Annotated in this window: 103 protein-coding genes (2 of these 103 cut by a window edge); 88 read left to right on the plus strand and 15 right to left on the minus strand. The window is 54.6% G+C overall.

What is annotated here, in order from left to right; genetic code table 11:
* From ACWGXE_RS06680 to ACWGXE_RS06770, 19 genes are all read left to right on the plus strand, one after another.
* Positions 1-577, plus strand: the 3' portion of a protein-coding gene (locus ACWGXE_RS06680) for a class I SAM-dependent methyltransferase (RefSeq protein WP_447602349.1). It extends 206 nt beyond the left edge of the window; only the last 577 of its 783 coding nucleotides appear in the window; its start codon lies off the left edge, out of view; the stop codon is at positions 575-577.
* An 8-nt stretch (positions 578-585) separates the two neighbouring features.
* Complete coding sequence (locus ACWGXE_RS06685) at positions 586-1,710, plus strand: sulfotransferase family protein (RefSeq protein WP_447602350.1); 1,125 nt, start codon at positions 586-588, stop codon at positions 1,708-1,710.
* 155 nt (positions 1,711-1,865) lie between these two features.
* Entirely contained in the window at positions 1,866-2,561 is a 696-nt protein-coding gene (locus ACWGXE_RS06690; RefSeq protein ID WP_447602352.1) for an acylneuraminate cytidylyltransferase family protein, read from the plus strand.
* The gene (locus tag ACWGXE_RS06695) at positions 2,554-3,600 is read left to right on the plus strand and encodes an N-acetylneuraminate synthase family protein (RefSeq protein ID WP_447602354.1); all 1,047 of its coding nucleotides are present in this window, start codon (positions 2,554-2,556) and stop codon (positions 3,598-3,600) included. Before ACWGXE_RS06690 ends, ACWGXE_RS06695 begins: the two co-directional genes overlap by 8 nt.
* Positions 3,597-4,748 (plus strand): UDP-N-acetylglucosamine 2-epimerase, encoded by a 1,152-nt coding sequence (gene neuC / locus ACWGXE_RS06700; RefSeq protein ID WP_447602355.1) that lies wholly within the window; start codon positions 3,597-3,599, stop codon positions 4,746-4,748. The genes ACWGXE_RS06695 and neuC overlap by 4 nt, the downstream gene beginning before the upstream one ends.
* 10 nt (positions 4,749-4,758) lie before the next feature.
* Positions 4,759-5,757 carry an NAD-dependent epimerase/dehydratase family protein gene (locus tag ACWGXE_RS06705; RefSeq protein WP_447602357.1) on the plus strand — a complete coding sequence of 333 codons (999 nt, stop codon included), beginning with the start codon at positions 4,759-4,761 and terminating at the stop codon, positions 5,755-5,757.
* On the plus strand, positions 5,754-7,475 hold the full coding sequence (locus ACWGXE_RS06710) for a capsular polysaccharide export protein, LipB/KpsS family (RefSeq protein ID WP_447602358.1): 1,722 nt from the start codon (positions 5,754-5,756) through the stop codon (positions 7,473-7,475). Before ACWGXE_RS06705 ends, ACWGXE_RS06710 begins: the two co-directional genes overlap by 4 nt.
* Positions 7,476-7,518: 43 nt before the next feature.
* Entirely contained in the window at positions 7,519-9,483 is a 1,965-nt protein-coding gene (gene asnB / locus ACWGXE_RS06715) for an asparagine synthase (glutamine-hydrolyzing) (protein ID WP_447602360.1), read from the plus strand.
* A 14-nt stretch (positions 9,484-9,497) separates the two neighbouring features.
* The gene (locus ACWGXE_RS06720; protein ID WP_447602362.1) at positions 9,498-10,247 is read left to right on the plus strand and encodes a class I SAM-dependent methyltransferase; all 750 of its coding nucleotides are present in this window, start codon (positions 9,498-9,500) and stop codon (positions 10,245-10,247) included.
* 181 nt (positions 10,248-10,428) lie between these two features.
* Positions 10,429-11,430: a methyltransferase domain-containing protein gene (locus tag ACWGXE_RS06725; protein WP_447602363.1), complete on the plus strand. Its 1,002-nt coding sequence runs from the start codon at positions 10,429-10,431 to the stop codon at positions 11,428-11,430.
* Positions 11,431-11,440: 10 nt separating this feature from the next.
* On the plus strand, positions 11,441-12,703 hold the full coding sequence (locus ACWGXE_RS06730) for a glycosyltransferase family 4 protein (protein ID WP_447602365.1): 1,263 nt from the start codon (positions 11,441-11,443) through the stop codon (positions 12,701-12,703).
* Complete coding sequence (locus ACWGXE_RS06735) at positions 12,700-13,548, plus strand: class I SAM-dependent methyltransferase (protein WP_447602366.1); 849 nt, start codon at positions 12,700-12,702, stop codon at positions 13,546-13,548. The genes ACWGXE_RS06730 and ACWGXE_RS06735 overlap by 4 nt, the downstream gene beginning before the upstream one ends.
* A gap of 5 nt (positions 13,549-13,553) precedes the next feature.
* On the plus strand, positions 13,554-14,885 hold the full coding sequence (locus tag ACWGXE_RS06740) for a hypothetical protein (protein ID WP_447602368.1): 1,332 nt from the start codon (positions 13,554-13,556) through the stop codon (positions 14,883-14,885).
* Positions 14,886-14,946: 61 nt separating this feature from the next.
* Positions 14,947-15,705, plus strand: a complete 759-nt coding sequence (locus ACWGXE_RS06745) for a class I SAM-dependent methyltransferase (protein WP_447602370.1) — start codon at positions 14,947-14,949, stop codon at positions 15,703-15,705.
* Positions 15,706-15,720: 15 nt separating this feature from the next.
* Positions 15,721-16,881: a GumK N-terminal domain-containing glycosyltransferase gene (locus tag ACWGXE_RS06750; RefSeq protein WP_447602371.1), complete on the plus strand. Its 1,161-nt coding sequence runs from the start codon at positions 15,721-15,723 to the stop codon at positions 16,879-16,881.
* Between the two features lie 123 nt (positions 16,882-17,004).
* Positions 17,005-18,222: a glycosyltransferase family 4 protein gene (locus tag ACWGXE_RS06755; protein ID WP_447602373.1), complete on the plus strand. Its 1,218-nt coding sequence runs from the start codon at positions 17,005-17,007 to the stop codon at positions 18,220-18,222.
* Positions 18,197-20,899, plus strand: coding sequence for a glycosyltransferase (locus ACWGXE_RS06760; protein ID WP_447602375.1), 2,703 nt, complete (start codon positions 18,197-18,199; stop codon positions 20,897-20,899). The genes ACWGXE_RS06755 and ACWGXE_RS06760 overlap by 26 nt, the downstream gene beginning before the upstream one ends.
* Before the next feature lie 141 nt (positions 20,900-21,040).
* Positions 21,041-22,612: an O-antigen ligase family protein gene (locus ACWGXE_RS06765; protein WP_447602376.1), complete on the plus strand. Its 1,572-nt coding sequence runs from the start codon at positions 21,041-21,043 to the stop codon at positions 22,610-22,612.
* A 24-nt stretch (positions 22,613-22,636) separates the two neighbouring features.
* Positions 22,637-24,190: an O-antigen ligase family protein gene (locus ACWGXE_RS06770; protein WP_447602377.1), complete on the plus strand. Its 1,554-nt coding sequence runs from the start codon at positions 22,637-22,639 to the stop codon at positions 24,188-24,190.
* A gap of 830 nt (positions 24,191-25,020) precedes the next feature.
* Here ACWGXE_RS06770 and ACWGXE_RS06775 read toward each other — a convergent pair.
* Positions 25,021-25,194 carry a hypothetical protein gene (locus ACWGXE_RS06775; RefSeq protein ID WP_447602379.1) on the minus strand — a complete coding sequence of 58 codons (174 nt, stop codon included), beginning with the start codon at positions 25,192-25,194 and terminating at the stop codon, positions 25,021-25,023.
* A 206-nt stretch (positions 25,195-25,400) separates the two neighbouring features.
* Here ACWGXE_RS06775 and ACWGXE_RS06780 point away from each other — a divergent pair, with 206 nt between their 5' ends.
* The 15 genes from ACWGXE_RS06780 (at position 25,401) to ACWGXE_RS06850 (ending at position 41,954) form a co-directional block, all read left to right on the plus strand.
* The gene (locus tag ACWGXE_RS06780; RefSeq protein ID WP_447602380.1) at positions 25,401-26,717 is read left to right on the plus strand and encodes a lipopolysaccharide biosynthesis protein; all 1,317 of its coding nucleotides are present in this window, start codon (positions 25,401-25,403) and stop codon (positions 26,715-26,717) included.
* Positions 26,718-26,733: 16 nt separating this feature from the next.
* Positions 26,734-27,930, plus strand: coding sequence for a glycosyltransferase (locus ACWGXE_RS06785; protein WP_447602382.1), 1,197 nt, complete (start codon positions 26,734-26,736; stop codon positions 27,928-27,930).
* Positions 27,931-27,945: 15 nt separating this feature from the next.
* Positions 27,946-29,346 (plus strand): undecaprenyl-phosphate glucose phosphotransferase, encoded by a 1,401-nt coding sequence (locus ACWGXE_RS06790; protein WP_447602383.1) that lies wholly within the window; start codon positions 27,946-27,948, stop codon positions 29,344-29,346.
* Positions 29,347-29,672: 326 nt separating this feature from the next.
* Positions 29,673-30,131: a KdsC family phosphatase gene (locus tag ACWGXE_RS06795; RefSeq protein WP_447602385.1), complete on the plus strand. Its 459-nt coding sequence runs from the start codon at positions 29,673-29,675 to the stop codon at positions 30,129-30,131.
* Positions 30,128-31,579, plus strand: coding sequence for a mannose-1-phosphate guanylyltransferase/mannose-6-phosphate isomerase (locus tag ACWGXE_RS06800; RefSeq protein WP_447602387.1), 1,452 nt, complete (start codon positions 30,128-30,130; stop codon positions 31,577-31,579). Before ACWGXE_RS06795 ends, ACWGXE_RS06800 begins: the two co-directional genes overlap by 4 nt.
* Before the next feature lie 182 nt (positions 31,580-31,761).
* The gene (locus ACWGXE_RS06805; RefSeq protein ID WP_447602388.1) at positions 31,762-33,162 is read left to right on the plus strand and encodes a phosphomannomutase/phosphoglucomutase; all 1,401 of its coding nucleotides are present in this window, start codon (positions 31,762-31,764) and stop codon (positions 33,160-33,162) included.
* 6 nt (positions 33,163-33,168) lie between these two features.
* Positions 33,169-33,942: a DUF3108 domain-containing protein gene (locus ACWGXE_RS06810; protein WP_447602390.1), complete on the plus strand. Its 774-nt coding sequence runs from the start codon at positions 33,169-33,171 to the stop codon at positions 33,940-33,942.
* A 265-nt stretch (positions 33,943-34,207) separates the two neighbouring features.
* Positions 34,208-35,209 carry a class 1 fructose-bisphosphatase gene (fbp, locus tag ACWGXE_RS06815; RefSeq protein WP_447602392.1) on the plus strand — a complete coding sequence of 334 codons (1,002 nt, stop codon included), beginning with the start codon at positions 34,208-34,210 and terminating at the stop codon, positions 35,207-35,209.
* 40 nt (positions 35,210-35,249) lie between these two features.
* Positions 35,250-36,173, plus strand: coding sequence for a class I fructose-bisphosphate aldolase (locus ACWGXE_RS06820; RefSeq protein WP_447602394.1), 924 nt, complete (start codon positions 35,250-35,252; stop codon positions 36,171-36,173).
* Positions 36,174-36,640: 467 nt separating this feature from the next.
* The gene (locus ACWGXE_RS06825; RefSeq protein ID WP_447602395.1) at positions 36,641-38,185 is read left to right on the plus strand and encodes a DegQ family serine endoprotease; all 1,545 of its coding nucleotides are present in this window, start codon (positions 36,641-36,643) and stop codon (positions 38,183-38,185) included.
* Positions 38,186-38,236: 51 nt separating this feature from the next.
* Positions 38,237-39,262, plus strand: a complete 1,026-nt coding sequence (locus ACWGXE_RS06830; protein WP_447602397.1) for a TRAM domain-containing protein — start codon at positions 38,237-38,239, stop codon at positions 39,260-39,262.
* A gap of 100 nt (positions 39,263-39,362) precedes the next feature.
* Positions 39,363-40,115: a 2-C-methyl-D-erythritol 4-phosphate cytidylyltransferase gene (ispD, locus tag ACWGXE_RS06835; RefSeq protein WP_447602398.1), complete on the plus strand. Its 753-nt coding sequence runs from the start codon at positions 39,363-39,365 to the stop codon at positions 40,113-40,115.
* A gap of 8 nt (positions 40,116-40,123) precedes the next feature.
* On the plus strand, positions 40,124-40,606 hold the full coding sequence (ispF, locus tag ACWGXE_RS06840) for a 2-C-methyl-D-erythritol 2,4-cyclodiphosphate synthase (protein ID WP_447603880.1): 483 nt from the start codon (positions 40,124-40,126) through the stop codon (positions 40,604-40,606).
* Positions 40,607-40,700: 94 nt separating this feature from the next.
* Positions 40,701-41,342: a serine O-acetyltransferase gene (gene cysE / locus ACWGXE_RS06845; protein ID WP_447602400.1), complete on the plus strand. Its 642-nt coding sequence runs from the start codon at positions 40,701-40,703 to the stop codon at positions 41,340-41,342.
* Between the two features lie 264 nt (positions 41,343-41,606).
* Positions 41,607-41,954, plus strand: coding sequence for a hypothetical protein (locus ACWGXE_RS06850; RefSeq protein WP_447602401.1), 348 nt, complete (start codon positions 41,607-41,609; stop codon positions 41,952-41,954).
* Positions 41,955-42,018: 64 nt separating this feature from the next.
* Here ACWGXE_RS06850 and truA read toward each other — a convergent pair whose 3' ends face one another.
* On the minus strand, positions 42,019-42,753 hold the full coding sequence (gene truA, locus ACWGXE_RS06855) for a tRNA pseudouridine(38-40) synthase TruA (RefSeq protein WP_447602402.1): 735 nt from the start codon (positions 42,751-42,753) through the stop codon (positions 42,019-42,021).
* Between the two features lie 45 nt (positions 42,754-42,798).
* Entirely contained in the window at positions 42,799-43,881 is a 1,083-nt protein-coding gene (locus tag ACWGXE_RS06860) for an N-acetylmuramoyl-L-alanine amidase family protein (protein WP_447602403.1), read from the minus strand.
* A gap of 302 nt (positions 43,882-44,183) precedes the next feature.
* Between ACWGXE_RS06860 and ACWGXE_RS06865 the strand changes: the two genes are divergently transcribed.
* Positions 44,184-44,717 (plus strand): NYN domain-containing protein, encoded by a 534-nt coding sequence (locus ACWGXE_RS06865; RefSeq protein ID WP_447602404.1) that lies wholly within the window; start codon positions 44,184-44,186, stop codon positions 44,715-44,717.
* On the opposite strand, the gene ACWGXE_RS06870 is transcribed toward ACWGXE_RS06865, so the two are convergent.
* The 4 genes from ACWGXE_RS06870 to ACWGXE_RS06885 all read right to left on the minus strand — a co-directional run bounded on the left by ACWGXE_RS06870 (position 44,704) and on the right by ACWGXE_RS06885 (position 48,381).
* The gene (locus ACWGXE_RS06870; protein ID WP_447602405.1) at positions 44,704-45,474 is read right to left on the minus strand and encodes a TatD family hydrolase; all 771 of its coding nucleotides are present in this window, start codon (positions 45,472-45,474) and stop codon (positions 44,704-44,706) included. The two genes, ACWGXE_RS06865 and ACWGXE_RS06870, sit on opposite strands and share 14 nt — an antisense overlap.
* A 90-nt stretch (positions 45,475-45,564) precedes the next feature.
* Positions 45,565-46,623, minus strand: coding sequence for a 3-deoxy-7-phosphoheptulonate synthase (locus tag ACWGXE_RS06875; protein WP_447602407.1), 1,059 nt, complete (start codon positions 46,621-46,623; stop codon positions 45,565-45,567).
* Positions 46,624-47,057: 434 nt separating this feature from the next.
* Positions 47,058-47,546: a hypothetical protein gene (locus ACWGXE_RS06880; protein WP_447602408.1), complete on the minus strand. Its 489-nt coding sequence runs from the start codon at positions 47,544-47,546 to the stop codon at positions 47,058-47,060.
* 4 nt (positions 47,547-47,550) lie between these two features.
* Positions 47,551-48,381 (minus strand): IS1 family transposase, encoded by an 831-nt coding sequence (locus ACWGXE_RS06885; protein ID WP_447602410.1) that lies wholly within the window; start codon positions 48,379-48,381, stop codon positions 47,551-47,553.
* 100 nt (positions 48,382-48,481) lie between these two features.
* Here ACWGXE_RS06885 and ACWGXE_RS06890 point away from each other — a divergent pair, with 100 nt between their 5' ends.
* The 5 genes from ACWGXE_RS06890 to ACWGXE_RS06910 all read left to right on the plus strand — a co-directional run bounded on the left by ACWGXE_RS06890 (position 48,482) and on the right by ACWGXE_RS06910 (position 53,823).
* Entirely contained in the window at positions 48,482-49,474 is a 993-nt protein-coding gene (locus ACWGXE_RS06890; RefSeq protein WP_447602412.1) for a P63C domain-containing protein, read from the plus strand.
* A gap of 294 nt (positions 49,475-49,768) precedes the next feature.
* Entirely contained in the window at positions 49,769-50,053 is a 285-nt protein-coding gene (locus ACWGXE_RS06895) for a hypothetical protein (RefSeq protein WP_447602413.1), read from the plus strand.
* A gap of 97 nt (positions 50,054-50,150) precedes the next feature.
* Positions 50,151-52,592, plus strand: coding sequence for a TonB-dependent receptor (locus ACWGXE_RS06900; RefSeq protein ID WP_447602414.1), 2,442 nt, complete (start codon positions 50,151-50,153; stop codon positions 52,590-52,592).
* A 79-nt stretch (positions 52,593-52,671) separates the two neighbouring features.
* Positions 52,672-53,145, plus strand: coding sequence for an energy transducer TonB family protein (locus ACWGXE_RS06905; protein ID WP_447602415.1), 474 nt, complete (start codon positions 52,672-52,674; stop codon positions 53,143-53,145).
* A gap of 108 nt (positions 53,146-53,253) precedes the next feature.
* Positions 53,254-53,823: a phosphatase PAP2 family protein gene (locus tag ACWGXE_RS06910; protein WP_447602417.1), complete on the plus strand. Its 570-nt coding sequence runs from the start codon at positions 53,254-53,256 to the stop codon at positions 53,821-53,823.
* Here the strand turns inward: ACWGXE_RS06910 and ACWGXE_RS06915 are convergent.
* The 7 genes from ACWGXE_RS06915 to tmk all read right to left on the minus strand — a co-directional run bounded on the left by ACWGXE_RS06915 (position 53,820) and on the right by tmk (position 61,397).
* Positions 53,820-54,791 carry a CobW family GTP-binding protein gene (locus tag ACWGXE_RS06915; RefSeq protein WP_447602418.1) on the minus strand — a complete coding sequence of 324 codons (972 nt, stop codon included), beginning with the start codon at positions 54,789-54,791 and terminating at the stop codon, positions 53,820-53,822. The genes ACWGXE_RS06910 and ACWGXE_RS06915 overlap by 4 nt on opposite strands.
* Positions 54,792-54,839: 48 nt before the next feature.
* Positions 54,840-55,778: a cation diffusion facilitator family transporter gene (locus ACWGXE_RS06920; protein ID WP_447602420.1), complete on the minus strand. Its 939-nt coding sequence runs from the start codon at positions 55,776-55,778 to the stop codon at positions 54,840-54,842.
* 65 nt (positions 55,779-55,843) lie between these two features.
* Positions 55,844-56,284, minus strand: coding sequence for a class I SAM-dependent methyltransferase (locus ACWGXE_RS06925; protein WP_447603881.1), 441 nt, complete (start codon positions 56,282-56,284; stop codon positions 55,844-55,846).
* A gap of 436 nt (positions 56,285-56,720) precedes the next feature.
* Positions 56,721-57,590 (minus strand): hypothetical protein, encoded by an 870-nt coding sequence (locus tag ACWGXE_RS06930; protein ID WP_447602421.1) that lies wholly within the window; start codon positions 57,588-57,590, stop codon positions 56,721-56,723.
* Complete coding sequence (metG, locus tag ACWGXE_RS06935) at positions 57,587-59,596, minus strand: methionine--tRNA ligase (protein WP_447602422.1); 2,010 nt, start codon at positions 59,594-59,596, stop codon at positions 57,587-57,589. The genes ACWGXE_RS06930 and metG overlap by 4 nt, the downstream gene beginning before the upstream one ends.
* Before the next feature lie 36 nt (positions 59,597-59,632).
* Complete coding sequence (gene holB / locus ACWGXE_RS06940; RefSeq protein WP_447602424.1) at positions 59,633-60,679, minus strand: DNA polymerase III subunit delta'; 1,047 nt, start codon at positions 60,677-60,679, stop codon at positions 59,633-59,635.
* 4 nt (positions 60,680-60,683) lie between these two features.
* Positions 60,684-61,397 (minus strand): dTMP kinase, encoded by a 714-nt coding sequence (gene tmk / locus ACWGXE_RS06945; RefSeq protein WP_447602426.1) that lies wholly within the window; start codon positions 61,395-61,397, stop codon positions 60,684-60,686.
* Positions 61,398-61,517: 120 nt separating this feature from the next.
* Between tmk and ACWGXE_RS06950 the strand changes: the two genes are divergently transcribed.
* The 16 genes from ACWGXE_RS06950 (at position 61,518) to glgA (ending at position 77,377) form a co-directional block, all read left to right on the plus strand.
* Positions 61,518-62,186 (plus strand): DUF502 domain-containing protein, encoded by a 669-nt coding sequence (locus ACWGXE_RS06950; RefSeq protein WP_447602428.1) that lies wholly within the window; start codon positions 61,518-61,520, stop codon positions 62,184-62,186.
* A 41-nt stretch (positions 62,187-62,227) separates the two neighbouring features.
* Complete coding sequence (gene glmU / locus ACWGXE_RS06955) at positions 62,228-63,775, plus strand: bifunctional UDP-N-acetylglucosamine diphosphorylase/glucosamine-1-phosphate N-acetyltransferase GlmU (RefSeq protein WP_447602430.1); 1,548 nt, start codon at positions 62,228-62,230, stop codon at positions 63,773-63,775.
* 9 nt (positions 63,776-63,784) lie between these two features.
* Positions 63,785-65,614: a glutamine--fructose-6-phosphate transaminase (isomerizing) gene (gene glmS / locus ACWGXE_RS06960; protein WP_447602431.1), complete on the plus strand. Its 1,830-nt coding sequence runs from the start codon at positions 63,785-63,787 to the stop codon at positions 65,612-65,614.
* 8 nt (positions 65,615-65,622) lie between these two features.
* Positions 65,623-65,925 (plus strand): Asp-tRNA(Asn)/Glu-tRNA(Gln) amidotransferase subunit GatC, encoded by a 303-nt coding sequence (gene gatC, locus ACWGXE_RS06965; protein ID WP_447602433.1) that lies wholly within the window; start codon positions 65,623-65,625, stop codon positions 65,923-65,925.
* Between the two features lie 78 nt (positions 65,926-66,003).
* The gene (gene panD, locus ACWGXE_RS06970; protein WP_447602435.1) at positions 66,004-66,369 is read left to right on the plus strand and encodes an aspartate 1-decarboxylase; all 366 of its coding nucleotides are present in this window, start codon (positions 66,004-66,006) and stop codon (positions 66,367-66,369) included.
* Positions 66,369-67,832: an Asp-tRNA(Asn)/Glu-tRNA(Gln) amidotransferase subunit GatA gene (gene gatA, locus ACWGXE_RS06975; RefSeq protein ID WP_447602437.1), complete on the plus strand. Its 1,464-nt coding sequence runs from the start codon at positions 66,369-66,371 to the stop codon at positions 67,830-67,832. The genes panD and gatA overlap by 1 nt, the downstream gene beginning before the upstream one ends.
* Positions 67,833-67,890: 58 nt before the next feature.
* Positions 67,891-68,292 (plus strand): DUF948 domain-containing protein, encoded by a 402-nt coding sequence (locus ACWGXE_RS06980; protein ID WP_447602439.1) that lies wholly within the window; start codon positions 67,891-67,893, stop codon positions 68,290-68,292.
* Entirely contained in the window at positions 68,282-68,599 is a 318-nt protein-coding gene (locus ACWGXE_RS06985; RefSeq protein ID WP_447602441.1) for a YtxH domain-containing protein, read from the plus strand. Before ACWGXE_RS06980 ends, ACWGXE_RS06985 begins: the two co-directional genes overlap by 11 nt.
* Positions 68,600-68,601: 2 nt before the next feature.
* Positions 68,602-70,029, plus strand: a complete 1,428-nt coding sequence (gatB, locus tag ACWGXE_RS06990; protein WP_447602442.1) for an Asp-tRNA(Asn)/Glu-tRNA(Gln) amidotransferase subunit GatB — start codon at positions 68,602-68,604, stop codon at positions 70,027-70,029.
* A 63-nt stretch (positions 70,030-70,092) separates the two neighbouring features.
* Positions 70,093-71,370, plus strand: coding sequence for a phosphopyruvate hydratase (gene eno, locus ACWGXE_RS06995; protein ID WP_447602444.1), 1,278 nt, complete (start codon positions 70,093-70,095; stop codon positions 71,368-71,370).
* Between the two features lie 12 nt (positions 71,371-71,382).
* Entirely contained in the window at positions 71,383-71,730 is a 348-nt protein-coding gene (locus tag ACWGXE_RS07000) for an FtsB family cell division protein (RefSeq protein WP_447602446.1), read from the plus strand.
* Positions 71,731-71,737: 7 nt separating this feature from the next.
* Positions 71,738-72,622, plus strand: coding sequence for a GTPase Era (gene era / locus ACWGXE_RS07005; protein ID WP_447602447.1), 885 nt, complete (start codon positions 71,738-71,740; stop codon positions 72,620-72,622).
* A gap of 11 nt (positions 72,623-72,633) precedes the next feature.
* Positions 72,634-74,067 (plus strand): magnesium transporter, encoded by a 1,434-nt coding sequence (gene mgtE, locus ACWGXE_RS07010; RefSeq protein ID WP_447602448.1) that lies wholly within the window; start codon positions 72,634-72,636, stop codon positions 74,065-74,067.
* 71 nt (positions 74,068-74,138) lie between these two features.
* Positions 74,139-74,885, plus strand: coding sequence for a DNA repair protein RecO (recO, locus tag ACWGXE_RS07015; protein ID WP_447602449.1), 747 nt, complete (start codon positions 74,139-74,141; stop codon positions 74,883-74,885).
* Between the two features lie 68 nt (positions 74,886-74,953).
* Positions 74,954-75,310, plus strand: coding sequence for a gamma-butyrobetaine hydroxylase-like domain-containing protein (locus tag ACWGXE_RS07020; RefSeq protein WP_447602451.1), 357 nt, complete (start codon positions 74,954-74,956; stop codon positions 75,308-75,310).
* 339 nt (positions 75,311-75,649) lie between these two features.
* The gene (gene glgA, locus ACWGXE_RS07025; RefSeq protein ID WP_447603882.1) at positions 75,650-77,377 is read left to right on the plus strand and encodes a glycogen synthase GlgA; all 1,728 of its coding nucleotides are present in this window, start codon (positions 75,650-75,652) and stop codon (positions 77,375-77,377) included.
* A gap of 98 nt (positions 77,378-77,475) precedes the next feature.
* Here glgA and ACWGXE_RS07030 read toward each other — a convergent pair whose 3' ends face one another.
* Complete coding sequence (locus ACWGXE_RS07030) at positions 77,476-78,087, minus strand: response regulator transcription factor (RefSeq protein ID WP_447602453.1); 612 nt, start codon at positions 78,085-78,087, stop codon at positions 77,476-77,478.
* An 818-nt stretch (positions 78,088-78,905) separates the two neighbouring features.
* Between ACWGXE_RS07030 and ACWGXE_RS07035 the strand changes: the two genes are divergently transcribed.
* The 32 genes from ACWGXE_RS07035 to ACWGXE_RS07190 form a co-directional block, all read left to right on the plus strand.
* Entirely contained in the window at positions 78,906-79,607 is a 702-nt protein-coding gene (locus ACWGXE_RS07035; RefSeq protein WP_447602455.1) for a polysaccharide biosynthesis/export family protein, read from the plus strand.
* Positions 79,608-79,655: 48 nt separating this feature from the next.
* Positions 79,656-80,282 (plus strand): polysaccharide biosynthesis/export family protein, encoded by a 627-nt coding sequence (locus ACWGXE_RS07040; protein ID WP_447602456.1) that lies wholly within the window; start codon positions 79,656-79,658, stop codon positions 80,280-80,282.
* Positions 80,263-81,912 (plus strand): hypothetical protein, encoded by a 1,650-nt coding sequence (locus ACWGXE_RS07045; RefSeq protein WP_447602458.1) that lies wholly within the window; start codon positions 80,263-80,265, stop codon positions 81,910-81,912. The genes ACWGXE_RS07040 and ACWGXE_RS07045 overlap by 20 nt, the downstream gene beginning before the upstream one ends.
* Positions 81,909-84,257 (plus strand): GumC family protein, encoded by a 2,349-nt coding sequence (locus ACWGXE_RS07050; RefSeq protein ID WP_447602460.1) that lies wholly within the window; start codon positions 81,909-81,911, stop codon positions 84,255-84,257. The genes ACWGXE_RS07045 and ACWGXE_RS07050 overlap by 4 nt, the downstream gene beginning before the upstream one ends.
* Entirely contained in the window at positions 84,241-85,308 is a 1,068-nt protein-coding gene (locus ACWGXE_RS07055) for a TIGR03013 family XrtA/PEP-CTERM system glycosyltransferase (protein WP_447602462.1), read from the plus strand. Before ACWGXE_RS07050 ends, ACWGXE_RS07055 begins: the two co-directional genes overlap by 17 nt.
* A gap of 22 nt (positions 85,309-85,330) precedes the next feature.
* Entirely contained in the window at positions 85,331-86,227 is an 897-nt protein-coding gene (locus ACWGXE_RS07060) for an XrtA system polysaccharide deacetylase (RefSeq protein ID WP_447602463.1), read from the plus strand.
* An 11-nt stretch (positions 86,228-86,238) separates the two neighbouring features.
* Entirely contained in the window at positions 86,239-86,826 is a 588-nt protein-coding gene (locus ACWGXE_RS07065) for a transcriptional activator RfaH (protein WP_447602465.1), read from the plus strand.
* A gap of 381 nt (positions 86,827-87,207) precedes the next feature.
* Complete coding sequence (locus tag ACWGXE_RS07070; protein WP_447602467.1) at positions 87,208-87,924, plus strand: ABC transporter permease; 717 nt, start codon at positions 87,208-87,210, stop codon at positions 87,922-87,924.
* A complete protein-coding gene (locus ACWGXE_RS07075; RefSeq protein ID WP_447602468.1) occupies positions 87,924-89,183 on the plus strand; it encodes an ABC transporter ATP-binding protein in 1,260 nt (419 codons plus the stop codon). The genes ACWGXE_RS07070 and ACWGXE_RS07075 overlap by 1 nt, the downstream gene beginning before the upstream one ends.
* A 36-nt stretch (positions 89,184-89,219) precedes the next feature.
* Positions 89,220-89,999, plus strand: coding sequence for a class I SAM-dependent methyltransferase (locus ACWGXE_RS07080; protein WP_447602469.1), 780 nt, complete (start codon positions 89,220-89,222; stop codon positions 89,997-89,999).
* Positions 90,000-90,106: 107 nt separating this feature from the next.
* Positions 90,107-90,877 carry a glucose-1-phosphate cytidylyltransferase gene (gene rfbF, locus ACWGXE_RS07085; RefSeq protein ID WP_447602470.1) on the plus strand — a complete coding sequence of 257 codons (771 nt, stop codon included), beginning with the start codon at positions 90,107-90,109 and terminating at the stop codon, positions 90,875-90,877.
* A gap of 73 nt (positions 90,878-90,950) precedes the next feature.
* On the plus strand, positions 90,951-92,006 hold the full coding sequence (locus ACWGXE_RS07090; RefSeq protein WP_447602471.1) for an NAD-dependent epimerase/dehydratase family protein: 1,056 nt from the start codon (positions 90,951-90,953) through the stop codon (positions 92,004-92,006).
* Between the two features lie 182 nt (positions 92,007-92,188).
* Positions 92,189-93,361, plus strand: a complete 1,173-nt coding sequence (locus ACWGXE_RS07095; protein WP_447603884.1) for a methyltransferase domain-containing protein — start codon at positions 92,189-92,191, stop codon at positions 93,359-93,361.
* On the plus strand, positions 93,358-93,897 hold the full coding sequence (gene rfbC, locus ACWGXE_RS07100; protein WP_447602473.1) for a dTDP-4-dehydrorhamnose 3,5-epimerase: 540 nt from the start codon (positions 93,358-93,360) through the stop codon (positions 93,895-93,897). The genes ACWGXE_RS07095 and rfbC overlap by 4 nt, the downstream gene beginning before the upstream one ends.
* On the plus strand, positions 93,894-95,201 hold the full coding sequence (locus tag ACWGXE_RS07105; protein WP_447602475.1) for a DUF4910 domain-containing protein: 1,308 nt from the start codon (positions 93,894-93,896) through the stop codon (positions 95,199-95,201). Before rfbC ends, ACWGXE_RS07105 begins: the two co-directional genes overlap by 4 nt.
* 50 nt (positions 95,202-95,251) lie before the next feature.
* A complete protein-coding gene (locus ACWGXE_RS07110; protein ID WP_447602477.1) occupies positions 95,252-96,193 on the plus strand; it encodes a phytanoyl-CoA dioxygenase family protein in 942 nt (313 codons plus the stop codon).
* Between the two features lie 16 nt (positions 96,194-96,209).
* Positions 96,210-97,142, plus strand: coding sequence for an NAD-dependent epimerase/dehydratase family protein (locus ACWGXE_RS07115; protein ID WP_447602478.1), 933 nt, complete (start codon positions 96,210-96,212; stop codon positions 97,140-97,142).
* A gap of 5 nt (positions 97,143-97,147) precedes the next feature.
* Positions 97,148-98,137, plus strand: a complete 990-nt coding sequence (locus tag ACWGXE_RS07120) for a glucosamine inositolphosphorylceramide transferase family protein (protein ID WP_447602479.1) — start codon at positions 97,148-97,150, stop codon at positions 98,135-98,137.
* Positions 98,134-99,354 (plus strand): glycosyltransferase, encoded by a 1,221-nt coding sequence (locus ACWGXE_RS07125; RefSeq protein ID WP_447602480.1) that lies wholly within the window; start codon positions 98,134-98,136, stop codon positions 99,352-99,354. The genes ACWGXE_RS07120 and ACWGXE_RS07125 overlap by 4 nt, the downstream gene beginning before the upstream one ends.
* A gap of 110 nt (positions 99,355-99,464) precedes the next feature.
* The gene (locus ACWGXE_RS07130; protein ID WP_447602481.1) at positions 99,465-100,340 is read left to right on the plus strand and encodes a nucleotidyltransferase family protein; all 876 of its coding nucleotides are present in this window, start codon (positions 99,465-99,467) and stop codon (positions 100,338-100,340) included.
* Positions 100,341-101,188: 848 nt separating this feature from the next.
* Positions 101,189-101,974, plus strand: a complete 786-nt coding sequence (locus ACWGXE_RS07135; RefSeq protein ID WP_447602483.1) for a DUF5672 family protein — start codon at positions 101,189-101,191, stop codon at positions 101,972-101,974.
* A 210-nt stretch (positions 101,975-102,184) separates the two neighbouring features.
* Positions 102,185-103,237, plus strand: coding sequence for an NAD-dependent epimerase/dehydratase family protein (locus ACWGXE_RS07140; protein WP_447602484.1), 1,053 nt, complete (start codon positions 102,185-102,187; stop codon positions 103,235-103,237).
* Positions 103,238-103,288: 51 nt separating this feature from the next.
* Positions 103,289-104,524 carry a glycosyltransferase family 4 protein gene (locus ACWGXE_RS07145; RefSeq protein WP_447602486.1) on the plus strand — a complete coding sequence of 412 codons (1,236 nt, stop codon included), beginning with the start codon at positions 103,289-103,291 and terminating at the stop codon, positions 104,522-104,524.
* Between the two features lie 46 nt (positions 104,525-104,570).
* Positions 104,571-105,479 carry a glycosyltransferase gene (locus ACWGXE_RS07150; RefSeq protein WP_447602488.1) on the plus strand — a complete coding sequence of 303 codons (909 nt, stop codon included), beginning with the start codon at positions 104,571-104,573 and terminating at the stop codon, positions 105,477-105,479.
* Between the two features lie 46 nt (positions 105,480-105,525).
* Positions 105,526-106,707: a glycosyltransferase family 4 protein gene (locus tag ACWGXE_RS07155; RefSeq protein ID WP_447602490.1), complete on the plus strand. Its 1,182-nt coding sequence runs from the start codon at positions 105,526-105,528 to the stop codon at positions 106,705-106,707.
* A gap of 36 nt (positions 106,708-106,743) precedes the next feature.
* Positions 106,744-108,588, plus strand: coding sequence for a carbamoyltransferase family protein (locus ACWGXE_RS07160; protein ID WP_447602492.1), 1,845 nt, complete (start codon positions 106,744-106,746; stop codon positions 108,586-108,588).
* Positions 108,589-108,609: 21 nt separating this feature from the next.
* Positions 108,610-109,614 (plus strand): UDP-glucuronic acid decarboxylase family protein, encoded by a 1,005-nt coding sequence (locus ACWGXE_RS07165; protein ID WP_447603886.1) that lies wholly within the window; start codon positions 108,610-108,612, stop codon positions 109,612-109,614.
* A gap of 34 nt (positions 109,615-109,648) precedes the next feature.
* The gene (wecB, locus tag ACWGXE_RS07170) at positions 109,649-110,776 is read left to right on the plus strand and encodes a non-hydrolyzing UDP-N-acetylglucosamine 2-epimerase (protein ID WP_447602494.1); all 1,128 of its coding nucleotides are present in this window, start codon (positions 109,649-109,651) and stop codon (positions 110,774-110,776) included.
* 38 nt (positions 110,777-110,814) lie between these two features.
* Positions 110,815-112,218, plus strand: coding sequence for a glycosyltransferase (locus ACWGXE_RS07175; RefSeq protein ID WP_447602496.1), 1,404 nt, complete (start codon positions 110,815-110,817; stop codon positions 112,216-112,218).
* Positions 112,219-112,264: 46 nt separating this feature from the next.
* Positions 112,265-113,263, plus strand: coding sequence for a FemAB family XrtA/PEP-CTERM system-associated protein (locus ACWGXE_RS07180; protein ID WP_447603887.1), 999 nt, complete (start codon positions 112,265-112,267; stop codon positions 113,261-113,263).
* A gap of 65 nt (positions 113,264-113,328) precedes the next feature.
* Positions 113,329-114,552, plus strand: a complete 1,224-nt coding sequence (locus ACWGXE_RS07185) for a DegT/DnrJ/EryC1/StrS family aminotransferase (RefSeq protein WP_447602498.1) — start codon at positions 113,329-113,331, stop codon at positions 114,550-114,552.
* 42 nt (positions 114,553-114,594) lie between these two features.
* A protein-coding gene (locus ACWGXE_RS07190; protein WP_447603889.1) for a glycosyltransferase family 2 protein crosses the window boundary here: on the plus strand, positions 114,595-115,343 show its 5' portion. Its footprint extends 352 nt past the window's final position; the window shows 749 of its 1,101 coding nt (coding positions 1-749); the start codon lies at positions 114,595-114,597; its stop codon lies beyond the right edge, outside the window.

A 115,343-nucleotide genomic window follows, 5' to 3' on the forward strand; every position in this document is an offset into this window, starting at 1 on the left:
GGCGGGATTGTTCGCCAGCACGTCGCTCGATCACGGTGTGATCGCGATGACGATCCGCCAAACCGCCTATCTATTTGGGCTGGTTCGTCGGCTCCGTCCGTCAAAGATCATCGAGATCGGTCGTTACAAAGGAGGCTCGACTCTTACCATTGCCGCCGCCATGAACGGCTACGGTGAATTTTGGTCGATCGACATCGGCGAGAAGGAAGCGCGGTTGCATCAGGATAGTTCCAGCCGCAGTTTTGACGATCAAATCAGAGATCTCTGCGCCAAATTCGGGTTGCGCGTGACGTTGCTGGTCGGCGATTCGCGGACGATTGAGCTGCAAACAGGAGACGTCGACCTCGTGTTCATCGATGGAGATCATAGTTATGACGGAGTCCGCACTGATTTTGAGCGGTTTGGACGCCGAGTCAAGGTAGGCGGCGCAGTGTTGTTTGACGATGCGACTGATGAAACACTGTTTCAAACCCATGCGGAAACCGTGGGACGCCTGGTCCGCGAGATTATATCGGCCGGAGACCATCGGCTGGTGAAATCCGTGGATCGATTGGCCCATCTTGAACGGCTACGATAGGAGACGCCTTGCTGGTCGGCATTTTCGGAGCAGGCCGTAACGGATCGACGCTGTTGATGCGGCTGTTGGACGGCAGTCCAGGGCTGTGGATCTATCCGATCGAATTGAATTATCTGCGGACGTTTGCGTCCCGCTCGGTGAAAAGTAGGCTCAAACAATGGATGTCTGCAGGCGCCGGCTTGGCGAGCTCAGGTCGCGTGAAGTTGGAAGGGCATCGCGTTGCTGCATTCCATGCATGGGTCTCTGAGCAGTTGGTGGAACTCAAACAGACCTATTTGGATAAACTGGTCGAGCCCGCGGCGGTGAATGTGAATCCTTCTCAGTTCATCAAGGACCATGTGCGTGGAACTATGATCGACAACCTGGAATCGTTCATGGAGGCGACGTGGTCTATTTATGAAGACCGCATGCTTCCCGCGAAGCCTCATTTCATGTTCAAGTCGATCGAGGTTGCCGATCTGCCGCGCTATCAACGATTGTTTCCCAACATGAAGTTCGTGCACATCGTCCGGCATCCGTACTCGAATTATACGTCGCTCAAGCGCACCGATATGGTACTGAAGCAAAAACCATTTTGGTATCAAGGCGGGGATATTCTCCGACTCCAGTTGGAGTCCCGATGGATTCCTCACGTGCGATTTGCTTTGGAGGGAATGCAACAGGACCCGGCGCGCCATCATCTCGTCCGTTACGAAGACCTCTGCGAGTCCGCAGACAAGACCGTGGCCGGAATCTGCCATTGGCTGGGCGTTCCGCCGCCGAAAGAACCGGCGTGCCAAACCGTCCTGGGCGGCAAGCACTTGAAGGCCTTGCCGAGCAATTCCAGTTTGAAGGGCGTCGAGACGCCGGTGCATGTCGTGGCGGATATGGCGAAGGCCTATGGATATGACGACATTCTGACCGAGCGAGAGCGGGAACTCATCCTGTTGAGGACATACGAGTTGGGATGCCGCCTTGGATATTTCGATACTAACGGTGCGGCGTGCTTGCCGAATCGATTACGGTTGTTTTCCCGGTGGATGCCGCCCGATGAATGGGAATACAGGAACGCCGGGTCAAAAGTTCGGCTTGTCAGGGCGCTGATTCAACGCCGGCTTTATCTTTGCCGGACATTACTCCTGTCCGGCTCATAGTCCCGTCTCATCTGTGCCGAGATGGAAGCGGGCATCCAAGAGTCTGTGTTGGATCACTCGATGTTCCGAGAAATGCATTGAGGAATGACGATTTGGCCGGATACCTGCCGTATCTGGAGATCGAAAAGCGGCGACCGGCATAGAGGAGATCGTTTGTGTCACATGTGGTGGCGGTGATTCCGGCCCGCGGAGGATCGAAATCGATTCCGCTAAAGAACATCCAGCCGCTCGCCGGAAAGCCTCTCTTGGCCTATACGATTGAAACAGCCAAGCAATCGCGCTATCTCGATCGCTGTGTGGTCTCGACGGATCACGATGAGATCGCCAAGATCGCGGCGGCCCATGGAGTTGAAGTCATCCACCGTCCGCGAGAATATGCCACCGACCAATCTCCGACCGAATTGGCTCTGTTGCATGCGGTCGACGCGCTGGGACAAGCCGGGTATCGACCGGACTACGTTGTCACGTTGGAGCCGACCTCGCCTCTCAGATCCGCGAACTTGATCGATCGCTGTATCGAGATGGCGATGCAACGGACCGAAGCTGATTGTGTCATGACGGTGACCGAGACAAGGAAGTGTTACGGGCGCATTCTCCACGGCCGGTTCGAATATCTGTTTCCTGACCAGCCGCGGCGCCGGCAGGATCGGACGCCCTTGTACGAGGAGAGCAGCACCGTGTATGTCACGCGAACGAGCGCGCTCGAACGGCATCGCTCGGTGCTGGGTGTCGTTCGCTATGCCGTAGTGGTCGATGACCCGCGTGAAGCGATCGATATCAACGAGCCGCTCGATTTCATTTTGGCCGAAGCCGCGCTCGCGCAGAACACTTTGGGGGACAGTCATGGCTGATATCGCGTTGATTCCGATCGGGCCCTACCGGGTGGGGCCCGACCAGCCGCCGCTCATCATCGCGGAAGCGGCGGTCAACCATCAGGGCGAGTTCAAAACCGCCAAGCGCATGGTGTACCTTGCTCACGCCATGGGCGCGCACATCATCAAGTTTCAGATTCATGTGCTCGACAATGAAATGCTGCGGGATACGCCGCAATCGGCCAACTTTGCCGAGCCCTTGTACGATACCCTGGACAAAACGAATTTGACCGTCGAGCAGCATCGCGAGTTGAAGCGGCTGTGCGAGATGCTCGGGATTCTTTATCTCTGTACGCCGTTCAGCCGGATCGGCGCGGACATTCTCGAAGAGTTGGGCGTGCCCGCCTATAAGACCGGGTCCGGAGAGCTCACGAACCTGCCGTTGATCGAGCATATCGGCCGGAAGGGCAAACCGATGATCGTCTCGACCGGCATGTGCACGGTCGACGAAGTCGGGGAGACCGTGGCGTTGTTGCGGCGTTTGAAGACGCCGTTTATTCTGACCCATTGCGTGTCCGCCTATCCCACCCCCTATGATCGGGTGAATCTCGGTATGATTCCTCGTTACCGCGAGTTGTTCGGCGCGCCGGTCGGCTTGTCCGACCATTCACGCGGCATTTATACCGCGTTGGGCGCAGTGGCGCTCGGGGCTTGCGTCCTCGAAAAGCATTTCACGTTGGATCGCCAGCAGCCGGGGCCTGATCATCCGGTTTCCATTGAGCCGGACGAACTGGGCGAGCTGGTCAAGGGCGCGGATGCGGTGTTTCGCGCGCGGGGTGCCGAGCGCACGATTTTTCCGGAAGAGCGGGAAATCGTCGCGTGGGCCAGGGAAAGTGTCGTGTCCGAGGTTGCGATCCCGCGGGGGAGCGTCATCACCAAAGAGATGGTGTGGGTCAAACGGCCGAGTCCGGGGCCCGGCGTCGTGCCCGCGAAAGATTTGGAAAAGATCATCGGGAAAACGGCAAAAACGGACATCCCAAAGGACAGTCAGATCCGATGGGAGCAGCTAAGCGTATGAATAAACGCAAAATCGCCGTCGTGTCCGAAGCCAGGGCGACCTACGGTTATATCAGGCGGTTGATGCAGCTGATCCAGCAGTCTGATCGGTTGGAGTTGCAATTGATCGTCACCGGCATGCATCTGCTGAAAGAATACGGCCATTCGGTAGACGAAATTATCCGGGACGGTTTCACACCGGCTGCCCGAGTGGACATGTATGTCGGAGGCGATAGCCCGACCGCCTGGTCGAAGTCGCTGGGCGTGGAAATACAGGGCCTGGCGCAAGTCTTCGACATGATGAGGCCGGATCTCATGTTGGTCGCCGGCGATCGCGCCGAGATTCTGGCGGCGACCGTCACGGCGGCCTACATGAATATTCCGGTCGCCCATATCCAATCAGGCGATTTGTCCGGCCATATCGATGGTTCCGCCCGCCACGCGATCACCAAATTGGCGCATGTGCATTTGCCGTCGTGCGAAGACTCCGCGGAGCGGGTTCGAAAGTTGGGGGAAGAGCCCTGGAGGATATTCAACGTCGGGGCGCCGCAGCTCGATGACGTGATACAGAGAAAAAAGCTCAGCCGGGATGAACTTGCGCGTATGTTCATGCTCGACTTCATGAAACCCGTCCTGCTGGTCATTCAACATCCGGTGCTGGCGGAAGTGCATCTCGCCCGCAAGCAAATGGAAGAGACTCTGACAGCCGTGCAGGAGAGCGGCCATCAGGCTCTCGTGATCTATCCAAACGTGGATGCAGCGGGCCGGGAGATTATTTCGGTCATCGAGCAGTACCGTGACTGTCCAACCATCCGAGCCTTTCGGAATCTTGATCGGGACGTCTTTTTGAGCCTGCTCGGCGCCGTGTCGGTGCTCGTCGGCAATTCAAGTGTCGGCATTCTGGAAGCGCCGTCGTTCAAACTGCCGGCTTTGGACATCGGAAGCCGCCAGACGGGGCGTATGCGGGCCTGTAACGTCATTACGGTTCCGGAGTTCAATAAGAAGATCATTCGCCAGGAAATCGACCGCGCTCTGCATGATCCTGTCTATCGGTCGGCGCTCGAGACCTGCGTCAATCCCTATGGAGACGGCAACAGCTCCGAGCGTATCTGCCGGATCCTGGAGGAGATCGACTTGTCCAAGTTGCTCAATAAACACATGACCTATTGAAGGACTTCTTATGCATGCTCCAGTGTTGGTCACCGGCGGGGCCGGTTGCATCGGTATTCAAGTAGTGTGCGAATTGGATCGCCGCGGGATCGAGGTCCATGTGCTGGACCTCGGCGAGCAAATCGCCCGAATCAGGCAAGCCATACCCAAGCGCGTCAAGGTGTTTTACGGATCGATCCTCGACGTGTCCTCGATTCGGGAAGCCATGGATGGGTGCGGGTCGGTCATCCATCTGGCCGCACTCCTCGGCGTCCGGCGGACCGAAGTGAATCGGTTGCGTTGTTTGGAAATTAACGTAGACGGCACGAAGCACGTGCTCGATTGCGCCATTCAACATCGGATCAAACGTTTCGTCTTTGCGTCTTCTTCCGAAGTGTACGGGGAGCCGCTGGAGAATCCGATCACCGAAGAAACGATGACCCAGGGCAAGACGGTCTACGCCATTAGCAAGCTGGCCGGCGAAGAACTCTGTATCGGCTACGCTCAACGCTATCCCGATTTCGAGCATGTGATCCTGCGGTTCTTCAATGCCTACGGGCCCTACCAGGCGGCGCAGTTTGTGCTGCCGCGGTTTATCTACAATGCCATGACCGGCAAGCCGATCGTGATCAATGGGAGCGGCGATCAGGTCCGGTCCTATTGCTATAGCGAGGACACCGGGCGTGGGGTCGTGGATGCGCTGCTCAGGACGGAGGCGACGGGACAGATCATCAATTTGGGCAGCAGCGAGCGGCCGATTTCGCTCAAGGAATTGGCGGACCTCGTGATTGCGGCGGGCGGTAATCCGAACGTAGAGATACGCTATGCCGAGGATTTTACGAGCACGGACCGCCATGCGGACCGGGAAATCCATCGCCGGTACTGTTCAGGCGACAAGGCCAAACGGCTGCTGGGATTCGCGCCTAAGACCTCGCTTGAGGACGGAATCCGTCGCATCCTCGAGTCGCAGAGTGTGTTTGAGAAGTGGGAGAGCACGGAATTGCCTTACCTTGTCGATGAGATGACGTGAGACGGCCAGAGCACGGATTTGAGATCTGCTTACCTATGAGTTGGCATGAGTCGAAAGCATCTTTCAAGAGGCTCCTGAACCGTGCCCGCTTATTGGAATCCTTGCGCGGTATTTGGTACGAAGCGAAGTGGTTGACAGACGATGGGTTTCGGCGTGAGGAATCCAAAGAACGAGAGGCGTTCGCCGCGTTCACCCAGAATCATCGCCATTTGTTTCCACAAATAGCCTTACCGGCCGACTCGCCGCCGCTTCTTGTCGTAAACTTAGGACGGCAAGGCGTCATTGTTGAACTGGCCCTTGCTAAAGCGTGCGAGTCGAGCGGGTTTCGACCGGTTGTGCTGGCGGACTATGATCGGTGGACGGGTCGCTATTATCGAGAAGCGGGCATTGAGGCCGTGCATTACTGGGAAGATTTTCATGCATGCGGCGAACCGGATCTCGCGGCTTCGTTGCTGGCCTCCGTTGAAACCTTCGAACAGTTCATTGGGTTGCAGTACGGGGGGGTCCGTGTCGGCAAGTATGCAGCCTCCACGGCCTTACGCCATCTCCGTGTCGGGCGATTGGACTTGAAAGTCGAATCCATTCGCCGAGCGGTCCTTCCTTTTTTGAACCGCGCTATCCAAGCGGTGGAGATGTCTCGGCTGGTTCTGGCAGAAGTGCGGCCCCGGCTCGCCTTGTCCATCGATCCGGGATATACTCCGCGCGGCGAATTGTTTGACCTATGCCGGGCCGCCGGAGTCGATACGATCACGTGGAATGCCGCCCATAAGAATAACACCCTGATGTTGAAGCGCTATACGGCCGGGGGTGAGGACTGTCATCCAGCGTCGCTGTCCCGGAAGAGCTGGGAGAACATCAAAGTATCTCCATGGAGCGAACGGCAGCGCAAGGATCTCCGCGAGGAGATAATCGGCAGTTACACCAGAGGCGAATGGTATAGCGAGGTCGGTACTCAGTTTCATACCCGGACCTTTGCGGCGGATGAAGTCCGCCTGGTCCTCAAATTGGACCAGGCGAAGAAGACCGCAGTCATCTTTTCACACATTTTCTGGGACGGCACGCTGTTCTGGGGAACCGATTTGTTCGGAACCTATGAGGCGTGGTTTGTCGAGACCATCAAAGCCGCCTGTGCCAATACGAAGGTCAATTGGATCGTGAAAGTCCACCCTGCGAATCTCATCAAAAACGCCAGAGACGGCGTGACAGGAGAGCCGTCGGAATTGGCAGCCATCCGCGAGCATATCGGGACGCTGCCTGCGCACGTCACCATGGTACCTCCCGACAGCCCGATCAACACCCTCTCGCTGTTTGAAGTGATGGACTATTGCGTGACCGTGCGTGGAACCGTGGGTATTGAAGCAGCCAGCTTGGGGATTCCGGTCTTGACGGCCGGTACGGGTCGATTCGATCGTTTGGGATTCACGATCGATTCCGATTCGAAGGCCGAATACTTGAAGCAACTTGCCTGCGTCGAAGAGATTTCTCCCTTATCCGATGCGGAACGAAACTTGGCGGAACGCTTCGCCTATGGGCTGTTCAAGCTTCGTCCGCTCACACTGAAAACCGTGACACTCGAGTACCAGCGAGACCAACGAGCCAGCCTTTCGACAAAGGTCCAATCAACAGGGACCGACATCCGGAATGCGCCCGATCTGCGCGCGTTTGCCGAATGGGTGCGTAGCGGTACGGAAGATTTTCTGTCCTCGTCACCGGATTGACGCAGAGGAGCATGCGGAACGATTCCGTTCCGATCACCATAACATGTGCGGGATTGTCGGAGTCGCCGGGGGATCGGACCACAGCCATGTGCCGGCGATGAACCGCCTGCAGGAGCATCGAGGACCCGATGACCATGGGATCTATCACGACCCCGTGAATCGAGTCACCCTTGCGATGCGGCGACTCAGCATCATGGATCTTGAGCATGGACGCCAGCCCATGACCAACCAGGATCAGTCGATTGTGATCGTCTATAACGGCGAAATTTTTAACGCCCCGGATCTCCGCCGGCAATTGGAACGCCGCAATCACCGGTTCACGACGGTGAACTCCGACACAGAGGTGCTGCTGAGACTTTATGAGGAGAAGCAGGCGGACCTGCTGGCCGATCTGAATGGGATGTTTGCGTTTGTCCTGTACGATCGGCGGAGGAACCTGCTCTTTGGCGCGCGAGACCCCATGGGCATCAAGCCGCTGTACTATATGAAGACTCCGAATCAGTTCACGTTTGCATCGGAACTCAAGAGTCTTCTGCTAAGCCCGGCCGTGACTCGAGAGCTCGACCGCGCGAGCCTATTCCACTACTTGACGCTGCGATTCGTCCCCGGGGAGCACACAATGTTCAACGGTGTGTCGAGATTGCCGCCGGGCCATGCATTTGAATATCAGCTCGGTTCAGAGCGGTTGGACATTCGCCCGTATTGGAGGCCGCGCTTTCATCAAGAAGAAAATCGTTCGCCTGATGAGTGGAGCGATCTCATACGTTTCGAGCTGAAAGAGGCCGTTCAACGGTGGAGTTTGAGCGACGTGCCGATCGGGTGTTCTCTATCCGGAGGACTGGACTCATCCGGTATTGTCGGGTTGCTGGCCGAATCAGGACACCGGCAGATCAAGACCTATTCGCTCGGATTTGCCGGCAGCGAGGCCGAATCGTTCGATGAACTTCCGCTTGCGAGGAAAGTCGCGGAACGATGGGGAACCGACCACCATGAAATGATTCTTCGGCCTGAGGATCTACTCCGGGATTTAGTGAAAATGGTGTGGCACCTCGACGAACCCTATGGCGGGGGGCTGCCCTCCTGGTATGTCTTTCAATTTATGTCGCAGCAGGTAAAGGTCGGACTGACGGGAACGGGTGGCGATGAGTTGTTCGGAGATTATGGACGCTTTATCGGGGTGGAGCGATATGCCGCTCGATGGGCGGAGGGCGCTGAAGGGTCGAAGCACGCGGGGTGGACCAACTTCTGTGGGCGCGCCGTAGGTTCCTTGTCCGCCTTGATTCCCGAACGAATCATCGGCTGGCGTTCGAGAGAGCGTTGGCAAAACCTATCGCACATCGCCCGAGATCCGTTTCGATGGGAGTATGTTCACGCCTTCTATTACCTGTCCGACGCGATGAAGCGGGCGGCTGTTCTGTCCGGCAGGGTGGAATGGCATCTGGTGCAGGACACGGCTGATTTGTTGCGGGATTATTGCCGTGAAGCGGAAGATGCCCATCCGCGGAATGCCCTGATGCAGCTTGCGATGCAAACCCAATTGCCGGAAGAATTTCTCTTCATGACGGATCGTTTTTCAATGGCGCATTCCCTGGAAGCGAGGGTCCCTTTTCTCGACCGCACATTCATCGAATTGGTGATGCGGATCCCTCCGGAGGTCCGGACGAAGCCCGGTGACCCGAAGTATTTGTTGAGGCAAGCGGTTCGGGGTGTTTTGCCGCAGGATCTGTTGACGGCTCCGAAGCGCGGATTCGTGATTCCTGTCGCGCAATGGTTGCGAGGAAGGTTGCGCCCGCTTGCAGAACGCCTCCTGTCTCCGGAACGGCTCGCCCGCCAATATCTATTTAAACCGGAATTCTACAGCCGATTCGTTCGTCCTCACCTGGAAGGGAGGGCGGACTATCATGCGCAGATCTGGACTGCGCTCATGTTCCAACTCTGGCATGTGGAGTTTATCGAGCAGGGCGCCGTCGAGTGCCCCGCATTCTCCTGGCAGGATTTATGCCGGTAGGACCGAGAGGATCAATGGGTCCTTCGAATTTTGATATCCATCGAGTGGAATGGGATGCCAGAAAGGTCGGACGTTTTTGGTCGTATCTGACGAGCACGCCTCATGCCGAGCGGTCCTACTTCAGCGGGTTGTTCGGCGATCGCATTCTTACGGTCGCCGAGCAGTATCTTCCATTGAGAGATGCGAGGATTCTGGACTATGGATGTGGACCAGGGCTGTTGTTAAAAAAAATGTTAGAGCGGCATTTGCACGCTTCGGGATTGGAGTTTTCTGAGGAATCGGCGAAAAAGGCCCGCGGCAATTGCCACAACTATCAGACGTTCGGCGGAGTGACAGTCGCATCAGAGTTGCCGTCTTCCGTGGAATCACACAGCCTGGATGTCATCTTTTTGGTGGAAGTCGTGGAGCATCTGCTTCCCCAGCAGCGGGATGAGACGCTACAGGAGGTCAGTCGATTGCTCGCGCCGGGTGGACATCTTGTGCTCACGACTCCACACAATGAAGACTTGGGACAGGTGGAGACTGTGTGCCCGGACTGCGGCTGCGTGTTTCATCCCTGGCAGCATGTTAGCTCATTTTCTCCAGAGAACCTCGTCGGTTTGTTGAGAAAGTATGGTTTCGAGCCCCGTCTGTGTCAGGCGACTACGCTGGACGCCCGTTGGTACGGCCGCCTGCTTCGAAAAGCGCGCCGGGTGATCCATGGCCGGAAAGCGGAGGCGGATGAACCCCATCTGTTTTATATCGGCCGGCTCACCCCAGGATAATCCGCTCCGTCGATGGATCAAAGTCACTCTTGCCTACACATTCCAATTGTGTACACCATTTTAAGGTAGGAAGGTGCTCGGGTGGCGCACCGGGGCCGGGCGCCGGCGGTCCCGTGTAGCCGGAGACACCGGGGACATACCGGCCGTATGTGGTCAACGAAGGTGTAGGTGTGGAAGTGACATGCGTCGAGAATTCATTCGCGATTTAATCTGTCCGAAGGACCATGAACGATTGGAATTGAAGTCCGGTGCTATCGCCAGGGACGGCGAGATCAGGACTGGAGAATTGATTTGCTCGATGAGAGGAGAAACGATTCCGATACGGAATCATGTGCCGCGGTTCGTCCCGAACAGCGGCTATACGGAGAATTTTGGTCAACAGTGGAATCACTTTCGGCGCACGCAGATCGACAAATTCAACGGGACCACGTTATCGCGCGATCGATTCTACAGTGGAACCGGTTGGTCGGCCGATGAACTGAAAGGGGCCAGAATCCTGGAAGCAGGATGCGGTGCCGGCCGGTTCACGCAGATTATGCTGGACGCGGGCGCCCAGGTGTTTTCCGTGGATCTCAGCTCAGCCGTGGATGCCTGTTTTGCGAACAACGGCCCGCATGAGCATCTCTGCGTGGTGCAGGCGGATCTGTATCGGATTCCGTTTCGCCGCCATTCGTTCGACAAAGTGTTTTGCTATGGCGTGCTGCAACATACGCCGGACCCCGAGGCGTCGTTCATGAATCTCAATTCATTTTTGAAGCCGGGCGGAAAGATTGCCATCGATGTCTATCACAAGGATTGGGCGATCGAACCGTACAAGAGCAAATATTTGTATCGACCGCTGACGACGCGCATCCCGCATGACCTGCTGTTTCGTTTCATTCAATGGTACATACCGAAATGGCTGCCGTTCGATACCTTCCTCAAGCGGATTCCGGTGATCGGCCGGTTATTGGGACTGTTGGTTCCTTGCTGGAATTACCGCTATCTTCCCCTGTCCCGAGAAAGCCTAATCGAGTGGGGAATCCTCGACACCTTTGATGCACTGGCGCCGGCCTACGACTATCCGCAAACCGAGCAAGCGGTCACGAAATGGTTTCAGCGCGCGAATTTGATCGACGTGCGGGTGCGGTTGGGGGGGAATGGAGTGCTCGGAAACGGCACGGCTCGGGCCGCTGGGATGTGACGACCCAGGGATGAATATTCTTCACATCAGCACTGAATACAATCTGGGCGGGTCTGGTCGCGCCGCCTATCGCATCCACGCCGGTTTGCGGCAGCGCGGCCATATCTCGCGCATGCTGGTGGGGACGCAGGTGATCGGGGTGCCGGACGTGGGGCCGATCTGGCGGAGCTTGCCCTGGCGCGCCGCTGATTGGGCCGCCAAGCGGGTCACGGAGGCCATGAGCCTGCAATATCTTTTCTTGCCGTCATCATGGAATCTGCTGCGCCATCCCTGGTTTCGCGACGCCGATATTCTGCAGTTGTACAACACGCATGGCGGCTATTTCAGCCATTCCGTGTTAGGGGCGGCCAGCCGGCAGAAACCGATCGTCTGGCGCCTGTCGGACATGTGGTCCTTCACGGGCCACTGTTGTTATGCCTATGACTGCGAGCGGTGGAAAACAGGCTGCGGGTCCTGCCCGCTGCTGGCCGATGATCCGGCGCTACGGACCGACCGGACGGCGCAACTCTGGCGGATCAAGCGACGGTTATACGAGCGGGCCAATATCCATTTGGTCGTTCCTTCGCGATGGATTGCCGGGCTGGCGGCGCAGAGTCCGCTGGTCGGCCATTGGCCGCGGCATGTCATTCCCAACGGTGTGGATTTGAACATCTTCCGACCAATCAGTCGTGCGGCGGCGCGGGAGGTCTTCGGCTTGCAAAAGGACGAGCCGGTGGTGTTGTTTAGTTCCGTGGAGACGAAAGCCTATCGCAAAGGCGGAACGGTTCTCGTGGAGGCGCTGAGCCGGTTGCGCAGCAGGACCAAAAAGCCGTTCCGTCTCCTGGTGGTGGGGCACGAGGCGCGTGAATGGGAAAGAATAGTCCCCGTGCCGGTGGCCGCGGTCGAGACCATGAAGGACGATCAGCTTCTTGCCGCCATGTATTCGGCGGCGGACGTGTTCGTGCACCCGTCGTTGGCCGATAATTTGCCCAACGGCGTGCTCGAAAGCCTGGCCTGCGGCACACCAGTTGTGGCCTTTGACGTTGGAGGCGTCTCCGACGCCGTGCGGCCTCTGAAGACCGGGTATCTCGCCCGCTACAAAGACGCGGACGACCTGGCGCGTGGCATCGAGGTTATCCTCGATGATGACGGACTTCGGGCGCGCATGAAGGTAATCTGCCGCGATGTCGCCGAGTCGGAATATGGCATGGATCTGCAAACGGACCGGTTTGAAGCCCTCTATGCCGACTTGTGCCGGCCGTCCCGCGCGCTGGATGCATTGCAACAGGTATGACCGCACAGCCCATTTCAGGTTCTGTAGACGAGGCCCCGACCTTCGCCGAAACACCGTACGGCATCGTCAAACGGCTGCACATCCTCAAACGGTGGGCAAGCCGCGTCTGTCGGTGGCGCGAAAAAGAATCATTGTCGATTCTCGATTACGGCTGCGGGACGGGCGATCATGTGACCTACCCGCTGGCGCGTCTCGGTCATCACGTACTCGGCGTCGATTACCATGTTCAGTCGATCGATGAAGCGAAGCACCGTTTTCAATTGCCGAATCTCGCATTTCGAGTTGCGGACATCGACCAATTGATTCGCGAAGGGACAACATACGACCTCGTCATTTGCTCCGAAGTGCTCGAACACGTGCATGAGCCGCTGCCGTTTCTCCGGCAGATCAGGACCATGGTCCGCGAACAAGGAGGCCTCATCATCACGACGCCCAATGGGTATGGGTCGTTCGAATGGCTTTCAGCGCTGGAACGGCTCTTCGATCGAATGGGGATGAATCAGGTGCTTCGAAAAGTCCGCCGGGCCTTCCGCCGTTCCGCGGATGATCGAACATCCGGCGGCCGCTTATCTGAACGGGACTCTGCCATCGGCTTTCTCAATATGGATTCAAAGCATGTTCAATTTTTCAGGCTGGCCCGGTTGGAATCGTTGTTTTCGTCAGGGGGGTTCCGAATCGCCGACCGCCAAGCCAGAACGGTCCTTTGCGGACCGTATGTGGACAATCTGTTTGATCTGATGCCGTTCCGGGAACGTCTGTATCGTCTTAATAGCGAAGCAGCCGATCGGCTGCCGATGACATGGGCTGCCGATTGGATGTATCTCCTTCAAGCGGAGGAGGGCTAGGCTGCGTGAGCCATGATTTCCCCCGCATCCTAATCGTCACGTCGAACAACTTTAATCTTGTCAGCGGCGGCGGCATCACCTTGACCAATCTCTTTCACGGGTGGCCGAGCGGGCGGATCGCCAATCTGCATGAGGATCGCACGCCGGAAGACGTAAGCGTGTGTCACAATTTCTATCGTCTGACCGAGGAAGAGATTCGATGGCGCCGGCCGTTTTCGTTGGTGCGGCGTTGGTACGGGCATATGAAAGAGCAGGGCGAGCCGGGCGGTGAGCAAGCCGGAAACCGGAAGCCCTCTCACGCGAGAAGCTGGCTCGCCTTGATCAAGAAGGGGATGGGGGAGGGGGTGCCGAAGTATGCCCGCTTGACCGATCGGCTCATGACGTGGGTGCAGGACTTTCGGCCGACCTTGCTCTACGGCTTTCTCGGTTCTCTGGAACAAATGGATTTGACACGGCAGCTGACGCAGCAATTGCAGATTCCCTTGGTGGTCCACATGATGGATGACTGGCCGGCTGTCTTATACAGGCGAGGATGGCTGGCGCCGATTGCGGGGCCGATGGTGCGGCGCGCGTTGACGCAGGTGCTGGATCAAGCCGCCGTCAGACTCGCGATCTGTGACCCGATGTGCCGCGAGTATGAAGGCCGTTACGGCCATACGTTTCTCTCCTTTCAAAATGCGCTCGATACCGAGCGGTGGCTGCCTTTTTCCAGAACGAATTGGAAGGCCGGGAGTCCATTTCTCATCCGCTATGTGGGCTCTATCGTGCCGGACGGGCAGAGAGAGAGTCTTCTGGATATTGCTCGGGCGGTCGCCGATCTGTCGGCCGAGGGCGTTTCCATCCAATTGCGGATTCATGCCCCGCGGCATGAATCCGCCTACCTGCAGGCCTGCGGGATCCCGTGTGCGGCTCTACATATTGACGGCCCTCCGGACCCGGCTTCCATCGCTTCTCTCTTGGCGGGCGCCGATTTGCTGGTACTGCCTTATAACTTCGATGCCCGCAGCGCCCGGTATATCCGGCTGTCCCTACCCACTAAGGCCCCGGCCTATATGATGTCAGGCACTCCCATACTCGTGTATGCTCCCGGTGAGGTGGCGACGGCCGACTATGCGGCCCGTGAGGGATGGGGGTATGTGGTGGCTTCAGCGGGACAAGCGGGTCTCATGGCTGCTCTGAAAAAACTGATGGCTGATGAACCGCTTCGAGAACAACTTGGCCGGCGGGCGCGGCATGTCGCACTGGCCAATCATGACGCGAGGACCGTGCGTACGGCCTTCTGGGATACCCTCTGTGCGGCGGCCGGCCGCAGTCCCGTTACTGCATCGTCGCGATGACCGCGGAAGGCGCGGCGAATTCGGATGCCATGCCGCATTCCGTCAAGCAATGGAACAGCGTATGAAGAATGAGGATGTGCGCGGGTATTGGGATGTCGAGGCCTGCGGCACGGGCAAATCCATCGTGGGTGAACAGAGGGAATTCAGCCGCGCGTGGTTCGAGCGGATCGAGGGCCATCGCTACGCCGTTGAGCCCTTCATTCATGCGGTGGCTCAGTTCACCAGGCATCGAAGCAAGACCGTTCTGGAAGTCGGGGTCGGCGCGGGCACCGACCATCTCCAATGGGCGAGGGCCGGGGCTGTTTGCTATGGCGTCGATCTGACCGACCGCGCCATCGAGACTACGAGGGCGCATCTGGCCCTCTACGGATACGATTCAATCCTGCGACGTCTGGACGCGGAAGAACTACCGTTTGCCGATGGAATGTTCGATGTCGTCTATTCTTGGGGCGTCATCCACCATTCGGCGCATCCGGATCGCGTTATTCAGGAAATCCGACGTGTGCTCAAACCGTCGGGCCTGTTTCTCGGCATGTTATATGCGCGATATTCGGCGGTGGCGCTCAAGCTCTGGGTGAAATATGGCCTCTTGCGGGGCAAGCCCTGGCGCACCCTGTCCGATGTCGTGGCCCGGCACATGGAGAGTCCCGGCACGAAGGCCTACACCCATGCCGAGATCAAGACACTCTTCGCACAGTTTTCGACCTGTGACACCGCGTCAATCCTGACGTCCTATGATCGGCACAATATTCCCGCCCGGCTGGCTTGGGCGCTCCCCGATGCCGGTGGGTGGTTCATCACGATCAAGGCCCGCAAGTAGGGAGCTGGCGACGGAATGAGTCGAAAGCGATTGCTGATGGCCAGTTCCAACTACTGGCAGTCCCCGTTGCAAGTCGGCAGCCATCATCTGGCCAGAGGCTTTGTGAAAGCCGGTTGGGACGTGGCCTTTATTTCCGATCCGATTTCTCCCTGGCATCTGTTCGGTGGACACCGGGGGGACTTACGTATCCGCTATGACACCTACGCCGCCGATGGTCTGATGGACTGCGACGGGCGGCTCTGGACCTATGTGCCCGGAGCCATGGTTACGCCGAACAATCGGCCTCTTCTCAAGAGCGAGTGGGTCGCGAAGCAGTGGTCATGGTTCACTCAGCCTCGACTGATCGACGTGCTTCACCGCCATGGTTTTGGAGAAGTAGATCTGCTCTATTGCGACAGCGTCATCCACCAGGGATGGCTGCATAGGATCGGATCCCGGACATGCCTCTATCGCGTCACCGACAATATTTCCGGCTTCGCGAAGTCTACGCCGGCTGTGTTGAAGCTGGAAGCAACACTGGCTCGGCAGGTTGATGTGGTCGTGTATGCGGCAAGGAGTTTGGAAGAGTACGTAAAAGCCTTTTCGCCTCGACGCATGGCCTATCTGCCGAATGGCGTAAACTATGCGCATTTCAGCGGAGGCGCCGGCCCGGTCCCGGCGGAGTATGCGGACATTCCGCGGCCGATCGCGCTCTATGTGGGGGCGATGGATTTCTGGTTCGACTATCGCTTGATGAATGAAGTCGCAAGTCTGATGCCGGCCGTCTCGTTCGTCTTCATTGGGCCGGAAGAATTGGCCAAGCAGCGGCTACAGCCTCGGTCGAATGTCTATGTGCTGGGCCGCCGGTCCTATGCCGATTTGCCGCCGTACATGCACCATGCCGATGCCGGTCTGATTCCGTTCGATGTCGCTCATCATGCGGAATTGGTTCGCAGCATCCATCCGCTCAAGCTCTATGAATATTTCGCCTGCGGCTTGCCGGTCGTGGCGGTGGAGTGGGAGGAATTGAGATATCTCAATAGCCCCGCCGTGCTTTGCCGAGGGACCGAGCAGTTTGTGCCCGCACTCAAGCGGGCAATCGAAGAACCCCCGAATCACGCGGAGCTGCGGCGCTACGCCTCCTTGCACGATTGGGAACGGCGCGTGGACACAATTTGTTCGGAGCTCGGTGTCTAGCGGGCCGGAAACCGGCCGGACCCCATGTCTTTCATCGCCGCGCAAGCGAACCGGCTGGTCTTGACGATGACAAGATGTTTGCCATTCTGCGAGTCTCCGTCACGTGGATAGATTGAGGCGCTCGTGAACATCGTCATTGTCAGTGATTTCGCCCATGTGAACGGCGGCAATGCCGCCGTGGCGCTGGCGAGCGCGACCGGCTTGGCGGAGCATGGCCATGCGGTCACGCTCTTTGCGGGAGTGGGGCCGGTGGCTCCTGAGATCGCGGCAAGTCCGGTGACGGTCGTATCCACCGATCAGCAAGCCATCGGGGATGATCGGCGACGAACCAGAGCCGTGGTTCAAGGCATTTGGAACGTCAAGGCGGCTCGCATGATGACGGATCTGCTCGGCCGCATGGATATGCGGCGGACCGTCGTCCATGTGCATGGATGGGACAAGGCCCTGTCGTCCAGCGTCGTCCGCGCCGCTCTATCAATGGGGGCGAGGATGATCTGCACTTTCCATGATTATGTGTCGGTCTGCCCGAACGGCGGGTTCTATAATCATCCACGAGATGAGGTTTGCCGGTTGGAGCCGCTCTCCCTCTCCTGCGTCCTCGAAAGTTGCGATCGGCGAGGCTACGGTCAGAAGCTCTGGCGTGTCGCCCGCCATACCGTTCAACGACGATGGGGTTTACTGCCCGACGCAGTCAAGCACGTCATTGTCGTGTCGGATTTCAGCCGCCGTATCCTGGAGCCGTTTCTCCCGCCCGGCATCCATCTCCATTCCGTGCAAAACATGATCAACGTCACGCGTTCCGGTCCGGCTGATCCTGCCCGCAATCGCGCCTATGTCATGGTGGGGCGTATGTCGCGCGAAAAAGGGCCGCATGTCCTGGCTTCGGTAGCGGGCCGGACGCCATGGCCCGTTCGGTTTGTCGGTGACGGCGAGAGTCTCGCGGAGATCCGGCGGCTGGCGCCGAGATCCATGGTGACGGGATGGTTGTCCCACGATGATGTGGTGAAGGAGCTAGCCGGCGCACGGGCCTTGATATTCCCGTCGCTGTGGCATGAGACCGAAGGACTGGTGGTCTTGGAGGCGGCGGCGCTGGGGATTCCTTCCGTGGTGGCCGACTCGTGCGCCGCTCGCGATCTGGTGATCCAGGAAGAAACCGGCCTGCACTTCCGGAGCGGTGATGACCGGCATCTTCAATCCGTGATGGACCGGTTGCAGGATGATCAGCTTGTCCGGCAGCTTGGGGAAGCCGCCTACCGCCGCTACTGGAAAAATCCGCGGTCGCTTGAGCGCCATATTGCCGACTTGGAGCGGATCTATGACGTGGTCCTCCGCGATGAATAAACAGCCACCCGCCGGCCATCACGCCCCGCATGCTGCCATGGAACCGGCCACGGCCGGCATGCCTCGCGCCGATATGATCGGGCTTGCGTTACTGGCGCTCCTTCTCCTCTCTCCTCTCGTATTTAAGGTTCGGCTCGCCGACGGCGTGGTCGTTCATCCTTTCGTGCCTGTTCTGGCTGCGGCATGGGTCTGGGTCTGGTGGGTCAGCCGCAGCACGTTTTCGTCTGTGACAAGCGGATGGTATATCCCGGAATGGCAGGCGTGGAATGTCCCGGTTCTGTTGTTAGGGCTCTCCGTCGGTGGTCTGGCGTTCAGTTTGGCGGTGAATTCCATTCGTCTCGGTTCTCTGCAAGGAACCGGCTGGTTATTGCTCGCAAAGTGGATGCTGTATTTGGCGCCTCTCCCTCTGACGGCGCTGCTCACGTTGCGCCGGCATGCTCAGGTCATCAGGCTCATTAGTTATTGGGTACCGCTGACCGCATTCGGGACGCTGCTCTATTCCTATTTCCGACTGTGGCAGGCGATCGAAGGCCGGTACACCAATGCCTATGTGGATGCGAAATTGGCTTTTTTCGCCATGGGTACATTGGGCGAAGCGCTCTCGACCGATGGGTTGGCCGTCAGATCGGACACGATGGGGCACACCGCCTACGGTATGTATTTGGTTTTTGCGCTGGTCTTCAGCACGTGTCTCGCAATCTTCCGAGGATGGGACGGGCTCGTGAATCGCCGGTATGCCGCCGTCCAAGCGTTCGTACTCTGCCCGTTGATCATGGGCGGAATTCTTCTGAGCGGCTCCCGTTCGAGTCTCGTGTTGCTCGTCTTGTCGCTGGTCATGTTGCTGATGCTGCTGATGCTGAACATGGGCGACTATCTTGGGAAACAGCGTCGTGTCGTCTGCGCGATCTTGCTGTTCCTGGCGCCGATGCCGGTGCTGCTTCTCCATGGGCCTCTCAGCGCGGCCTTGCCGACCGTTGATCGCCTCGAGGAAACATTGACGAGCCAGTTGGACATCGAACGAACCGCGAGCGGCGAGGTCTCGCCGCTGCTTCACGAGCAGGACGACCGGACGAAACGGTCCGTCAAGAATCTTCAGATTCGCGTGTGGATTTGGGGGCAGGCCGTGCGTTACCTGATGCACCATCCGGGCACGATGGTGCTGGGCATCGGGTATGACCGCCGGCGATTCGTGGAAGAAGTCATCGGCATGCCCTATGAAGGATACAATTTCAATTATCAAACCGCCCACAATCTTTTTCTCGACATCCTGATCAAAGGCGGCATCGTTCCGCTCATTCCGCTATTGGCCGCCTGCTTCTGGTTGTTCTGGGCCGCCCTAAAGAACGTGATTATCTCGGCGCGAGAGAACGGGGCGATCGGCCGCATCGGGATCGGTTGGGCGCTCCTTGCCTTCTGGCCGGCGCTCATGATCGTAAGTTTCTCCGGCGAAGAATTATTGACGGACAATCTCTTGCTGCATTGGACGATGCTGTTCGGATTGATGCTCGGCCTCGGCGGTCTCGCGCTGGCCGCCTGGTTGCCGAATCGTATCCTTCATATGACGGCCACGGCCGGTGTCGGAGGTGGGCCGACGTATGTCACGGCGCTCGCGCGGCATCAACAAGAAGCCGGAAAACAGGTGCGGATTTTTTGCTCCAACGAAAAGCCGTTCGTCGAGATCTGGCAAAAGATGGGGTTCGATGTCTCAGTCCTCCCCATGCGCCGGCCAAGTCTCCATTCGGTGTGGCAGCTCTTAAAGGAGCTACTGCGCGCACCGGCGCCCATTCATGCGCATGGCCGCGGGGCCGCATTTTTCGCCGTATGGGTCAAGGTGTTGGTGCGCATTCCTGTCATCTACACGCCGCATGGACCTCACTATGCCTACAAGCGCGGCTTGCACTATGGGTTCTCCTGGTGTTTCGAATTGCTGTTTCGCCTGTGCTTCGACGCGGTCCTCTACGTGTCGCCGGGTGAACGGGATGTGGCCAAGGCGCATCATCTTCCGGTGCGCCGATCCCGTGTGGTCATTTCCGGTTTGATGAGAAAGGAAACGGGTGAGTCCGGTGATGCCCCGACGCGCGAGGTGCTGCTCCATGAATGGAAGATTCCGGCGGATCGATTTGTGATCGGATGGATCGGGCGGTTCGATTATGCCAAGGGCTTGGATCTCCTGCTGGACTCGATCCCGGAGGTCTCATCGCAAGTCCCCAACGCCGTGTGGGTCGTCATCGGAGACGGCGCCCACGACGAAATGGGTCTTTTGCAGGATCGGATGGCGGATCACGGGCAAGACGGAAGAGTCATTTTTCTCGGCGCCCGCCCCGACGCCTGCAGTTTGATCCGAGGGTTCGACCTCTATGTGTCGACTTCACGGTGGGAGGGACTGCCCCTGGTCCTGCTCGAGGTCATGGAGCAAGGGGTGCCGATTGTGGCGAGCGATGTGGTCGGCAATCGGGACGTCCTGAAGGAATGGGGCTGTCTGTTTCCGGCCGGCGATGCCGCGGGCGCGGCGGCGGCGCAGATTCGTTTGGCGACGGACTGCTCCCTCAGAACGGCCTTGGCCATGGCAGGCCGGGAGGTGCGGGGGAAGCAGTTTACCTGCTCTCGTATGTTGAATGAACTTGATAGCGCCTATCGGGAGATCCTTGGTGAGCGGGTCAGCGGCCGGAGTAGTTAAGGATCGAGGACATGGTTCCTCCGCAATGGCGATGATGAAGGTTGACATGGTCCGGCACCGTCTGTAGAGTTCGCGGTACCTCGCCGGTTAACCCGAAGAATCTCGCAGTCGAACCCTAACGACTCACCGGAGCTTCATTTCATGTTCGCTCGACATCACAGCGGTCCAGGCGCTATGGATCGCGCCGGGCTTTTGTGCCTCGGACTGTTATTGCTGTCCCCGCTCATATTCAAAGTGCGACTGGCGGGGGATATCGTCGTGCATCCATTTACTCCGTTTCTGGTCGTCGCGTGGGGGTGGACCATCTGGGCGGGTCTCGATGCGGTTTGGCAACGGCATCAGCCGGAGTCGATGAAATGGAATATCCTCACGCCGCCTGTTCTGCTGATGGGACTCGTGATCGTCGGCTTGGGATGTAGCCTGGCCTTCAACAGTTTTTGGTCGGGATCGTGGCAGCCGGCCGGATGGTTGTTGCTCGTGAAATGGTTTTTGTATCTGGCCCCGCTTCCCTTTACCGCGTTGCTGGTCATCAGAAACGGGTCTCGCGTCATGAGGTTGTTGAACATCATGATCCCGACGGTGGCCTTGCTGACCTTGGTCTATTCGTTCTTTCGATTCATGCAAGATCCGGCCGCCGGCTTCGCGCACGCCCGATCAGAATCCGAGCCGAGATACTTCATCATGGGAACGTTCGGCGAGGTATTCTCAAGTGAGGGATTAGTGTTGCGCACAGATACAGTCGGGCAGGGCGCCTATGGAATGTACCTGGTGCTGGTGTTGACCTTCAGCATGATCGTCGGCTTATGGAGAGGAATGGACTCGGGCCTTCCACGTTGGTACCGGCGCGGCCAGGCGCTGCTGGTCTGCCCGGCGGCAATGCTGGGCATTCTTTATACCGGCTCGCGGACGACGCTGGTTCTCATGCTGGGAGTTCTGGTGATCATGGTCATCCTGCTGATGAGCCGAGTGACCGCCGCATTGTCCCAGGCACACATGATTCGATTCGTGGTGTTGTCCATCATCGTATCGGTCGCGTGTCTTAGCGTTCTTCGCTATGTGCCGGTCTCATTTCCGGCCCTTGAGCGGCTTGAAGCAACAGTTAAAAGCCGGTTTGAGATCAAACAGAGCGCACTCGGCACGTTCGCACCGCTCACGAATGAACCGCGCCAAGCCGTCGTCCGCAATGTGGAATCCCGTGTATGGGTGTGGGGCCGAACCGTTCGCTACTTGCTCGAGCATCCGATGGTGCTGCTCACCGGTATCGGGAACGACCGCAAGCGTTTCCTGGAAGAAGTCATCGGACTGCCCTATGAAGGCGATCACGTTCATTTTCAGACCGCCCACAATCTCTTTCTCGACGTGCTGGTCAAAGGCGGAGTGGGGACTCTGGCTCTTCTCGTCGCCGCTTGCTTCTGGCTTGTCCGACTTGCCGGCTGTGCCGTGAAGACCGTGATGGTCGATGCGCAATCCAGCGCTCTGCTTGGAATCGGACTGGTCCTGCTGTCTTTCTGGCCCCCGTTCATTCTCGTCAACTTGGTAGGCGAGGAGATGTTCACCGATAATCTTCAGTTGCATTGGACGATGCTGTTCGGGCTCTTGCTCGGCCTCTTGAGTTTGGTCTCGTGTGCTCAGAAAGGTCCAGGCCGGACGCAACCGCTATCCTACGAGCCTCCACCTACCCTCGATCTTGTGACCGCAACGGGACAGGAGTGAATCCAATGTGTCAAGCGAGGAACTATGCACCCATCGCATCATTGTTCCATGCTTGATCGATTTAACAGCGGACAGTCCGCCATGGATCGCTCGGGACTGATCTGTCTAGGATTGTTGCTTCTTTCTCCGCTCCTGTTCAAGGTCCGGCTCATCGCCGACGTCGTCGTGCATCCGTTTACTCCGTTTCTGGTCGTCGCGTGGGGGTGGACCATCTGGGCGGCGCTCGATGCCGTTTGGCAACGGCATCAGCCGGAGTCGATGAAATGGAATATCCTCACTCCGCCTGTTCTGCTGATGGGACTCGTGATCTTCGGCTTGGGATGTAGCCTGGCCTTCAACAGTTTTTGGTCGGGATCGTGGCAGCCGGCCGGATGGTTGTTGCTCGTGAAATGGTTTTTGTATCTGGCCCCGCTTCCCTTTACCGCGTTGCTGGTCATCAGAAACGGGTCTCGCGTCATGAGGTTGTTGAACATCATGATCCCGACGGTGGCTTTGCTGACCTTGGTCTATTCGTTCTTTCGATTCATGCAAGATCCGGCCGCCGGCTTCGCGCACGCCCGATCAGAATCCGAGCCGAGATATTTCGTCATGGGAATGTTCGGGGAAGTGCTGTCAGGCGACGGCTTGGTCTTGCGGACCGACACGGTTAGTCAAGGCGCATACGGCATGTACTTGGCGCTCGTGGTCTTGTTCAGCATCGCACTCGCGCTGGTAAAAGGAATGGATGGAGGACTTCCACGGTGGTACACCCGATGGCAGGTGTTTTTGGTCTGGCCGGCGGCAATTCCTGGGATTCTGTACACCGGCTCGCGGACCACGCTTATTCTCCTGTCCGGTGTCGTGCTGACCTTTATGCTTGCCCTTCTTTGGCGTGGAGCCGCTGTGTTGAAGGAATCGCACATCGTAGGATTTATCAGTTGTCTTCTGCTCCTAGTGTCTGCCAGCAGTTGGGGCGTCAGCGCATATGCGCCGGTTTCCTACACAACTCTTCAGCGATTACAAGACACAGCCGAAGGTCGGTTTGAGCTTCGGGGAAGCGCGCTGGGAAGGTTTTCGCCCTTGAGTACGAATGAAACACGTACGTCCTCAGTGCGAAACGTCGAATCCCGCGTGTGGCTGTGGGGGAAAAGCGTGCGTTACTTATTTGAGCATCCGATGGTGCTGCTCACCGGTATCGGGAACGACCGGAAGCGCTTCCTGGAAGAAGTCATCGGACTGTCCTATGAAGACGATCACGTTCATTTCCAGACCGCCCACAACCTCTTTCTAGACGTGCTGGTCAAGGGCGGTGTGATTAATCTGGCCATTTTACTGAGTGGTTGTATCTGGCTGTTCATCCTTCCCCTGAAAGTTGTGACCGCCGGGGAACTCAGTATGCAGTCGAAAGCACTGATGGGAATCGGATTAATGCTGTTATCCTTCTGGCCGTCCTTCATAGTCGTTAATCTCATCGGCGAAGAGATGTTCACCGACAATCTCCAGTTGCACTGGACGATGCTGTTCGGGCTTCTGTTGGGCCTGTTGAGCCTGCCGGTAGATATGTCGAAATCATCTGAGCACGCCAGCTATCAAAACTAGGTAGATCGTGAATGGAGGAATGCGGGCGATCCGTCGCGCGCCATTGTTGAGCCTTCGCTGTGCCGGGAGAAGTTGCAGCCGTCATCCTTCACTTATCGCTAATGCGTCTTTTAGAAAGACTTCTCGTTCACGAATAAACTCGCCATACATCTTTGCCGGAGAAATTTTGATAGTAGACCGTCCTTGCAACACTACAAATACAGAGATCATCGACAACAGGAATGATTGTATCGAAATCAGAACAACGCCTATTACTGTGGTCGTCGTCCATCCGGGTGTGACCCACAGCGAGAGCATTCTGATGGCAACCAATGCCGCGATGATTACAAGGCAAATGGCGGAAACTATGCACGTCGCGATAATTATCCGTATCAACACCGCTTCAACGAAGACTGACATGGAGCTCAGGCCGTGGGATATCAACGATATGAACCCCATTTGCGATTTTCCGTCGTAACGCTTACCCCGATCAATCAACGTACTTGCGTATGGTAACTTGGAGCGTATCAGTGCGCCGGGCAGATGATTCCAGAAAGAGAAGAGCGAATGGCAGGAAATAGAAAACAGACAAAAGAAAAACCTGCTGCCCAAGCTTATTCGCTGCGTTCTTGCGCCGCATTCATATCCGTTCCCCATTGGGCAAATCAAGTTTGTCCTGTGAAGATCGTCCTCAGTCGGAACTTGACATCAGATTCCTTAACCAGATTAGGCCGCCGCCTTCTTCAAACGGACTTCCGCGCGATATCCTGTTGCGGCCAGGACTCGAATGAGCACATCGGTCGAGACTCCGTGTGTATTCCCGTTTGCAATCGCGGTCACTCGCGTCCTGGTTACCCTGAGTTCATGACACCCGAGGCCACTGCCGGCATCAGGCGGCTGAGTGGCAGGCCGATGTGGAGGCGTTTCTGCACGTCACGGAGTGCTTCGCCGATCTCTCGCCTGATCTCTAATGGCAGCCCTCGAATGAAGGCGAGGGCTTTGGGATGAAAGGTGATCGCCTTCATCGGTGCAGCATGTCTTAAATTCAAGACATTGGCAAGGAGCTATCGAGAGAGCTTGATCCTCGCAAGTTGAACACCATGCCGGGACGGTCAAAATATTTCGGCTCGCATAGCCCTGGCCTCGCTGGAAGCTGTTCCGCTTGTAGTGGGCCGCCTGCGATGATAGAACTTGGGGCGTGTGGCCTCACCGTGGACGCTGGATTCATATTATGAATTCCACTAGGCAGATTCATTCAGGTTTCGCGGGCCTGACTCGTCCCGTTATGTGGCTGATTGCCTCGGACATCTTTTCTCAAGGAATCAGGTATGGGCTTGTGCTGTACCTTGGATTTCACTCGCTGGCTTTTCTCGGAGCGTTTCTGTTCGGCACGGCGACAGGTGCCTTGTTGGCCGTGATAATCGATTTCGGCATCAATCAACATTGGATCCGTCTCCCGGCTTCAGATCCGGCACTGAATCGGTCAACCTTTACCCGTGTTCTTCTCGCCAAGACCGGCTTATCAGCCTCCGGCCTGATGCTGATTCTTGGAATAGCCGGAGCGGCTACCTGGAATATTGGTTCGATGCCGGCTATGGCCGGCGGGCTTTTATTGGCGCTGGTGCAGGGGTTGGCTGAAGCCTGCGAATCCATGTGCCTGGCGCGACATCGCTATCGATTGGTGTCCCTGTTTCGGGTCTGGTTGGGCTTGTCCATGTACGGGCTGCCATTGATCATGGGACTTCTCTTTATGGCGGGTGGCGGGGATGAGGAATTCTCTGTCCTCCTGCAAATCGCGTCGATGACAAGTGTGGCGATGCTCTGTTGGTACGCATGGTCTGCGGGCGTTTCATTGCCTTCCGGTGCGGCCGAATCGATGGCCGGCTATCAGCAGGCCTGGAAGGAGGCGCGGTGGTTGGGACTCAATCAGACCGCCATCGTGGTCGATGTCCGCGCTCCTTTGGTGATCCTGGGGCTCATGCTCGGTGGAACCGCCGTCGGACTCTACGGGTTGGTCCAGCGAACCACGGCGGTCGTCGAACTGGTATGGGCTTCGCTGTCCAAGCTCCTGCTGAAATCATATGCCGAGACGGCGTCGGCGGGTGAGACGGCGGATGTGCGCAGCCGGATGCTGGCTGCAAGCAAGCTGACGGGCCTCATCATGGTCGGCGCGACGCTTTCGGTGTGGGCCGGTACTTTGTTCATCGAGCGGGGGATGGATGTGTCGGAAGAGAGGTCCGTCGCGCTTTCGCTTCTCCGATGGGCGCTCGTGGCCATCACCTTCAGTTCGCTGAAACGCCCGCTCGTCACCGGCCTTCTGGCGCTGCATCACGAACGGGTGGTTTCTCGTATTAATGTCCTGTCGGCGGCGGGGAGTATCATGCTGATTCCCCTGCTTATTTTTTCGTTCGGCATCTGGGGACCGGTGATCGGCTGGACCGTACTGGAGGGCATTGCTTGTCTGCTTCTTATTCGCCACTTCTTATCCATCCCGTTCGCGCCGCGATCCGGGGTGGATGAACCTCTGCCGCAGCGCGCCGGCATCTGAGCGAGGCGAGTGTTCCATGGATATGAATCATCTTAAAGTCGCGCTCGTCCACGATTGGCTTACAGGCATGAGGGGAGGGGAGCGTTGTCTCGAGGTCTTTTGCGAGCTGTTTCCCTCGGCCGACCTGTTCACGTTGCTGCATGTGAAAGGCACCGTTTCCGCGACGATCGAACGGCATCGCATCCGAACCAGTTTTGTGCAGCGGCTGCCGCTGGCGGCCTCCCGGTACCGCTATTATCTTCCCTTGTTTCCGGCTGCTATTGAGCAGTTCCGGCTGCGGGACTATGATTTGGTATTAAGCTCGAGTCATTGCGTCGCCAAAGGGGTCCATGTGGCCGATCCGTCGACACATGTCTCGTATGTGCATGCCCCCATGCGATATGTTTGGGACCAGTTCGACAATTATTTCGGCCCGGGCCGGTCAGGCCTCTGGGCCAGAGGCGCCATGCGGGTATGTCGAGCACGGTTGCAACGCTGGGATGTCGGATCATCCAAGCAAGTCCATTCGTTCATCGCCAACTCGCGTAATATCGCGGGGAAGATCAACGCTTATTACGGACGAGAAGCGGCGGTGGTTCATCCGCCGGTCGACTGGCACGATTTCGCCTTATCGCCGGAATCAGAAGATTTCTACCTGATGGTGACGGCGTTTGCTCCATACAAAAAGGTGGATGTGGCCATCGAAGCCTGCAATCGTCTCAAACGGCCGTTGCGCATCATCGGATCAGGCCAGGATGAATCCCGATTGCGGGCATTGGCCGGTCCAACCGTTACCTTTCTCGGCTGGCAGCCGGATAAGATCGTGCGCGCGCACTATGCCCGCTGCAGGGCGCTGCTATTTCCAGGAGAAGAAGATTTCGGTATCGTTCCGCTCGAAGCGATGGCCTGCGGCAAGCCGATCATCGCGTTGGGAAAAGGCGGCGTGTTGGAAACCGTGGCGCCGCTGGAGCCCGGATTGGCGGCGGGAAGCGACGGCCGAACATCGGTCCCAGAAGGGCAGCACCAAGCCCCACCGACCGGCGTGTTTTTCCATGAGCCGTCGGTCGAATCGCTGACTGAGGCGATTGAACGGTTTGAACGACAGAGCCGGTCGTTCGATCCCCAAGCGATCCGGCGCCACGTGGCCGGTTTCGACCGGGCGCTCTTCAAACGGCGAATTTCCGATCATATCATGACGACGCTTTCACATAGACGCGCCGGAGACCAGCACTGAGCCGGTAACTTCTGCATGCTCAAACGTCACTCACAATTTCTGAAGAGTCTCCTCTTCCTGTTCGATCTCAGCGTGATCTGTGTCTGCTGGATCGGCGCCTACGTGATCCGTTTTTCCGGCGTGGTGGAGCCGGTGACGAAGGGCATACCGCCGCTCCAAAACTATCTTTGGCTGCTCGTGCCGATCATCATCGTCTGGAGTCTCTCGTTTCAGGCGTTTAACCTGTACCGCCCTCGCCGCATGGGGACGCATTTGGGCGAATTTGTCGATATCGCGAAGGCCAACACGCTGTCGGTGCTCATCCTGGCTGCCGTGACGTTTTTTTTAAGGCAGTACGAATATTCGCGCCTGGTGTTGGTGTACTTCTGGCTGCTGAATCTCGTCTCGCTCGGATTCTCCCGCATGTTGTTCCGCGAAGGATTGCGGTTCCTGCGCCGTCGAGGGTTCAATCAGCGCCATTCGCTCATTATCGGAACCAGCCGGTTGGGCCGCCGGGCCGCCGAGGCCTTGGCCCAGCATGCGGAACTCGGAGTCGCGATTCAGGGATATCTGAGTTCCGATCTGCGGAGAGTGGGCGACCGCATCGGCGGGATTCCGGTCGTCGGAACGTACCGGGATTTGAATGATCGAATAGCCGGCGGCATTGATATCGTGTTTGTCTGCCTGCCGCCGGAAGATGAACAATGGGCCGAAAAAGTGTTCTCCACTCTCTCGACGACCATGGTCGAAGTGAAGGTCTTGCCGGCGGTGTGCGAGTTCATGACCTTGCGGGCGGAAGCCGAAATGTTCGAGGGGCTGCCGGTGATTACCCTGCAAGGCTCGCCGCTGCATGGATGGAATCTCGTCATCAAACGGGTGATGGATATGCTCGGCGCTGCGGCTGCATTGATCATCTGCGCGCCGGTGATGCTGCTCATTGCCGCAGCCATCAAGACCGCCTCTCCCGGACCGGTGCTCTTTCGCCAGATTCGGATGGGGCTCGACGGCCGGGCGTTTGAAATGTTCAAGTTTCGTTCGATGCGCGTGGATGCGGAAACGGATACCGGTCCGGTCTGGACGCAGCCGAACGATCAGCGGCGCACGCCGATCGGGTCGTTTCTGCGAAGAACCAGTCTGGACGAATTGCCGCAATTCTGGAACGTCCTGAAAGGCGAGATGAGCATTGTCGGACCTCGACCGGAGCGGCCGGAGTTTATCACCCGCTTCCGGGAGACCTTGCCCCAGTATATGCTCCGGCACAAGATGAAGGCGGGCATCACAGGATGGGCCCAGGTCAACGGATGGCGCGGAAACACTTCCTTGGAAAAGAGAATCGAATATGACCTGTATTATATCGAGCACTGGTCCATCTGGTTCGACATCAAGATCATGTTCCTGACGGTATGGCGCGGGTTTGTCCACCGACACGCCTACTGACCGGTTGCCGGTACCGCGGGACCGGCTCATCCTTACCGTGTTACCCTGAAGCCGCATACAATCCTGAACAAGCTGAACCGGTCATTCACCGCACCAGTTTCTTTCCGCCGCTCTCAGCAGTCGGTATGGTCGGGCTGTAGGCTTTTGGTCTGATGATCTGTTTTCTTGTGTTTCACCGGGCAGCTTGCTAACATCGCGCATCAGGTATGGCCAGTCACGTACCGCGACGAAAGCCTGTCAGTTCCTCCGGAAGGTCCCTTCAACTTATTCTCCGCGAGATCCGTCTCTTTGCGACGGACGTAGACGGCGTTCTGACCGATGCCGGCATGTATTATTCTGAGTCGGGAGACGAATGGAAAAAATTCAACACCAGAGACGGCATGGGGATCAAGCTGCTTCAGAAAGCCGGACTCATGACTGCTATTGTCACGCAAGAATCGACCAAGCTGGTCACCAGGCGCGGACAAAAATTGACGATTCCGGAAGTGCATCAAGGGGTCTACGACAAGCTGGCGCTGTTGCGTGAGTTAGCCGGCCGATACGGATGGACCATGCAGCAGGTCGCCTACATCGGAGACGATGTGAATGATTTGGAGGCGCTCGAGGCAGTGGGGCTGTCCGCCGCTCCCGCCGACGCGGTCGCGTCGGTCTTGGCGTCCGTCCGATACCGATGCAAAAAAAAAGGCGGAGAGGGGGCGGTTCGTGAAGTGGCGGACCTGATCCTTTCCGCGCAGACGGCTCACGAGGGAAGACATAGCCGGCCTCAGCCCAAGAGGATTGTATGAAACGCCACACCCATCTCTATCCCGTTATCCTGGCAGGCGGCAGCGGAACCCGCTTTTGGCCGTTGAGCCGCCACCTGTATCCCAAGCAGCTGCTGCGGATTATCGGAGACCACACCCTGATTCAGCAGACCATGCAGCGGGTGCTGGGCTGCGCGAAGGCGGATCACGTGTTAATCTCCACGAATCCCGGCCAAGTCGATTCCATGCGCGTGCAGCTCAGTGACTGGAAAGACGCGCTGAAAGATAATTTCGTGGTCGAGCCGATCGGTCGCAACACGGCTCCGGCGATTGCGCTCGCGGCGCATGAACTCCTCCGGCGCGATCCGGACGCGATCATGTTGGTCTTGCCGGCCGATCATGTGGTGAAAGGAACCAGGGAATTTCAGGCCGCCGTCGCCATGGGGGCGGACCTCGCCGCCCAAGACTACCTCGTGACCTTCGGTATCACTCCGACGCGGCCGGAAACCGGGTACGGCTATATTCAGCCGCAGATGCGAACCCGCTTGCTGAAGAAAGGAGCCTTGACCGGGTATCCCGTGGCCCGCTTCGTCGAAAAGCCCGATCGAGCCAAGGCCGCTCAGTATGTGAGAACCGGACAGTATTTCTGGAATAGCGGGATGTTCGTCTGGAAGGCCGCCAGCATCCTGCGAGAATTAGAGACGCACCAGCCGGCTTTGGCCAACGCCATGCCGGATATTCACCGGATCATGACCTCCGGCGGACCTCAGGAAAAGGAGGAAGCCTACGGGAAGCTTCCCGCTATCTCGATCGACAACGGCGTCATGGAGCGGTCGGCCCGCGCCGCCGTCATCCCGGTACGCTTCCGTTGGTCTGATGTCGGCAACTGGAGCAGTCTGGAAGAAGTCGTGCCGCGAGACCCTCACGGCAACGTGGTGAGCGGACGTGTGATCGATCTGGGAAGCAAAAATTCCGTCCTGTACGCGGATCGTCGTGTGGTGGCGACGATCGGGTTATCGGACATGGTCGTCGTGGATACGCCGGACGCGACGCTGATTTGCCCGAAGGACCGATCGCAGGACGTGAAGCAAGTGGTGGAGATCCTCAAGAAGCAGGGGGCTCCCGAACACTTGGAACATCTCACCGTCCATCGTCCCTGGGGATCGTACACGGTGTTGGAAGAGGGGCAGGGCTACAAGGTCAAACGGGTAACGGTGAATCCCGGGGGGCGGCTGTCGCTTCAGATGCATCACCAGCGAAGCGAACATTGGGTTGTCATCACGGGAACGGCCCGCGTGACACGGGGAGAAGAAATCTTCGATCTGGCTGTGGGGCAGAGCACCGCGATTCCTGTCGAGACGCCCCACCGGCTGGAAAATCCCGGGGTCTCCACGCTTCATATCATTGAAGTTCAGAATGGGCCCTATCTGGGGGAAGACGATATTGTGCGCTTCCACGACGATTACGGGCGTGACTTAAAGAAAGTATGATGTGGCGATGTGGTGAAGTGGTAAATTCACAAAAGGACGATTTAGTGATGTAGTGATGTGGAGAGAGAGGAAACGATGAATTGGTGAAGTTCGTGAATGATGTAAAGGCGAACTCTATGACCAAACTGACTTCAGTAAATCACGAATCACCAAGTTGTACTTTGTTTATCTAGGAGTCACGCATGGGTCTCTTTCGAGAATATGATTTGCGGGGCATTGTAGGAACAGAGCTGACGATGGATATCGCCGAACGGCTGGGCCGCGCCTATGCCACCCTGGTTGGAGACAAAGGGATCCAGGCTATTGCCCTGGGACGGGACGGGCGCCTGAGTTCTCCCGGCCTGAGGGACAGCCTCTTGCGCGGTCTGCTGGCGGGCGGGCTCAATGTCATCGATATCGGCATCTGCGCCTCGCCGCTCTTGTACTTCTCGCTCTTTCGGCTGCCGGTCGAAGGCGGCATTATGATCACCGGGAGCCATAATGCCGCTGAATATAATGGGTTCAAAATTTGTATCGGCAAGGAAGCCATACACGGGAAGGAGATTCAGGAGCTGCGCGCCGTCATGGAAAGCGGCGCCTTTTCGACGGGGGCCGGCCGAGTCTCAACACATGCGATCATTCCGGATTATCTCGCCTATCTCAAGGAAAGTTTCGCCGCCGTTCACGCCGACCACCTGCACGTGGTCATCGACTGCGGCAACGGCGCGGCCGCATTGGTAGCCAAGCAAGCGCTGCAACAACTCGGTTGCCGTGTGACCGCGCTGCACGGCGATTTAGACGGCACGTTTCCGAATCATCATCCGGACCCGACGGTCGTGGAAAATCTTCAGGATCTCATCCGGGCCGTGCATGATCATAAAGCGGATGTCGGAATCGGCTATGACGGCGATGCCGATCGGATCGGCACGATCGATGAGCGGGGAAATATCCTCTGGGGCGATAAGCTGATGGTCGTCTATGCGCGCGACATCCTTTCGAAACGACCGGGCAGCACCTTTATTTCAGAGGTCAAGGCGTCACAATGCCTCTATGACGACATTGATCGACGGGGCGGGCGGTCGATTATGTGGAAAACCGGCCATTCCTTGATCAAGGCCAAGATGAAGACCGAGGCGGCGGTGTTGGCGGGGGAAATGTCCGGTCATATGTTTTTCGCGGATCGGTATTTCGGGTATGACGATGCCATTTATGCCTCATGCCGGCTCGTGGAAATTCTTGCGACCGGCAAGAAAACCTTGTCGCAGTTGGTGGAGGATCTCCCACCGACCGTGGTGACGCCGGAAATCAGAGTCGATTGCGCCGACCACCTCAAGTTTGAATTGGTGGGGCGCGTGCACAGGCAGCTCATGAAATGCGCCGACGGTGATCGGTCTATCGGAACGTCGGGTTTGAAGCTCAGGCAGCTGGTCACGATCGACGGGGTGCGGGCGGTGTTTGATGACGGATGGGGTCTGATCCGAGCCTCGAATACGCAGCCGGCGCTGGTGCTGCGATTTGAAGCGGCCTCGCCGGCACAGCTCTGCATGATCCGAGCGGCGATCGAAAGCGAACTGGCATCGGCTCGCCGCGAACTCGCCGTGTAACGCCTGGTGTGGCAGAAACAGGCCTCGTTCTGTCTTCTCTTCATTCTCTTGTGGGGAATCCTCCCTTCCGCCGTGTCGTTTTCGGCCGGCGAGAAGGTTCAGTCCTCGGCTCCTCTGCCTTTTGCTCCGGGCGAGCGTTTCAGCTACGACATTTCCTGGTTGTATTTGAAGGCCGGGACGGCCGTCATGGCGGTGGAGGAGGCGCCTGCCGTGAATGGACATCCGGCCCTGAAGTTCCTGACTACAGCTCGGTCCAGTCCCGTCATCACGAAATTTTACCCTGTGTCGAATCACGTGGAATCCATCGTGGCTCTCGATACCTTCCTGCCGGAGCATATGATTTTCAACCGCAGGGAAGGCAAACGCAAGAATGACTTCGAATATACCTTCCATCATCGCGAAGGCGCCGTCACGGCCGTCAAAGACGGGAAGACCGACGAATTACCAATCCCTCAGGATGCACAGGACGCAATCTCCTGTCTCTATTTCGTCCGCAAATCGTTGCCGATGGAGCCCGGCGCGTCGCTCACGATGAATGTCCATCACGATAAGAAGAACTACAAAGTGACCGTGAAGGTGGAAGCGGTCGAAACACTGGAGGGGCCGTGGGGAAAAGTTCAGGCGGCTCGTGTGCTGGCGGTCATGCCCTTTCAAGGCATCTTTCTCAATGAAGGAAATGTTCGAATCTGGTTCACAACGGATCATTATCGCATCCCCGTGAGGATGAAGGCGAAAGTCATTATTGGGTCGATCGTGGCCGAGCTTGTGAACGGGTTCTGATATCCGCGAAAAGTCTTACGCCGATGATCAAAATGAGCCTGCTGCCATCCCGCACCGCATGATGTCCGCGCCGAGTGTTTCGCCTGTGCCCCAGAATGCTCAAACGAATCGAACAAATAATGAGCTAATTCGCGCCGCGTTCGATTGCTCGTGTCCTATAAAGTCGCTATAATCAGCTCCGAATAGCCGGCGTACGCGGATCCGCCTGTCTTGAACTTCACCTGGGTCCGACATCCGGTCCTACACAGCGAAGGACGCACGATAGATGGGAAAGTTCCCGGTCAACCTCAGTCGATTCATCATTGAGCAGCAAGCCGGACATCGGTCGGCGACGGGTGAATTTTCCGTGCTGCTGACGCAGATCGGCATGGTGGGGAAGCTCATCTCGCGTGATTTGCGCCGGGCCGGGCTGATCAACATCTTGGGTACCACCGGCGAGACCAACGTACAAGGAGAAACGGTCAAGAGACTGGACCAGATTGCCAACGAGACGTTTCTCCGGGCATTTGAGCACAGCGGCCTCGTGTCTATGTTGGCGTCCGAGGAGATGGAAAAAGCGATGCCCTTGCCTCAGCATTGGCCCAAGGGCAAGTATATGCTCCTTTTCGACCCGCTCGACGGATCATCGAACACGGACGTGAATATGCCGTTGGGGGCCATATTTTCGGTGTTGAAGCATGAGGGAAACGCTCCCCCGGTCGAAGAGCAACTCTTGCGCAAGGGAACGGAGCAGGTGGCTGCGGGATATCTGTTGTACGGCGCCAGTACCATGCTGGTGTTTACCGTGGGGCAAGGACTTCACGGATTCACCCTGGAGCCTTCCATTGGCGAATATGTCTTGTCGCACGAACACATTTGCATGCCCGCAAGAGGCAAGGTGTATGCGGTGAATGAGGGCAACTATCACAAATGGCCCGCGGGCACGCAACGGTATCTGGACCGTCTTAAGATGACGGATAAAGCAGCCGGCCGTCCCTACAGCGGACGCTATTCCGGCTGTCTGGTGGCCGACGTGCATCGCATGTTATTGAGCGGGGGAATCTATCTGTATCCGGGAGAAAAGGACAAGCCTGAAGGAAAGTTGCGCCTTCTCTACGAGGCAAACCCGTTGGCGATGGTGGTCGAACAGGCGGGCGGGAAGGCATCGACGGGGACGACCCGTATCCTTGATATGCAGCCCACGACGCTTCATCAACGGACTCCACTTTTAATCGGCAGCGCAGAAGACGTGAACGAGGCGGAGGCCTACATCCAAGGCCACGTTTGATACCAAGGACCATTTGACGCAAGACGTGTGGGAGGTTGACATGGGAGATCGCGTACAAGAGATTCTCAGCTGGTACGGAAGCGATAATGCCGGAACGAAGACGAATCTGGCCAGACTCTTGAACGGAGGGAAACTCGGCGGGAGCGGCAAGCTCGTCATTCTGCCCGTCGATCAGGGATTCGAACATGGTCCGGCTCGGAGTTTTGCCCCGAATCCCGCCGGCTATAATCCTCATTACCATTTCCAACTGGCCATTGACGCGGGATGCAATGCGTACGCCGCTCCGCTGGGATTCATCGAGGCGGGCGCCGCTCAATTTGCCGGGCGCATTCCCTTGATTCTCAAATTGAACAACCATGACGTGCTGCACGACGACAAAGATCCACTTCCGTCCGTAACGGGAAGCGTGAGGGACGCGTTGCGCCTGGGATGCAGCGCGGTAGGATTTACGATCTATCCCGGTTCCGCACACTGTCACGTGATGTATGAGCAACTCCGCGGGATCGCCGAGGAAGCGAAGGATGCCGGTTTGGCCGTCGTGGTCTGGTCCTATCCAAGAGGGGCTGGCCTGAGCAAGGAAGGCGAAACGGCGATGGACATCGTGGCCTATGCGGCGCAAATTGCCGCCCAACTCGGCGCCCATGTCATTAAAGTCAAATTGCCGTCGGCCCATTTGGAACAGGCGGCGGCAAAGAAAGTGTATGAATCGGAGCAGGTGCCGATCAAGACTCTCTCGGAAAGAGTCCGCCATGTCGTACAAAGCGCATTCGACGGCCGGCGCATCGTGATTTTTTCCGGCGGCGCCAAGAGCGACGAAAAGTCGTTTTTTGAGGAAGTGCGCGCGATCAGGGACGGTGGTGGGTTTGGGTCCATCATTGGGCGCAATTCCTTCCAACGTCCCAAAGCGGATGCCGTCAAATTTCTTCAGACCGTCATGGGAATTTACGCGGGAGACATTCCTTAGCCCGCATAATTTATGACGGGTCGTGACGAAACTACAGAGACGCCACGCGAGGTCCGCGACGCGAAGAATAATGAGCGTCGGGCTTGTGGACGCCGGCGAGTCGGTGAGCCGGCGGTGTCTTGCGCATGGCGGCGCGAGGGCCCGAAGCATACTTGAAACAGTATGTTGAGGGGCCGAGCGGCGAGCCCGCCCGCCTGGGCCGTATAAATTCACGGCCAGGCTTGTCGTAGCAGCGTATACGCGGTTGCAGTAGAAACGTTCATGACTATTGCGGGTTAGGACCGCTGTCCGGATTGCCGGTAAGGAGAATCGTCTCGTACTGGATGCGCGCGAAGCAGCCCGCGGTACGGGTTGGTTCCCTTGAGACGCTGCCTTTTTTGTATGCCGGCCCGGCGTAACAGCGTGTCGGATGATGCGTTTGAGTGCTGGATCGGCTGGGTGCTTCAGCTTTCGAGAAATGAGGGTACGTGCAGTTTGATCGAGAGAGTAGTCATATACGGCGATCCTGGATTATTCCCTTCCTGTTGATTGCAGCCGGCGTCGTCATCGGCCTCATCGCCGCGTCGGAATTCGAATGGCTGCCGAACAGCCGTGCGATTCCCGAACAGGAAATTGCGCCGCCGGTCCGGCCGGTGGCGAGCGCCGTTCAACCGACCTTACCCGGATCCAACGGCCAGAGCTTTGTCGAGATCGCCAAGGCCGTCAAACCGGCTGTCGTGAATATCTTTGCGACCAGAAGCGGGAAAGCGGAAGGCACGCCTGGACAGGGGTCCCCATTCGATGACCCGTTTTTCCGGCGTTTCTTCGGCGATGAATTTTACAAACGGTTTGAGGCGCCGCGCGAACGCAAAGAGCGGGGACTCGGGTCGGGGGTGATCGTGGACGCGACGGGCATCATCATCACCAACAACCATGTAGTCAGCAAGGCCGATGAGATCAAAGTCTTTCTTTCCGATAAGCGTGAATTCAAAGCCAAATTGATCGGCACGGACGCCAAGACCGACATTGCCGTGCTCCGGATCGACGGGGCCGGAAACCTCCCCACGGCGCCGTGGGCCGATTCGGACAAATTGGAAGTGGGTGAATTCGTGCTGGCGGTGGGTAATCCGTTCGGTCTCACCCAAACGGTGACGTTGGGGATTGTGAGCGCGCTGGGCCGTTCGGCCGGGATCGCCGAATATGAGGATTTCATTCAAACCGATGCGGCCATCAACCCGGGAAATTCCGGCGGCGCCTTGGTGAATGTGCGGGGGGAACTGGTCGGCATCAATACGGCCATTTACAGCCAGAGCGGCGGCAACATGGGGATTGGCTTTGCTGTGCCGAGCAACATGGCGCACTCGATCATGAATCAGCTCGTCCAGCATGGCAAAGTCGTGCGCGGCTGGCTCGGCGTCTCCATCCAGGAATTGACGCCGGAATTGGCGTCGCAGTTCGGCGTTCCCAAAGAAACCAAAGGGGTACTGGTCAGCGATGTCATGGACGACAGTCCGGCCAAAAAGGCCGGGTTCGAACGCGGCGATGTGATCCTGGAATTTGACGGTCGTCCGATGGACTCGCCGACGCAATTGCGCAATGCGGTCGCCCAAACCGTCGTCGGGAAGAAGATTCCGATCAAATTCATCCGAGAGAAGAAAACGAAGACTGCCGAGGTCTTGATCGGCGAACAGCCGAAAAATCTGTCTCAAGCGGGATCGGAGGAGTCCGGCGAAGGGGTCGCCCCGACGGGCCTCCTCTCGGATCTCGACGTTAGGGAACTGACCGACGATTTGGCCGGTCGGTATGGTTTGAAAGCCGGTGAACGGGGTGTCGTCATCGTCCGCGTCAAAGCCGGGAGCCCGGCGGAGGAAGTAGGGGTTCGCGAGGGCGACATTATTCTAGAAGTGAATCGAAAGCCCGTGACGTCGTTGAAGGCCTATGAACGTCTGGCGTCCAATTTACCGAAGGATCAGTCCGTGTTGCTCTTGCTGAAGCGGCAAGGACGGACGATCTATCTCACATTGCGGCCGTGACGACGGGCGGCCGTCTCGGCTGCATCGGCGTCATACAGAGGAGGTGAAAGTATGGTACAACGCGCCATATTCGTCCTTCTCAGTGCACTAGCCGGCATGGCCCTGTTTCTACGGGCGAAGGACCCGAGCAGGGAATTTCTCTTGTCCGGCTTCGGCATTGGGGCGATCACCGGAGCGCTTATTGTCGCCGGTGAGTATGCATTGCGTAGATTATCATTCGGTATTATCGCAGGCGGCACCATGGGTTTGGCGGCGGGACTGGTCCTGACCGGCCTGGTCGAGTGGGTTGGCAGCGCGGTTTTTGACGTCGAGACCTTTTTGTTTCATATCGGTGGGCTGGTATTTTTGCTCGGACTGCCGTATCTCGGTCTTGTGTTGGGCGCGCAGTTCGGCAAAGACACACTTGTCGGAGGTCAACTGGGATCGTCCCCGGCGGCGGGGAGCGGCGTCAGCTCGAAGATCTTGGATACGAGCGTGATCATCGATGGGCGGGTAGCGGATTTGTGCGAAACCGGGTTTCTGGAAGGGACATTTTTGGTGCCGCATTTCATTCTGAATGAATTGCAGCATATTGCCGATTCCTCTGATTCGCTCAAGCGTGCCAGGGGACGACGTGGTCTGGACATCTTGAACAAGATTCAAAAGATGGGGGAATTGGATGTGCGGATCATCGAAGAAGATTTTCCCCAGGTCAAGGAGGTCGATGCCAAGCTGGTCGTGTTGGCCAAAAAAGTCGGCGGCCGCATCATCACGAACGATCTCAATCTCAATAAAGTGGCCGAATTGCAAGGTGTCCGCGTCTTGAATATCAATGAACTGTGCAATGCTTTGCGCCCGGTCGTCCTCCCCGGTGAAACCATCAGGGTCTTCGTGTTGAAGGAAGGCAAGGAGGCGGGTCAGGGTGTTGCTTATCTGGATGACGGGACGATGATCGTGGTCGACAATGCCCGGCGTTGTATCGGCCGCAATGTTGACGTCATTGTTACCAGTGTTCTGCAAACCACGGCAGGGCGGATGATCTTTACCCGATTGAAGGAGGAAGCGGAGCGAGAAGAGTACCAAGTGGCGCGTGGATAAGCCTCTGGTATCGGCCGACTACCCTGTGCCGATATTGGTGTGTCTGGCGCCCCCGTAATGCCGCATTTGATGCGATAGATCGACTGATCTGCTCCCCGCCATGCCGACTCTTTCTCGTCCGCCCGCTACGTCGATCCAGACGCCTCGCGTCGTAGCATTGGTCCCTGCCGCGGGACGCGGCCTTCGAATGGGAGGGCCGGTCGCCAAGCAATTTCTTGCGTTGGGAGGCCGGCCACTCCTGCTCCATAGTCTGTCCGTATTACAGGCGTCACCCGCTATTCAGGAAATCATTCTGGCTGTTCCTACGAGCGAGCGCCAATACTGCCTCGATGAGATCGTGACCCCGCACGGCATTTCAAAGGTGAGGAGGATCGTATCAGGAGGCGAGCAACGTCAGGACTCGGTGCGGCATGCACTGGCCGAGGTGAGCGCCGAGGTCGAAATTGTCCTTGTGCATGACGCGGTGAGACCGTTTGTGAGCGAAGATATGATCGTGCGGGTCATTCAAGCGGCCTCCGTCCACGGAGCGGCGATCGTCGCCTTGCCTATGAGAGATACGGTCAAACAGGTCGGCCCGAACGGGGTCATCGAGCGCACCGTCGATCGCCGTCCTTTATGGCTCGCCCAGACGCCTCAGGCGTTTCGAAGAGACTGGTTGGAGGAAGCCCACCACAAGGCCCAATTAAACAATATTCATGCGACGGACGACGCCCATCTCGTTGAACTGCTGGGCCGGTCCGTGATGGTAGTGGAAGGCAGTGGAGACAATATCAAGGTGACGAGGCCGGAAGATCTCGATATCGGGGAAGCCATCCTGAACAGGCGGGCAGCCAATGCAAGGAGTCATGAATGAGTCAGACCATGCGGATTGGATGCGGATACGATATTCACGCGTTGGAGCCGGGACGTTCCCTCATTCTCGGTGGCGTCGACATTCCTCATTCGAAAGGCCTGCTGGGCCACTCCGATTCCGATGCACTCGTTCACTCGGTCTGTGATGCCCTCCTCGGGGCGATGGGTGAAGGTGACCTTGGACGTCATTATCCGAGCAGCGACCAGCGATTCAAGAACATTTCCAGTCTCAAGTTGCTCGAAGACGTGGCTGAGAAGTTGGCCCGCAAAGGGTACCGGGTCGTGAATGTGGATTCGGTCATCATCGCGCAATCGCCGAGGCTCGCGCCGCACCTGGCGGCCATGGAAAAAAGCATTGCGGCCGTTCTTCGAGTGGATCCCGACCTCGTGAATGTGAAGGTCAAAAGCGGGGAAGGCTTGGACGCCGTCGGGCGCGAAGAAGCCATCGCGGCGCAGGCAGTCTGTTTGATTGCTACGGCGGGATCGTCGTAAGATGATCCGATAAAACTCCTTTTTAACATCTTGTGTCTACCGACCATCAGTTTCGTATTCCAAGAGTCTGCCATGGCTGCTCTTGGTGGTGACAATGTTCACGATCATTCGACAGGACCTCCAAGCGATTTTTGATCGGGATCCGGCCGCCACGAGCAAGCTGGAAGTCTTGCTGACTTATGCAGGATTCCACGCGCTTCTGGCCTATCGAATGGCCCATTGGATGAAGCGGTATGGAATTCCCTTTCTCCCTCGAGCGATTTCCCAACTGGCGCGCTGGTTGACCGGTATCGAGATTCATCCGTCCGCCAAGATAGGAACCGGCTTCTTCATTGATCACGGTATGGGCGTCGTCATCGGAGAGACGGCCGAGGTCGGCGATCATGTGACCCTGTTTCAAGGCGTCACGCTGGGGGGGACGGGAAAAGAACGCGGAAAGCGCCATCCGACATTGGGAAACCATGTCGTCGTCGGAGCCGGCGCGAAGATCCTCGGCGGGATCAAGATCGGAAATAACGTCAAGATCGGTGCGAACTCCGTGGTGGTCAAATCGGTGCCCTCCAATTCTACGGTGATCGGCGTGCCGGGCCGCATTATCAAAACGCAGGGCGAACGGGTGCCGGACGTTATGATGGATCACACCAACATCTCCGACCCGGTCGCCGATCGGATCTGGGCGCTCGAGCAGGAACTGGCCGAGCTGCGCAAAAAGGTCGAAAACCGGGAACAGAAGTAAGCCGATTCAGATATTGTCGTGTTTTGTTCGGCACGCGCCTGTTTTACCCCCGATAGATAACTCCGCATAAATTTTCCGCTCATTCCCCTCGAGATGCGTGAACGACGAGGAAGGTACCCCTCGTCAACGCACCATGCCGGTAACTGAATTCTGTCATCGAATAAACGACAACGATCACGCCGCTCCTTTCACTTGCCTGCCACCACGCCTGGTTTGACAGGCCTTGGGAGAGGGCTATACTTGTTGACACGAAGGAGTCATACGATGGACTGGCAGTTGGCGCTGTGGACCGGCACAAATTGGATGTTCAGCGGCGGAATTCTGTACCTCGTGTATCGATTCGGGTTCAATTATGCTCAGGAACAAGGGCTCAGGTTGAAATCCTGGAGAAGCATCGCCTTATTGCTGGGATTCCTGGTTGCGGTCGCCATGTTCGGAACGGATTATCCTGATGAAGGCTTGCTCGTTGCCTTTGACGACGACGATCGAGCCAGGTTCGTCGGGGTGTTTACGATCATCATTGTGACCTATGTGCTCGGTTTTGTGGACGGTCGCTTTCCCGAGCGTTTTCGGGAACAATCGGTTCAGAAACGTAGTTCGGCCGTCGTTTGAAGCACGCGCGGCATCCCGCTTCCCGGTATTGTTCGATTATGGACGGCCGACCAGCCGCTTCCATTCAATAATCCACCCGCACCAAATACAATCCGTGGGGAGGGGCCGTCTTCCCCGCGGCGGCTCTTGTCTGCGCCTCTAAAACGGCCTTGAGGCTGTCCGCAGATCGTTTCCCTGCTCCTACTTCCACCAGAGTTCCGACGATCGCGCGCACCATCTGTCTTAGGAACCGGTCGGCATAGACTTCGATGCGGATTAGATCCGCTTCGCGATGTATGGTCAGCCGGTCGAGCCGGCACATGGGGTTGATATTTTCGGTGGGAGAACCTTCGAAAGAAGAAAAATCATGCAGGCCGACAAGCGTCGCGGCCGCCTGCCGCATTGCCTCCAGATGTAGACTCTTGCTACGGTGCCACTGGCGATGGCGGTTCAACGCCGAGCGCTCCGGACGGTTGAGAATCCGATACTCATAGAGCTTGCCCGCCGCGGAATATCGAGCATGGAAGACATCCGCGGCTGGCTGGACGGATCTGACGCAAATATCCTTCGGCAGCAGCCCGTTCAGCGCTCTGAACCAGTCCTCCGGGGTTAATCGACTTTCGGTGCGGAAGCTCGCGACCTGCCCCAACGCATGAACGCCGGCATCGGTCCGGCCGGCGCCGACGATCGATATGCGTGTTTGCGCCACCATGGCGAGCGTGTCTTCAACGGTCGCCTGAATGGTCGGCCGGTCAGGTTGGCGTTGCCAGCCGGCGTAATGAGTTCCGTCGTATTCGAGGATGACCTTGAAGGTCGGCATGGCGATGGCGGCTGAGCGGAAAATCGGCGCGAGAATGAACCGGTCTCACCTGGCGGTCAGCCGGCTCGGTTGGAGATAAGCCTGAACTCCGTCGGCAATGGAGTCAGCGATATGTGCAAGGAATGCGGGCGTTCGCATGTGTTCTTCCTCGGCTGGATTCGACATGAAGGCGATCTCGGCCAGAATGCCGGGCATAGTGGTGAAGCGCAAGACATAGAACGGCGCCGTTTTGACGCCATGATCAATGGTGCTATAGTGCCCATTCAACTTCGTCACCATCGCCTGTTTAGCGGTCCAGGCCAGCTCCAGGGAATTTTCAATTTTCTTGCTGGTCAACAAATCCGCCACCAAGTATTCCCATCCGACTCCTGTGCTGTTCAACGGCGTCCCGTTCTCACGCGCCGCGACCTCCAGGGCCCGTTGATCCTTGGCTTCGCCAAAGTGATAAATTTCGAGCCCGCGTACGCCTTTGTGTGGATGGGAATTCACGTGGACGGACACGAACAGGTCGGCTTCTTGACTGTTGGCGAATTTGGCGCGATCTTCCAGTTCGATGAACGTATCGCGCTCGCGCGTCATGACGACGCGGGTATTGGGCAGTTTGCTGAGCCGGTCTCTCAGGAGCTGAGCCACTTTGAGCGTGATGTCCTTTTCGGTGGTGCCGCGCCGGCCGACTGTGCCTGGGTCTTTGCCGCCGTGGCCTGGATCAATGACAATAGTCTTGACGGCATCGGATCGCTTGGCTGTCGGCGAGACGGCGGCATCGCTGACGGTCGGATTGGGAACCACCGGCGCGGGACGCGGAGCCGTGTCGGGGGGCGGTGCCGGGGCGGTCGTCACATTCCCGATCGGTTGCGTGTCCCTGTGCTGCCGATGGGTCACATCCAATACCAAGCGGTCGGGATTCGAAAGGGCGAAGACCTTATAACTCTTTAATTTCTGCCTCGGCAGGACAATAGTGACGATCTTTGAACGACTTTGATTAACGAGAAAGGGGCGCGGAATCGTTCCTCCCGACACCTGGAGCCGTGAGGATTTTCCCAGAATGGCATTCGATAATTCGACGGTGACCCGCTCCGCGCTCGGCTCTTTGACCTCATAGGTCACTGGCCTATTGAGGTCGAGCACCAGCCTGGTTTCCTCCGGGGATGACCATGATCTGATACTGCGTACAATTACCGGATATTGGGAGGGAGCGGGCGAGGCGCCGGGGGCCGACACCGCCGGCCGGCGATCGGCGTACGCAGACTCCGGCCAGAAGCAGAGACCACATATAAAACCGATGAGCAGGAAGCAGGCGAAACAAATACGACGCGGGTAGTAGGTCAAGCCAGTAACTCCTTGCGGCTTACCAATAGGGGCGTTTTCTCAGATGCGTATGGTATTGTCAACAAAAGTGTTCAAATAATCAATGCGCGACGTGATCCGCCATGGCCGTTCATCTCATCATCGACGGGTATAACCTCCTGGGCGCCGGCGGTCGCGGTCGCACCGATCGCGAGCCATGGTCGGAGGCGGCCAGGGAAGAACTACTTCGCCGGCTCGGCGGCTATCGCCACCGTCGAGGCCATGCTGTCACGGTCGTGTTCGACGGCTGGCGTGCCGGCGGACACGTGGAATATCACGAACACCGGGGAGGCGTCGAGGTGATCTATTCTCGGCGCGGTGAGCAAGCCGACCAGGTAATACGCCGCTTGGCGGCCGAATATGGGAAAGATTGCGCCGTGGTATCGTCCGACCGCGAAGTGGGGGATTCAGCTCGTGCGGCAGGGGCGCTCGTGATGCCGGCCCCGGACTTTTGGATGAAACTGTTTGAGGCACCTTTGCCGTCAGCCGTGCGGCCGTTCAAAGAGCTTGATTCCGAACCGATGCGCGGCATGAAACGGGATCCTGACAAGAAGGGTAACCCGCGAAAGCTGCCAAAATCGGTTCGCAAGAGAAGCCGGCAACTCAGGGGATTTTGAACAGCCGGCGCGCGTTGGCGGCCGTCGTCTCCGCGATTGCGTCGAGGCTCATGCCGTCCAAGAGTCCCGCCAATGTGTGCGCGACATGCCGGACATAACCGGGTTCGTTGCGCTTGCCACGATGGGGAACGGGGGTCAGGTAGGGGCAGTCGGTTTCAATTAACAGCCGGTCCATCGGGACGGTTTTGGCAATGTCTCTCAGCATGCCGGCGTTCTGAAATGTCAGGATACCGGAAAACGATAGATAGAAGCCCAGGTCGAGCGCGTCTTTGGCCAGCCAGGCATCCCCAGAGAAACAGTGGAATACTCCTCCCGCTTGTGAAGCCTTTTCTTCTTGAAGAATCCGGATCGTATCCTCCTGCGCTTCCCGTGTATGAATGATAATCGGCCGCCGTAGCTCACAGGCAAGTTGCACCTGTTCTCGAAATCGAACACGCTGGTCTTCCGGAGAGGAGTGGTTGTAATGATAATCAAGCCCAATCTCCCCGTAGGCCACGACTTTCTTGTGCTCCGCCAGACGGCGCAGATGGTCGTACCATCCGCCGGTGATGTGCCTGACCTCATGGGGGTGGACACCGACTGAGGCGTACACGGTCGGATACCGGTCTGCCAGCGCAACGGCTGCTTGGCTTGTCGCCAGGTCGCAGCCGATCGTCACCATCCGGTCCACTCCCGCTTCGTGTGCCCGCGCGATCATCAGGTCCCGGTCGTCATCATACCGGGCGTCGTCCAAATGAGTGTGGGTGTCGATCAGCATCGGTCGGTCGTGCGGGGCCTTCTCGGCGCGCGGACATTGAAGCGGTGACCGGATGATAGGTTCAGGCGACGGATGGCATGACTGAGGCCCCTATACCGGTTTGGCATCCAATGAATCGGCGACCTGGTAGAGCAAGGCTTCGGTATCGTTCCATGCCAGGCAGGGATCGGTGATCGACATGCCGTAGGTCAGCGCCTTGTTGGGCTGCCAGGTCTGGCGCCCTCCTTCCAGATGGCTCTCCAGCATCAACCCCATGATGGAACGGCGTCCCTCCTGAAATTGTTTCAGGACATCGCGCGCCACCTCAATCTGGCGTTGATGATTTTTCCCGCTATTGTCATGAGAACAGTCCACCATGACGGCGCGTGCGAGCCCTTCGCCGGCGAGCGCGGCTTCGGCTCGGGCGATATCCTCGACACCGTAGTTCGTTCGTCCGCCGCCGCCCCGCAGTACGACATGCCGGTCGGGATTCCCGGTCGTCTTGATGATTGAAGTCATGCCGTCGGCATTGACCCCGACGAAGTGATGGGGCGTTCGACTGGCAACCATGGCATTGATGGCGACTTGGAGGCTGCCTTCCGTTCCGTTCTTGAACCCGACGGGCATTGAGAGGCCGCTCGCCATTTCGCGATGGGTTTGACTCTCCGTAGTTCTGGCCCCGATCGCCGTCCAACTCAACAAGTCGGCAATGTATTGCGGGATTACCGGATCAAGGAGTTCGGTGGCGCAGGGAACGCCTTTCCCGTTGATGGTGAGAAGAATGGTGCGCGCCAGCTGCACACCACGGGCAATGTCGCAGGTGCCGTCCAGATGGGGGTCATTGATCAGCCCCTTCCAGCCGACGGTCGTTCTCGGCTTCTCGAAATAGGTCCGCATCACGATCAGGAGTTTCTCGCGGACCGCATCGGCCACGGGCTTCAGCCGGTCGGCATATTCATAGGCGGCATCGGGCTCATGAATCGAACAGGGTCCGACAATGACGATAATGCGTTCGCGGTCGCGGCCGTGGAGGATATCGCGGATCGCTTGCCTGGTCTGGAATACCACCTCACTGATCGTATCCGTAATCGGGAGACGGGTTTTTACCTCGCGAGGTGAAGGAAGAGGCCGGATTTCAATAACGTGTTGATTGTCGATCGGTCTGGTCATAGCATGCCCTTGGAGTTGAACATTGGAAGGCCCAATACCATAGCGGAATCAGCCGCCGAAAGTCCAATGGGACCGGTAAAGGGTACTGGTAAAGTTTGACTAGCCGTGCTTCTCTTCGCGGGCTTTCCTTTGTCGGCGCAATTTGGCGAGGATAGCTTGGGCCTTTCTAACGAGCTGCTTGGTAAAGCGGTCCTTCTGAGTGAGCACTTTATTAATCCACTGCAATTCAGTTTCCCGCGCCATTAGTCCAATCTAACAGATCAGGGATTGGACTTTCTCCTTTCAGTTTGGTATTGTAACGAATCGTTACATTGCCGATGAGGGGCAGAAAATGGTCAAAATTACCAGTTCTGGTCTAATTGCCGGGGATAAATATTTGCGGGAGCACTCAGAGGAGTTTGATAATGGAACGGCACATGGAGAGCGTGCCGATTTTATTGCAGGGCTATTGTCAGAGATTTTCCATGCTTCACATGTAGCTTTTGAATTGCCGCGCCTGCCTCTTGAACTGCCTCCCAGGAGTGGCGGCTTAACTCATCAAGCCGAGCATGAGTGACATTGGTTGCTGTATTGGATTTTGCATGATACAGCCTCATGGAAGAGTTGTTGAATTCGCCCTCAAACATAATGGTGGCATGCGCAAGATCCTTGCGTTGCTTGCCAGATTTCTCGGCGGCTCTAATAACGGCCATCACTAATTCCTTATCTTCTGCGTCATGTGTGAGAGCCATTACGCGACGCAAGAGATTTTCTCTCTGCGGAAATGAATCAAACGTGAAAAAAATGGCACTCGCTATTTTGGGAGAAGTGCCAGATATGATCTGAAACGCCATGCACATGAATTGTTCATTCATTGATGCGTTATGCATCAGCTTTCCCGCTGTAAGTAGCACGTCATCTGGCGTAGCTTGTTTATTCTTCATAGCCTCAAGATATTAAATTTGTAATTTCCTCGATTGACCAAACATGATCAGCAATTCCGGCCTGCATCGCAGGAGTAACCCTGAGTGTTTGATGAATCCTTGCGAAGTTGTAATACATAAAATAGAGCGCCAGGGCATGCCGATGATTTTCGATTTTCTTGGAATGCGCATTGGTCAGTCGCGTAAATCTACGCATTCCCATTCTTATCTGCAAGTTCATTCTTTCCGCATAGCTGGTTGAAATATGATTAGCATCCGGATTGCCCATGATCTTATGGGTACGGGTTCCGCAGCACTGGGCCGGACTATACCGAGTTGTCGCGCCTTCTTGCGGCGGGGCTGAATAGATCTTCTCTAGCATGGCGTAGTCGATTTCTGAGCCGAACGCGCCATCAACCGCCTGAAGATACGGCCTGTGGCCGTCCGTAGTGAGCTGTACGCGATGAGCAAGGCGTGAGGCTAGGTCTTCGATAAACTTTACGGCATAGGCCGTTGTGCGCTCTCCTACAAGCCAAGAAACCATCAGCTTGGTATCCGCACAGATCGCCGTCCAGGTCCATACACTGCCAAAGCCAAACTTGCCTTTCAGTTCTTCCGGTAGATTCTTATCCTTCGCAAAACAGAACGACCATATCTCATCGGCCTGAACGCGCTTGCATGGCAGGTTGCGCAATTTCTCATCTTGATACTTGGCGCAAGCCGTACCGAGATCGGCCAAGAGTTTCAGAATGGTGGGCTTTGATATGCCAGTCATGCGGACCACGCTATTGACGCTTGAGCCCTCTACAAGGGCCGCTACCACTTGGCTGCGCTTTGCGCCGCTCAACTTGTTCATGTATCCTCCCAGTGCAAGCATTCAGTTATATCGAACGTGCTTGCATTATGCGCCAGATCCCTGTAAGATGCAAGCATAAACAACTAACGGAGGTGCTTGCATGCCAAAGGGGGACGTAATAGGACGTGCTGGGGGTTTGGCTCGGGCTGAGGCTTTGTCGGATGAAGAACGGAAAGAAATCGCTCGAAAAGCCGCTGTGGCGCGGTGGGGCGAAAGACCCTTAAAGGTCATTCACAAGGGCAGCTTTCAAGAGCATTTCGGAATAGATGTCGATTGTTACGTGCTAGATGATCCCCAAAAAACAGCCGTGATTAGTAAGCGTGGCATGGGCCAAGCCATTGGCTTGAGCAAGCGCGGAGATAGGCTAGCGGTTTTTGTGAACAGCAAAAACATGGAAGATTACATCGGCCGCGAATTGAAGGAAAAAATCGCAAAACCCATTATTTTTCAACGCACTGGCTCGGCCGCGGAAAACCCCATAAGTGACCAGACGCACGGATACGATGCCACTATCCTTATCGATATTTGCACATCCGTGCTCGATGCCAGGAATGACGGCAAATTATCTGATCAGCGATACGATAAGATGGTGGAGCAGGCTCGGATCATTTTAAGTGCCTCTGCGAAATCTGGCATTAAGGGCCTGGTATACGCGCTGGCTGGATATAATCCTTCGGCGCAAGAAGTCATTGATGCCTTTAAGTTATATGTCCAGGAGGAGGCTAGGAAATATGAACCGGAATTCCCCAATGAGCTTTATGCGCAATGGCATAGACTTTATGAGATAGAGGTTCCGCAACGGGGCAAACCTTGGCAGTTTAAGCACCTAACCGTTGAGCATATTTACTATCCACTAGCTCAGAGCAATGGGAAAATCTATGAATTAGTAAAAGCTTTAAAGGCGAAAGATGGTGACAGGCAGAAAAAACTCTTCCAGTTCCTCAATGATGTCGGGGCAAGGGCATTGAGGATACACCTTGGCCGTGTTCTTGAAATGTGCGAATCTTCGGAAGATCGAAATGATTATGAGGCTAAGATAAAGAAGCGATTCGGGGCGCAGCAAGAACTAGATTTTGCTGCTTCCGCTACTTAGGCTTTCGCTTGGCAGGCTTCTTCTTCTCTTTCCGTGGTACGAGCGTGCCACCTATGGCCGTTTCTACCACGGACCGAGCGAGCGCGAGAGGATCGGTAGGGTTTTTCTTGGGCTTCTTCGGCATGCCTCATCATGCCAGATCGCAAGCATGATGTCACGTAACCGGAGATTCAAACTTTACCAGTACCCGGTAAAGACTCGGGGGCTTGCTTTCCGGCAAGTGCTTTGTTAGAAGTCAGGCCCCGTATGATTAGCCGGATTCCCATGGCATCTTCTGGCCGGTTCAGAAGCTCAATGATCGCGCTCGCGGTCTCGCTGCTGTTGATCGTAATGGCGCCGTTTTCGACGGCGTTGGCCGTTCACCATGACTTGGCGGCGGCGGATCATGACGGGCATGAGCATTCCGATACCGACCTATGTCAATGGGTTCAGTATCACACCGGTCATTCGCTTATCGGCGAAGTGCCCGCCGTCTCGTCACTCTTTCACGCGCTTGAACCGAAGTTCCATAAGCAGCCTCTCTTCATCTCTCTCTCGCTTTCCGACTCTCTCGCTTCGCGCGCGCCTCCCGCGTTCTGAACGCGGCCGAATCCATCACCGATTATGACATGGCGGCGTCCGGCGTATGCGGAAAGCCTACCGCGCGCTCGACCGCCGGCGGATTCAGGAGGATTGTATGCGGAAGCTTCGTGCAGGGCTATGCCCTGTGGTGTGGTGTGTGTTGATTGCGTCGATGCTCGGTTCTACCGGGGATGCGACGGCGCAAGAGCAGGAGGTGAATCCCGGGGAAAGACGGCTCACGGGATTTGTGCAAAACCAGGATCTCCGGCGCGTATCCCAAGCCACCGTCGAGGTGCGAGATCAGGAAGGTAATACGGTGGCGCGAACGGTCACCGATGAGGCGGGCGAATTCAGCGTGATCGTCAAGCAGGACAGTATGGTTTCCGTGAACGCCGTGCTGGATACGTACCGCAGCGAATATGTCGTGGTTGCCAAAGGAACAGAACAAGCGGCGCCCATTCGCCTGACATTGACCGAAACGCAAGAGATCGCACTCGATATCGTCTCGCCTCTGGCGCCGATTCAATACAAGGCATCGAGCGAGACCTATGCCGTGAGCCGGAAAGACATCGAAGAGCTTCCCCGCGGCAATAACAATGAACTGCACGATGTGCTGCTGACTGTCCCAAGCGCGGTTTATGGGGCGTTGAAACAGGTCCATATTCGACAAGACCATGCCAATATTCAGTTCCGTATCGACGGGGTTCCCATCCCGGAGACGGTTTCCACGACGTTTTCCGACGTCATTACGCCGCGAGCCTGGGAGCGGGCGGATATTATTCTGGGCGGCATGGAGGCCCAGTATGGAAACAAGACGGCGGCGCTGCTCGATATCACGACGAAAAGCGGAACCAAGCCGGGATTTGGCTCCGCCCAAATATTCGGGGGGTCCAATCAGACCGTAAATCCGTCATTCGAGTACGGGGGAACCGTCGGGGCCAAGTTTCGTTTCTATGCCTTGAACAGTTACACGACGACGAATCGCGGCATTGAGCCGCCGACATTGGGCCATTCGATCTTTCACGGGCAGAGTGAGCGCAATCAGACTTTTCTCCGGGGCGATTATCAGCATGACAACAGGAACAACTTCACGTGGCTCTTCCTGAATTCGGTCGCCAAGTATCAAATTCCAACAAGACCCGGAATTGAACTGGACCCTAGCGGCCAATTGCTGCCGCTCTTGCAGGCGAGCAGCCCTGGTTTCACGCCCGTTGCTTCGCAATCGGTGAACGAATTCCAAAAGGAGAACAATCAATACAGTCATCTGGTGTGGCGTCACGATGTGAATGCAAACAATTTTTTCAGTCTTGCCGGCTATTTCCGGCACACTAGAGCCACCTTCAAGACGGACCCTTTGAATGTCCTGGCCTATACCCAGGATCCGGCAGAGCCTTTCTCAACGTCGGACCAGGATCGCAATGGTTATTCGACCGGAATCCGGTTGGACTATACCTACGTCCATAGCAAGGAACATTTGATCAAGACCGGGTTCCAGATCGATCGCACTCAGGCGGTGAACAAGACACGGCTGTTTACATTCGGCGAGGATGCAGCCGGCAATCCTATCGGCGATCTCTTGACGTTGAACGCGGACAATCGATTGATTGGATATCGCCAGGAATTCTGGATTCAGGACCAATGGAGCCCGAACGACAAGTGGACCTTCAATCTTGGGGTCCGCGGTGATGCTGTGCAGTATCTACGGAACGAGGGGCAGGTCAGTCCCAGGATAGGCGCGACGTACAAGTACAATCAGTCACATGTCTTCCACGCCTTCTATGGACGCATGTTCACGCCCCCCAATCTCGAGTCCATCTCCTTCGCGAAGCTCAATACGGCCGGCACGAAGGCGCAACCGGAAGATCCCACCAGCAATACTGTGCGCGCGGAACGGGCCCATTATTTTGAAGTCGGCAGCTATCACGCCTTGAACCGCTATGCGACGTTGGAATTGACGGGCTGGTACAAACTGAGCAATTTTCTTTCCGATGCGGGCCAGTTCGGCACGACCCCGCTGCTGAATTATTTTGCCTTTGAGCGCGGATGGCAGCGCGGCATCGACGGCGCGTTGAAGGTGCGGCTGACGGAAGACCTCACGGCTCGCGCCAATGTCGCGTGGGGCCAATGCAAAGGCTATGGATTGCAGTCCGGTAACTTTCTTCTTGAGGCGAAAGAGATCGCCGACATCAACTCGAAGGGGGGCGTCTTTTGCGACCATATGCAGACGCTGACCAGTTCGGCGGTCGTGAGCTATCGCATCAAGGAAAGGACGACTCTCACCGGCCAAATGTTGTACGGCTCCGGGTTACGAACCGCGGCCGATGCGGAGGCCAAGACCAACTCGAGTCATAGCCCGTCCTATACGATTTACAACCTCTCAATCGCTCATATCTTTCCGCTTCCTTGGGAGGGGCAAAAGTTCTTGTTGGGCTTCGATATCATCAATCTGTTGGATCAACAGTACTTTATCAATCAGGGCGAGGGAAGCATTGGATTGGGGGTGGCCCATGCTGGTATGCCGCGATCATTCTTTTTTCGCGGGCAGTGGTTTTTCTGACGAGGCGCGCACGCTCTGCCCCGGCTCTTGCGGATGATCTTTCTCGGAAGCTAATGGTATAAACATATGGAGGCTCACGATGAGGATCATGCGACTTGACGACGGGATAATACTGAAACGGATCGCCCTCTGCTGGATTCTCTGCCTCTGTCTTTGGCCGGTGCGTGCCGGGTCCGTGACGGGGGACGGCGCATCTCACGAGACCGACCACGCGCAGGATGCCGATATCATCGAATTGCCGGAAGTGCATGTCCACGGGCTTCCGTTAAACAAGGATCAACAACGCGGACCGGTGCCGAAGTCTACGCCTTGGCCGGCGATTCCCTCCTCGTTGGACGGGAAGCCGCTGGATGATTGGATGAAGGCGCGCATGCTGGTGTCGAAGGATGCGCGGGTCACCGTGGTCGTGCTGGAGCCGGCCAAACATCGCGAATTGACCACGGCCGGTATCGCCGCCTTGAACAGATGGACGTTCGATCCCCAGTTGCAGGGGGATGAGCCGGTAGACGGCGAGCTGACCATTCGCATCCATTTCCGCACTCAAGATCGATGATTCCGTGACGGCCGGCCATTCATTCTTATCTCGATTCCATCCGAGACAGGGTAGACACGACTTCGATATCTTGGGAGCAGGTCATGACCGGCCGATGACTTGCGAGGCATGATCGCCGTCATGGATTGGGATGAAAAGCTGTTTCGCGCCATCAACGGTCTTGCCGGCCAGTTCTCCACTCTTGATTGGGTCATGGTGGAATTGGCGAAGCCGGACAATCTCTGGTATCCCTGTCTGCTGCTGGCGGGGTATTGGGCATGGAAAAACTGGCGTGAATGTGTGATTGCTTCCGCGCTGTTGGCCGCCGTTGTCGGAGGGACCGACGCGATCGGGACACAAGTCAAGAATCTTATGCAGCGGCCGCGCCCTTGCCTGCGACTTCAAGAAGTTTATGAACTCCTGGGATGCGGGAGCGCGTTCTCGTTTCCGTCGAATCATGCCGTGAATACGGCCGCCGCGGCGGCGTTCTTTCAGGTCCTATATCCACGCTCCGGCTGGATTGGTTGGCCTCTTGTGGCGGCTATCGGATTGTCCCGAGTGTATATCGGGGCGCATTATGTCACCGATGTGGCGGGTGGATGGATCCTGGGCGGTGCGGTCGGTGGGGGCGTGGCGTGGATGCTTCGGCGCCGGCTGAAGCTGCACGCGGCAAAGCATCCGGTGGAGGAATCGGCCTAGGAATCGCGTCTCGTCCTCAGCAGCGCACTCCTGAGCGCCGCCGCATCATAGCCCCGCCCGATCAGGACAATCGCATGCTCCGGCTCGTCCAACAGCATCACCGGGGAGATGGTGGCGGTGCGCGGAGCGGAAAATTGGAACTCTTGCAACTCCGGCTCATCGATGAAGCGAAAGTAACCCTTCGCCCGCTCCAGACCTTCAGGTAGCTCATGGACCCAATTCATGAACAGGCCGCGATGTAACGGTTTCTCAAGGCGAATCGTCGTGACCATCGGATGGTGGGGCGCTCGGGACTGTACGAGATCGGCTCCAGGTTCGACGACGGCGGTATCCCGAGTCGCGACTGTCGGCGAGGGGCGAGGGCCGGTTAAGAGCCGCTCGATGTCGACGCGGGCATGCGTCGTCTCCCATACGCGGGCATAAGGATTGGCCACCAAAATGTCCGCGCGGAAGTTTTCCCAATGTCCGGGGATGTAGAGATCTCGTTTGTTCAGGATCAAATCATCGGCAAACCGGATCGCATGGCGGGTCGCCACTTCAGCAAGTCCGGTTTCCGGGGCGGAGGTCGGCTGAATCAATGCGATGATCCGTTCCAATCCCGCCAGTCGTCTGACATAGGCATCCGTTACGGCGTCCACGACTTCGGCCGGATCCGCCATGCCGGAACATTCGAGCACGATCAGCGTGGCATGATAGTCGTGAATCAGTTGAGCGATGCCCCAGGACAAATCTTCTTTGGTGTCGCAGCAGACACAGCCGCCTGCGAGATTCAAGACTTGCTCCGCGATCACGCCGACGCGCGGCCCATCGATGCTGATTTCTCCCGCCTCGTTCATGAGAACGCCGACACGCTGATTCTGTCGATTCCAAAATTCCAGCAGCCGCATGAGAAGCGTCGTCTTGCCGGCGCCGAGTGATCCACACAGGATATAAAAGGGGACGGGAAGCGATGAATTTGGGACGATCATGTGGCTGCGGTCAGCGTCATCTTGCCGGACGGCCTGCGTCCGTCTCGCTCAATGATGATGGAGTGCTTTAGGATGAGGAGCATGTTGCGTCAAGCGGCTCAAATCGCAATGGACCGCGCCGGGATGGCAGCACTCGGTTTCCATTTGAATGGTGGCATGATGGATTCCAAAATCCTTCGCGATGCGGCTGCGTATGGATTGAAGCAAGATGCCGGTAACGGCCGAATCGTCACCGTCCACATGAATGTGACACGTGAGCATAATGAGGCGGGGTTCCACGGCCCAGATGTGCAAATCATGGACATTTCTCACGCCGGGCATCGATTCGATCGTGGCGGCCACATGGGAAGCGCTGATGCTCGGAGGCGTGGACTCAAGCAGCACCTCAAGTGATTCTTTAAAGAGCGGCCAAGCGCCCCTGACAATCGCCACGACGACGAAGAGGCTCACCAGAGGATCAAGAAACCACCAACCCGTCACTATCATAGCCCCCCCGCTGACCACGACACCGAGTGAAACCCAGGCATCGGCCAACATATGCCAAAAGGCGCTACGAATATTCAGATCGTCTTGAGCTCCTCGCTGGAGCATCAACGCAATCGACAGGTTGGCCAGAAAACTAACAAGCGCAATCGCCATGACCCATCCGCCCGGCACCGGGACCGGTGCCATTAGGCGCCGTGCCGCTACGAGCGTGAGACCGAAAGCGGTGAGGAGCAAGATGAAGGAGTTCAAGAACGCGGCGACGATTCCCGCCCGGTGATAGCCGAACGTGCGGCTTTCCGTCGCGGGGCGGGCGGTTAAGATATGCGCATAGAGGGCGAGAAATAACGAACCCTGGTCGATGAGGTTGTGCCCCGCGTCCCCGATCAAGCCGATGCTGTTGGTCCAGAGCCCGCCTGCAAATTCAGCCAGGATGATGGCGGCGTTGACGGCGAGCGCAATGCGAAGTCTGGACCGAAGTTCTGCATACGAAGGAGTGGACATATGTGAGTAGTTTCTCACGCCTTCCGCGGGAGGGCAAGGCGGAGAAATGATTTCCGCGCAGGATGTCAGTTGTGAGATGGCGGAGGATCGAACTCCAAGAAGTACTGCCGGGAGAGAAACGTATGCTCGCGGGCCAAGCGATAGCCGGCCCTGGTCAACTCAGCAATGACTTGTTCGCGGGCTATGAGATGGTCCTTGGGAAATCCCAAATCGCCGGACCGGTGGTCCGCATAGAAGTCGATGATGGCGAGTCGTCCACCGGCTCGGATCGCGTGCGCTGCCTGTGAAAAGTACGGGCTACGATTCTCAATATGGTGATAGGTGTTGCAGACAAATAAGAGGTCCACCGATGAGGGCGCCAACTTGGGATTATCGGGGTCTGCATGAATGAAGGCAACGGCCGATGTTGTCTTGTCCTCCGGGCTCAAATGGGTCCGAATATATTCCAGCGCTTTCGGCTCGACATCGATCGCATAGACCGTTCCGCCGGGAGCCACGGCCTGTATGAAGCGACGGGTGAAATATCCCGATCCCGACCCGAGATCGGCACGGCCATGCCCGGTTTGAGGCCGAGGGCCTGGACTACCTCCCCCGGCTTTTGATGGACGTCACGATCAGGCCGGTCAAGCCGGTCCAAGTATTCAGTGACGTTCGGGGGTCGGTGGTGATGCCGCTGATCATGCGGGGCGCAGGCTGAGCCAATGAACAGGAGGACAAGGCTTGCCAGAAGAGGGAAGAAGCTAGCGCTCAACCATTCCTTGAACTTATTGTGCGGTCTATTCTGCACGACACTCCACTAGTAAACGCGCGCCATTGCGTGAGGCGGCTCGCAGGGATGGCCGGCCGATCGATATGGGCGCATTTCCCCCGGGCGATACGCGTCATGCGGATCATGAAACATAATGAAAGCATTGATTTAACTATATCGGATGGGGGTACCATTCATCGTGGCTTCATCGATCGAAGCCGTTCGCTGAGCACGGAATACTTCGCCACGCCCATCCCGAAATTTCCAGAGTTGGAATCGGCTGCGATGACTCGAAGGCTGATCCCATCCGGCGCATCCTGCGAAACCGGCACGAAGAACGGCGCCTCAAAATAGGCTTTATCGCCCGAATAGAACATTTGCAACCGTTCGACCACCCGGTCTGCGATCAGCACCTCTCCATAAATGTGCAGCTTTCGGGAATCCCAATCGCCATGGGGCCGCACGAGCGAGCCCGACAGCGTCCGGACGGACGCGCGCAGAATGACGTCTTCTTTCGAAACCAGCGAGTCGCCGGGCTTTGGATGCTCAATCTGAACCAAATATCCATACAGATGGATGACGATGCCGTCGTTCGTCATGTCGTGTCCGGGAATGAGCAGCACGGTTTCACTCGCGCGTTGAGCGGACGATGGGTAAGCCAAAGGGCCTTCCGCGGTGATCTCGACTAATGTCGGCTTGAGAAGGTCCAGCGTCGCGCTGAAAAAGGCAGCCGGGCGGGAGCTGTAGCGTGGTTCCTCCATAAGATGGGGCGTGCGCATGATCTGATTTTGGTCGCCCATTTCTCCCTGCTGAATTCCCGATGCCAGGAGTTGACCCGTGGCGACATCGGTGATCGTGACTCGGGCGCCGCCTACCTCGCGACCCAGCACCATGGCGCCGTGCGCCACAACTCGGACGAGGATACGAGTCGGAAGGGGTTCGTTCAGATGTTCGCGCTGCTCATGCTCGGATTCGATGACTTCCGGCACCACGGCGGAACCGGGACCGTGCCAGATCAGCAGCGCTGCGATGGTCATGAGACCGACCAGGATGCGGGCAATCATTTGACCTTCGTGCCTGGCTCCACTTCTTCAAGGATGGTAACGAGACCGCCTACATCCTTATCACCGGCCGCCAGCACCATCCCTTGCGATTCAATGCCCATGAGTTTAGCCGGTTTCAGATTCGCGACGATCACGATGGACTTCCCGACAAGGTCGGCGGGCTCATATTTTTTGCCGATGCCCGCCACGATTTGCCGCTGTTCGCTGCCCAGGTTCACGATGAGTTTGATGAGCTTGTCGGATTTGGGAACACGCTCAGCGATCACGACCTTGGCGGTCTTTAATTGGATCTTCATAAAGTCCTCGATCGTGATCTGATTGACCGGCTGCGACGTTTGAGCCGCGCCTGCCGCCGGCGGGGTGGCAGCCGGTTGCGACGAAGCACCGGTCGGCGCGGATGCAACGGGTTGTGGGGAGGGAGGAGTTGGGTCGGTCACGGTCTTCGCTCCTTGTAAGTGTTTCGTGTCGATTCTTGGGAACAGAGCAGCAGATTTTTTCACTGTTCTGCCTGGTAAAAGAGCTGGGTCTTTATACCTGAACAAGGTACCGTCATAGCGCGGTTCGAGCCCAAGCTGCTGCGCCAGGTTTTCTGCAGTCTTTGGCATAAAGGGATAAACAAATTGAATGAGCGACCCAAGAGTATTAGCAATATGGAATAAGGAATTTTCCAGCCGCTCTCGATGTTCAGGTTTCTTGGCCAATGTCCATGGAGCCGTCTTGTCTATGTACTGGTCGGACACCTGAATGACGCTCCAGATGGATTCCAATGCTCGGCTGAAACGAAGGTGCTCTATGTGATCGTCCGCTTCCGCTTCAAGCGCACCCGTCGATTGCATGAGCTGTTTTTCTATCTCGCCGTCTGCATGATTGATGTGCGAAGGAACCGTGCTGCCCGCGAATCGTTCGATCATCGTGAGGCTGCGACTCAGCAGATTGCCGAGCCCATCAGCCAATTCGCTGTTGATACGAAGCGTCATCGCGCTTTCTGAAAAATCCCCGTCCTGCCCGAACGGGACTTCACGGAGCAGAAAATAGCGAAAGGCATCCGCGCCGTATTGGTCGATCATGGCATGGGGGTCCACCACGTTGCCCCGGCTCTTGGACATCTTCTCGCGGTCCACCGTCCACCAGCCGTGCGCAAAAATCGTTTTGGGCAAGGGCAGATTCAAGGCCATCAGCATGGCGGACCAATAGACTGCATGGGTCGTAAGGATGTCTTTGCCCACCAGATGGACATCTGCCGGCCAAAAACGGGTGACCATGGATTCCGGGCGCAGGTACTCCAAGGCTGAAAGATAATTTACCAGCGCATCGAACCAGACATAAGTGACATAGTCGCGATCGAAGGGCAGTGCAATTCCCCACGAGAGGCGTGATTTCGGCCGGGAGATGGAGAGGTCGCCGAGTGTCTGCGTCTGAAGAAAGCCCAGTACTTCGTTGCGCCGGGTCTCCGGCCGGATAAAGTCCGGATGATCCAGGATATGACGAACTAGGCGCTCCTGATATTGTCCCATCTTGAAAAAATAATTGTGTTCGCTCAGCCGCTCCACGGGCCGTTTGCAGTCGGGGCACAGCCCGTCGATCACATCCTTTTCAGTCCAGAACCGCTCGTCGAACGTGCAGTACCAGCCTGTGTAGTCGGCCTTATAGATGAGCGCCTGGTCGAATAACTGCTGCAGATATCGTTGTACGACGGATTTGTGGTGGGGATCAGTCGTCCGAATGAAGGCATCGTTCGAAATATTCAGATTGGTCCAGAGTTGCCGGAACTGTGGAGCGAGTCGATCGCAGTGGACCTGGGGATCAATGCCGGCTTTTGCCGCGGCCTGCTGGACTTTCTGACCATGTTCATCTAGACCGGTCAGAAAGAAGACGTCCCGGCCTTTTAAGCGCCAATATCGGGCGAGCACGTCGGCTGCCACCGTGGTGTAGGCGTGGCCGATATGCGGCACGTCGTTGACATAGTAAATGGGGGTTGTGATGTAGAACGTGTCAGACAGGCTCATGAAGACAAAAAGATAGCAGGTTGATTGCAGCGAAAGCTAGGAGCGGGACTCCGCTCGTGGCGAAACAACCGGAGGAGATGGAATACGAAGCGTTCTCACTCGGAGCAGGATATTTTCGAGCGCCATCTGTAGATTCAGATGGCGATGGCCTTGTCGATCCAGTTGATCGATGTCCTGAAGGAGTTCAATCAGCACATCGACATTCATTGTGGCGGCTGATGCGGCCGCGCCGCCTTCGTGGTCCACATGAAGAATGTCGTCCGATGTCCCGCACACGGCCTCGATTAACCTATCTCGAAGCCAGCGTTGCAGCCACGATAGGGCCTCGCCTGCACGATCTGCTTTGGCGAGCGTTTCCGCCGTGGCGAGCACGGTACTGATCGATCCGAGGGCCGTCGGTGTGAGCGAGGTCGCATATTCACTGTGTCGCAGTCTTTCTTCTCCAACATCCGATTCCAGCGCGCGGCCCAGTTGTCCTTCGCTCAGGATTGCGAGGAATTGCGCGTCGGCAGGAGGTAGATTAAGGCGAAGGACGACGGCGGATTCGATTTGCGTTCTGGCCGGCGGCGTCAAGCGAAGGACCTGGCAGCGGGACCGGATTGTCGCAGGCAGCGCCGAAGGGCGACTTGAAATGAGGAGAAATACACTATGATCGGGGGGCTCTTCCAGGGTCTTCAGCAAGGCATTGGCGGCACCGATCGTCATACGGTCGGCTTCATCGATTATGCAGATTTTCCGATCACCGATAAGCGGCCGATAAATGAGCTGGTGCTCGAGTTCGCGGATTTGCTCGATCTTGATTTGTGGATTGGCTTGTTCCGGATCGGGTCGGATGCACGTGAAGTCGGGATGGGTCTGTGCGTCAATCTGGCGGCAACTGCGGCAGACACCGCATCCGTCCGCCGCCGTGGATCCGGGGCCGCCATCGCAGAGCAAGGCCTGCGCGAGACGCGTCGCGAGTAGACGCTTACCGATGCGATCCGCTCCATGAAAGAGATAGGCGTGCGCGAGCCGGTCGCGCGCGACAGCCGCCTGCAACAGAGCTTTGGCTCGATCATGGCCGATGATGTCTGCGAAAGGCATAGGCTTATCCGACTTGTGAGCGGCGCGATCTGTTCATATCTCGCCGAGGCGCGGGTGCCGGGCGTTGCAGGACCTGTTCGATGAGCTCGAGAACGAGATTCGACACCCGGGCTTGCGAAACACCGGAATTCACCACCTTCACGCGACGAGGCTCCCTGCGAGCCAGTTGAAGAAAGCCTTTTCTCACTCGCTCGTGAAAGGCGACGGATTCCATATCCAGCCGGTTGACTTCGCGGTGCGCGCGCCGGCGCTGCAAGCCGAGCGTGACCGGGACATCGAATACAATCGTCATATCGGGCTGCAGCCCTGCCGTCGCCAAGTGGTTGAGCCGGCGCAACGACGGGAGATCCAGCCCCCGCCCGTACCCTTGGTACGCCAGCGTGGAATCGGCAAATCGATCGCACAGGACGACGACGCCGGCAGCCAGCGCGGGCCGGATCACTTCCTCGACATGTTGAGCGCGGGCCGCCATGACGAGGAAGGCTTCGGTGAGAGGAGTCAGTTGTTCATTCCCTCGATTCAGCATGACATCTCGGATTTGTTCCGCAATCGATGTGCCGCCCGGTTCGCGTGTCTCGATCACGGGCCAACCTAAATCTCTCAGCCGTTCAGCCGACCGGGAAATCTGACTCGTCTTGCCGCTTCCTTCCACACCCTCGAAGGTGATGAAGCGGCCCCTCGATCTACCTGTGGATTGACGCAATCCTGCACCCTTCATGCCTATGAAAAATTTTTGGCGGCATCCTATTCCAAGTTATTGAAAATAGCAAGAAAAGGCTTGCGACGACCGGACGGTTCTCTGTATCATAAACCTCCACCTTTAGGTCTTGCACACCCCATGGTTCAAGCCTCGCTGAAACGGTATTTTTTAACGGGATTGCTCGTGATCATCCCCATCTGGGGGACGATCCTGATCCTCAAAACGCTCTTCGTCAGCCTCGACGGGATCTTGGGAGATGTGGCGGCCCGTTTTATTACCCCTGGGCGTTACGTGCCGGGTCTCGGCATTGTCGCCCTGATTCTCCTGATTTTCTTCACGGGACTTTTTGCGGCCAATGTCATCGGTCGTCACATCGTCAAACAATGGGAGGGCGTTCTCAACCGAGTGCCGGTCGTTCGTGGAATCTATTCCACCATCAAATCTATGATGGATATCCTCTCATTTGCCGAGCGGGAGAGCTATCGCCGGGTCGTGTTGATTCAATTCCCTAAAAATGGACACTATTGTTTCGCCTTCGTCACGGGCGTCACCAAGGGCGACATGCAGGATTTGAACGGCGCACTGGTGCACGTGTATGTTCCCACTTCGCCGAACCCTACGTCGGGATATTTTCTGCTGGTTCCGGAGGCGGATATCATTCCGGTCAATATCAGCGTCGAGGAAGCGATGAAGTTGATCGTGTCCGGTGGACTCTATACGCCCCATCCATCGTTGGCGCCCTTGCTGAATCCGGAACAAAGCGGCACCCCCGTCAAGCAACCCGGCGCCGGGGTCCCGATCGCATGACAGGTTCCAAAACGCGGCCTTCGCGGGGTGAAGCGGCGGTAATGATGAACCGAGAGAAATCTGATCGCATCCCGGGGCTCGGGGTCATCGTGATGGCAGCGGGGCTTGGAAAGCGGATGAAATCCAAGCTCGCCAAGGTGCTGCATCCGGTGGCGGGGCGTCCGATGGTGGTCCACGTCGTGGATCTGGCGTTGCGCCTGGCAGACCGGGGAGTTGCGGTCGTCGTCGGCTATCAGGGTGACGAAGTGCGAAGTGCGCTTGAGCGGACATGGCCCGTCCTGGCCGATGCCGGATCCGGAATTCACGTGGTTCATCAGTTGCGGCAACTAGGCACCGGTCACGCCGTGCTCCAGACTCGATCCACATTTGCGGAGCAAGTTCCGGTTTCTCCTTCCCGCTATCTGATCTTGAACGGTGATACGCCGTTGCTCTCCGAAGAGACGGTCAGGCGCCTGCTGCACGCGCATGAGGAAAAAAAAGCCGGCGTCACGCTCCTGACGGCCGTCGTAGACGATGCTTCGGGCTATGGACGGGTGATTCGCATTGGAGAATCCGGCGGCGCAGTGGACGGAATTGTCAGCAAGATCGTGGAGGAAAAAGACGCCTCCCCCGGCGAACGGCTCGTTCGGGAGATTAATGTGGGCACCTATGTCGTGGACGGCGGATTCCTTTTTCCCGCGCTGGAACGGTTGGATCCCCGAAACGCGCAGGGTGAATACTACCTCACCGACATTGTCCATATGGCGGTCGAACAAAATCTTCCCGTCACGGCCAGCCGGCTTGCTCACGTGGACGAAGGGTTGGGAGTGAACACAAGGGCCCAGCTGGCCGAGGCCGAACGAGTCGTCCGGCAACGAATCAGGGATCGATGGATGGACGAAGGTGTCACGATGCGTGATCCTGCGTCAACGTGGATCGATGCAGGAGTGAGGATCGGCCGTGATACGGTGTTATATCCGGACGTCACATTGGAAGGGACGACGGTGGTCGGGGAGGACACGGTGCTTCATTCCGGTGTCAGGATTGTGGATTGCACGATCGGCAACCGGGTGACCGTTCTGGATCATTGCGTGCTCGAGAAGTCTTCGGTGGAGGACGAAGCCACCGTGGGTCCCTTTGCTCATCTGAGGCCGGGAGTGGTCCTGAGAAAAAAAGCTAAGGTCGGCAACTTCGTCGAAATGAAAAAGGCCGAACTCGGTGAGGGGGCGAAGGCGAATCATCTGAGCTATTTGGGCGACGCGCGCCTTGGTAAAGGCGTCAACGTCGGCGCCGGCACCATTACGTGCAACTATGACGGATGGAACAAGCATCAGACCGTGATCGGCGACGAGGTCTTTGTGGGCAGCGACACGCAATTGATCGCCCCCGTCATGATCGGCCGGGGGGCGATCATCGCGGCCGGATCCACGATTACGGAGGATGTGCCGGCCGATGCACTGGCCATCACCCGCATGGCCCAAGTCAATCGTCCGGGTTGGGCGGCGCGCCGCCGCGCGCTGCAGGAGGACGTCAAGCAGCCGAAATCTGGCAGCCGGAAGACCGGGGCGGTGTCAAAGGCGACAAGCCAACAACGCAAGAAGCGGAGGTAGAAACTATTTATGTGTGGGATTGTCGGGTATGTCGGCAATGAAGAGGCCGTGCCGATTCTGCTGGACGGTCTCCGGAAGCTGGAATATCGAGGCTATGATTCGGCCGGTGTCGCCGTTCATCAGGGACAAAAGATCGAAATCAGGAGGAGCGTCGGGAAATTGATCAATCTTCAGAAATCACTGACGCAAAAAAATCTTACCGGCACGTGCGGCATCGGTCATACGCGGTGGGCGACCCACGGGAAGCCATCCGAGCAAAACGCACATCCGCACCGCTCCGAGAGTTGCGTGTTGGTGCACAACGGAATTATCGAAAATTATGCGGCCCTGAAGCAGCAACTCCAGAACGTGGGATATAAATTCGAGTCGGAAACCGACACCGAAGTGGTGGCGCATCTCATCGACAAACACATGAGAAAGGGTGTACGCCTGGCGGATGCCGTCCGCGCCGCGGCCAAAGAGATTCACGGGAGTTATGCCCTGACCGTGATCTCGGAACGGGAACCGGGCACGCTGGTCGCGGCTCGTTCGGGCTGCCCCCTCGTCATCGGACAGGCGGACGGTTCTGCCTTTGTCGGGTCCGACGTGATGGCGATGCTCGCCCATACGCGAGACGTCACGTTTCTCGAAGAAGGAGACGTGGCCGTTGTGACGGCTCGGGAAATCGCGATTACCGACTTGGATGGGCAGGCGGTCGGCCGGAAGCAAACCAAAATTACCTGGGATGCCGCAGCCGCTGAAAAAAGCGGCTACCCGCACTACATGTTGAAAGAAATCCATGAACAGCCCCAGACCGTCCTCGACACGATGCGCGGACGCTATTCCTATGAGACCGGCGAAGCCGATCTCCCCGATATCGGCCTCACACCAAAACAATTTGCGGATGTGGGCCGGATTTGGATCGTTGCCTGCGGCACGAGTTGGCATGCAGGGCTGGTCGGGAAATATCTGCTTGAAGAAATGGTGCACACGCCGGTGCAGGTGGATATCGGGTCGGAATTTCGATACCGCGATCCGCTCATCGAAAAAGACGATCTATTCATCACGATCTCTCAGTCCGGTGAAACGGCCGACACTCTGGCAGCGGCGCGCGAAGCGAAGGAAAAAGGAGCGCGCGTGGTGTCGGTGGTTAACGTGGTGGGCAGCACATTAGCCCGCGAATCCGAAGGAGTGTTATATACGCATTGCGGCCCGGAGATCGGGGTCGCCTCAACGAAAGCCTTCACGGCTCAGTTGGCTGCCTTGTATCTGCTTGCGCTGCACTTGGGGCGGGTACGTGGCGCACTCTCGGCAGCGGACGGGAAGGCCTGGTTGGATCGTCTCGTGACATTGCCCGCGCTCGTCAAGCAAGTGCTGGGCCGAGAGGCCGAAATCCTCGCGATCGCGAAACGATACCACAAGAAAAGAAATTTTCTCTATCTGGGGCGTGGCATCAACTATCCGGTCGCGCTCGAGGGAGCCCTGAAGCTCAAAGAAATTTCGTATATCCATGCGGAAGGGTATGCGGCTGGCGAAATGAAGCATGGTCCCATTGCCTTGATCGATAAAGACATGCCCGTTGTCGTCATCGCACCGCGTGATCGGCTCTATGAAAAGACGGTGAGCAATCTGATGGAAGTCAAAGCCCGGCATGCGCCCGTTATTGCGCTGGTTGCCGAAGGCGAACGGGAATTGGGGAAGACCGCCGACGCCGTATTCACCGTCCCGGACGTGCATCCATTACTCTCCCCGATCCTCTTTACCATTCCCTTGCAGCTCTTGGCCTATCATATTGCCGTTCTGCGGGGGGCCGATGTCGATCAACCGCGCAATCTGGCCAAAAGTGTGACCGTGGAATAAAAGGAGCCATGGAACATATGCATCTATCACCGGACGAGATCGATCGCATCGCCGGACTTGCACGTCTTGAATTGACCGACGCGGAAAAAACAGCATTCGGGACGCAGCTTGAGCAGGTGTTGGGCTATGTTCAGAAACTAAAAGGACTCCACACGGACGGAGTCGCGGCGACGGCGACCGTGGTGGAGCAGGCGAGCGTTTATCGCGCCGACGAGACGCGGCCGTCGCTGTCCGTGGAGGAGGCGCTCGCCAATGCACCGGACGCGCAGGACCGGTATTTCTGTGTTCCTCGGATCATTCAAGAGCCGTGAGATATCGGAATACCGGTCCCGCAAGCGCGGGCAAACCGGCAAGAACTAAATGACGGAACCAAGCATGAGGGAAAAGTAATGTTTCGACAGATGCTACGCTCGAAGATCCATCGCACGACCGTTACTGAAACCTGTCTAGAGTATGAAGGCAGTCTCACCGTTGATGAGGAACTGCTCGAAGCCGCCGGCATTCTACCCTACGAAGCCGTGGTCTGCTCCAATCTGAATAACGGGGAACGGTTCATGACCTATGCCATGAAGGGAAAGCGCGGCGGCGGCGAAATCGTCCTGAACGGTCCCACCGCCCGCAAAGGCGCCGTTGGGGACCAAATCATTATCTTCTGCTACGAATATTACAGTGACGAGGAGATCAAACGGCATGTGCCGAAAATCATCCAAGTGGATGCGAACAACCACATCATCAACAAGACGACCCCACGCTGATGGCTCTCCATAAACTCACCTTGGCCGAACTGCAGCGAAAGTTTACCGCGGGGGAAATCGGCGCCGCCGACATCGCGCGTGCCTACAGTTTGCGGATCAATCAGGTCGAGCCCAAGGTGCAGGCCTATCTCACCCGATGCAAGGATGCGGCCGTTGCTCATGCCGAGGCGTTGGACCGGCAACTCAAAGGATGGCGCAAGACGCTTCCGATGATGGGAATGCCGCTGGCCGTGAAGGACAACATCTGCACACAGGGAGTGCGGACGACATGCGGCTCGCGGATGCTGGAACATTTCGTTCCTCCTTATGACGCCACGGTGATCGCAAAGCTTCGAGAGCAAGGCTATATGCTACTCGGCAAGACGAACCTCGATGAGTTCGCCATGGGGTCATCGACGGAAAACTCAGCATTCGGGCCCAGCCGAAATCCGTGGAACCTTCAGTCCGTGCCGGGCGGCTCAAGCGGCGGATCCGCCGCCGCCGTCGCCGCTGACGAATGCGTGGCCGCCCTTGGCTCCGACACCGGAGGCTCTATCCGGCAGCCGGCATCGTTCTGCGGAGTCGTCGGACTCAAGCCGACGTACGGGCGGGTATCGCGCTACGGCCTCGTAGCCTTCGCCTCTTCATTAGACCAAATCGGACCCATTACGAAGGATGTTACGGATGCCGCTATCCTTCTGGAAGTTATTGCGGGCCATGATCCCCGTGATTCGACGTCCGCCGATGTGCCGGTGCCGGACTATTTGAAAGCGTTAAAGAAGCGGGATGTCAAAAAGCTGCGGCTCGGTGTTCCACTTGAGTATTTCCACGAAGGGCTGGACGGGGATGTGGAGCGTGCGGTCCGTGCCGGGATCGAGGAACTGAAAAATTTGGGCGCCGAGATCAAAGAAATCAAATTGCCGAAGACCGATGCGGCGGTCGCCACCTACTATGTGATTGCGACGGCGGAAGCCAGTTCGAATTTGGCCCGGTATGACGGGGTCAAATATGGTCTCCGTGCCAAGGATACCAAAGACCTGCTCGATCTGTACAGGAAGACGCGGGAGGAAGGATTCGGCTCCGAAGTGAAGCGGCGGATCATGCTTGGAACCTATGTTTTGAGCGCCGGGTACTACGATGCCTACTATGGGAAGGCTCAGGCTGTTCGGACATTGATCAAGCAAGATTTTAGTGCCGCCTTCGAGGAGGTCGACTTCATCGTCACACCTGTCGCTCCGACACCCGCCTTCAAGTTCGGGGAGAAAAACGATCCACTCCAGATGTATCTCTCGGATATTTTCACGATCTCCGTGAATCTGGCGGGTCTGCCGGCGATCGCGGTCCCGTGCGGATTGTCATCGAGCGGGCTTCCAATCGGGATGCAATTGATCGGACGGCCGTTCGATGAGGCCATGATTCTTCGCGCCGCGTATGCCTACGAACAGGCCACATCATGGCATGTGAAAAGGCCGGTCGTCCGATAAGAAGCTGATCGCGGGAACAGCGCGGTCGTGTCGAACGCTCACGGAGGAGGTGTGGGTCATGGTCGTGGAGATTGCCGCTATTCTGGTTGCAGTTGCCTTTGCGGTGCTCGTCGGGTATCTCGTACCGCTCCTCATTCAGGTGCGAAGGACAGTCGCGGAATCTCAGCAGTTATTGGAGCGGATGAACCAGGAACTGCCGCCCTTGATCAGCGAGCTTCGTTCAATGAGCCAAAATGTGAACGACTTGGCGGACCAAACCCGACAGGGAGTCGAGCATGCGGCGGTCCTCCTGCATGCGGCGGGGCAAGTGGGAGAGTCGGTCCAGCAGGTCCATAATCTTGTGAGGGGCTCGGGAGGCTCGTTGTTGGCCAACATGGCGAGCATGGTGGCGGGGCTCCGGGCCGCGAAGGAAGTGGTCAAGGAACGGCTGAAAGAAGGAGGGAAGCATAATGGGGGATGATCGAGGGCCATCGTCAGCTGCGGTATTGTTGGGCTTCTTGAGCGGCGCGGCGCTCGGCGCCGTGGCGGCATTATTGCTTGCGCCCCGCGCGGGTCACGAATCACGCGAGATGTTGCGTGGATACGCGCAGCGGGCCGAAGACGCGTTGCGCGATCTCGTTGGAGAAGCCGGACAGACGTTTGAAGAGGCCGTAGAGCAGGGGCGCGGGTACATCGAATCGAAAAAATCGATGTTGCGCGAAGCGTACGATGCCGGTCGAGAAGCGATGCGCCGTGAACGCGAGCAGTCGAAAAGCGAACAGGCCTGAACATGACCTATGAGGTCGTCATCGGAGTAGAGGCCCATGCGCAATTGCGCACGCAGTCGAAAATGTTCTGCGCCTGTGGAACCATCTTCGGATTGCCCGCTAATTCGCAAACCTGTCCGGTCTGTCTAGGCCTGCCGGGTGCGCTTCCGGTCATTAATCAAAAGGCCGTTGAAATGGCCGTACGGACAGGTCTTGCCTTGAATTGCACGATCGGAACCAGAAACCGATTCGCCCGGAAAAATTATTTCTATCCGGATTTGCCCAAGGGGTATCAAATTTCCCAGTACGAGGCGCCGATTTGCGAACATGGATGGATCGAGATTACGACGGGCCCGGTGAGGAAACGCGTTCGTATCCGCCGGGCGCATCTGGAGGAGGATGCCGGCAAAAATATCCACGAGGGCGGCCTGGGCGGAAGCCGTGTAGATCTGAATCGTGCGGGCACGCCGCTTCTGGAGATTGTGACCGAACCGGATATGCACTCTCCCGAAGAGGTCGTGGCCTATTTGAAAACGCTGCGTGAGACCCTCGTGTACCTCGAAGTGTGCGATGGAAACATGGAAGAGGGAAGTCTCCGATGCGAGCCGAATCTGTCGCTGAGACCGTCGGGACAAAAGGCGCTCGGGACGAAAGTTGAATTAAAAAACATCAATTCATTCAAGTTCGTGAAGGAAGCCCTCGAATACGAGATCAAGAGACAAACGAAAGTCTTGACCGAAGGCGGCAAGGTTCGTCAGGAAACCAGACTCTGGAACATCGATCGAGGGGAAACGGCGGTCATGCGGAGCAAGGAAGAAGCGCACGACTATCGCTATTTCCCCGATCCGGATTTGCTCCCGCTGAACATCTCCGCCGACTGGATCGAAGAACTGCGAGGGACCTTACCCGAGTTGGCGGGATCCAAGCAGCAGCGGTTCATGTCTCAATATGGCCTGCCGGAATACGATGCGCAGGTGGTGACCTCTTCCAAAGCTCTCTCAGATTATTTCGAGCAATGCGTGGCGCTGTTCAACCAACCCAAGACAGTAAGCAATTGGGTGATGGGAGAACTGACGCGTGAGCTGAATGGCTCCGGGACGGAGGTCCAACACTCTCCTGTGGCGCCTCGCCGGTTGGTGGATCTGCTCGAGCTTGTCGAAAGCGGCGCCGTTAGCCTGAAGGCGGCGCGCGACATATTTCCGGAGATGTACCGCAGCGGGAAGTCGCCGGAGGACATTGTTCGGGACAAGGGGCTGACCCAAGTCTCCGATGAAGGGGCGCTTGCGGCCATCATCGACGACGTTCTCGGGAAGAATCCCACACAAGTCGAGCAGTATAAAGCCGGAAAGGAACAAGTCCTGGGATTTTTTGTCGGCCAAGTTATGAAAGCATCCGGTGGCAAGGCCAATCCGGGCAAGGTGAATGAGTTGCTCAAAAAGAAGCTGGCTTGATGAAAGGTACTGGATCGGTCGTTCTGGTCTCAGAGTTTTCATTAATCTAACGAGGAAATGAAGATGAGCGCAATTCGAGATATTCGGGCGCGGCAAATCCTGGATTCACGGGGAAACCCTACCGTCGAGGTGGAAGTCAAACTGGAGAGCGGTGCGCAAGGGCGGGCGGCCGTGCCATCCGGCGCTTCCACGGGAGAGAAGGAAGCGATTGAACTGAGAGACGGCGAGAAGAAGCGGTGGATGGGGAAGGGGGTCTCGAAAGCTGTTTCGAATGTGACCAAAATGATCGTGCCCAAACTTCTTGGGATGGAAGCCTTCGACCAAGCAGCGGTCGATCGCACGATGATCGAGTTGGATAGCACAAAGACGAAGGGGAAGCTGGGCGCTAACGCCATCCTCGGTGTGTCATTGGCGGTGGCGAAAGCCGCTGCGGCTGAAAGCGGGCAACCATTGTATCGATACATTGGCGGGGTCAATGCCCGGGTGTTACCCGTGCCTTTGATGAATATCATCAACGGGGGCGCGCATGCCGACAACCGTTTGGACCTGCAGGAATTCATGATCATGCCGGTTGGCGCTGCTGGATTCAGCGAGGCCCTGCGCATGGCGACCGAAGTATTTCATGTGCTCAAGTCGTTGCTGAAAAAGAAAGGCTTGAACACGGCGGTCGGTGATGAGGGCGGGTTTGCGCCTGACTTGCAATCGAATGAAGAAGCGCTTGCGCTGATCATGCAAGCGATTGAGGACGCGGGCTATCGTCCGGGGCAGGATATCGCGCTGGCGCTGGATTGTGCCGCAAGCGAGCTCTATGAAAAGGGTCAGTATGTCCTGGAAGCGGAAAAGAATCCCCGCCGGTCTTCCGAAGAGATGGTGAGTTATTACGCAAAATGGCTTGATCGATACCCGATACTGTCGATCGAGGATGGACTGAGTGAACTGGATTGGAAGGGATGGCAGCTGTTGACTCAAAAGCTGGGGCAGCGCGTGCAGTTGGTGGGCGATGATATTTTTGTGACAAATGTCGAGATTTTTGCAAAAGGGATTCAGGAAGGCATCGGAAATTCGATTTTGATTAAGCTCAATCAGATCGGCACACTGACTGAGACGCTGGAGACGATCGAACTGGCCAAGCGTTCGGGGTACACCGCGATTGTGTCGCACCGGTCCGGAGAGACGGAGGACACGACCATTGCGGATGTGGCCGTCGCCTTAAATACGGGCTTGATCAAGACCGGATCATTGTCGCGAACCGATCGGGTGGCCAAATATAATCAGCTCTTGCGGATTGAAGAGGAACTGGGGGCGTCGGCTCTGTATCCGGGGAGGCGGGCAGTCCGCTGAAAGGCCTCACAGATGGTCAAACCAAACCGTGGCCGAGATTGGTTGAACTGGCAACGAAAAGCCTTGGCAGCCGCAAAATGGATCGGGCTGGGCGCGCTGCTGTTGATGGCCGGATCGTTAATCTTCGGTGAAATGGGGGTGCCCCGGTACCTCGGCATGCGGGATCATGCGCAGCAGCTGGAGCGGGAACTTGTGCAACTACAACGGCTGAACGGCGAATTGCGAATGGATATCGATCGCGTGCAATACGATCCGATCCGCATCGAGGAACTCGCGCGAGAACGGTTGGGCTACGTGCGCAGAGGGGAAACCGTATACCAGTTGGCGCCTCTCCGGGAGTCCGAACCGATCCATCGCTGAGAGTCTCATGAAATTCGGAACCGTCGCCATTATCGGACGCTCGAACGTCGGAAAATCCACGCTGCTGAATCGGTTACTCGATGAAAAAATTGCCATCGTGTCCGATAAGCCGCAGACCACGCGGACACGGATCTTGGGAGTGGCGCATGGCGGCGACGCGCAAATTGTATTTTTTGACACGCCCGGTCTGCATGAGCCCCGGCATTTGTTGAACCGTCGGATGGTTCGGACCGCGCTTGATGTGTTCGATGATGCGGACCTCTTCTATGTTTTGGCGGAGGCGACCGGGCAGCCCGGCCCCGGCGATCGTGCCGTGGTGAATCATGTTCGAGAAGCCGTTGCTCGGCAACCACGGCCCGTCCTCCTCGTGATCAATAAAGTCGATTTGGTCAATAAATCGCGCTTGCTGCCGTTGATTGAAAATTATGCGCGATTATTCCCCTGGACCGAAATCATTCCGGTCTCGGCGAAGCGGGGCGATAACGTGCAACGATTGGTGGAGCTGACCGTCGCTCTTCTTCCGGAAGGGCCTGCCGTCTACGGCGACGACATGGTCACCGATCAATCGATGCGGGTGCTGGCCGCCGAACTTATCCGGGAAAAAATTCTCGATTTGACCTATGAGGAAATTCCGCATTCCGTGGCCGTGGAAATCGAACAATTCCAAGAGACGAAGAAATTAACGCGCATCAGCGCCGCGATACTCGTCGAGAAGGAATCACAAAAAGCGATCGTCATTGGGAAGCAGGGGGAACGTCTGAAGAACGTCGGCATCGCCGCCCGTCGTGATATGGAACGCCTGTTCGGCGTCAAAGTATTTCTGGAAATGTGGGTGAAAGTGCGCGAGGCGTGGCGGGAAGACGAACAAGTCTTGTCCGAGTTGGGCTATTAGTGCACGGGGCCATGATGCAAGCGGGCGATCGATCGCGCCAAGCTGAGAAGGAGTATCTCAAGGAATCGTCCCGCGACCAGGCGGAACGCGGTCATGCGAAATCGGACATCCGGTTGGTGTCGATTCAGCGCTTGCTTCGGCGCGGTGCCATTACCAATTTGGCTAAGATGCTGGCGCGCATGCACCCGGCCGATATCGCGACGGTGATCGATCATCTGTCTTCGGCCAAAGAGCAGCGCGAAATTTTTGAACTCGTCCGCGGCGAAGCCAAACGCGGCCAGGTCTTGAGCGAACTGGATGGGGATAGCATTCTGCTGGTGCTGTCCGATGTGCTTTCCTCGGATGTCGCCTGGTTGCTTAAAGACTTGGGCGCCGACGACATCGCCTATATCCTGAGTGTCCTTCCTACCGACCGAGCAAAAGAAATTCTATCGCTGATGCGGACCGAGGACTCGACGGAGATCGCCGATCTGCTGAAGTATCCGAAGGGCACGGCCGGCGGCATCATGACAACCGAGTTCTTTTCCATGTCGGAGGACTCTACCGCACAAGAGGCGATTCGTCGTCTTCAACAGGCGACGGACGCGGAAATGGTGTTCTATATATATGTAACGGATAAGGATGACCGGCTGGTCGGAGTCTTGTCGTTGCGCCAGCTCTTGACGGTCCCTCCCGCCACGCCGCTGAAGAATATCATGACGCGTGATGTGATCAGCGTGGCCGTCGACATGGATCAGGAAGAGGTCTCTCGCCAGGTCGCCAGTTATAACCTCCTTGCGATTCCGGTGGTCGAAAGAAACGGGAAACTGGTTGGCATTATCACGGTCGACGATGTGGTCGACGTCATTCGCGAAGAAGCGACCGAGGACATGCTAAAGATGGCCGGAGCGATCGAGGAGGAGGCCGTTTCAAGGTCGTCCAGTATTGCAGCGGCTCGGGTCCGACTTCCGTGGTTGTTCACGAATCTGATCGGCAGCCTGCTGTCGGGGGTCATTCTCTGGGTGTTTCGGTATACGATTCAGGAAGTCGTGGCCATTGTCAGTTTCATCCCGGTCATTGCGGCCATGGGAGGTAATGTGGGATTACAGTCTTCCACCTTGATCATTCGAGGTCTCGCAACCGGCCTCGTGGAAATGACCGATGTCTGGAAGATTTTTTTCCGAGAAGTTAAGATCGCCTTTATGATGGGGATCGCGTGCAGCCTCTTGCTTACCGCTGTAGGATGGTTGTGGCATCAAGTATTTCTTGGGATGGTGGTCGGCATCTCGTTGATCACCGCGTTCCTTGTTTCCACCAGCATGGCGACGGTTATGCCCATTGTGTTGAAGCGGGTTGGTGTGGACCCCGCCGTTGCCGCCGGCCCGTTCGTCACGACAGCCAATGATATTACCGGCATCGCAATCTATCTGACGTTAGCCACGGTTTTTCTGGAGCATCTTCGATGATAAGGATCCGATGTCATAAGAAGCGCAAAGGGCGCGGGCAACCGATTTCTGAATGAGTATTCGGATTTAATATGCCGTTGGTAAAGACCGCGGCGATCATTCTTCACAGCCGAAAATGGGGGGAAGGCGACCGGATCGTCACCTGTTACACCAGGCGCTTCGGAAAGATCAGAGCCATAGCTCGTGGTGCTCGAAAGCTGAAGAGCCGGCTAGGTGGATCGCTCGAACCGTTTGTTCTGTGTCAGCTGGATCTGTTTGAAAAGCCTGGAGATTCTTTATACAGGATTTCACAGGTAGCTATGCAGGAGCCTTTTGCGGGATTCCGTGATGATTTGACTCTAATGGCGGCCGCTGCGCGAATGGTCAATTTGGTTGCGGCAATCGCTGCTGAGGGCGACGCGGATGCACGTATGTTCGAGGGGTTGGAACAAGGGTTGCGCCATCTTCTTGTCAGCTCCGATCCCCGTCTAGCGGTGTTATTGTTCCAAATCCGCATGCTGGGACTAACCGGTTTCAAACCTCAGACTGAATACTGTGCGTCATGCGGGCGATGTCGCTCTGATATGATTTCGCAATTCTCTCCCATGGCCGGTGGATTGATTTGTATGGTTTGTGCAAGTCACCACCCGGTGGAGTGTGTGGCACTTTCCCAAGGAAGCGTCGCGTTCTTGCGGCAGGCACTCCGCTTGACTCCCAACCTCGTCTCCAGACTGAATGCCGGGAGCCAAGTGCGGTCCGAAGTGGAGACAGCGATTGAAAGATATGTGACCGCCGTGGCTGGAAAGCGGCTTCCGTCGGTTGATTTCATGACGATGTAAGTAGATCTTGATTCTTACGGACAGCACCCGGCTTGGCTGGTGCAAGCCTTATAAAGGATAAAGTAATAATGAGCGACAATCCGCTTGAACCGGCTGACATGGAATGGGTGGGGAAGGGTTTGCTTGGTGTCACATGGACTGATGGACATAAGAGCATCTACCCTGTCCGGTTCTTGCGGCAACATTGTCCCTGTGCGGCCTGCACGGACGAATGGACCGGTGAATTGCGCTTGAAGCCTGACGATGTACCGATGTTGATTCTGTTACAGGACGTGGAAGCCGTCGGCCGGTACGCCTTGCAGTTTAAATGGAGCGATGGTCACGACACCGGCATCTATTCCTACGCTTTTCTGCGACGCCTTTGCCAATGCGATCTATGTCAGCCGGTAAAGGCGCAGGAATCTAAATCTAGGCGGCTGTTGTGACAGCCCGCATAACATTCTGTGCCGTGTTTGCAGTACTAAAGTCCACCATAGGTCGATGCGGGAGCCGGATTCTTTTTCTTCGGTTGCTCTTTCCGTTGCTCCTACTCGCGGCTTGTACAAATTTGCCCTCGCTTGATGCGCAAAAGCAGTTGATCGAACGGGGCGATCTTCAGATTCATCGTCTGACACCTCGAGCTTTTGTCGAGACATGGGGAGATCCCACCTATATTCACCAAGAGTTTAGTCAATTTTTTGTGATGAACGACGGAAGTTTGATCCCTCAATCCAGACTGTCACTCGGGGAGTCCCCAAAAGGCTGGGAAACGGGTCTTGAAGCGGGTGATTCTCTCTTTTTGGCTTACGCTGATCGCGGCTGGTACCTCGTGTTTTATGATGACCGGCTTGTGTACCGTGAAGCAATGTCTGCATCGAACGTCCATGCTGTCGGAAAAAAATGGAAATATGAGGAACAGTTCAGAACACGGCTTGAAAGATCTTCCGGCGCATCCCGTTGATGTTTTTATGCCGCAATCTACCGATCAACCGCTTAAAATCGTAATGGTCTCAAGCGAGGCAGTACCGTTTGCAAAGACAGGCGGGCTCGCGGACGTTGTTGGAGCGCTGTCTCTGGAGCTTGCGAAGCTCGGGCACGAAGTCTATTTGGTCATTCCTCGATATCGTTTTACGGATTTGACTGAGTATGCCTCAGAAGAATTTGTCCGATTTCCGGTTCCTACTCCCATGGGTCCGATTGACACAGTAGTGGAATATGTCACACAGCGTGGATTTCCTGATCGAAAGATCTCAGGAAGTCTTACAATATTAGCCATTCAATGCGATCAATTTTTTAACCGGAGCGGCCTTTATCAAGAACGGGGCAAGGACTATCCGGATAATCTGGAACGGTTCAGTTACTTTTGCCGCGCAGCCATGGAACTACTGCTCATTTTGGGGCGCAGGAGCCAATGGGGACCGGCTGTATTACATTTGCACGATTGGCAGGCGGCTCTGTGTGCAGTCTATCTGAAAACATTATATGCTTCGCACGCGGATCTCGCAGATATCCGCAGTGTGTTAACCCTGCACAATCTTGGATATCAGGGACTCTTCTCCGCTGCGGAATACTGGAAAATTGGGTTGCCTGATGCGTTGTTTTCAATGGCATCACTGGAATACTACGGTTCAATCAATCTGTTGAAGGGCGGCATTGTATTTGCGGATTTCCTGACGACAGTCAGTCCGACATACAGCCTTGAAATTCAGACCAGTGAATGTGGGTTCGGGTTGGAAGGTGTTCTGGCTGAACGCAAAACGGTTCTTCGCGGGATCGTCAATGGAATAGACACCGAGGTGTGGAATCCAAAAACCGATCCATTCTTGAAAAGTCATTACTCTGCGTCAAACTTAAAAGGAAAGAAGGACTGCAAGTTCCAATTGCAGCAAGAACTGAATCTGGAACAGTCGAATACAATGATCCTGGGTATAATCGCACGCTTGACATCCCAGAAAGGCTTAGACTTGGTGCTTCAGGTCACTCCGGAACTCATGGAGATGGACATACAATTGATTATTCTGGGGAGGGGAGAATCAACATATGTAGAACACTTCTTGAGATTATCTGAGAAATACCCGGGGCGGGTGGCGTTTCGCGATACCTTTGACGAAGGATTGGCACATCGAATAGAAGCCGGCGCAGATGTGATGCTTATGCCATCCCTTTATGAGCCGTGCGGATTGACTCAGTTGTATAGTCTTCGCTATGGCACTGTCCCACTTGTTCGAAAAACTGGCGGCCTTGCCGACACGGTAATTCCCTGCACCCCGCGCAACTTGAATGAGAACCGGACAACCGGTTTCATGTTTACGGAGCCAACTCCTGACGCACTCCTGCCTGTTTTGATGCTCGCTACTACGATGTACGACAAAAAGCTACTCTGGCGTCGAATCATGACATCAGGGATGAGGGCCGACAACTCCTGGAATCGATCCGCTGCTGCTTATGTACATGTATTCAGGCAGGTCGTTGACGTTCGCTCCGGGGAGAAGGTCGGGCCGGAACGTACATAATTCATCTCGGTGGTTTCAATTTCGGAGTGCACTACACATATTCTAACGATCTGTTGTCTTGACGTATTTTATTGGGATAGAAATAAGCAGAAAGAAGATTACGAGCGAAAGACCTGAACCAAAACCCCAGTACGCGTCGTCGAATTAGTCTTTCTCATAATGTGTTTGATGTGTTCTTTAACAGTTTGCTCGGTTATGTGTAGCGCATTGGCAATTTCTTTGTTGGTCCATCCCTTTGCGAGATTTTCTACTACAGATTGCTCGCGGTTAGTAAGCTGAAATTTTTCCTTAGCTTGGTCTGTATTCAAATGCTGTCGCCGGCCCAGTTCCTCCATAGTCACGACTAACCGGGCATGCTGTATGCCACCTTTATCAGGTAGCCCAAATCCTCGTAAAAGGATGGGTTGTTTTGGGTTTCCGGCAATTCGCTTGACTTCGAATTGTTCCCAGTCCTTGGCTTCAGTACGTACTTGAAGTGCCTTTAGGATTTCAGAACAGAGTTCAGTCAGCGCCGCTGGTAAAACACCCTGTGCAGCCCTCGGCGGTGTACCTCCGTTGTCAGTCATGTTTATGAGCTTTGATAATTCCCCTGCCTGTCTGTTCATGTGGAGTAATTGCATGGAAGATGAAAGAACCACTATGCCGGCGCCGCCACGCTGATCAGCTAGATTATCTGTGTGGTCTGCGTAGTCTGCTGCCTTCTCTCCCATGTGACCTCCGGGATGGTTTAATCTATCCAGATAGACAATCGAGCTATCTTTGGTATGGTTTAGGTGCCTTCACTATACAGTAAATGGTACATAACACTTTGGAGGTAGTCAAATAACCCTTCTGGATTAAAATGGCATACCTGCACGGTATTGTCATCTAAATACAGTCAACTTATACTGGGACGCAGAATCGTGAAAATCATGTATATTTAGAGAAGTTTACTGGCCAGGCAATATTCAGCTTCTGCTAACAGGGCAACCGCCGGACAGACAAGGACATTTCTTCTTACATCTATCTGAAACCAATCTAGCTGTTCCTGCCATTTGGTTTAATGGAGAGTGTATGCGAGATTCCAATTTGGATGAAATTCACACGGCACGACACGGGTGGGATTGGCCAATTCGCCCGAGTCATCAAAAACATAGTGAACGCGTCGCGTTGTTGCGTCCAATAGCTTACGAGATAACCGCTCCTGTCCTGGATGCACCTGGGCAAGCATTACAAGGCAAGGCGTTGTCTCTAAATATAAGCAGTGGAGGGATGCTCCTCATTATGGACAGTTGTCCGGGTATAGAGCGGGTCCTCAAGGTCTATGTGCCGACACCCATTACGCTTGCTGAGACGCCGACTTTAGCAGAGGTCCGCTGGACAAGGAGACTTCCATTTAATCGACCGAAGGAAAGCGAGTCGTATTTTGTTGGGCTTAAGTTCCTTTTCTAGAAGGCCGCTGGACAGCAATCGGTAGGTCAAGAATGAAAGAATCACCGGTGGAAAATATGTTTCTAAAAAACTAGCATTGGTATTAAGGAGATCGACTATGAATCACCAAGTCAGCGTGGTCAGTATGATCTTTTTTTTGTGTTGTGGCAATGCTTTCGCGGACGGATCCTCTAATCTTATGACTGCGGCCGCTGCACCAACGATCTCTACGACTACTGTACCACCTTCAGCATCTCGGCACGGAGTAGAAGGCGCCGAAAAATCATCTCTTACTGTCACTCCCGATTACATTATGGGGCCTGAAGATGTGTTGGAGATAACTGTCTGGAAGAACGCCGATCTATCAAAGCAGGTCCAAGTCCGGCCGGATGGCAGAATTTCACTGCCGCTTATCGGGGACGTTTCAGCCGTCGGCAAGACTGCTGCGCAACTAACCGAGGAAATTTCTTTGAAGCTAAAGTCTTATATGGAAAATCCGACCGTCTCCATTGTTGTGCGCGAAGTAAACAGTTATCAAATTTATGTTCTAGGCGAGGTCAATTCTCCGGGAAAATATCCCCTCAAAAGCAAAACTACTTTGCTTCAAGCCATTACCATCGCTCATGGCTTTACCCAGGTCGCTGCGCGAAATAAAATTGTAGTTTTTAGATTTGGGAAGGATGGTGAGGGTTTAACAAAGATTAAAGCAAGTTATGATGATATAGTCCTTCGAGACGGGTCGGATCAAAATATTGAGTTAAAACCCGGTGACCAGATTGTGGTGCCTTCTGAAACCATGGTTGTACTACCATCCAGATAGCTCCAGAGCTATTACTCGGCGACTCTAGCAGAAAATGAGGTAAAGGAATTGGAAATACTGAGGCTAGGAAAATTCGCAAAAGGCATTTGCTTGACGCTCAGCCTCATGATGGGATTGTCAGGTTGCTTCTTATTTGGAACGGAGCAGCAGGATTATAACCTTACCTACATTCCGCCGAACGAATTTCTTCTTGGTCCCGAAGATATCCTTGTAGTCAATGTTTGGCGCAACCAAGAGCTTTCTCGTGAAGTCATCGTTCGGCCGGATGGGAAGATCTCTATGCCTTTGGTCGGCGATGTCCAGGCAGCGGGTATGACGGCAAATGTTTTGGCGAAGCGCATTGCAGACGGCTTAGCCGAATTTATGTCAAATCCGACGGTTTCGGTACAGGTAAAAGAGGTGAACAGCTATTATGTCTATGTTCTTGGTGAGGTCCAGAAGCCGGGCAAGGTGCCGCTCAAATCGTATGCCACCGTTCTTCAAGGTATCTCACTGGCCGGAGGATTCACCACATTTGCGTCTCGAAACAAAATTCACGTCCTGCGCGTTGTACCGAACGGGCAAGGTCAGCCTAAGCAAATTCAGATTCCTGTACCGTATGAAGATATCATTGCAGGCAGAAACTCGGAAGGGAACTTCTTCTTGAAGGCTGGTGATGTCATTGTTGTGCCGTGACCGGCTTTCGAGGATCTGTTGGTATGTTTTTGTAGCGACGTTTGTGGTGCTGTCAGTGAATGGATTCACCGTTGTCGCCGACGCCCAACAGGTTCGAATCGTGCCATCAGTCTCTGTAAGAGAGATTTACGATACTAATGTCTTTTACTCGTCAAGTAGTCTGCCTCCGGGCCTCAGTAAGGATGATTTCATCACGATGATAGTGCCGCAAGTCAATCTGGGACAGACAAATTCCCTGATGAGTACCAACTTGTCCGTTGGGGCGCTTATTCAGAAATTCGCGAAAAACTCCGATCTAGACAACGTCGGGTTCAATGCTGCAGCGGGTATCGATATCTCTCGATTAGCTAATCGTTATCTACCTAGAATGAGGACGGCGCGTGTGTACGGCACCTATATGTATAGCCCATCGACGCCGGCATTCGGCGGTGGAGGGATGGGTGGTGCAGGAATAGGTGGTGGAGGGATGATGGGGGGCGGCATGATGATGGGCGGTGTAGGCGGCATTGGCTTAACCGGTCCCTTGGATTCCGGCCAAGTTGCCCAGAGAATTCGAACAAATATCTATAACATCGGTCTGACCAGTTCTTATGCGCTTTCGCCATCGGCTGATTTCCAGACATCATTGATGTATTCTCGCTTGAGCTTCGGAGGTTCCTATACTCCTACAACAACGCAGTCGGGACAAGCTCTCACCTTTGACACGACGAACTATAACGTCACAGCTGGGCCAATGGCTCGCATTTCGGCGACTGACTCTCTTGGGTTTACATACACGTTTAGTCAATTTTCGCAGGCTAACTTTGGTAACTTTTCAACACACGCCGGCAACCTAAACTGGTCTCGGACCTGGACCCGAGAGATCAGTTCTTCTGCTCGTGGCGGGTTGACGCTGGTCGAGCCGATTCCGGCCACTCAGTTCAATGCCGCAGGCATTCAGTCATCTAACCGCGGCAGGATTGCAGCGACTATGTTTCCTACTGGAGGACTGTCATTGACGTATGCCTCCGCTTCATCGCTTTTGAGATCAATGGGAAGTGAAATTTCTTCAGCCGGAGGAGTGTCTCCATCCGGAGGAGTAGGAGTTGTAGGCGGGAGTTTCTTGCCGATGCTGGCCGGCTCCACAGTTCCCGGCAGCATTGCGAGCCCCGGGATGTATAGTGTGTCGCTTATATACAATCTTGGTGTCTATCCCAGCTTTGTTTCTTCAGCGGGACCGATATATACGCATATCATTGGTCTCAATACCTCTGCTGGCATCACGGATAGGTTAACCTCTTTAGCCGGATTGAACTTTTCTCATAGTAGCTTTACCAGTCAAGTCAATACCGGAACGTTCGATTCCTATAGCACGATCGTGATGTTGAATTACCTCGTCACCCGGACACTTCAAGCGACCCTCAGCCACCAATGGCTAAACTTTACAGGTGGATCGGACAGTGCAGCCAATTCGAGCGCTAGTTTTACCTTATCTAAGCACATGGTGATGCTGGGTCTCTCTTATGCCTATTCACCACGAGGAGATTTTTTCAGGGCGGGTGCATTTTGGGACACTCCGTCTGCCGGCAGTTCAACAACTGGGTCCAGTCCGAGCCAGTCTGGATCTGGTGGGGTGGAGATAAAGAAATGAATACCCGTGTTTTGGCGCCGGAAGATTATTGGCGGGCGATTGTCAGCAGAAAATGGCTGGTAATTTCCGCCATTCTGGTTGCGCTTAGCATCGCCGGGACTATCTGTATTGTAATGCCTAAACGTTTCCGGTCAGGTACGAAAATGTGGGTTGAAGGTGCAAAGATCCAAGAATCCTTAGTGAAAGGAGACCCCATCAGCGGTGGAAATTATGTTCCAACCCTTGAAGATCGCGCTATGGAAGTACGTCAGTTTCTGATGGGGCGGAAATTATTAGGGCAGGTAGCTGCAGAGTTCTCTCTTTACGGATATGAGAAAGATCGGCCCGACTCTCCTTCATCTGAGAATGCAATTCGCGCGATCAGGGGAGGAATCAAGGTCGAGCCTACAAAAGACAAGCTTTTTATTGTCGTGTCCTTTGCCGATGAAGATGCAACGCTTGCACGTGATGTCACCACAAAAATGGCGGATCTTTTCATAGAAGAAACTCTAAGAGAGCGCGAGCAAGGGGTGGTTGCTGCGGAAGAGTTTCTCCAGCAAGAGATCATTCGTGCCAAGTCTGAACTAGAAGTGAAGGAAAAGGTCATATCAGAGTACAAGCAGCAACATCTTGGAGAGTTGCCGCAGCAAATCGATGCTAATCTGCATAAGCTGGACCGTCTGCAGGATGACATGAAGGCTCAAAATGAGATGGTTCAGACATTGAGCAATCGTTTGGATCATCTCGATAAGGCCATCAAGTCATATGAAGAAACAGGGGAGGAAGGCGATGTTCCAGGTTCTTCAACAAAGCGGAATCGTGATCCACGTCTTGCACGGATTAAGGAACTAGAACGTCGCTTGGTTGAATTGTCTTCTATGTATAAGGAAACTTATCCTGATCTCGTCCAGATTAAAGAAGAGATGAAAAGACTTAAGGAAATGACCACGGCACAGTACAGAGATTTGCTGCCGGACGCAGAAGATTCCGATCAGCCCATAGTTGGGAGGAAGTCCAAGAAAAAGGCTATCGATCCCTACCACGCAGAGATGTTGAAGCAGCGCGAAGAGATAGTTCTGCAGCTTGACGCAATCAAAAGGAGGCAAGTACAGATTTCTGCGGAAATGGTCCAATATGAGCGGCGGGTGGAAAGAACCCCGGAGCGTGAACAGAAACTGAAAACTCTTGAAAGGGATTATGAAAATCTCCAAAAGAATTACCAGTCGCTTTTAGATAAGAAGCTAAGCGCCGGAATTGCTGGCAATTTAGAGAAGCGAAGGAAGGGCGCAAAGTTTAGCATCGTGGACCCGGCATATAAGCCGATTGTTCCAGAGGTGCCCAATATTCCATTGGTCATGCTCGGCGGTCTGGCTCTCGGCTGTGCTTTAGGTTTCGGCGGTGCCATAGGATTAGAGCTTCTTGGAAGAGGTTTCCGTTCCGCTGAGGAGGTGGAGGTTACATTAGGGTTACCCGTCATAGCCTCCATTCCATTGTATGAGGGGGCGTTTGGGGGAACGATGCAGAGTGTCAGAGCTGTGGCTCAACGAAGTCGCGCAACGGCTCTCCTATCAGCAGATCCGGACAACGATTCAAGCAGAGACTTAGCTCCGCTCCACCGCAGCGCCGCTATGAGCATTAAACAGAGGCCTCAACCCGGTCAGCTTCCCAACGTCACTCCCGGATTGGAGTTGGTGTCCATGTGGAGACCACTCTCGTTTGTAGCCGAACAATATCGAGTAGCCGCTACACGTCTCGAGTTAATGGGAGGGGATCGTAAAAACACCGTCGTCGTGGTGACAAGCGCCGTTATGGGAGAAGGAAAATCATCTACAGCCTTGAACCTTGGCTACGTCTTGTCAAAGGACCTGGATCGGCGGACTCTTGTCCTTGATTGCGATTTCAAGCGCCCGATGCAACACATCTATGCAGGTGTATGGCAGCAGCCCGGCCTTGCTGAGGTCTTGCGTGGTATAAAGCCGGTTGAAGATTGCTTGCAACGAATGGGCGACTTAGGACCGTGGATTCTTTCTGCCGGTTCTGTCGCCGATAGTCCTCTTACGCTCTCCAAAATGCATGAAATAGCTGATTTGCTGACTGAATTGCGAGAAAAATTTGAGTACATAATCGTAGATGCACCGCCGGTTTTGCCATTGGCCGATATGCATGTCTTGGCCAGTATGGCGGATGTTCTGGCCTACGTTATAAAGGCAAGTGTGACAGGCCGGGATGTGGTGCAGAAGGCACTGAAGGCAATCGGCGATACAGGGAATATTGGCATCATCTTGAATGGCCTTGATGCCCATACCACGCCGTATTACATGCAGCAAGAATATTACAGAGAAGCTCATCATGAACAGCTCAAGTAAATCTGAGCAGCGGATTGAGCTGGAGGCCACGACATCTGCACCACCACTAATCTCCGTTTCGGTTTCTTTTCCTAAACTTAGAAGGAGAGTATTGATCCTAGGGGTAGGCCCACTAGCAAGAGATCTTTGTCAAACGCTGCTGTCTAAACGAAACGGATTTACCGATGTAGTCGGCTTTCTTGACAAAGACTCGGCACGAGTGGGAGAGCGGGTCGTCAACCCACGCATTATCGGCACATATGATCAACTATTCGAAATAGCCGAACGTTACCAGATCCATACCATTGCAGTATGTCTAGAGGATCGACGAACGGTCCTTCCCGTTCAAACTCTTCTGGATATGAAGGCCATGGGAAGGGATGTGGTAGATGGTCACTATTTGTACGAGGAAGAGTCTGGACGTCTATCAATTGATCATCTCAAGCCCAGCGCTCTTATTTTTTCAACAGGTTTCCGCCGCCGTTTGATTTCTATGGTCTTTAAGCGCATGGTCGATATAGTCGTCTCTTTAGCGGGCCTCTTGGTACTAATACCGCTAACCCTGTTATTAGCCGTTGCAATTAAGCTGGACTCGCCTGGTTCCGTCTTTTATAAGCAAATGCGGGTCGGACTTCGGGGGCGTCCGTATATGATCTGGAAATTTCGATCAATGCGTCAAGATGCCGAGACGATGGGTGCACGATGGGCTTTGACGGAGGACCCTCGGATTTCAAGAGTAGGGCGGTGGCTGAGAAAATGGAGGATGGATGAGGTTCCTCAGTTAATCAATGTATTGAAGGGAGAGATGAGCCTTGTGGGACCTAGGCCTGAGAGGCCCGTCTTTGTGCAGGAACTCCGTAATAGTATCCCGTATTATGATCTCCGGCATACTGTAAGACCGGGTATTACCGGATGGGCGCAGACTAAGTTTCGTTATGGCGCATCCAAGGAAGATTCTCATGTCAAGTTACAATATGATTTGTATTATGTAAAAAACTTATCCCTTGTACTCGATATGAGAATTATTGTGAATACAATAAGGGTCATGTTGCTGGGGCAAGGCGCCCGATAATTAAAGACTAGGAAGTATTTCAGTGAAACACTGTCTTTCGTTCGATGTCGAGGAGCATTTCCAAGTGTCTGCTTTTGAATCTCCAATGCGACGAAGGCACTGGGATTTTTACGAAAGTCGAGTGGAAAAGAACACCTTACGACTGCTCGATATACTCGCTCGTCATGACGTTAGGGCAACATTTTTTGTTTTAGGATGGGTGGGAGAACGTTTCCCACGTCTAGTTAAGCAGATTGCCTCGGCCGGTCACGAACTCGCCTCTCATGGTTACGGGCATGAATTGATAACGGCTCAAACGCCTTCTGCCTTCAGGGATGACGTCCGTAAAGCTAAGTGCATCCTGGAGCAACTTGTCTCCCAGCCTATACACGGCTACCGAGCACCCAGTTTTTCAATTACGAAAACCACTACGTGGGCTCTTTCGGTGCTCGCGGAGGAGGGTTACCTCTATGATTCAAGCATTTTTCCAATTCTTCATGACAGATACGGTATCTCAAATGCGATCCCGCATATCCATATGATTAAGACCGAATCAGGTAGTCTATGGGAAGTTCCGCCTTCAGTGGTGAGATTGCTTGGTTTGAATGTTCCGGTGGCCGGTGGAGGCTATTTTCGATTGTATCCGTATTTTGTCCTGAAGTGGCTGTTGCGCCATTTAGATAAAGAGAACATGCCGCTTGTTATGTATTTGCATCCGTGGGAGTTTGATCCTGAGCAGCCAAGAATGGACGGTCCTTTGGTTTCGCGTATTCGCCATTACCTTAACTTAAGCAAGACAGAAACTAGATTGAATATGTTGTTGGAAGATTTTGATTTTGCTCCGATATGTGAAGCGATTGAACCAATTGATACCATGGGTCAGGAGAAGCAAACTGTGCTTCACTCGTTCGAAACATGTGTCCGGTCGCCTGCTCAATGAGGCATGACAAAATGATGAGAACGGCAGGTGACGAAGTGGTATCTCGATCGCTATCTCATTTTGCGCATACAACTACAAGGTCGATCGTTGACTATAGTGATGCAGAAAATAAACGTTGGTATGCTATTAGATGTAAGCCCCGTCAGGAACATATTGCGTTAACCAACATTGACAGGGCCGGTATAAAAACATTCTTGCCGCAAATCACGGAGTCAAAAAGTATCAAACAAAAAGTGGTGTGGAGTCGCGGTCCTCTGTTCCCCGGCTATTTATTTGCAAAATTTGACGCCGCAGCAGATTACAGAATTGTTAAATACGCTCGAGGGGTTCACGGAATTGTTTCATTTGGCGTAAATCCAGCTGAAGTCGATGAAGAGCTCATTCTGGCGATCCAAAGTAGACTAAAAGGCGGATTAGCTGAAGCGCAAAGCCGTATCACACGTGGCCAATTGGTCAGAATAGAAGGCGGCCCACTACACGGCATGGAGGCAGTATTTGAGAAACGCATTCCGCCTCACCAAAGAGCCGTCTTTTTATTGCGGGCTATTTCTTTTCGAGCCAGACTAGTAATGGACCTAGAAGACGTCGTGAATCTCTAGTTTTAAGTGGCTTTTGTGTTCACCCTGTCATCATCTCAGACAGGAACATAGAACGTTGACTTCTGCAGGACGTGACTAGCCTCTGGATGGCGGTAGCTTGCCAAAATACTGTTTAGTCTCCCTGGAAATGCCTCGTTATGGTAACCCTTCTATATCGGGATCTCGTACTGTTGAATAGGTCTTCATCGTGTCCGCTTGCTTCATGATTCACAACCATTGCCTCTTTGTATCCATTTCCTTATGAGTTTAAGATTTAAGGCGACCTCAGAGCCGGCTACAGTTCCTTCCATTACGATTGAACCAGTCAATACCAGGTTTATTCAAGAGCTGAAGGAACTGTGGCAATCTCGAGAACTGTTCTATTTTTTAGCATGGCGAGATATGAAGACTCGTTATGCGCAGGCGGCGATAGGGGCGGGATGGGCCATCATTCAGCCGCTCCTGACAACAATAATCTTTACCGTTGTCTTTAGTTATTGGGCCAAAATACCTTCGGATGGGCTGCCTTATCCAATTTTTGCTTACGCTGCAATACTACCGTGGACTCTGTTTGCGCGGAGTTTGGAAAGAAGCACTTTAAGCGTTGTGAGCGAAGGCGGATTAATTAAGAAGGTGTATTTCCCAAGGCTCATAATTCCCGTGGTCTCCACCTTCATCAACCTGGTCGATTTTGCAGTCGGTTTTACTATCTTAATAATAATGATGCTGTGGTATCAGTTATGGCCAACTTGGGGTATCCTGGCTTTGCCATTGTTTGTCTGCATGGCGGTAATGACATCACTTTCCGTCAGCCTTTGGCTATCGGCGATAAATGTGAAATATCGTGATGTGGCATCCGTGGTCCCTCTTTTGACTCAGTTATGGATGTTTGCTTCGCCGGTTCTCTATCCCTCGTCGATTGTTCCAGAACGGTTACAATCGCTGTATGCACTTAATCCAATGACCGGTGTAATTGAAGGATTTCGGTGGGCATTGCTGGGTAAACAACCGCCTAATTGGTTTATGGTAATGATTAGCCTTTGCGCGGTCAGTGCATTGTTTATGGCTGGCGTGGTGTTTTTTAAACGAGTCGAGCGCACTTTTGCGGACATCATCTAATGACTGATATTGCCGTTCAAGTTGAGGGACTTTGTAAGAGATATCATCTTGGCGCGACGCATAGACGGTTTAACAGTTGGTTCCCCCGGCTCATGGGTCGCCTGGTTGGATCTGCCGTGCCGAGCCTTGATTGTCCCAGCATATGGGCTTTGCGTGATGTTTCTTTTAAAATTCAACAAGGCGAGGTATTTGGTGTGATCGGGACAAACGGGTCGGGGAAGAGTACGCTGCTCAAAATACTGTCCCGAGTTACCCAGCCGACAAAAGGCAGAGCAATAATCAATGGACGATTTTGCGGTTTACTCGAAGTCGGAACAGGTTTCCATCCTGAGCTTACGGGCCGCGATAACGTGTATATGAGCGGCGCAATTCTAGGAATGAAGCGTCGGGAAATCGATCGGAAATTTGATGAGATCGTCGCATTTGCGGAGATTGCTGAATTCATTGATACACCAGTCAAGCATTACTCTAGTGGCATGTACGTAAGGCTTGGCTTTTCCGTACTAGCTCATATGGACCCGGACATACTCATCGTTGATGAGGTATTGGCTGTCGGAGACGTGCGATTTCAAAAGAAATGCATGGGGAAGATGGAGGATGTCGGACAGCATGGTCGCACAGTCATTCTTGTCTCTCATGATATGCCGGCCATTACTAGGCTCTGCAAGCGAGCCTTGCTCCTAAGCCGAGGAGAAGTCGTGAAGGAAGGGCCGGCTTATGAAGTCGTCAATGAATACTTATATATGGGCCACATCAAGCCGGTTTGCGAATGGCCTTCCCAACACGAAAGTCCCGGTGATGAAGTGGTGCGCATGCGAGCCGTAAGAGCCAGAACGGATCAGGGGGTTGTTGCAGAAGGGTTCGATATTCGAAAGCCGATTGCCGTGGAAATGGAATACGACATTATTAAGCATGGTCACAGCCCGGTTGCCCAGTTCAGTTTTCATAACGAGGAAGATGCCATGATATTTATGGCAAATGATAGGGACCCTCAATGGTATAGACGTCCAAGACCGGTAGGTCGGTATGTCAGCACGGCTTGGATCCCGGGGAATTTGCTTTCAGAAGGGGTGCTTACCGTTGGCGCGGGGATCATGTCGGAAGATCCTTTCCGTCTCCACTGCGATGTGCCGCGAGTTATCGGATTCCGCGTCCATGAGAGCGGAACCGGCGAAACCGCTCGCGGCGATTTCACCGGCCGGTGGCCGGGAGCGGTCCGTCCATTGTTGAAGTGGTCTACAGAATACATTCCCTGCTGAACAGCGACTTTTACTTATGGCGGGGCCTTATATAGCATGCGAGATCTTCTCATTTCTGCATTAGCATGGCCGTTCAAAGTCGCATTTAGAAAGGTCGCCGGTGAAGAACTTTATCAGCAGTGCCGTGTAACCGTGCTCCATCAAGAGCGTGGGCTTGGTCTCGATTGGCGCTGGTATAATTCTCTACGGACCGTTCGCCCGATTAGAAGGGATTTCGGGTGGCAGGCAGGACAAACCATCGATCGCTACTATACAGAAGAGGTCTTCTTGCCGCAGCACTCGGACGATATACGCGGTAGGGTGCTGGAAATTGGGGATCGGCGATATACCGAACGCTTCGGTGGTGCAAAAGTAACCAAATCTGACGTGCTGAATACCAAGCCGGGAAACAGCGAGACGACCATTATAGCCGACTTAACATCAGCAGACCATATTCCTTCAAATACATTTGATTGCGCCATTCTTACGTTTACGCTGCAATTCGTATATGACGTGAAAGCAGTTCTGCGCACACTCTACCGAATTCTTAAGCCGGGAGGAGTTCTATTGATCGCCGTTCCCGGGATTAGCCAGATTGCTCGCTATGACGACGACAACTGGGGTGAATATTGGAGATTTACATCGAGATCGGCCCGCATGTTGTTTGAGGAAGTGTTCCAGCCCGAGTCGCTCATCATCCGAACTCATGGCAATGTCTTGGCTGCGATAGCCAGCCTTCATGGGATCATATCGAACGAGTTGCGGCGAGACGAATTGAATCACCATGATCGCGATTATGAACTATTGATTACGATTCGGGCGATGAAAAGAGCGTAGCGCAGTAGTTGATACATCCTCATACAACCACGCCTGGTTTCGTCAAGCCAGGGGCGGCAACTCGAGGGATTTCAGAACGGGTCGGTGTCGTGTGAGAAGGGAGAATCATGAAAGCCATCATTTTGGCGGGTGGATTAGGAACTCGTCTTTCAGAAGAAACCGTTCTACGCCCCAAGCCCATGGTTGAGATTGGTGGAAAACCCATTCTGTGGCATATCATGCAAATCCATGCCGCGCATGGCATCAAAGAATTCATTATCGCATTGGGGTATAAGGGCGAGATGGTAAAAGAGTATTTTCTGAATTTCTTCGCGATTAATAATGACTTATCCGTGGATCTTTCGACTGGAAAGACCACTATACACGACGGCAATCAACCAAGATGGATGATCCATCTTGTGGACACTGGCCTCGCTACTCAGACGGGAGGACGGGTGAAGCGACTCCAAAAATGGTTGGGGAAGGATGATACCTTTCTGCTGACCTACGGAGATGGTGTCGCGGATCTTGACATTAAGAAACTCCTTGAATTTCACAGATCGCACGGAAGGATTGCAACAATGACGTCTGTTCGGTCACCCGCGCGATTTGGCAGGATAGGTTTTGACGGTGACGCGGTTACTGAATTCTTCGAGAAGCCTGAAAGCGGCGAAGGATGGATCAACGGCGGATTTTTCGTCCTTAACACAAGAGCGCTGGAGTATATCGATGGCGATCATACCGTATGGGAACGGGATCCTGTGGAACGACTTGCATATGACGGTCAAATGATGGGCTTCCGCCACTATGGATTCTGGTCTTGTATGGACACGCTAAAGGAGAAAAACTATCTAGAAGAGCTTTGGGCAACCGGTAAGGCGCCATGGAGAATCTGGTGAAGTGAAAGAGTTTTTGACTCGTCTGCGAACCCCCTTGGGGGTACATCGGCTGGATGGTTAATGAGGGAATGAAATGAATATACTGATCACGGGGAATATGGGCTATATAGGCCCAGCGGTGGTGCGTCGTCTTCGTGAATCGTATCCCAGTGTAAAATTGATTGGCTTCGATATGGGATACTTTGCGCCATTTTTGACTGCGTCCGAGTTTTTGCCGGAATGTCGGCTCGATATCCAATATCTAGGTGATGTTCGCCGGATCGATCAGGCGGTCCTGAAGGGCGTTGACGCTGTCGTATACTTGGCTGCTATTTCAAATGATCCCATGGGAGCCACCTTTGAAAAGGTGACCTTAGATGTCAATTGTTATGCCGCGACGATTCTTGCGCACAATGCCAGAGAAAATGGCGTGAGGCGGTTTATATTCGCCTCCAGTTGCAGTGTCTACGGATTTGCTGAAGAGAAAGAGAAGACTGAAGAGTCCCCGCTGAATCCATTGACCGCCTATGCAAAGTCAAAAATCGACGCCGAACACAAGCTTGAAAGCCTCGCTGATTCCAATTTTGCAGTCACCTGCCTGCGATTTGCCACCGCGTGCGGAATGAGCGACCGTCTTCGCTTGGATTTGGTGCTTAATGACTTTGTTGCGAGCGCTTTGACTGCTGGACGAATCAGCATTCTAAGTGACGGAACGCCCTGGCGTCCTCTTATTCATATTCTTGATATGGCGAGAGCCATTGATTGGGCGCTGCAAAGATCAAATCGTGAAGGCGGAGACTTCCTTGCCATTAATGTAGGAAGTGACGAATGGAACTACCAGGTAAGAGACCTCGCCGAAGCTGTAGCGCGTGTAGTTTCAGGAGTCCAAATTGAGATCAATACAAAAGCTCAGCCCGACAAACGGTCTTATCGGGTGAGTTTCGCCAGGTTCAAGTCTTTGGCGAAATCATACCAGCCTCAAATCGATCTAGGAACTGCTATCGAGGATATAAAGAGAGGTTTGCGAAGAATGGATTTCCGAGATTCTAATTTTAGACATTCCAACCTCATAAGGCTCAATGTGTTGAAACAGCTCAAACAAGATGGCCACCTCACAGAGGATCTTTGTTGGACGGGATTCCAAAAATGAATGCTATTTCTTGAAGAGACGAACGGCGTCAGAACGCTAAAACGTTGGAGGTTGGGATGGCAAAGCGAAGTGAAGAACGGTCTAAATCAAACGCTGGCCGGAAAATCAACGTGACACCCACCGCCAATCACTGCTGTCGGTTCTGTGGTTCTTTCCTGGCAACCACATTTGTTGACCTAGGCATGTCGCCGTTGGCCAATTCTTACGTTGACAAAGATCATTTGAATCAAATGGAACCCTTCTACCCGTTACATGTGTATATATGCAAGGAATGTCTTCTTGTGCAGTTGGAGGAATTCACAAGCCCGCAGAGAATTTTTGGGGATTATGCCTATTTTTCGTCGTATTCCGACAGCTGGTTGGAGCATGCGAGCAAGTATGTTGACCTGGTTTGCGAGCGTTTCAAATTGGGTCAGCGCAGCCGTGTCATCGAGGTTGCCAGTAATGACGGATATCTTCTTCAATATTTTGTCAAGCGCGGTGTTCCGGTTCTTGGCATTGAGCCTGCGGCGAACGTTGCGAAGGTCGCAAAGAGTAAAGGGATTCCGACTCTCGTGAAGTTCTTCGGGGTACAGACGGCTCGTGGGCTGGTGGCCCGTGGGAAACGGGCTGATTTGTTGATCGGCAATAACGTCTTAGCTCATGTTCCAAGCGTTAATGATTTTGTTGGAGGCCTGAAGATTGCCTTAAACAGTCACGGTGTCATCACGATGGAGTTTCCGCATTTGATGCGGTTGATGGAAGAGAACCAATTCGACACGATCTATCATGAGCATTTCTCATATCTGTCGCTTCTCGCCGTAGAGCGAATTTTTGGCAAGCATGGGCTGGCCTTATTCGATGTCGAGGAACTTCCAACACACGGGGGGTCATTGCGGGTCTATGCTAAGCACAGTGATGACTTATCCAAGTCCATCAGCTTGCGCCTGCAAGATCTCCGTGAACGAGAGAGGGCGGCCGGCTTCGAAAACTTTGATCATTATCTCCATTTTGCGAAGCGAGTGGCTGAGACAAAGCGCAAGCTTTTAATATTTCTGGTGGGGGCCAAGAATGAAGGAAAAGTCGTCGTTGGTTATGGAGCTCCCGCTAAAGGAAATACATTGCTGAATTACTGCGGAGTAAGAACCGACTTTATCGAGTATACCGTTGACAGAAGTCCGCATAAACAAGGGCAATACCTGCCGGGTGTACGAATTCCTATCTTCGCTCCTGATATGATTCGGCGGACAAAGCCCGACTATGTGCTCATACTGCCTTGGAATATCAAGGACGAAGTGATGGGGCAAATGGGTTTTATCCGTGAATGGGGAGGCCGGTTCGTGGTACCCATTCCCGAAGTCAAGGTTCTCCCGTGATATTTACGGAAACCGAACTGCGCGGTTCATATGTGATCGAGCCTGAACGACAGGATGATGAACGAGGATTTTTTGCCAGGGTTTGGTGTCGAAAAGGGTTTCATGAGCATCGACTTGACACAACAGTCGTGCAGTGCAACGTCTCATTCAATAAGAAACGAGGCACACTTCGCGGGATGCATTACCAGGCTGATCCGCATGCCGAAGTGAAAGTGATCCGTTGCACCAGAGGATCGCTTTACGATGTGATAGTCGATCTTCGTCCGGACTCGCCGACGTATAAACGTTATATTTCCATTGTTCTTTCCGCCGATAACCATAAGATTCTGTATGTTCCAAAAGGTTTCGCGCATGGTTTTCAAACCCTCGAAGACCATACCGAAGTCTTTTACCAAATGTCCGAATTTTACACCCCGAAATCTTCGAGAGGATTCCGATGGAATGATCCCGCCTTCCACATTGTGTGGCCGGATGATACTCGGACGATTTCTTCCAAAGATCTCTCTTATCCTGATTTCTCTTCCGCTAGGCGATGAATATTGCTGATATTGATCGGGCTATCGGCGAGCCGGAGAAAGTCGGCGCAGCAATGTATGACATGATTGCTGCGCTATATCCTATTTGCAGGAGTATCACCGGAGAGGGATTCCGTCAGACATTGCGGGGTATCGAACAATATCTGCCGCTGGAAACCCGAGAAGTAGCGACCGGCACACCGGTGTTCGACTGGACTGTCCCGCTCGAATGGAACATCCGCGATGCTTATATCGCCACATTGGATGGAAGACGTGTCGTGGATTTTAAGCAAAGCAATCTCCATGTCATGAGTTATAGTGTTCCGGTCAAGGCTCGGATGCGAATGGAAAATTTACAGAAGCATCTGCACACGCTGCCCGACAGGCCCGCGTGGATTCCCTACAGGACGTCGTATTATAAAGAGAATTGGGGATTTTGTTTGAGTCACCACGATTTCAAACAGCTCGCGGATGCAGAATATGACGTTTGTATCGATTCTTCCCTGGAACCCGGTCATTTAACATACGGTGAATGTTTACTCCCCGGACAAACAAACGAAGAAATCCTAATTTCCGTCCATGCGTGTCACCCTTCACTTTGCAACGATAATTTATCCGGAATAGCGGTGGCGACATTTTTGGGCAAAATATTGCGCAACGTGTCCCGTAAGTTTTCGTATCGATTTCTGTTTGTGCCCGGGACTATCGGTTCAATTACCTGGTTGGCGCTCAACCGAGATCGCATTGCCAAAATTCGACACGGTCTTGTGCTAACCGGTGTGGGAGATGCCGGTCCAATTACATACAAGCGCAGTCGTAGAGGGAACACTGAAATCGATCGTGCGATGGCTCACGTCCTTCAACATCTAAGCGAAACGTATAAGATTATAAATTTTTTTCCATATGGATATGACGAACGACAATACTGCTCTCCTGGATTCAACTTGCCGGTCGGCTGCTTAATGAGGACGCCGCACGGCGAATACCCTGAATATCATACTTCGGCGGATAACTTGGAATTCGTGCATGGCGAGGCTTTGGTAAACACATTGGCTATTTGCCTCAAGACGTTCTTTGTCCTTGAGAATGAGCATACGCCGGTCAGTACGAATCCGTATTGTGAACCTCAGTTGGGAAAACGCGGCTTGTACCGCGCAGTTGCAGGACAAAAAGAAGGTGCGGCCGGAGAAATGGCTCTCTTATGGGTTCTGAATTTGGCTGACGGTCGGCATTCGTTACTGGATATTGCAGACAAGGCTCAAATGCCATTTGAGTCTATCCATGCAGCCGCCCGCGCGTTGTCGGACCACGGATTGTTGAATTGAATCTAGACACAACGAGATTCAATATGTCACAGCAAGACAAGGAGACCGCCATGAACAATGCCGTCTATCTAGATGCGGATGTGACAGACGATGTGCGACGCCAAAGAATATTTGAAGGCCAGATCTTTGTATATTCGCCTCGGTCGAGTTCTCGATCCTTTGTCGACTTCGCGCGGCGGCTTATTAAGAAGTTCTTCTCTCCATATGAACCGGAGACCGCCCAGTTTCATCTGCCGGTGGAGCATTATGCCGAAATACTCGGCAAACTGAAGCCTGAGTTCATTCATCATCCGGAATCAAAACGGCATCTTCGGTCTTTGCTTGGCGACATGGGATGTAATCTCGACACGACTTATTTTGATGTGCCTAAGATGCGAAGCTCGACCAGCGACAAGTATCTGACTACTGGGATTGCCTATGCGTGGCATCCTCACCGGGATACGTGGTATTCCGCTCCGATGTTCCAGATCAATTGGTGGATCCCCATTTTTGATATTCAGGCCGATAATGCGATGGCGTTTCATCCACGATACTGGAACCGGCCGGTAAAAAATACCTCACACGGATATAATTATTATGTCTGGAACCAGCAACATCGTGGTGGGCATGTTTCACAATATCTCAAAGAAGACCCAAGGCCTCTTCCACGTGCCTCCGAGGCGCTTGAGCTTGACCCCCAATTGCGGCTAATCGTGCCGGCCGGAGGCATCATTTTATTCTCTGGTGCGCAGATGCATTCCAGTGTTCCCAATACATCAGGCAAAACGAGATTCAGTATCGACTTCAGAACCGTGCATGTAGAGGACGCACTTTCGAACCGAGGTGCCCCCCGCGTGGACGAACAATGTACGGGCACCACCATGCGGGATTATCTTCGCGCAACAGATCTATCCCACCTTCCTGAGGAAATTATTGCTCGCTACGATGATGGAACAGGTGCTGTCGGAGAATTGATCTATAAGCATACGGCCGGTGAGGCTCCTGCACAATAGATTGAGTTCGCGCTATATGCTTGAACAGGAATATTGGACGAGACGAAAAGTCCTTGTTACTGGAGGAAGTGGATTTCTCGGGTCCCATCTATGTAAGGCCTTATGCCGCCTGGGCGCTGAGGTTCATGCAACATCACGTGTACATCGGCCCAGCCACCAAGATGGGTCGATTTGGTGGAAGTCTGATCTGAGGGATCTTGAAGAAGTTCAAACTATTCTTTCGAAAGGCCGGTTCGACGTTGTCTACCATTTGGCAGGCTCAGTCGGGGCCAAACCGGATTTACAACTTATACAGCCGACCTTTCAAAGCCTCCTTCTCACCACGGTCAATATACTGGTTGCAGGCACCGAGTTGGGTTGCCGGCGAATCATCCTGGTTGGATCGCTGACCGAGCCCAAGGGGCAGGAGAGAGAACCGACGCCGACTTCTCCCTATGCTGCTGCAAAATGGGCAGCCAGCGGCTATGGACGAATGTTCTACGCCCTCTATGGGACTCCAAGCGTTGTATTGACGCCCTTTATGACTTTTGGTCCCGGGCAGCATCCCCACAAATTGATCCCATCCGTTATTCTTTCCCTCCTGAAGGGAGAGATTCCGAGATTGACGAGCGGACGATGGGAAGCCGATTGGGTTTATGTTGACGATGTCGTTCGAGGTTTCCTTGCGTGTGCACAGGCACCGGACGTTGAAGGAATGACCTTCGACATAGGATCAGGACTAAAGCACTCGGTTCGCCGAGTTGTCGAGCTTCTCGTTCAACAAATGGGAAGTGACGTGCGGCCTGCATTCGGAGAATTTCCCGATAGGCCAATGGAGCCCGTCCGAGTGGCCGATACGGAGCGTACGCTGAAACGATTGGGATGGGAATGCACAACGACGCTTGAAAAAGGATTGAGGCAGACCATCGACTGGTATAGCGCTAATCGCCATGTTTGGGAGACGTCCTGACCATTGTGTCATTGCAGGTCTTGAAATGGCATCTCAAGCGAACACTTCGTCAAGTCGCTCCCCAGGCGGTCACTGCGAAACTGTTGGATCCGGAAGATGCGGTCTCTCACCTATGGTCCATCGGCATTTACGCAGGTTCGTCACCCTACCGGCTTAATCCCATACGCGACATCGTGAACCCCGTCCTGACTCGAGAAAGCGTATCAGATGTCCGGGCTCTTTTTGTCGCTGACCCTTTCATGATACGACGCCATGATACGTGGTACATGTTTTTTGAGGTGTACAATTACGATTCCGCCAAAGGGGAAATCGGTCTTGCCACCAGCAGAGATGGCCTCACGTGGAAATATGAGCAGATTGTACTGAGGGAGTCATTCCATTTGTCATACCCGTATGTCTTCGAATGGAATGGCCGGTATTATATGATTCCCGAAAGCCATCAGGCAGAAAGCGTCAGGCTGTACGAATCACGCCGGTTCCCCTCCGAATGGATTTGTACCGATGTCTTAATTTCAGGCCGATGTTTTAGCGACAATTCGCCATTTCGCTATCGCGGTTTATGGTGGATGTTTTCTGAAACCAGTGCGCAACTGTGGCACGACACCTTGCGGCTATATTTTTCCGAGTCGCTGCAGGGACCATGGCGGGAACATCCGGCATCGCCGGTCGTTCGTAATGATCCTCATCGCGCTCGTCCCGCCGGTCGGGTGATTGTGTGGCAGGATCGACCTATTCGATTTGCGCAGGACTGTTACCCAATGTATGGAACGCGGGTTAGGGCGTTTGAGATTTCCGACCTATCGACTGAGACCTATTATGAACGTCTATTATCCAAGCGCTCGATACTCGGGCCTGGTTTCTCGGGATGGAACCTCGGTGGGATGCATCATATTGATCCACACCCTATCAGCTCGTCAAAATGGATCGCGCCTGTGGATGGATGGGAACCGGTATGGCAGCTTGTTCCCAGTGACTGGCATAAGGCTTCTCTATGATTGCACGCCTCAAGCGTTATCTGCAGAGATTTGAAATATATCTCTTTCTGAGGGAAGCGATCGCCTCCGTGGCTTACACCAGGAAACAATTTTACGGAGGAGTGATTTCGCTTAAATCGAATGGGCACGCCAGAGGCAATGTCCTGATTTGTTATGCGAATCAGGGACTGATTATGATGAGCCGGGGCTTGCCGGTACCAACCAGCCATGAGCAATATTGGAAAACAATTGCAATGGCGCAGACATTTGTCGATCTTGGCTACAACGTTGATGTCATTCATACCCAGAACCAACAGTTTATTCCCTGGAAACACTACGATGTCGTTGTTGACACCCGTTTTAATTTAGAAAGACTGCATCCATACTTGAGTTCAAACTGCATCAAGATTCTTCACTGCGACACGGCACATATCGTTTTCCATAATGCCGCGGAGATGAACAGAATTTTGGATCTGCAGGCAAGAAAGGGAGTAACGATCCCGCCGAACCGATTTGAGCGGCCGAATCTGGGAGTGGAATATGCCGATTATATTACGACTTGCGGGAATGAGTTTACCATCGGAACGTATCGTTATTCAAGAAAACCTATCTATCGTCTGCCCATCACCGTTGATTTGACGTGGCCCTGGTCGGAAGGGAAGGATTTCGATCTATGCCGTAGGCAGTTTGTCTGGTTTGCGAGTAGGGGCATGGTGCACAAAGGATTGGATCTGGTTCTGGAAGCTTTTACGGATTTGCCCGAATACCGACTGTCCATTATTGGGCCGGTTGAAGACGAGCCGGAGTTTGTCAAGCTTTACCATAAAGAATTGCATGACCAGCCAAACATTAAGCTGATAGGGTGGATGGACAAGGAGAAACCGGAGTTTAAGCGATTGCTGGACTGCTCCGCGGCCCACATATTCACCTCCTGTTCAGAGTCGGGCGCTGCTTGTGTGCTCGAGACAATGGGCGCGGGCGTCATCCCGATCGTAAATTATGAGTCTTCTGTAGATGTGGACGACTTTGGGATTCTTTTGAAGAGCGCATCAATTGAGGATATAAAAGAAGGGATTAGGATGGTCGGCACAATGCCGGCCGATGAACTGAAGCGGCGTGCGAGAAAGGCTTGGGAGAAAGTCCAAACTTGCTACACGCGTGAGAGATTCGCAGAAAGTTACAGGGCATTGCTGACTACACTTTTGGAACGACATGGCAAACAGTACGATATTGCATAATCGCCGGATGTCGTGGGGTGTATGCGGCCCCGTTGGGAATCATGCTGTGACGCACCGGGGCACTATTCCATGGACGACCAGCTAAGGCCCCAGGACTAAAAGAGACCACCATGATCCATTCGGCCAAAGCACCGGCGACGCATCGCGATGCAGATGTACCGGAAATTATTGCGCTGATTCCTGCAGCCGGACAGGCAACACGTCTCAGTCCATTGCCTTGCAGTAAGGAAATATATCCACTTGGTCTTGCCTACCATGAAAGTGCAAACAGTATTCGTCCCAAGGTCGTTTGCCAGTATCTCCTTGAGAAAATGAGGAAGGCCGGGGCTGAGAAGGGAATTATTATACTGAGGCAGGGGAAATGGGATATTCCCGGATATTGTGGCGATGGTGCATTTGTCGATATGCATCTTGCCTATCTTATGATGGGGGTGCCGTTCGGCCCGCCTTATTCGATCGATCAAGCCTTTCCATTTGTGAAGCATGCCCGAATCATGTTTGGATTTCCTGACATTCTGTTTGAACCGGACGATGTTTTCATTCAACTGCTCGACAAGCAATGTGCTACTCACGCTGATGTCGTTCTGGCGTTATTTCCAGCTCATGACCCGCGGCACATGGATATGGTTCAGATGGATTCAAACGGAAAAGTAGTAGCCATCCATCTGAAACCACTTCAAACGGATCTGCACTGGGCCTGGGTCTGTGCAGTGTGGTCCGCTACCTTTACCAAGTTTCTTCATCGGCATCTGGAAGACATCTCTATTTTGCGTGAGACGCGTTCACAGGCAATTGCCCAGCCACGTTTCGATGTATCTACTGACGAATTGTCCATCGGTCATGTGCTGCAGGCTGCGCTGGAGCATGGACTTGATCTGCAGGCTATCACGTTCCGGAACGGGATGTATTTTGATATAGGAACTCCGGAAGGACTAGATAATGCTCTACGAGCGGTGCTGCTTCAGAAATTCCCAGTCCGATCATAGGAATGAACGACACGAATGGCATGTATTGGCAACATGGACCGATTACCCATCGCGATGCGAACAGATTGCTTGACCAGGCTCGCAGGGCGATATGAGGGCAATCCAACGAACAGGAGAGTTCATCTTCGTAAGCGCGGGACTGTCATGTATCCTGTTCTTGTTTTTCAACGCAATACACCACGGATGGGCGACCCATTATCTGGTATTTCTTGTCCTGGCGGGTGTGTTTTGCGCCTGCTGCTACTGGGTTCAATGAAGATCAACATGGCTCTCCTGCTCAAAAGCGCCGAACATGGCTTCCATAACCCACCTTGTCTCTGGAAAATGGAGGAGGCGGATATCGTTGCCCTTGGTGATTCGTATGCTCATGGCGCCTGTTAAACTGCAACATTTAAGGAATTGGCTGGGATCGGCTTTCGGTAACGACGAGGGCGTGACGGGCTTCAAATGGAATTGCTTCAGCATTTGGAAAGGGACGGCGCTCCGGACGAAAAAGAAAACCTTGATTTGTTCAGAGCCATGTATCGGTTACTCGATCTAGCGAGCAAGGATCGGAACAATGTTCTGCAAATTGTAAGTGGTCTGGGCATCGACATAGTCGATATGATTCGTCTTTCAGCCGACACCCCGACCTCTTGTCCCTTTTCCCGTCGCGACGCTATGCCCATTACAATACGACGGGGCATCGGCTTGTAGCGGAACAGGTGTTGGCGCAATTGAAGTCCGTATTGCACAAGTCAGGAATGGCCATCATTCTGCATCATTAGGGCCGGCTGGTCTGCAAGAGTCGGTCATGCAAGGCTTGTATTAGGATGTCGGAATCTAAGACAGTTGCGATCGTAATTCCGATGCATAATCGGAAAGAACTGACTCCCGACGAGCAGATCTCTTTCAAACACCTGTCGCACTATTTGCCTCTGTACGATAAATACTTGGTATTGCCCGAATTACTGGACATCAATCTTCCTGGGTGCAAATTCAAGCGATTTGAGAATAAGTATTTTGGAAGCGTTGAAGCGTACACGCGATTAATGCTGACCGAGCAGTTCTATCGAGCGTTTGAGGATTATAAATACATTCTGATCTATCATTTGGACGCACTTGTATTTTCAGATCAACTCTCGGACTGGTGTAATATGGATCTGGATTATATCGGCCCTCCATGGTTTCCGTGCGATGATAGTCCATGGGTGAAGACACCTCGTGTAGGCAATGGTGGATTGTCGTTGCGTAAGATCAGCAGTTTCTTAAAGGTCTTTTACTCTGAGCAGTATTGGATTCAACCAAACGAGTATTGGCATGCTTTATATGCGAACAAACCGCCATATGTGCGAATGCTGAATTGGCCGCGGAAATTCGCAAAGCGCCTGCTGCCGTTCAATAACGTGAGACAAGAAATGGCGCAGTGGCATCTGCGTCCCGATGGAACAAGAAATGAGGATCATTTTTGGTCCGACCGAGCGATTCACTATTATCCGGAATTAAGAGTCGCGCCTTTTGATGTAGGACTCAGGTTTGCTTTTGAAGTGGCGCCCCGGCTTTGTTATGAACTGAACCAGCGGAAATTGCCATTCGGGTGTCATGCCTGGACGAGATATGACAGAGGATTTTGGGAACCATATCTCTTAACTTAGTCGAGGGAGACACGCAATGTTCGACAGATAGAGGCCGCTCGTACCAATGCCCGGATGTTTTTGATGAGAGGTAAGTGATAACCAATCAGATTGTGGGTGCTGCCCGTGGGTGGGAACGCCTGAATGGTGCGATTTGTCGCCAACCAGGATGACGGCGCTTCTATCGACGGGAATTCCGACTCCGGTATTAAATCGAAGGAGTAAAGTGTTATGAGGCGTATGTTGGTCACTGGTTCGTCCGGGCTGATCGGATCGGAAGTGTGCGGTTATTTCAGCGCGAATGGCTGGCAGGTTCACGGGGTGGACAACAATGGCCGCGCGGCATTCTTTGGCCCGTCGGGTGATACCAGGTGGAATCAGCGCCGATTGCAAGCTGAACTTAAGCATTTCCGCCATCATGAAGTGGATATTAGAGATCGGTCCAAGGTTTTGGCACTCATTAAGGAGTTGCTGCCCGAGGTTATCGTGCATACCGCCGCTCAGCCGTCTCATGATTTGGCCGCAAAAATACCTTTCGACGATTTTGATACGAATGCGCTCGGCACAATGAACCTCATTGAAGCCACGCGGCTTCACGCGAAAGATGCGGTGTTCGTTCATATGTCGACCAATAAAGTGTACGGCGATGCGCCGAATGAATTGGCGCTCGTCGAACAGAAGAAGCGCTGGGACTATGCCGACGCGCTCGACTTTGCTGGAATCAGTGAAAGCATGAGGATCGACCGATCCAAACATTCTCTCTTTGGCGCATCAAAGGTTGCCGCCGATGTAATGGTGCAGGAATACGGCCGCTATTTCGGTATGAACACCTGTTGCCTGCGGGGCGGATGTTTGACAGGGCCGAATCATTCAGGGGTCGAACTGCATGGATTTCTAAGTTATCTCATCAAATGTAATCTCGATGGGCGTAAGTATTATGTGTATGGATACAAGGGTAAGCAGGTCCGGGACAATATTCATTCTTATGATGTAACGCGCTTCATCGACGAATTTATAGAAGCCCCGCGATGCGGCGAGGTATACAACCTAGGTGGAGGAAGGGATAATAGTTGCTCGATTTTGGAAGCGTTTGACATTATTGAATCTATTTCCGGGAAGGCGATGTTATACGAATACGTGGATAAAAATAGGGAAGGCGACCATATTTGCTACATCAGCAATCTGGCCAAAATGAAATCTCACTATCCAAAATGGACGATTACGAAGAGCCTGAACACAATTTTCAATGAAATTCATAAGGCTTGGATAGAGCGAGGATCTTGAAAGATCCATATGAGCTGTAAACCAAGAAAGCGGGCTGTACTGAGATAGAGCATGAAAGTACTGATCATCTCGGCAGCATATCCGCCCATGCAGGCCGGTGAGGCGACCAATACCTATTATCTCTGTGAGCGTCTCGCGGATCGTGGCATGGAGGTACACGTGTTAACTTCTATGGGTTGTGAAGGGAGCCGCAGCGCTCGAATCCATATACATCCCATTATGAGCGAATGGTCATGGCCCGAAATGTTCCGAATGCGATCGTTCTTCCGGCAATGCGCTCCCGATGCCGTTTTGCTGATGTACATCGGCGTGATGTACAACTGCCATCCCATGATCACATTCGCTCCGACGATACTCAAACGCCTGTTCCCACACGTTCCGTTTGTCACTCGATATGAGAATGTCTTTGTCGGAGCCAATCCATCCAAGACATCTGTTTCAGCCCGGTTGTTCCGTCGAGGCATGATTCAGTGGGTTGGGACAAACGATGTCGGATACGGATCAGGTACATTGCTGAGAGATAGCGATCATGTTATTGCATTGTGTGATCGTCACCGTATGATTCTCCTTGAGGAATGGCCGCCCGTACATCAAAAAATCTCCATGATTCCGCCTCCTCCGAACATGCGCATAGTTGACAACGATGCGGGAGTCGCGCGGAGACAGGGACGTTCGCGTCTGGGTTTGCAGGAACAGCATTTCGTCATCACGTTTTTTGGGTATCTCTATAAGACCAAGGGAGTGGAATTCTTGCTCCGCGCTTTTCGGCTGGTTCGTGATATGAAAAATGACGTCAAACTGCTCTTTATCGGAGGGAGACTCCAGCTTGATGTCGAAGGAAGCGCGGACTATTTTGACCGGATGCAGGATTTGGCTAAAGAACTGAAGTTGGAAGATGATGTTATTTGGACTGGTCCTGTCAAATCAGACGGAGAAGACGGCTCTATCTATCTGCATGCTGCAGATGTCGCCGTCCTGCCATTTTTGCAAGGGGTCCAGCTGAACAATAGTTCATTATCCTCGATCGCGGCCCACGGGCTCCCAATTATTGCGACTCGCGGCCCCCTCTCGGATTCCGCCTTTATTCATGGACGCAATATTCTGCTTTGCGAACCACGGGACGAGCACGCCATCGCTGACTACATTTTGAGGTTGATGGATAATCCCGGCCTGGTCGAGGACCTCAGAGCAGGCGTGATCCAATTGGCGGCCGACTGTTTTTCTTGGGAAAAGGCCATTGATCGGACGTTGGCAACTTTCGATTCGGTGCAGGCTTGCCCGACGTAAGCCGGGCATTGCCGTGCGTACTTAGTCATGAACCAAAGGGACGATTGTGCCGCGGGTATCGGTGATCATCCCTACCTTTAATTGCGCTGCCTATCTTGGTTGCGCCATTGACAGCGTATTGAGGCAATCTTACCGGGATTACGAGATTATCGTAGTTGACGATGGTTCAACCGATGGAACTCCAGCTCTTGCCTCGGCCTATGGGAAGAAGATCAGATACCTCTATCAGGGTAATTGTGGTGTCTCCGCCGCTCGAAATCGGGCGCTGAAGGATTCAAATGGTGAACTGTTCGCGTACCTGGATGCCGATGATGTCTGGTATCCTCAGAAACTAGCCCGTCAGATAGAGTTCCTTGATGCGCATGATGATTGCGGTCTTCTGCATAGTGACGTAAGCGTGATCGACGAGCACGACCGAGTTATTTACGCACGGTTCAATGCTGAAACCGCCAGGTCTGTCCCGCAAAATCACTGCAAGCGTGATATCCTGCTCCGCTGCCATATTCAAACGCCGACGGTGATCGAGCGACGGACGTGCGTAGAGAAAGTAGGAGGCTTCAACGAGAATCTTCCGGTTACACAGGACTACATGCATTGGATTCTGATCGCTTTGGAAGGGTGGACATTCGGCTATATTGATGAGCCGTTGGCCAAGTATCGTTGGAGAGCAGGCAGCCTGATGTCAAGCAAACGCCGCGTCCTAGAAGACCATGCACGTATGTTCGGAAGATTCTTACCCGACCAATACCGCGGACATGCCGTTTCCCCAGAATTGAACCGCATCATTCACAACCGGTTTGTTGAGGCCGAACGGGAATTGGCTTACCTGGATCGCATAGAAGGACGCAACCAGAATGCGAGACGCCGCCTTATGGCGCTGATACAGCGAGCACCGCTGGAGGTCGGCATATATGTCGATCTGGCGAAGGTCTGCTTGAATACTGCCGGTAGATGAGCGTGAAGAGCACAAAGATTAAAGAAAAGGGCGGAGACTAGGTTACGTGAATATTCTCTTTGTTACTCCGTTCTTCAATCCACAATCAGGTGGTGTGGCGACCTATGTTCAGGATATCAAAAGACTGTTGGGAGCAAGGGGGCATAGTATCTACGTCTTGCGCCCGGGAGATTCTGATACCGTCGAAGCCTGTCCTCTGGCCATGGAGGATGGCGTTCTTCAATTGTACCTGCGCCCGCCATGGATTTCTACGGTACCTGTTAGGGCGGTCGCTGCCTTTCTTTTGTATTTTGTTCCAACAATGTGGCGTTTATACCGCTTCGTTCGCAGGAACAATATTCAGGTGATCTCCTTGGAATATCCGATGACGTATATGGTGTATTTCTACCTCATACGAGCATGGACCGGAATCCCCATAGTTGTCGGCCTGCATGGTAGTGATGTGCTCCTGCTGCATACGAACGATGTCGTCTGCCAATGGATCGTGCGGCGAATTATCCGTCGAGCGAACTGGATTCTGGCGCACTCGGCCAGTTTGGTACGAGACGCCCATGAAAAGATAGGAAAGCTGAGCCACAACCACTCCTTTCTGCACTATGGAGTGGAATGCAAGAGATTACGGGATGCGGCGGAAAGTGCGGCAGCGATTGCGCCCATTCCTGACGGCGACTTCATTCTAACGGTGGCGAAACTTTATCCGCGCAAAGGGTTGGATGTATTGCTGCGAGCAATCCAGGTGCTCAAATCGTCCGGCGCTCAATGCCGATATCGATTTGTGATTGCTGGCGATGGGCCTGAGGAAAGCCGCCTCAAGAGTATGACATCCGAATTGGGCATTGAATCCATGGTCCTATTTGCAGGTGATGTCAAGAATGATATTGTTCCAGCTTTATTTGAGCGGTGCGCCTTCTTCGCATTGTCCTCACGCGTGGAACCCTTCGGCATTGTCTTACTGGAGGCGATGACGTTCGGAAAGGCTATTGTGGCGACTACGGCCGGGGGAATCCCCGAGTTCGTTCAAGATGGACACAATGGCTTATTGGTGCCTATAGAGGACAGCCAGGCGTTGGCGGCTGCCATTGATAAGCTCATCCGTAACAAAGATTTGAGAGACAAAATTGGAGGTAATGGACGCATGATCGTGGAAGAGCAATATGACTATGATAAGCTTGTTGTCCAGTATGAGGAACTGTTCAAGGAACAGGTAAGGCGGTCTCATGTCTGCTAACAGTCTTTCAGTCGCCTCGAAAAGAAGGTGGTGAGTATGAATATCTTAGGGGTTTCTGCCTTCTATCATGATAGCGCCGCCTGCCTGGTACGTGACGGAGAGATAATTGCCGCAGCACAAGAAGAACGGTTTACTCGAAAAAAGCATGATGCCGGGTTTCCCCACAAAGCGGTCGGTTACTGTTTGCGAGAGGGTAAGATCGATCTCACCGATGTCCGGTACCTTGTGTTTTATGACAAACCGCTGGTCAAATTTGAGCGATTATTGGAGACGTATCTCGCGTTTGCACCGAGCGGGATTCAATCATTTCTGGCCGCGATGCCCGTATGGTTGAAGGAGAAGTTGTTGCTCAAGAGTTTGCTCCAAAAGGAATTCGGCGTTCATGCCCCGGGGATCAAAAAAGACGCGCTGCCTCAGCTGCTGTTCTCCGAGCATCATGAATCCCACGCCGCTTCGGCATTCTTTCCCTCGCCGTACGAATCGGCGGTGGTTCTTTGCATGGATGGGGTGGGCGAGTGGGCGACGACGTCGGCATGGTTGGGGAAGGGACATGAGCTCACGGCACTTTGGGACATTCCTTTTCCGCACTCGCTCGGGTTGTTGTATTCCGCATTTACCTATTACACGGGATTCAAGGTCAATTCCGGGGAATACAAAGTGATGGGCCTCGCTCCATACGGCGAACCCAAGTATGTGAAAGCAATCTATGAGCATTTACTTGACCTCAAACCGGACGGCACGTTCCGTTTGAACATGGATTACTTCAACTATTGTACTGGCTTGACGATGACGGGGAATAAGTTTGATGCCGTGTTCGGCGGCCCACCGAGAAAGCCCGAATCCAAACTGACACAGCGGGAGATGAATCTGGCTCGTTCCATTCAGGAGGTGACCGAGGAGGTGATGTTGCGTCTGGCCAGGACGCTTCATCGCGAAACCGGTGTCGACTATCTCTGCATGGCCGGTGGTGTTGCCCTGAACTGTGTGGGGAACGGCCGTATCCTTCGGGAGGGGCCCTACAAAGGCATCTGGATACAACCGGCAGCCGGGGACGCAGGCGGAGCGCTCGGGGCGGCGCTCACTGCTTGGCATCAATTCGAAAATCGCCCTCGCAAGGTGGATGCAAGTCGCGATGGCATCAAGGGTTCGTATTTGGGACCGTCCTTTACCACCGACGAGGCTGAACAGTATCTCAAAAGAATCAACGCTCCGTACGCGCGCCTTGACGATGAGACGTTATGCAATCGTGTCGCGGAGGAATTGGCAGCCGGAAAGGTCGCAGGATGGCTGCAGGGGCGCATGGAATTTGGACCGCGCGCGCTGGGTGGCCGCAGCATACTGGGAGACGCCCGGAACACTTCCATGCAATCCGTCATGAATTTGAAGATCAAATATCGCGAATCATTCCGTCCGTTTGCGCCGTCGGTCCTGAGAGAGCGTGTCGGCGACTACTTTCAGATGAATACCGATAGTCCATATATGTTGTTGGTTGCGCCGGTACAAGAGGAGCGCCGGCTAAAGAGAAGTGCTTCTCAAGAGTCATTATGGGGAATCGATCTGCTGAATGTGCCGCGATCCGATATCCCGGCCGTCACGCATCTCGATTACTCCGCCCGCGTTCAGACCGTTCACAAAGAAACGAATCCGCGGTATTACGCACTTCTCAAGGCGTTTGAGGCAAAAACCGGTTGTGCCGTGCTCGTCAATACCTCATTCAATGTGAGGGGTGAACCGATCGTCTGTACGCCTGAAGATGCCTACCGATGCTTCATGCGGACGGAAATGGACATACTCGTACTGGAAAACTGTCTCCTGTACAAAGCGGATCAAAAGCCGTTGGAAGGAGATACCGATTGGAAGAAGGAATTCGAGCTCGATTAACATCGTAGGAGGGAATTGATGATGCGCATTCTCATAACCGGCGGAGCTGGATTCCTTGGAAGTCATATTTGTGAATTGCTCATGAACCAGGGCAATGAGGTGATCAGCCTCGATAATCTCATCACCGGTCGAACCGAGAATATTGCCCATTTGATGGGGCGTCCTGGATTCAGCTTTGTGAAGTATAACGTCTGCGATTACCTGCATGTCGATGGGGCATTGGACGCGGTCATGCATTTCGCTTCCCCTGCGAGCCCGCAGGATTATCTTGATATGCCGATTGCCACGCTGAAAGTCGGAGCGCTCGGCACGCATAAAGCTTTAGGCTTGGCCAAGGCCAAGAACGCCCGATTCCTTCTGGCAAGCACGTCTGAGGTGTACGGTGATCCGCTTGTGAACCCTCAGCCTGAGACCTATTGGGGTAATGTGAATCCCATGAGCCCACGCGGCGTGTATGATGAAGCCAAACGGTTTGCCGAAGCCATGACGATGGCCTATCATCGCTATCATGGATTGGATACGAGAATCGTAAGAATTTTTAATACCTATGGCCCCAGAATGAGGCCGAATGACGGACGAGTGGTTTCGAACTTCATTGTTCAGGCGTTGCATGGAAAACCGTTGACGGTATTCGGCGACGGCTCCCAGACCAGGAGTTTCTGTTATGTGGACGATCTCGTGCGGGGTATTGTAGCGTTGCTGATGGTCAAGTCAGACAAGTCAGTGGCGGAACGGACGGACCGGGCGAAATTCCTGACCAAACAGGCGGAGGCAACGCTGACCAGCATTCATGATCCGGTCAACATTGGCAACCCACGGGAACTGACGGTGCGTCAAATCGCCGAGCTCATCATCAAGTTGACCGATTCCCGGAGTCGTATTGAGGAACATCCATTGCCGGCTGATGATCCGAAGGTTCGGCGTCCTGACATCTCACGAGCCAAGGCATTGCTGAGTTGGGAACCGGAGATTGTTTTGGAAGACGGCATTCGGAAGACGGTCGAGTATTTCCGGCACGTGTCATAAATATGCATTCCTTTGACCCGCAATCGGAGTGGCAATGAAGATTCTTAGCGTAGTGGGCGCGCGCCCGAACTTTATGAAGATCGCCCCTTTAATCCGCGAAATGCGGAAACATGCCGATATGCAGTCTTGTCTGGTGCATACTGGCCAACATTACGACGTGAAGATGGCGGGTGCATTCTTCGAAGACTTGAAGATTCCCGTACCGGACGTATGCTTGGAAGTCGGTTCGGGATCGCATGCGTTTCAGACGGCTGAAGTCATGAAGCGGTTGGAACCGATTCTTGAACGCGACCGGCCCGATATGGTCGTAGTCGTGGGCGATGTCAACTCTACCATGGCCGCTGCTCTGACTGCGGTGAAATTGCACATCCCCGTCGCGCATGTCGAGGCCGGATTGCGGAGTTTCGACCGTTCTATGCCGGAAGAGATCAATCGGTTAGTCACGGACGCAGTCTCAGATCTGCTGTTCGTCACGGAAGAAAGCGGCGTTCGCAATTTGGCGGCTGAAGGCGTATCCAAGGAAAAGATCTTTTTCGTCGGCAATGTCATGATTGATTCACTGGAGGCGTCGCGACGATTGTGGACGAACTCCGCGATACTAGATCGACTCGAGCTAAAAAAGGGTCAGTACGGCGTTGTGACTCTGCATCGGCCCTCCAACGTGGATAACATCATGGTTCTGAAAGGATTGGTCAAGGCCTTGGCCGAGGTCGCCCAGAAATGCCCACTCGTGTTTCCGGTGCATCCACGGACAAAGAAAATCCTTGGCTTTTTGGACGAGTCTAAGGAGATCATCAGTTTCGATCGGACCGTTCCGGGGCCAAATGGTATTTTCTCCATGGATCCGATCGGCTATCTGGATTTTATGTGTCTCATCTCGAATGCCAAGCTGGTATTGACTGATTCCGGCGGAATCCAAGAGGAAACGACCGTCCTCGGCATCCCATGCCTTACGCTGAGAGAGAATACTGAGCGTCCGGTCACGATGACGCATGGCACGAACCGTGTGATTGGGTCGGCGCCGGACAGAATCATATCCGAAGCCATGATGGCAATAGAATCTGCGCGCTCTACAGTAGCCCCCCCCCCACTCTGGGATGGACATGCGTCCGAGCGTATTCTGGCTATAATAAGACACCGTGTTAAGCCGTCTGCCTCCTAAAAAGTGTTTTCTTCCATTGCGTGTCTCATAGCGAAGTTATGAAACAAGCGCTCTTCGTCGCGTATTACTTCCCGCCGATCGCAGCCACCGGCGCCATGCGGCCGCTTGGATTCTGTAGACACCTTCAGGCTTACGGGTGGCATCCTGCGGTACTGACGACAACTCCGGGATCAGTGTATCCCCCTCATCCCGTCGATCATCACCTTGAGACCTATGTGCCTCAGAATGTACGGGTAGAACATGTTGACTATCGAGACTCGCTCACTCGTTTAATTGACGCGCGGGACTATATCAAGTCATTTGTCTTGAGTCGGTTCCTTACTCGGTCTCGCACCGAGGCGCCGGTCAAGTCGCACAGCTCCCGAACGGACGCCGTCATGAAACGCCGGTCGATTGTAAAAGACGCTGTTCTGGATTGGTTATTCGCATTCCCTGACCGACAGGTGTCATGGATTTCTCCCGCCGTAAGGCGGATCACAGACCGGGAGCGACATGTCATGCCGGATATCGTGATCGCGACTGGCGGGCCGTGGAGTAACTTTCTGGTGGGGCGAGCGCTGGCCAGACGGTTGAAATGTCCGCTGATACTCGACTATCGAGATCCTTGGACCTGCAATCCGTATTATGCATTCAGTGCGGATTTTTTGACTGAAAGAGCCAGGAGGCTTGAGAAGTCCATTTGCTTGGAGGCAGCCCGGGTCATCACGAATACCGAAGAGCTGAGACAGAGACTGTGTACGGAATATCCGGAAATCAGGAATAGATGCGTCGCAATCCCGAATGGTTTCGATCCGGAAATACTCGGAACGGGAAGTATCAATCATGTCGATAGTGAACCGACTACCAAAGGATATGAATTATGTCATTTTGGTACGGTCTACGGGAAACGGACGCCTCGCATCCTATTTCGAGCGGTATGGGAACTCTATCAAGAAGGCTTCATAAAGCCCGAACAGTTGCGCCTTCGTTTTGTCGGAGCTTGGGAAAGCACGGATGAGGAATGTAACACCCTCGCGGAGACCTTGGAGAAGCATGCGATGCTCGCGCGGGAACCGCCTGTGTCTCACCAATCATGTGTGCGCCAAATGAAAGAAGCTTCGGTGCTGCTGATCGTCCAGCCGGAATCTCCGCTTCAGGTTCCCGGGAAGATCTATGAGTATATCGCGGTCGGCAGGCCGCTTCTTCTCGTAGGGGGTGAAGGCGCTACGGCCGGGCTGGTTGAGCGTCACAACCTCGGCATGAGCTCTCCGAATGAGGTGAAGAGGCTGAAAGAGATTCTCCACGATATAGTTGCTGGTGTGATTCCGTTCCGCCGGCCGGATTCTCAAGCCGTGAATCGATTTGACTACCGACGACTTGCAGGAGAGTTGGCTGAATTGCTTGATGCGGTCATGACGGAAACAGCTGCATCCGATGAGGAAACACCGGTTCGGCATGGATAGGTCCACGATGAGTGTTACCGCCGTTGAGCTCGCAGAACACGAAGCGATGGAATGGGACCGGTATGTCCTGGCATCGCCTCAAGCAAGCGGTTACCATCTTCTGGGATGGCGCAGCATCATCGAAGGAACATTCGGTCATCAGACCTGTTACTTGCTGGCGAAAGACCCATCAGGGGAACCGAGGGGGGTCTTACCTCTTGTTATGTTATCGAGCAAGATATTTGGCAATTTTCTGGTGTCCCTTCCGTTTGTAAACTATGGCGGCATGATCGGAGATGACCAGCAGGCGAAAGCGTCTCTCATAGAGAAAGCGATTGAGCGGGCGCGAGCTCTCGGCGCCGTTCATATTGAGCTTCGTCATCAGGAGCCGTGCGATATCGAGTTGCCGTTGAGCCATCGCAAGGTTTCGATGCGCCTGAAGCTTCCCAAGCAATTTGAATTGCTATGGAAAGAGTTTCCCTCCAAGTTGAGGAGTCAGATACGCCGGGCTCAGAAAGAGAACATGGCGGTTCGCTTCGGCGGGACGGAATGTCTGGATGATTTTTACGCTGTCTTTTCCCGCTGCATGCGGGATTTGGGGACTCCGGTGTATTCCAAGCAATTCTTCCGAGCTATTTATGAATGCTTTCCAAAAGAATCGCGTTTTTGCGTGGTGTCCTCCAATGAGAGACCTTTGGCTGCAGGATTTCTTTATGGGTTTCGTTCTATTTTGGAGATACCCTGGGCGGCATCCGACAAAAGATTCAGTCGTCTGGCCCCCAATATGTTGCTCTACAGTTCTGTCTTGGAACATGCTTGCCGGGAAGGATTTCAGTTCTTCGATTTCGGTCGTTCCACCCCGAATAGTGGAACGTATCGATTTAAGGAACAATGGGGGGCTGAGCCACATCAACTTTACTGGCATTATTGGATTGCGAATGGCGGTGAAATCCCTCAATTGAATCCGCAGAATCCAAAATATGTGTTAGCCATCAAAATGTGGCAGCGGTTGCCGTTATCTGTGGCCAATTGGCTTGGACCTCACATCGTGAAATATTTGCCATGAAGATTCAACGCACACTTGCTCCCACCGCAGCGCCGTTGTATTGGGCGGATCTCTGCCGAGGCGTCATGGCACCATGGCGCGGCACTAGTGTATTGGATAAGCTTACGACCGAATTTCAAGAATATTTTGGGATGCGGTACGTATTCTGGGTCACCTCGGGGAAGGCCGCGCTTACCCTCATCCTCTTGGGATTGAAGCGGCTCTCTCCCCGGCGAAAAGTCGTCATCCCTGCCTATACTTGTTTTTCTGTTCCATCCTCTATCAAGAAGGCGGGATTAGATGTTGCATTGTGTGATGTAGATCCGGAGACATTGGATCTTAATATGGCCGAATTGAAAGCGGGGCTCGATGCAGATGTCTTGGCGGTCGTGCCGACACATCTTTTCGGCTGTCATGCCGATGTCGCACAGGTCAGGCGGTATACCGAAGGCAAAGATATTTTTATCATTGAAGACGTTGCTCAGGCCTTTGGCGCCCTGAAAGATAGCAGGCCGCTGGGCGCAAATGGAGATGTGTCGTTTCTGAGTTTCGGGCGCGGGAAGAACGTTACATGCGGATCAGGTGGAGTTATACTGACCAATTCGGACCGTATTGCACAGGCTGTTCAGTTGGAGTACGAGCAAGTGAAAATCGAGTCGATATCCGAAGGAATCAAGAATTGGCTTGAAGTTGTTGCCATGTCGTTCTTGATTTCTCCGCTTTGGTACTGGATTCCCGCCGGATTGCCCTTTCTCAAGTTGGGAGAAACGAAGTTCTATCAAGATTTCCCGATTGCTCGGATGGGAAGAACTCGGGCAGGATTGTTGTCCAGTTGGAAGATGCGCCTGTCACGGGCTACGGTGAGCCGTAAAGCGAAGGCTTCCGATCTTCTGCGGGGCTTGAGGGCTGGAGGTTTGAATCACATAATCCCGCATCCACAAGCCGAATCTGTCCAATTACGATTTCCCTTGTTGATGAAGAGTGGGGAAGAAAGGAAGCGCCTTTGTGCACTTTCCAAAGAACAGGGATTGGGTATAAGCCACTATTATCCGACCGCGATACAAGACATCCCAGAACTTCGGCCGGCATTGTCCGCGATACGCGCTCCGGGGGCCTCCATTTTAGCTGAACGTCTTGTCACTCTGCCGACACATCAGTATGTGACGGAGCGGGATGTCAGGCGAATCATGTCTACTCTGCAATCCAGCCAGTCTGAAATGAATGAATCCGCCGGTCAGAAAACGTCCGACAAGTCGATGTCGATAGCGGCGGGGATACGGTCAGATTTGTCGACCGGTAAGGACCGATAGCCTATCGGTTCGTTGGAATGAGCCGGAGATTTACCCTTGACGATGTTGTTTGAGTTGGTGTTTTGGGGAGGCATAGTATTCGTACTCTACGCCTATGCAGGCTATCCTCTTGCATTGATGGCGCTGGCGGTGGTTCGAAATAGACCGGTGCAAAAAGGAAATATCAGCCCATGCGTCTCCTTTGTTATCACCGCGTATAACGAAGAGCGGCGTATCGCCGCCAAGCTCGACAATTCACTGCAATTGGACTATCCACGTGAAAGTTTGGAGATCGTTGTCGCCTCGGATTGTTCGGCGGATGGAACGGACGATATTGTGCGGGCGCATGCTGCTTTGGGAGTTCGACTCATTCGGGCGTCGGAGCGAAAAGGCAAGGAAGCCGCTCAACAATTGGCGGTTTCTCAAACACATGGAGAGATCTTAGTGTTTTCCGACACGGCCACAACCCTGCATCCAAATGCCATTACCAATATTGTCAAGTCGTTCAATGATCCCTCCGTCGGCTGTGTCAGCAGCGTGGATCGGTTCATGGATGCGGAAGGTAAAGTGAGCGGGGAGGGAGCCTACGTCCGATATGAAATGCTCTTGCGAACATTGGAAACGAGAGTCAATACACTGGTGGGATTGAGCGGATCATTTTTCGCCGCCCGCCGGCAAGTGTGCACGCCATGGGCCGCGGATTTGCAGAGCGATTTTAATACACTGCTGAATTCGATGCGACAAGGCCTGCGCGGCGTATCCGACCCCGACAGCGTCGGCTATTACAAGAATTTGGCGGACGAGACCAAAGA

Source organism: Nitrospira sp. Nam80 (genome assembly GCF_965152575.1).

What these genes read in the sequence shown, in the direction of transcription:
- mgtE (WP_447602448.1), top strand. Translation starts at nt 72,634, where the DNA reads ATGATGCAAGCGGGCGATCGATCGCGCCAAGCTGAGAAGGAGTATCTC.
- ACWGXE_RS06720 (WP_447602362.1), top strand. Translation starts at nt 9,498, where the DNA reads ATGGGTCCTTCGAATTTTGATATCCATCGAGTGGAATGGGATGCCAGA.
- ACWGXE_RS07160 (WP_447602492.1), top strand. Translation starts at nt 106,744, where the DNA reads ATGAATATCTTAGGGGTTTCTGCCTTCTATCATGATAGCGCCGCCTGC.
- ACWGXE_RS06985 (WP_447602441.1), top strand. Translation starts at nt 68,282, where the DNA reads ATGGGGGATGATCGAGGGCCATCGTCAGCTGCGGTATTGTTGGGCTTC.
- ACWGXE_RS06765 (WP_447602376.1), top strand. Translation starts at nt 21,041, where the DNA reads ATGTTCGCTCGACATCACAGCGGTCCAGGCGCTATGGATCGCGCCGGG.
- ACWGXE_RS06735 (WP_447602366.1), top strand. Translation starts at nt 12,700, where the DNA reads ATGACCGCACAGCCCATTTCAGGTTCTGTAGACGAGGCCCCGACCTTC.
- metG (WP_447602422.1), bottom strand. Translation starts at nt 59,596, where the DNA reads ATGAGCCTGTCTGACACGTTCTACATCACAACCCCCATTTACTATGTC.
- truA (WP_447602402.1), bottom strand. Translation starts at nt 42,753, where the DNA reads ATGCCGACCTTCAAGGTCATCCTCGAATACGACGGAACTCATTACGCC.
- ACWGXE_RS06750 (WP_447602371.1), top strand. Translation starts at nt 15,721, where the DNA reads ATGAGTCGAAAGCGATTGCTGATGGCCAGTTCCAACTACTGGCAGTCC.
- ispF (WP_447603880.1), top strand. Translation starts at nt 40,124, where the DNA reads ATGCGGATTGGATGCGGATACGATATTCACGCGTTGGAGCCGGGACGT.
- asnB (WP_447602360.1), top strand. Translation starts at nt 7,519, where the DNA reads ATGTGCGGGATTGTCGGAGTCGCCGGGGGATCGGACCACAGCCATGTG.
- ACWGXE_RS07095 (WP_447603884.1), top strand. Translation starts at nt 92,189, where the DNA reads ATGTCGCCGTTGGCCAATTCTTACGTTGACAAAGATCATTTGAATCAA.
- tmk (WP_447602426.1), bottom strand. Translation starts at nt 61,397, where the DNA reads ATGAAGGGTGCAGGATTGCGTCAATCCACAGGTAGATCGAGGGGCCGC.
- recO (WP_447602449.1), top strand. Translation starts at nt 74,139, where the DNA reads ATGCCGTTGGTAAAGACCGCGGCGATCATTCTTCACAGCCGAAAATGG.
- ACWGXE_RS06805 (WP_447602388.1), top strand. Translation starts at nt 31,762, where the DNA reads ATGGGTCTCTTTCGAGAATATGATTTGCGGGGCATTGTAGGAACAGAG.
- ACWGXE_RS07050 (WP_447602460.1), top strand. Translation starts at nt 81,909, where the DNA reads ATGAATACCCGTGTTTTGGCGCCGGAAGATTATTGGCGGGCGATTGTC.
- ispD (WP_447602398.1), top strand. Translation starts at nt 39,363, where the DNA reads ATGCCGACTCTTTCTCGTCCGCCCGCTACGTCGATCCAGACGCCTCGC.
- cysE (WP_447602400.1), top strand. Translation starts at nt 40,701, where the DNA reads ATGTTCACGATCATTCGACAGGACCTCCAAGCGATTTTTGATCGGGAT.
- ACWGXE_RS07080 (WP_447602469.1), top strand. Translation starts at nt 89,220, where the DNA reads ATGCGAGATCTTCTCATTTCTGCATTAGCATGGCCGTTCAAAGTCGCA.
- holB (WP_447602424.1), bottom strand. Translation starts at nt 60,679, where the DNA reads ATGCCTTTCGCAGACATCATCGGCCATGATCGAGCCAAAGCTCTGTTG.
- ACWGXE_RS07000 (WP_447602446.1), top strand. Translation starts at nt 71,383, where the DNA reads ATGGTCAAACCAAACCGTGGCCGAGATTGGTTGAACTGGCAACGAAAA.
- ACWGXE_RS07185 (WP_447602498.1), top strand. Translation starts at nt 113,329, where the DNA reads ATGGCACCATGGCGCGGCACTAGTGTATTGGATAAGCTTACGACCGAA.
- ACWGXE_RS07090 (WP_447602471.1), top strand. Translation starts at nt 90,951, where the DNA reads ATGAATATACTGATCACGGGGAATATGGGCTATATAGGCCCAGCGGTG.
- ACWGXE_RS07135 (WP_447602483.1), top strand. Translation starts at nt 101,189, where the DNA reads ATGCATAATCGGAAAGAACTGACTCCCGACGAGCAGATCTCTTTCAAA.
- ACWGXE_RS06780 (WP_447602380.1), top strand. Translation starts at nt 25,401, where the DNA reads ATGAATTCCACTAGGCAGATTCATTCAGGTTTCGCGGGCCTGACTCGT.
- ACWGXE_RS07020 (WP_447602451.1), top strand. Translation starts at nt 74,954, where the DNA reads ATGAGCGACAATCCGCTTGAACCGGCTGACATGGAATGGGTGGGGAAG.
- eno (WP_447602444.1), top strand. Translation starts at nt 70,093, where the DNA reads ATGAGCGCAATTCGAGATATTCGGGCGCGGCAAATCCTGGATTCACGG.
- wecB (WP_447602494.1), top strand. Translation starts at nt 109,649, where the DNA reads ATGAAGATTCTTAGCGTAGTGGGCGCGCGCCCGAACTTTATGAAGATC.
- ACWGXE_RS06920 (WP_447602420.1), bottom strand. Translation starts at nt 55,778, where the DNA reads ATGTCCACTCCTTCGTATGCAGAACTTCGGTCCAGACTTCGCATTGCG.
- gatA (WP_447602437.1), top strand. Translation starts at nt 66,369, where the DNA reads ATGGCTCTCCATAAACTCACCTTGGCCGAACTGCAGCGAAAGTTTACC.
- ACWGXE_RS06900 (WP_447602414.1), top strand. Translation starts at nt 50,151, where the DNA reads ATGCGGAAGCTTCGTGCAGGGCTATGCCCTGTGGTGTGGTGTGTGTTG.
- ACWGXE_RS06790 (WP_447602383.1), top strand. Translation starts at nt 27,946, where the DNA reads ATGCTCAAACGTCACTCACAATTTCTGAAGAGTCTCCTCTTCCTGTTC.
- ACWGXE_RS06725 (WP_447602363.1), top strand. Translation starts at nt 10,429, where the DNA reads ATGCGTCGAGAATTCATTCGCGATTTAATCTGTCCGAAGGACCATGAA.
- ACWGXE_RS06880 (WP_447602408.1), bottom strand. Translation starts at nt 47,546, where the DNA reads ATGAAGAATAAACAAGCTACGCCAGATGACGTGCTACTTACAGCGGGA.
- ACWGXE_RS06905 (WP_447602415.1), top strand. Translation starts at nt 52,672, where the DNA reads ATGAGGATCATGCGACTTGACGACGGGATAATACTGAAACGGATCGCC.
- neuC (WP_447602355.1), top strand. Translation starts at nt 3,597, where the DNA reads ATGAATAAACGCAAAATCGCCGTCGTGTCCGAAGCCAGGGCGACCTAC.
- ACWGXE_RS06695 (WP_447602354.1), top strand. Translation starts at nt 2,554, where the DNA reads ATGGCTGATATCGCGTTGATTCCGATCGGGCCCTACCGGGTGGGGCCC.
- ACWGXE_RS06865 (WP_447602404.1), top strand. Translation starts at nt 44,184, where the DNA reads ATGGCCGTTCATCTCATCATCGACGGGTATAACCTCCTGGGCGCCGGC.
- ACWGXE_RS06850 (WP_447602401.1), top strand. Translation starts at nt 41,607, where the DNA reads ATGGACTGGCAGTTGGCGCTGTGGACCGGCACAAATTGGATGTTCAGC.
- ACWGXE_RS06950 (WP_447602428.1), top strand. Translation starts at nt 61,518, where the DNA reads ATGGTTCAAGCCTCGCTGAAACGGTATTTTTTAACGGGATTGCTCGTG.
- ACWGXE_RS06910 (WP_447602417.1), top strand. Translation starts at nt 53,254, where the DNA reads ATGATCGCCGTCATGGATTGGGATGAAAAGCTGTTTCGCGCCATCAAC.
- ACWGXE_RS06890 (WP_447602412.1), top strand. Translation starts at nt 48,482, where the DNA reads ATGCCAAAGGGGGACGTAATAGGACGTGCTGGGGGTTTGGCTCGGGCT.
- ACWGXE_RS06820 (WP_447602394.1), top strand. Translation starts at nt 35,250, where the DNA reads ATGGGAGATCGCGTACAAGAGATTCTCAGCTGGTACGGAAGCGATAAT.
- ACWGXE_RS07130 (WP_447602481.1), top strand. Translation starts at nt 99,465, where the DNA reads ATGATCCATTCGGCCAAAGCACCGGCGACGCATCGCGATGCAGATGTA.
- ACWGXE_RS06930 (WP_447602421.1), bottom strand. Translation starts at nt 57,590, where the DNA reads ATGATTGCCCGCATCCTGGTCGGTCTCATGACCATCGCAGCGCTGCTG.
- ACWGXE_RS06915 (WP_447602418.1), bottom strand. Translation starts at nt 54,791, where the DNA reads ATGATCGTCCCAAATTCATCGCTTCCCGTCCCCTTTTATATCCTGTGT.
- glmS (WP_447602431.1), top strand. Translation starts at nt 63,785, where the DNA reads ATGTGTGGGATTGTCGGGTATGTCGGCAATGAAGAGGCCGTGCCGATT.
- ACWGXE_RS07035 (WP_447602455.1), top strand. Translation starts at nt 78,906, where the DNA reads ATGAATCACCAAGTCAGCGTGGTCAGTATGATCTTTTTTTTGTGTTGT.
- ACWGXE_RS06980 (WP_447602439.1), top strand. Translation starts at nt 67,891, where the DNA reads ATGGTCGTGGAGATTGCCGCTATTCTGGTTGCAGTTGCCTTTGCGGTG.
- ACWGXE_RS07075 (WP_447602468.1), top strand. Translation starts at nt 87,924, where the DNA reads ATGACTGATATTGCCGTTCAAGTTGAGGGACTTTGTAAGAGATATCAT.
- ACWGXE_RS07115 (WP_447602478.1), top strand. Translation starts at nt 96,210, where the DNA reads ATGCTTGAACAGGAATATTGGACGAGACGAAAAGTCCTTGTTACTGGA.
- ACWGXE_RS07105 (WP_447602475.1), top strand. Translation starts at nt 93,894, where the DNA reads ATGAATATTGCTGATATTGATCGGGCTATCGGCGAGCCGGAGAAAGTC.
- ACWGXE_RS07140 (WP_447602484.1), top strand. Translation starts at nt 102,185, where the DNA reads ATGAGGCGTATGTTGGTCACTGGTTCGTCCGGGCTGATCGGATCGGAA.
- ACWGXE_RS06875 (WP_447602407.1), bottom strand. Translation starts at nt 46,623, where the DNA reads ATGACCAGACCGATCGACAATCAACACGTTATTGAAATCCGGCCTCTT.
- ACWGXE_RS07175 (WP_447602496.1), top strand. Translation starts at nt 110,815, where the DNA reads ATGAAACAAGCGCTCTTCGTCGCGTATTACTTCCCGCCGATCGCAGCC.
- ACWGXE_RS07145 (WP_447602486.1), top strand. Translation starts at nt 103,289, where the DNA reads ATGAAAGTACTGATCATCTCGGCAGCATATCCGCCCATGCAGGCCGGT.
- ACWGXE_RS07030 (WP_447602453.1), bottom strand. Translation starts at nt 78,087, where the DNA reads ATGGGAGAGAAGGCAGCAGACTACGCAGACCACACAGATAATCTAGCT.
- ACWGXE_RS06870 (WP_447602405.1), bottom strand. Translation starts at nt 45,474, where the DNA reads ATGCTGATCGACACCCACACTCATTTGGACGACGCCCGGTATGATGAC.
- ACWGXE_RS06895 (WP_447602413.1), top strand. Translation starts at nt 49,769, where the DNA reads ATGATCGCGCTCGCGGTCTCGCTGCTGTTGATCGTAATGGCGCCGTTT.
- ACWGXE_RS07055 (WP_447602462.1), top strand. Translation starts at nt 84,241, where the DNA reads ATGAACAGCTCAAGTAAATCTGAGCAGCGGATTGAGCTGGAGGCCACG.
- ACWGXE_RS07110 (WP_447602477.1), top strand. Translation starts at nt 95,252, where the DNA reads ATGAACAATGCCGTCTATCTAGATGCGGATGTGACAGACGATGTGCGA.
- gatC (WP_447602433.1), top strand. Translation starts at nt 65,623, where the DNA reads ATGGAACATATGCATCTATCACCGGACGAGATCGATCGCATCGCCGGA.
- ACWGXE_RS06775 (WP_447602379.1), bottom strand. Translation starts at nt 25,194, where the DNA reads ATGAAGGCGATCACCTTTCATCCCAAAGCCCTCGCCTTCATTCGAGGG.
- ACWGXE_RS06800 (WP_447602387.1), top strand. Translation starts at nt 30,128, where the DNA reads ATGAAACGCCACACCCATCTCTATCCCGTTATCCTGGCAGGCGGCAGC.
- ACWGXE_RS06885 (WP_447602410.1), bottom strand. Translation starts at nt 48,381, where the DNA reads ATGAACAAGTTGAGCGGCGCAAAGCGCAGCCAAGTGGTAGCGGCCCTT.
- ACWGXE_RS07045 (WP_447602458.1), top strand. Translation starts at nt 80,263, where the DNA reads ATGTCATTGTTGTGCCGTGACCGGCTTTCGAGGATCTGTTGGTATGTT.
- ACWGXE_RS07180 (WP_447603887.1), top strand. Translation starts at nt 112,265, where the DNA reads ATGGAATGGGACCGGTATGTCCTGGCATCGCCTCAAGCAAGCGGTTAC.
- rfbF (WP_447602470.1), top strand. Translation starts at nt 90,107, where the DNA reads ATGAAAGCCATCATTTTGGCGGGTGGATTAGGAACTCGTCTTTCAGAA.
- panD (WP_447602435.1), top strand. Translation starts at nt 66,004, where the DNA reads ATGTTTCGACAGATGCTACGCTCGAAGATCCATCGCACGACCGTTACT.
- glmU (WP_447602430.1), top strand. Translation starts at nt 62,228, where the DNA reads ATGATGAACCGAGAGAAATCTGATCGCATCCCGGGGCTCGGGGTCATC.
- fbp (WP_447602392.1), top strand. Translation starts at nt 34,208, where the DNA reads ATGGGAAAGTTCCCGGTCAACCTCAGTCGATTCATCATTGAGCAGCAA.
- gatB (WP_447602442.1), top strand. Translation starts at nt 68,602, where the DNA reads ATGACCTATGAGGTCGTCATCGGAGTAGAGGCCCATGCGCAATTGCGC.
- ACWGXE_RS06760 (WP_447602375.1), top strand. Translation starts at nt 18,197, where the DNA reads ATGACGTGGTCCTCCGCGATGAATAAACAGCCACCCGCCGGCCATCAC.
- ACWGXE_RS06770 (WP_447602377.1), top strand. Translation starts at nt 22,637, where the DNA reads ATGCACCCATCGCATCATTGTTCCATGCTTGATCGATTTAACAGCGGA.
- ACWGXE_RS07125 (WP_447602480.1), top strand. Translation starts at nt 98,134, where the DNA reads ATGATTGCACGCCTCAAGCGTTATCTGCAGAGATTTGAAATATATCTC.
- ACWGXE_RS06785 (WP_447602382.1), top strand. Translation starts at nt 26,734, where the DNA reads ATGGATATGAATCATCTTAAAGTCGCGCTCGTCCACGATTGGCTTACA.
- ACWGXE_RS06730 (WP_447602365.1), top strand. Translation starts at nt 11,441, where the DNA reads ATGAATATTCTTCACATCAGCACTGAATACAATCTGGGCGGGTCTGGT.
- ACWGXE_RS06795 (WP_447602385.1), top strand. Translation starts at nt 29,673, where the DNA reads ATGTATTATTCTGAGTCGGGAGACGAATGGAAAAAATTCAACACCAGA.
- era (WP_447602447.1), top strand. Translation starts at nt 71,738, where the DNA reads ATGAAATTCGGAACCGTCGCCATTATCGGACGCTCGAACGTCGGAAAA.
- ACWGXE_RS07165 (WP_447603886.1), top strand. Translation starts at nt 108,610, where the DNA reads ATGCGCATTCTCATAACCGGCGGAGCTGGATTCCTTGGAAGTCATATT.
- ACWGXE_RS06830 (WP_447602397.1), top strand. Translation starts at nt 38,237, where the DNA reads ATGGTACAACGCGCCATATTCGTCCTTCTCAGTGCACTAGCCGGCATG.
- ACWGXE_RS06705 (WP_447602357.1), top strand. Translation starts at nt 4,759, where the DNA reads ATGCATGCTCCAGTGTTGGTCACCGGCGGGGCCGGTTGCATCGGTATT.
- ACWGXE_RS06745 (WP_447602370.1), top strand. Translation starts at nt 14,947, where the DNA reads ATGAAGAATGAGGATGTGCGCGGGTATTGGGATGTCGAGGCCTGCGGC.
- ACWGXE_RS07065 (WP_447602465.1), top strand. Translation starts at nt 86,239, where the DNA reads ATGATGAGAACGGCAGGTGACGAAGTGGTATCTCGATCGCTATCTCAT.
- ACWGXE_RS07070 (WP_447602467.1), top strand. Translation starts at nt 87,208, where the DNA reads ATGAAGACTCGTTATGCGCAGGCGGCGATAGGGGCGGGATGGGCCATC.